Raw genomic sequence first — 85,012 nt, 5'->3', positions numbered from 1 at the left:
GGCCCAGGCCGCCGCCCACGTCGCCGCCCTGCGGCGCGCGCCCGTCTCCGCCGCCGCGCCGGGGCCCGCGCTGCTGCTGGCGGGGGCGGCCGCGCTGGTCGCGCCGGAGGAGGAGGCGCGGGGGTGCTTCGAGGCCGCGCTCGCCGTCCCCGGGGCGCAGGAGCACCCCTTCGAGCTCGCCCGGGTGCGGCTGGCGCACGGGGAGCACCTGCGGCGGGCGCGGGCGCCCGGCGCCGCCCGCGGGCAGCTGGCCGCGGCGCTGGAGGTGCTCGAGCGGCTCGGCGCGACCCCGTGGGCCGCGCGCGCGTCGGCGGAGCTGCGGGCCACCGGGCCGTCCGCGCGCCGCACGGACGGCGGGCGGGGCCCGGCCTCGCTGACCGCGCAGGAGTACGAGATCGCGATGCTCGCCGCCTCCGGGCTGTCGAACAAGCAGATCGGCACCCGCCTGTTCCTCTCCCCCCGCACCGTCGGGGCGCACCTCTACCGCGCGTTCCCCAAGCTCGGCGTCACCGCCCGCGCCGCGCTGCGCGACGCGCTGGCCGGGGTGCCGACCCCGCGACCGCCGTCCGAGCGGTGACGGCGGTCGATCGACCGATGCCGCCGGGCGGCCGCCCCGGCACAGTCGGGACGTCGTCGGGAGGAGCCGCCATGTCCCTGATCTCCCGCGGGTTCGGCCACCGCGCCTCGGCCGCGACCCCGGCCGACCGGCTGCCACCCGGGCAGTACGACGTCGGCGACGCCTTCCCCGTGCTCTCCGCCGGGCCGACCCCGCGCACGCCCCTGGCCGAGTGGGACCTCACCGTCCAGGGGGAGGTCGACGGCGTGCGCCGCTGGACCTGGGACGAGTTCCGGGCGCTGCCCCGCGAGTCCGTCTCGGTCGACATCCACTGCGTCACCAAGTGGTCGAAGTTCGGCACCCGCTGGGAGGGCGTCGCCGTCGACACGCTGCTGGCCGACCTCCCGCCGGCGGCCGCCTTCGTGCTGGCGTTCTGCGACGGCGGGTACACCACGAACCTGCCGCTCGCCGACGTCACCGGCGGCCGCGCCTGGGTGGTGGACACCTACGAGGGCGAGCCGCTGCCCCCGGAGCACGGCGGGCCGGCCCGGCTGCTGGTGCCCCACCTGTACTTCTGGAAGAGCGCCAAGTGGCTGCGCGGCTTCGCGCTGAGCCGGGTCGACGAGCCCGGCTTCTGGGAGACCTTCGGCTACCACGACCGCGGTGACCCGTGGCTGGAACAGCGGTACAGCGGCGACTGACCTGGCTGCCGGCGACGCTGACCGGCGGCGTCGCCGAGACGGCCCGGGTGCGGCGGCTGTCCTTCGAGGTGCCCGGCTGGACCGGGCACCTCCCGGGCCAGCACGTCGACCTCCGCCTCACCGCGGAGGACGGCTACACGGTGCAGCGCAGCTACTCGATCGCCTCCGCGCCCGAGGAGCCGGCCGTCTCCCTGCTCGTGGAGCGGCTGCCCGACGGCGAGGTGTCGCCCTACCTGACCGACGAGCTGCGCGCGGGCGACGTGCTGGAGCTGCGCGGCCCCATCGGCGGGTACTTCGTGTGGTCGGCGCGCGCGGACTCCGAGCGCGGCGAGCGCCGGCCGGTGCAGCTGGTGGCCGGGGGCGCGGGCGTGGCCCCGTTCCTGTCGATGCTGGAGCACCGCCGCCGCACCGGCGGGACGACGCCGGTCCGCCTCCTGTACTCCGCGCGCAGCGCCGAGGACCTCCTCGGCCGCGGCTCGCTCGGGCCGGAGACCACGGTCACCCTCACCCGCGCCGCGCCGCCCGGGTGGACGGGCCCGACCCGCCGGGTGGACCGCGCGCTGCTGGAGGAGCACGCCTTCGGCCCGGAGGCGCGGCCGCGCACCTTCGTCTGCGGCCCGACCTACTTCGTGGAGGACGTCGCCACGGCGCTGGTCGACCTCGGCCACGACCCGTCCGCGGTCCGGCTCGAGCGCTTCGGCGGCTGACCGGCGGGGGCCGGCGGCCGCGGTCAGACGCCGGCCGGCACCGGCGGGGTCACGCCGCGGGCGAGCGAGTCCAGCGCCCGCAGGATGACGTCGGCCACCACTTGCGGCTGCGAGATCATGACCGCGTGCGAGCCCTCGGTCTCGACGACGTCCGCGCCGGCCCGCCGGGCCATGGCGCGCAGCACGTCGGTGCCGGCGGCCCGGTCGCCGGTCGGCACCACGGCCCACGACGGCAGGGTGCGCCAGGCGGGGGTGCCGCTCGGCACGGTGAAGCCGAGCACCGACACCGGCCGCTGGGTCGCGGCCATCACGGCGGTCACCGCGGACGGGAGGTCCGCGGCGAAGGCGTCGTGGAAGCGGTCGGCGCGGATCACCCACTCCGTCCGCGGCCCCTCGGGGGTCGGGTAGGAGCGCTCCTCGAGCGCGCCCATCAGGACGCTGTCGACCGACCCGCCCTCGACGTCGGCGAGGAGCTCGCCCTCGTCCGGCGCGAACGCCGCGACGTAGACGAGGCCGACCACGTCGTCCGCGCGGGCGGCGGCGTTGGTGACCACCGCGCCCCCGTAGGAGTGGCCGACGGCGAGCACCGGGCCCGGGACCTGCTGCAGCGCGGCGGCGACGTACTCGGTGTCGGCGGGGATCCCGCGCAGGGGGTTGGCCACCGCCTGCGCGCGGACGCCGGCCGCGAACAGGCGCGCGATCACGCCGTTCCACCCGGAGCTGTCGGCGAACGCGCCGTGCACCAGCACGACGGTGGGGACGGGAGGGGCACCGGTCACGACGACCTCCTCGGGGGTGCGGGGTCCGCCTCCCACGCTCGTTGCCCCGCGGACGGCGGGGCATCGGTCATCTGACCGTTGCCGAGGTCGTGCTGATCCAGTCGTCGATGGTCTCCCACCAGCGGTAGAGCCAGTCGGTCAGCTCCGCCTCGCCGCGCGGCACCTCCGCGGCCGGGATGAACCACCACCGCAGGTGCAGCGTCTTGTCGATGGGCAGCCCCCGCCACACGTCCCGGACCGTGCTCAGGTGCTCCAGCCCGGTGTGCGCGACGAGGACGACGTCGGCGTGCGGGGCCGCCTGCAGCGCCGCGACGACGCCGCCGGGACGCGGGGGCAGCAGGTTCCGCATCGCCTCCGCCCGCCGCACGGCCGCCAGCAGCCCGCGCTCGCGCAGCCGCTGGACGGCCCGCACCTTGCGCCGCGGCGTGTAGTTCGCGCCCTCGGGGAAGATCAGCAGCGCGTCCTCCTCGCCCAGGTCGCGGGCGAGGTCGCCGATGGCCTCCTCCGGGCTCCGCCCGGCCGCCGGGTCGGCGGAGACGAAGGAGTTGGGCAGCCGGTTGAGGTAGACGTCGACCAGCGGGTCCAGCTGCAGCACGTCCTTGAGCACGATCCGCGGCTGGCGCAGGTGGTCGCGGTTCATCAGCGTGTGCACCAGCAGGAACGAGTCGCCGGGGCCGGCGTGCCGGGAGAGGACCACCATGGCGTTGGTCGAGCCGGGCACGCCGTCGTCCAGCGGCGACCAGGACTCCCCGTCGGTGACCAGCCGCAGCGCGAACAGCCGCTGCGCGGTCCGCATGAGCACGTCGAGCAGCACCCGCAGCACCGTGTAGTGCGCCGCCCGGGAGCGCGGGGAGTCCAGCCGGCGGCCGAAGCCGGCGGCCACCCACAGCACCGCCGCGGCGGCCAGCCCGGCCACCTCGAGGCCGAGGTAGACCAGCCCGAAGCACAGCAGCCGCAGCGCGCGCAGCCGCCCGGGCAGGAAGAACGAGACGAGCACCGCCACGACGGCGAGCACCGGCAGCAGGAGGACGGCGAGCGCGAGCACGCCGACCAGGAGCGGGCCGGCGACCCGGCGGACGCGGCGCGGGGGCAGCACCTCAGACTCCCCCGCCCGGGCCGGCGGCGACCCGGTCCAGGTACTCCCCCGCCGCGGCGCGGGCCCGCTCGATGCGGGCCGGCACGCCGGAGAAGTCGCGGTAGCGCAGGTTGGCCGCCCCCGGCGGGTCCGGGTCCCCGGCGGGCAGCACGTGCACCGTGACCCCCTCCGGCAGCGTGGCGAGGTCGGTGGTGAACCGATGCCGGCGGGCGATTTCGAAGGCGACCGTGGCGACCTCCCACGGCCGGGCCGGCGGGGACAGCGGCCGGTCGATCCGCCCGACGTGCAGCACGTAGACGGTGCCGGCGCCCAGCGTCACCGCGCGGCCGACCGGGATGCTGTGCACCAGGCCGCCGTCGAGGTAGTGCTCGCCGTCGACCTCCACCGGCGGCAGCAGCCCGGGGACGGCGCAGGAGGCGAGCACCGCGTCGACCAGGTCGCCGTCGGTGAACCAGTGCTCGGCCGCCCGCTCGATGCTCGCCGCGACGCACTGGAACGGGACGGGGAGCTCCTCGAACGTCGACACCGGCAGGGCGTCCTCGAGCATCTCCCGCAGCGGCTCGCGCGGGTGCAGGTGCGTGCGGGTCCGGACCAGCGTGCCGACCCGGCCGAGCACCGACCCGGCGAACACCCGCCGGGAGGCCAGCTCCTCCCACACCGCGCGCAGCCGGTCCACCGCGGCCGGCGTCGGGTCGGCGGCGACGAGCGCGCCGTTGATCGCGCCCACCGAGGTGCCCACGACCAGGTCGGGCCGGACGCCGCGCTCGAGCAGCGCCCCCAGCATGCCGACCTCGGCCGCGCCGAGCACTCCCCCGCCGCCGAGGACGAACGCGGTGCCGCCGGTCGCTGCCACGCCCCGCATCGTGGCACCCGGGCGGCGGACCGCCACCCGGCCTCCCGGCACTCAGCCCACCAGCTCGGCCATCGTCCGCAGCGTCTCCGGCGGCCCGGAGACGAGCATCGTGGTGACCGGCGACGCCTCCCACGCCGCGAGGTCGTCGGCGATCTTGGCCCGCGGCCCGACGAGGGCCACCTTCTCCACCATCGCCAGCGGCACGGCCGCGACCGCCTCGGCCTTGGCGCCGGACAGGTAGAGCTCCTGGATGCGGGCGCACTCGGCCTCGAACCCCATCCGGGCGAAGACCTCGTAGTGGAAGTTCACCCCGCGGGCGCCCATGCCGCCGACGTAGAGCGCGAGCATCGGGCGCACCCGGTCGGCCGCGGCGTCGACGTCGTCGTCGACCTCCACCGGCACCGTGCACGCCACCTCGAAGTCGTCCGCGGTCCGGCGGGCGCCGGGGCGGGCGAAGCCCTCGGCCAGCGCCGCGCGGTAGTGGGCGTCGTCGTGCGGCGAGTAGAACAGCGGGATCCAGCCGTCGGCGACCTCCGCGGCCAGCGCGACGTTCTTCGGGCCCTCCGCGGCGAGCAGCACCGGGAGGTCGGCCCGCAGCGGGTGGACGGTCGGCCGCAGCGCCTTGCCCAGCCCCGTGCCGCCGGGGAACGGGATGCGGTACTGCTCGCCGTCGAGGCGGACCACCTCGCGGGCGAAGGCCTGCCGGAGCACCGCCACGTACTCGCGGGTCCGTGCCAGCGGCCGGGGATAGGGCTGGCCGTACCAGCCCTCGACCACCTGGGGTCCGGAGACGCCCAGGCCGAGGACGAAGCGGCCGCCGGAGAGGTGGTCCAGCGTGAGCGCGGCCATGGCGGTGGCGGTCGGGGTGCGCGCCGACACCTGGACGACGCCGGTGCCCAGCCGCAGCCGCGTCGTCCGGCTGCCCAGCCACGCCAGCGGGGTGAGCGCGTCGGACCCGTAGGCCTCCGCCGTCCACACCGAGTCGAAGCCGAGGTCCTCGGCGAGCGCGACCAGCTCCCCCTGACCCGGCGGCGGGCCGGCGCCCCAGTAGCCCAGCGACAGCCCCAGCCTCATCGCGCGTCCTCCCGTCGACCCGACCGATCGTTGTGCAGGTCACACCATCCTGATAGACCTGACGCCGTCGTCAAGTCCGGCCGCGGCCCGTGCCGCGCCGCCTCCGCCGGGGGTCCCCATGCGCTTCACCAGCGAGCACGCCGCGTTCCGGAAGACGGTGCGCGACGTCGTCGAGCGGGAGATCGCCCCGCACGTCGACGAGTGGGAGCGGGCCGGCACCTTCCCGGCGCACGAGCTGTTCCCGAAGCTCGGCGAGCTCGGCCTGCTGGGCCTGGAGTACGACCCCGAGTACGGCGGGCAGGGCGCCGACCACCTGTTCAGCGTCATCCTCTGCGAGGAGCTGCACCGGTCCGGCTGCGCCGGCGTCCCGATGGCGATCGGCGTGCAGACGATGATGGCCACGCCGTCGCTGCACGAGTTCGGCAGCGACGAGCTCAAGCGCCGCTACCTGGAACCCGCGATCCGCGGCACCGCGGTCTGCTCGATCGCCGTCACCGAGCCCGGCGCCGGCTCCGACGTCGCCGGGCTGCGCACCCGCGCGGTGCGGGACGGCGACGAGTGGGTGGTCAACGGCAGCAAGCTCTACATCACCAACGGCACCCAGGCCGACTGGCTGTGCCTGCTGGCGCGCACCTCCGACGAGGGCGGCCACCGCGGGATGAGCCAGATCGTCGTCCCCACCGACACCCCCGGGTTCTCCGTCTCCCGGAAGCTGGACAAGCTCGGCAACCGCTCCTCCGACACCGCCGAGCTGTTCTTCGACGACGTGCGGGTGCCGGTGTCGAACACGATCGGCACGGTCGGCCGCGGCTTCCAGCAGCAGATGGCGCAGTTCGTCGTCGAGCGGATGTTCGCCGCCTACGGCGCGGTGGGCAGCTGCCGGCACGCGCTCGAGCGCACCCGCGAGCACCTCCGGCAGCGGCAGGCGTTCGGCCGGCCGCTCGCGGCCAACCAGTACGTCGTCTTCCGGCTGACCGAGCTGTCGGCGCAGGTCGACCTGCTGCAGTCGCACAACTACGCGTGCGCGCAGGCCTACGTGGACGGCGAGGACACCACCCGGGCGGCCACGGTGGCCAAGCTGACGGCCGGCCGGCTGCTGCGCGAGGTGGCCGACGCCTGCCTGCAGTTCCACGGCGGCATGGGCTACATGGAGGAGACCTGGACCTCCCGGTTCTTCCGGGACAGCCGGCTGGCCTCGATCGGCGGCGGCGCCGACGAGGTGATGCTGCAGGTGCTGGCCCGGATGGACGGGTTCGACGCGTGAGCGGCGCCCCGCTGCTGCAGGCGCTGGTCGACGACCTCGACGCCGAGTCCGCCGACCTCGACGCGCGCGTCGCCCCGCTCGACGACGCCGCCTGGCTGACCCCGACCCCCGCGGCCGGCTGGGACGTCCGCGACACCGTCAACCACCTGCGGTTCTTCGACCGGGACGCGCTGCTCGCCGTCACCGACCCCGCCGGGTTCGCCGCGCTGGTGGCCGGCCTCGGGGAGGGCGCCGGCGAGTACGTGGAGCGGCTGACCCGCGAGGGCCGCGCCGATCCCCCGGCCGACGTGCTCGCCGCCTGGCGGTCGGGACGGGCGGCGCTCGCCGCGGCGCTGCGGGCCGCCGACCCCGGCGTCCGGGTGCCGTGGTTCGGGCCGCCGATGAGTCCGGCGTCGTTCGTCACGGCCCGGCTGATGGAGACCTGGGCGCACGGGCAGGACGTCGTGGACGCGCTCGGCCAGACCCGGGAGCCGACCGCGCGGCTGCGGTCGGTCGCCGAGATCGGCGTGCGCGCCCGGCCGTTCGCCTACGCCGTCCGCGGCCTGCCGGTGCCCGACCGCCCGGTGCGGGTGGAGCTGACCGGCCCCGGCGGGGAGTCCTGGACCTGGGGACCGTACGACGCCGCCGACGTCGTCCGCGGGACCGCGCTCGACTTCTGCCTGCTGGTCACCCAGCGCCGGCACCGCGACGACCTGGACCTCGAGGTGACCGGGCCGGCCGCGCGGGAGTGGGCGGGCATCGCGCAGGCCTTCGCCGGCCCGCCCGGCGCCGGGCGGGAGCCGCTGCGGTGACGGCGCCGCTGCGGGTGGCCAACGTGTCCGGGTTCTACGGCGACCGGCACGCCGCCATGCGCGAGATGCTCGACGGCGGTGAGGTCGACGTCCTCACCGGCGACTACCTGGCCGAGCTGACCATGCTCATCCTCGGCCGGCAGAAGGCCGAGGACCCGTCCGCCGGGTGGGCGCGCAGCTTCCTGTCCCAGCTGGAGGAGTGCCTGGGCACCGCGCTGGAGCGCGGCGTCCGGGTCGTGGCCAACGCCGGCGGGCTGAACCCGCGGGGCCTGGCCGCCGCGGTCACCGCGCTCGGGGAGCGGCTCGGGCTCCCGGTGCGGGTCGCCACCGTGAGCGGGGACGACCTGCTCCCCCGCCTCGGCGACCTCCGCGGCCGGCTGCGCGCCGGCGACCGCCCGCCCGGCGACCACGACGTGGACGACGCGCTCACCGCCAACGCCTACCTCGGCTGCCGCGGCATCGTGCGGGCGCTGCAGGCCGGCGCCGACGTCGTCGTCACCGGGCGGGTCACCGACGCGAGCCTCGTCGTCGGGCCCGCGGCCTGGCACCACGGCTGGGGTGCGGACGACTGGGACGCGCTGGCCGGCGCGACCGTGGCCGGGCACGTGCTCGAGTGCGGCGCGCAGGCCACCGGCGGCAACTACAGCTTTTTCGCCGAGCTGCTCGACGCCGACCCCGCCGCACTGGACCACGCCGGCTTCCCGCTGGCCGAGATCGCCGCCGACGGCACGTCGGTGATCACCAAGCACCCCGGCACCGGCGGCGCGGTGACGGCCGGGACGGTCACCGAGCAGCTGCTCTACGAGCTCACCGGCAGCCGCTACGGCGGGCCGGACGTCGTCACCCGCTTCGACACGCTGCGGCTGCGGCAGGCCGGCCCCGACCGGGTGGAGGTCTCCGGCGCGCGCGGGCTGCCACCTGCGGGGCTGCTCAAGGTGGCGGTCAACCGGCTCGGCGGCTTCCGCAACGCGATGACGCTGCCGCTGACCGGGCTGGAGGTCGAGCGCAAGGCGGAGCTGCTGCGCCGCCAGCTGGCCCCGGCGCTGGCCGGCGTCGAGGACGTCACCGTCACCCTGGCCCGCACCGACTCCCCCGACGCCGGCGTGCAGGAGGAGGCCGCCGCGCTGCTGCACGTCACGGTCAAGGACCGCGACCGACGCCGGGTGGGCAAGGCGTTCACCGTGCCGGTGATCGAGCTGGGCCTGGCCAGCATCCCCGGCTTCCACGCCACCTCCGCGCCGCCGAGCCCGACCCCGTACGGCGTCTACTCCGCCGCGTGGGTGCCGGCCGGCGAGGTGCCGCAGGTGGTCGGGCTGCCCGACGGGACCACCGAGACCCTGCCGTCGGCCGTCCCCGCCGCGGGGGCCGCCGACGTCCCGGAGCCGCCCGGGCCGCCCGCCTGGGCCGACGACGGCCCGACCCGCCGCGTGCCGCTGGGCCGGGTCGCCGGCGCCCGCAGCGGCGACAAGGGCGGCGCGGCCACCCTCGGGGTCTGGGCCCGCGACGACGACGGCTACGCCTGGCTGGCCGCCTTCCTGACCCCCGACCGGTTGCGCGCGCTGCTCCCCGAGGCCGCCGCGCTGCCGGTCACCCGCGAGCTGCTGCCCGGGCTGCGGGCGCTGCTGTTCCAGCTGCCCGGGCTGCTCGGCGACGGCGTCGCCGCCGGGACCCGGTTCGACCCGCAGGCCAAGGCCGTGGGCGAGTGGCTGCGCTCCCGCGTGGTCGACGTCCCCGAGCGCCTGCTGCCCCGGGAGGGAGACGGATGACGGTCCTGGACGACCGCGCCGCGGGCAACCGCGCCGCGATGCTCGAGCGGCTGGCCGAGCTGGAGGAGCAGCTCCGGCTGGCCACCGCCGGCGGCGGCGAGAAGGCGCTGGCCCGGCACCGGCAGCGCGGCAAGCTCACCGCGCGCGAGCGGATCGAGCTGCTGCTGGACCGCGACAGCCCGTTCCTGGAGCTGTCCCCCTACGCCGCGTGGGGCACCGACTTCCCGGTCGGGGCGAGCACGGTCACGGGCATCGGCGTCGTCGAGGGCGTCGAGGTGGTGGTGTCGGCCAACGACCCGACCGTGCGCGGCGGCACGTCCAACCCGTACACGCTGCGCAAGTCCGCCCGGGCGCACGACATCGCGCGGGTCAACCGGCTGCCGTTCGTCAGCCTCGTGGAGTCCGGCGGCGCCGACCTGCCCACCCAGTCGGAGATCTTCATCCCCGGCGGCCGCGGCTTCCGCGACCTCACCCGGCTCTCGGCCGCGGGCATCCCGACCGTCGCGCTGGTCTTCGGCAACAGCACCGCCGGCGGCGCCTACGTGCCCGGGATGAGCGACCACGTCGTGATGATCGAGGACCGCAGCAAGGTGTTCCTCGCCGGGCCGCCGCTGGTGAAGATGGCCACCGGCGAGGACGCCGACGAGGAGTCCCTCGGCGGCGCGGTGATGCACGCGCGGGTCTCCGGCAGCGCCGACCACCTCGCCGTCGACGAGGTCGACGCCATCCGGATCGGCCGGCGGATCGTGCGGAACCTCAACTGGCGCAAGCAGGGCCCCGGCCCCTCCCGGCCGGCCGACCCGCCGCTGCACGACCCCGAGGAGCTGCTCGACCTCGCCCCGGCCGACCTGCGGCAGCCGCTGGACCCGCGCGACGTCCTCGCCCGGGTCGTCGACGGCAGCCGGTTCGACGAGCACAAGCCGCTCTACGGCACCTCGCTGGTCACCGGGTGGGCGAGCATCCACGGCTACCCGGTCGGCGTGCTGGCCAACGCCCGCGGCGTGCTGTTCCGGCAGGACGCGGAGAAGGCCGCGCAGTTCATCCAGCTGGCCAACCAGACCGACACCCCGCTGCTGTTCCTGCAGAACACCACCGGCTACATGGTCGGCACCGAGTACGAGCAGGACGGGATCATCAAGGCCGGCTCGCAGATGATCAACGCCGTCTCCAACAGCACCGTCCCGCACCTCACCGTCAACATCGGCGCCTCCTACGGCGCCGGCAACTACGGCATGTGCGGCCGCGCCTACGAGCCCCGCTTCCTGTTCACCTGGCCCAACGCCAGGAGCGCGGTCATGGGCCCGGCACAGCTGGCCGGCGTGCTCGACATCGTCGGCCGGGCCAGCGCCCGGGCCCGCGGCCGCGACTACGACGAGGAGGCCGCGGCCGCGATGCGCGCGGCGGTGGAGCAGCAGATCGAGGCCGAGTCGCTGGCGCTGTTCCTCTCCGGCCGGCTCTACGACGACGGGATCATCGACCCCCGCGACACCCGCACCGTCCTCGGGCTCGCCCTGTCGGCGGTCCACAACGCGCCGGTGAGAGGACTGCACGACGGATGGGGGGTGTTCCGGCTGTGAGCCGCGCCCTCACGTGCGTGCTGGTCGCCAACCGCGGCGAGATCGCCCGGCGCGTGTTCGCCACCGCCCGCGCGATGGGCCTGCGCACGGTCGCCGTGCACTCCGACGCCGACGCCGGGGCGCCGTTCGTGGCCGAGGCCGACGTCGCGGTCCGGCTGCCCGGGAACACGCCCGCCGAGACCTACCTGCGCGCCGACCTCGTGGTGGCCGCCGCCCTGCGCGCCGGCGCCGACTGCGTGCACCCCGGCTACGGCTTCCTCTCCGAGAACGCGGACTTCGCCCGCGCCGTGCAGGACGCCGGGCTGGTGTTCGTCGGGCCGGACCCCGACGCCGTGGAGGCGATGGGCAGCAAGCTCGCCGCCAAGGAGCTCATGGCCCGGGCCGGGGTGCCGGTGCTGCCGAGCGTGGACGCCACCGGCCTGTCCGGGGACACGCTGGAGAAGGCCGCCGGGGAGGTGGGCTGGCCGCTGCTGGTCAAGGCCTCCTTCGGCGGCGGCGGGCGCGGCATGCGCACCGTCCGCGGGCCGGAGGAGCTCGCCGAGGCCGTCGAGGGCGCCGGCCGCGAGGCGGCGTCGGCGTTCGGCGACGGCACGGTGTTCCTCGAGCGGCTGATCGAGCGCCCGCGGCACGTCGAGGTGCAGGTGTTCGGCGACCGGCACGGGCACACCGTGGCGCTGTTCGAGCGGGAGTGCTCCATCCAGCGCCGGCACCAGAAGGTGGTCGAGGAGGCGCCCTCCCCCGCCGTCGGGCCGGAGCTGCGGCAGCGGCTGCAGGACGCCGCCGTGGCCGCCGCGCGGGCGATCGGCTACGTCGGCGCGGGCACCGTGGAGTTCCTGCTCGACGAGGGCGGCGAGTTCTGGTTCCTCGAGATGAACACCCGGCTGCAGGTCGAGCACCCGGTCACCGAGGCGGTCACCGGCCTGGACCTGGTCCGGCTGCAGTTCGACGTCGCCGCCGGGCGCCCGCTGCCCCCGGGGGCGGTCTCGCCGACGCTGTCCGGCGCCGCGATCGAGGTGCGCCTGTACGCCGAGGACCCGGCGCGCGACTGGCTGCCGCAGTCGGGCCGGCTGGCCGGGTTCGCGCTCGCCGCCGACGCCGAGTTCCGCACGCCGCCCGGGCCGGGGATCCGGCTGGACAGCGGCTTCCGCGCGGGCGACGACGTCGGCGTGCACTACGACCCGATGCTGGCCAAGGTCGTCGCCTGGGCGCCGGACCGCACGTCGGCGGCGCTCGCGCTGGCCGGCGCCCTCGCCCGGGCCCGGCTGCACGGCGTCACCACCAACCGCGACCTGCTCGTGCGGGTGCTGCGGTCCGAGGCGTTCCTCGCCGGGGAGACCGACACCGGCTTCCTGGACCGGCACGGCCTCGACGTCCTCGCCACGCCGCTGGTCGACGACGCCGGGCGCCGCGTGCACGCCGTCGTCGCCGCGCTCGCGGGAGCGGCGCTGCGGCGGGCGGCCGCGCCGGTGCTGGCCGGCCTGCCCTCGGGCTGGCGCAACAACCCGACGGTGCCGCAGACCACCGCCTTCGACGCCGGCACCGTGCGCTACCGGCTGCACCGCGGCGGCGTCACCGCCGACGTGGACGGCGAGCCGGTGGACCTCGCCGTCCTCGGCACGGCGGTGACCGGCCCCGGCCGGGTCCGGCTCGTCGTCGAGGCCGGCGGGCTGCGCGGCACCCACGAGGTGCACGTGGACGGCGACCGCAGCTGGGTCGACGGCCCCGACGGCGCGACGGCGTTCACCGAGCTGCCGCGGTTCCCCGAGCCGTCCGCCGCGGTCGCGCCCGGCTCGCTGACCGCCGGCATGCCCGGCGCCGTCACGCGGGTGGCCGTGGCCGAGGGCGACGAGGTCCGCGCCGGGCAGCTGGTGCTGGTCCTCGAGGCCATGAAGATGGAGCACCCCGTGGTCGCACCGGCCGACGGGGTGGTCACCTCCCTGCACGCCGACGTGGGCGCGCAGGTGGAGACGGGCGCGGTCCTCGCGGTCGTCACCCCCACAGCCCCCGAGAGCGGAGGAGACCGCGGTGCGTCCTGACCTGTCCGGGATCGACCCCCTGGAGCTCAACCTCGCCACCCGGTTCTCGGTGGGCGACATGCTCACCCGTTCCGCGCAGCTGTTCGCCGGCCGCACCGCCATCGTCGACGGCGAGGAGGAGGTCACCTACGCCCGCCTCGACGCCGCCGCCGAGGCCTTCGGCCGCGGCCTGCTCGACGCCGGCGTGGGCCACCAGGAGCCGGTCGCCTTCCTGCTCGGCAACTCGTGGCGGTTCGCCGCGAGCTTCTTCGGCTGCGCGAAGGCCGGGCTGGTCGCGCTGCCGGTCAACCTGATGCTGGCGCCGGAGGACGTCGGGTGGATCCTCGCCGACTCCGGCACCGCGACCGTCGTCGCCGACCCGGTGTTCCTGCCGCTGCTGGAGGCCGTGCTGCCCGGGCTGCCCGCCGTCACCCGGGTGGTCGTCACCGGCGACACGCCGCCTGCGCAGGTCGCCGGGCGGGAGGTGCTGCGCTGGGACGACGTCGCCGCCGACCCGACGCCGGTGCGGGTGCTCGTCGACGACCGCGACACCGTGCACTGCCTGTACACCTCGGGCACCACCGCGCGGCCCAAGGGCGTGCTGACCAGCCACCTGGCGGTGCACGTCGGCGTGCTGAGCAACGCGCTGCAGGTCGGCCACCGGCGCGGCGACGAGTTCTCCGTGCTGCCGATCGTGCTGCCGCTGTTCCACACCACCGCGCTGGACACCCTGCTGCTGCCGGTCCTGCTCACCGGCGGCACCGCGGTGCTGCCCGGCGGCTTCGACCCCGAGGCCTTCCTCGAGCTGGTCGAGCGCCGCCGGGCCACCCACCTGATGCTGCTGCCGATGATGTACGCCGCGCTGCTGGCGTCGCCGGGCATCCGGACGCGGGACCTGTCCTCGGTGCAGCTGTGCATCTACGCGATGGCCCCCATGCCGCAGGAGCGGATCACCGCGATCGCCGCCGCGTTCCCCAACGCGAGGGTGCTGCTGGGCTCCGGGCAGACCGAGTGCGTGCCGGCCACGGTGTTCCAGTGGCCGTCGCACCAGGAGACCAAGGCGGCGTCGTGGGGGCCGTCCACGGTCACCGTGGACACCCGGGTCATGGACCCGGCGGGCCGGCTGCTGCCGCCCGGGGAGACCGGCGAGATCGTCTACCGCGGCCCGCACGTGATGAGCGGCTACTGGAACAACCCGGCGGCCAACACCGCCGCGTTCGCGCACGGCTGGTTCCACAGCGGCGACGTCGGCCACCTCGACGACGAGGGCGTCGTGTGGTTCACCGACCGGGTCAAGGACATGGTCAAGACCGGCGGCGAGAACGTCTCCTCCGTCGAGGTGGAGCGGGTGCTGCTCGCGTCCCCGGAGATCGTCGAGGCCGCGGTGATCGGCGTCCCCGACGACCGCTGGGGCGAGGCGGTCACCGGCGTCGTCGTCCCGGCCGACCCGGACGCCGACCCCGCCGCGCTGGCCGAACGACTGCTCGCCCACTGCCGGGCGCACCTGGCCGGCTTCCAGGTGCCCAAGCGGATCGAGGTCCGCACCGGGCTGCCGAAGACCGCCACCGGCAAGATCCAGAAGCACGAGCTGCGCGACGAGTTCCGTGGCTGACGCGCCCCTGGTCACCACCGCCCGCCGCGGACCGGCGGCGGTGGTGACCCTGGACTCCCCGCGCAACCGCAACGCGCTGTCCCGGGCCCTGCTCGAGCAGCTGCACGCCGCGCTGCAGGACGCGCTCGCCGACGACGCGGTGCGGGTGCTGGTGCTCACCGGCGCCGGGCCGGTGTTCTGCTCCGGCGCCGACCTCAAGGAGCAGCGGGCCGGCGGCGGTCCCGGGCCGGTCGGCCTGCCGGAGGTCCTCACCCTGCTCATGGAGGGGCCGAAGCCCGTGGTGGCGCGGGTCAACGGCGCCGCCCGCGCCGGGGGGCTCGGACTGATCGCGGCCTGCGACCTCGCCGTCGGCCCGGCCGGCGCGACGTTCGGCTTCAGCGAGGTCCGCATCGGGGTCGCGCCGGCGGTCATCGCCGTCCCCTGCCTGCGGCGGATGGACCCGCGGGCGGCGCGCGAGCTGTTCCTCACCGGCGAGCCCTTCGACGGCGCCCGGGCGCGGGAGGCCGGCCTGCTCGACCGCGCGGTGGCCGACGGCGAGCTCGACGCCACGGTCGACGGGTTCGTGGCGCAGCTGGCGCTCGGCGCGCCGGAGGCGCTCGCCGTCACCAAGCGGCTGCTGCGCGAGCTGCCCGGCGCCGACCTGCGGGAGGACCTCGCCCGGACGGCGGCGCTGTCGGCGGAGCGGTTCGGCTCGGCCGAGGCGCGGGAGGGCATCGCCGCGCTGCTGGAGAAGCGCCGCCCGTCCTGGGTGTCCTGAGCTCAGCCCGGTCGGCCGGCGCCGCGGTCGGGCCAGGCCGAGCGGGGCAGGCCGATGGCGCCGGCCCACAGCCGGGTGAGCACCTCGACGGCGGCGTCCTCGTCGAGGTCCTCCACCGGGTCCTGCCACAGGTGCGCGAACGACTCGACCATCGCGCCGAGCGCGCTGGCCGTGGCCCGCGGCGGCAGGGAGGCGTCGGCCAGCCCCAGCTCCTGCAGCCGCTCCAGGCCCTCCATGCCGCGCCGCACGAAGGCCTCCCGGACGTCGACCCGCAGCCGCCGGAACTCCTCGCGGGTGTCGGCCAGCGAGTCCAGGACGCGCAGGATCCGGGCGTGCCGGGTGACGGCGGTCAGGTACAGCCGGTTGGCCGCCTCGATCCGCTCGTAGGGGGCGTCGGCCGGCAGCCGCGGGCCCACCGCGGTGGCGGTGAACAGGTCCTCCACCACGACCGCGACGATCGCGCGCAGCAGCGACTCCTTGGAGTCGAACCAGGTGTAGAAGGTCCCGTGCGAGACGCCGGCCCGCTCGGACACCGCGTCGATCCGGACGTCGGCGAACCCGCGCTCCTCGAACAGCTCCCGGCCGGCCTGCAGCAGCGCGGCCCGGGTGCGCCGTCCCCGGTCGGTCACGGGGAGCTGGTCCTGCTGCGGACTGGCCTGCGTGCCGGTCATCGCCCCACCTCCGCGTCCTCGGGCCCGGGCAGCCTGACACACGCCACGGGCAGTTGACGACCGCGTCAGGTCCTCGACAGACTCCGTGACCCAGGCCACAGCAGCGCGGGAGAGGGCAGACATGGACAGGGGCATCGGCAGCTGGCCGACGCGGCGGGCGTTCCTCTCCGGGGACCGCACCGCCCTGGTGTTCGGGGAGCGGCGGCTCACCTACACGGACTTCGACCGGCGCACCGACTCCCTCGCCCGCGCGCTGCGCGACCTCGGCGTCCGGCAGGGCGACCGGGTGGCCGGGCTGCTGCTCAACAGCCCCGCCTTCCTCGAGACGATGTTCGCCACCGCCAAGCTCGGCGCGGTCTTCGTGCCGATGAACCTGCGCCTGGCGCCGCCGGAGGTCAGCTACCTGCTCGCCGACTCCGGCGCCGACGTCTTCGTGTGGTCCGGGCCCCTGGCGCCGGTCGCCCGCGCCGCGCTGGGCGCCGAGGGGATCCGCGTGCGCCACCGGGTGGTGGCCGACGGCGAGGCCGGCGACGGCGAGCTCGCCTTCGAGCCGCTGCTGGCCTCCGGCGAGCCCCGGGCGCTGGGCACCGACGTCTCCGGCGGCGACCTGTCCTGCCTGATGTACACCTCCGGCACGACCGGCCGCCCCAAGGGGGCGATGCTCACCCACGACAACCACTTCTGGAACGTCGTCAACGTCCTGTCGTTCGGCCGCGGGCTCAGGGAGAGCGACGTGACCGTGACGGTCGCGCCGATGTTCCACATCGGCGGGCTGGGCGTGCACACGCTGCCGCTGCTCTACCTGGGCGGCACCAACGTCGTCCTGCCGTCGTTCGACCCGTCGCAGACCCTCGAGGCGATGGCGCGGTCGCGGGCGACCGTGCAGTTCCTCGTCCCGGCCATGTGGGCCGCGCTGACCGCGGTCCCCGACTTCGACCGGCACGACCTGTCGGCGCTGGAGCTGGCCGTCACCGGCGGCGCGCCGTGCCCGCTGCCGGTCATCGAGTTCTTCCAGGGCAAGGGCCTGCCCTTCCAGGAGGGCTTCGGCATGACCGAGACCGCGCCGGCGGTGTCGATCCTCGACGCCGACCACGTCAAGGAGAAGGCCGGCTCGATCGGCCGGGCGCTCATGCACGTCGAGGCGCGGATCGTCGACGAGGACGACCGGGACGTCGCCACCGACGTCGTCGGCGAGCTGGTGGTGCGCGGACCCAACGTGTTCGCCGGCTACTGGGGGCTGCCCGAGGCGACGGCGGAGGCGTTCCGCAACGGCTGGTTCCACACCGGCGACCTGGGCCGGATGGACGCCGAGGGCTTCGTCACCCTGGTCGACCGCAAGAAGGACATGATCATCTCGGGCGGCGAGAACGTGTACCCGATCGAGGTCGAGCAGGTGCTCTACCGGCACCCGGCGGTGCGCGAGGTCGCCGTCGTCGGGGTGCCCGACCCGCGCTGGGGCGAGACACCGGTCGCCGTCGTCGCCCTCGCCGACGGCGCCGAGGCCGACGCGGAGGGGCTGCTGGGCTACGCCCGGGAGCGGCTGGCCCACTTCAAGTGCCCGACCCGGGTGGAGTTCGTGCCCGAGCTGCCGCGCAACGCCACCGGCAAGGTGCTCAAGACGACGCTGCGCAAGGAGTACGGCGGCGCCGAGGAGGCCGTGCAGCGGTGACGACGGCCGCGCTCGCCGACCCCTGGACCACCCCCGAGCGGGTCGCGCTGCGGCGGCTGGCCCGCGACTTCGTCGCCCGCGAGGTGGCGCCGCACGTCGAGGAGTGGGAGACCGCCGGCGAGCTGCCGCGGGAGCTGCACCGCCGGGCGGCCGCCGCCGGGCTGCTCGGCGTCGCCTTCCCGGAGGAGGTCGGCGGCGGGGGCGGGGACGCGATCGACTCGGCGATCGTCACCGAGGAGCTGCTGCTCGGCGGCGGGTCGACCGGGGTCGCGGCGAGCCTGTTCACCCACGGCATCGCGCTGCCGCACGTCGTCGCGGACGGCTCCCCCGCCCTGGTCGACCGCTACGTCCGCCCGACGCTCGCCGGGGAGCTCATCGGGTCCCTCGGCGTCACCGAGCCCGACGCCGGCTCCGACGTCGCGTCGCTGCGGACGCGGGCGGTGCGCGACGGCGACGAGTACGTCGTCGACGGCGCGAAGACCTACATCACCAGCGGCGTGCGGGCGGACTTCGTCACCACCGCCGTCCGCACCGGCGGCCCGGGCCACGCCGGCATCTCGCTGCTGGTCGTCGACAAGGGCACGCCGGGGTTCACCGTCGGCCGGCGGCTGGACAAGATGGGCTGGCGCTGCTCGGACACCGCGGAGCTGTCCTTCACCGGCGTCCGGGTGCCGGCGGCGAACCTGGTCGGGCCGGAGGGCAGCGGGTTCGTCCAGATCATGCGGCAGTTCCAGTCCGAGCGGCTGAGCCTGGCGGTGCAGGCCTACGCCACCGCGGCGCGCTGCCTGGACCTGGCGCTGGACTGGGTGCGGCAGCGGTCGACGTTCGGCCGGCCGCTGTCCTCCCGCCAGGTCATCCGGCACAAGCTCGCCGAGATGGCCCGGGAGGTCGACGTCGCCCGCACCTACACCCGCGCGGTGATGCAGCGCTGGCTGGCCGGCGAGGACGTCGTGACCGAGGTGTCGATGGCCAAGAACACCGCCGTGGCCGCCTGCGACTCCGTCGTCGACCAGGCGGTGCAGGTCTTCGGCGGGCTGGGCTACATGCGGGAGTCCGAGGTGGAGCGCCACTACCGCGACGCCCGGGTCCTCGGCATCGGCGGCGGGACGACCGAGATCATGAACGAGGTCATTGCCAAACGGCTGGGCCTGTAGGCCGGGAGGCCCCTCCGCCCCGGCCGGGGCGGAGGGGCCCGCCGATCAGCCCGCGAGCTGGGCGGCCAGCTCGCCCTCGAACGCCTCCTGGACGACCTCGGCGCCGCCGGGGACGTCGGCCGGCCGCAGGATGAGGCTCTGCGTGCTCGGCGAGACGCCGGTCTCGAACCCATTGATGGGCACCAGCAGGCCGCCGGTGTCGACGTCCTCCAGCTCGCCGAACGCCGCGACGACGCCCTCGCGGGTCAGGTCGCCGCTCTCGCAGGCGGCGTCGAGCACCTGGTTCATCACGTCGCCCATCGCGTAGCCGAAGATCGCGCCGAGGCTCGGCGTGACGTTCGGGTAGGCCGCCTCGTACTGCTCGAGCAGCTCGGGCTGGGCGTCCCACGCGGTGACCGGCGAGGCCACGTAGAGGTGGTCCCTGAGCCACTGCGCCGAGGCCCCCTGCAGCAGGCCCGGCGCGAACACCGGGTTGCTGCCCAGGATCGGGACGTCGAGGCCCTGGGCCTGCGCCACCGCGGCCACCGAGGCGGTCTGCGTCGGCGCGACGGTGAGCACGATCGCGTCGACGCCGGCCGAGGCGAACTGGGTGACCTGCGCGGACATGTCCTGGTCGGTCGACTTGATCTGCGCCGGGACCACCTCCAGGCCGCGGGCCTCCGCGACGGCCTCGCTGCCGGCCAGGCCGTTCTCCCCGTACTCGCCCTCGAAGTAGATGTGCCCGACGGTGGCGCCGTCCTGCAGCAGCCCCTGGTCGAACAGGTACTGGTAGCCGTTGGCGATCTCGACGTCGTAGGTGGCGCCGAGGACGCCGGTGCCGGGGATCTCGGTGAGCGTGCGCGCCCAGGCCGACGGGAAGTTGACGATCTGGTCGCTCTCGTAGTCCCCGGCCAGCGCGGTGTTGATCGGCGACCCGATCGTCTGCTGCATCGCGAGGATGTTCGGCTCCATCGCGCTGTAGAGCTGCACGCCGGTCTGCGGCACGTAGCCGGTGTCCTGGACGTCGAGCTCGACGTCGTAGGTGTCGCAGACCTGGTTGTCCTGCCAGTACAGGGTGTTGCCGTTGGTGATGTCCTGGCCGAGCGCGGCGAAGACGCCGGTCAGGTCGGTGAGCACCCCGAGCCGGATGGTGGTGCCCTCCACCCCGACGTCGGTGGCGACGTCGCCGCCGCCCTCGCCTCCCCCGCCGCCGCCGCCGTCCGGCGCCCTGGTGCTGCAGCCGCTGACGACGACGACGGTGACGGCGGCCAGGACGGTGGCCCCCCGCAGACGCACTGCTGCTCTCATCTGGTGCTCCCTCGCGCTGGTGGGTCGGACGGATCGGGGTCGGTGCTGCGCGCACCCGAGCCCGCTGTGGCGCTCGGGGATCCGCGGCCGGGTCTGCGTCCCCGGCGGCGGAAGCGGTGGGCGATCCCGACCAGGCCGCCGGGCTCGAAGAGGACGACGAGGACGATCGCCAGGCCGAACAGGTAGCGGGCGGCGGTGCCGGCAGCGATGCCGCCCTCGCCGGGCGCGCTGACGAGCGGCAGCACGTCGGCGAACTGCTGGAACACCAGCGGCAGGGCGGTGACGAACGCCGCGCCCAGCGCCGCGCCGCCCACCGAGCCCAGCCCGCCGAGCACGATCATCGCCAGGTATAGCACCGACACGGTCAGGCCGAAGGACTCCGGCGCGATGCTGCCGATCGACAGCGCGTACATCACCCCGGACAGCCCGGCGTACATGGAGCTGACCATGAACACCCGCGCCTTGTACGCCTGCACGTTGACGCCCATGACCGAGGCGGCGACCTCGCTGTCGCGCAGCGTCTCCAGCGCCCGGCCGGGCCGGCTGCGCAGCAGGTTGCGGGCGAAGACGTAGGCGGCCAGCGCCAGGACGATGCCGAGGTACCAGAGCCGCTCGGCCTCCCGGTAGGGCACGCCGAGGACGAACAGCGTCGGGTCGCTGTTGCCGAAGCTGAACCCGAACAGCGAGAACTCCGGCACCGAGCGGCCGTTGAACCCGCCGGTGACCGGCGTCCAGGTGTTGAGCACGTGGACGCCGATGAACACCAGCCCGAGCGAGGCGACGCCGAGGTAGATGCCGCGCAGCCGGGCCGCGATCGGGCTGAACAGCAGGCCGGCCAGGCCGGCGAGCAGCACGCCGAGCACCATCCCGACGATCGGCGGCAGCTCCAGGCCGCGCAGCGCCGCCCGGGTGCCCAGGCCGCCGGACTCGCCGGAGACGTAGGTGTAGGTGATCGCGCCGACCGCGAGGAAGAACGCGTGCGCCAGCGACAGCTGACCGCTGGTGCCGACCAGGAGGTTCAGCCCGATCGCGCCGACGATCGCGCCGGCGACGGCGAAGCCGGTCCGCAGCCAGAACTCCTCGACGTACAGCGGGAGCACCAGCAGCACGACGAGGGCCGCCACGAGCAGCACCGGCCGGAGCCAGCGCAGCAGCGGGGAGCGGCCGGGCCGGGAGGTGTCCGCCGCCGCCGTCCGGCCGCGCGCCCCGGTGGGGGCGGAGAGGGTGTCAGACACGTGTCAGCTCCTTGGTCCCGAACAGGCCGGAGGGGCGGACGAGCAGCACGACGATCATCACGACGTAGGGCGCGACCTCGCCGAAGCCGCGGCCGAGGAAGGACAGCTGCTCCTGGTAGCCGGCCGCGAGGGCCTCGGTGATCCCGATGAGCAGCCCGCCGACCAGCGCGCCGCCGGTGGAGTCCAGGCCGCCGAGGATCGCCGCGGGGAACGCGCGCAGCGCGACCGTGTAGGCCGCCGCGCTCACGCCCGGGGTCGGGGCGCCGACGAGGAACAGCGCCGCCACCGCGGCGAGCACCCCGGCGACGACCCAGGCCAGCGCCGACACCCGGCCCTGCCGGATGCCCATCAGCGCAGCGGCCTCGCCGTCCTCGGCCGAGGCGCGCATCGCCACGCCCCAGCTGGAGTACTTGAAGGCGACGAAGAACGCGACGATGAGGACGGCGGCCACGCCCATGGCGATCAGCCGGTTCTCGCTGATGCCGACGCTGCCGATGCGGACCGAGTCGCTGCCCCACGGGTGCGGGACGTTGAGGATGTCCGGGCCGATCTGCCGGATGAGCTCGGTCAGGATGACGATGTCGACGCCGATGGTGACGATCGCCAGGCTGATCACCGGGGCGCCGCGGAGCTGGTTGATGACCAGCCGCTCGACGAGGAACGCCGCCAGCGCCGTGAACCCGACGCCGACGAGCACCGCGGGCAGGAAGCCGATCGGGCCCGACAGCCGGGCGATCGTGTAGGCGCCGAGCAGCAGCAGCGACCCGTGGGTGAAGCTGACCACCTCGCTGGCCTTGAAGATGATCACGAAGCCGAGCGCGATGAGCGCGTAGATGGCGCCCAGCGAGATGCCGTTGAGCAGCAGGGACAGGAACTGGGTCACGGCCGGCTCCCCGGGGCGTCGGTGGCGGTGGCGCCCCGGGCGGCGGCGCCCTCGGCGGGATGCTGGGCGGCGGGATGCTGGGCGGCGGGGTGCTGGGCGGCGGGGTGCTGGGCGGCGGTGTGCTGGGCGGCGGTGTGCTGGGCGGCGGCCTCGGCGGGGCCGACCTCGGTGCCCGAGCCGAGGTAGGCGCGGATGACCTCGGGGTCGGACTGGACCTGCGCCGGGGTGCCGTCGGCGATGCGGCGGCCGAAGTCGAGGACGGTCACCCGGTCGGCCAGCGACATGACCATCCCCATGTCGTGCTCGACGAGGATGACCGAGATCCCCAGCGCCGAGCGGATCTCCCGGATCGCGTCGGCCATCCGGTCGGTCTCCTGGGCGTTCATCCCGGCGACCGGCTCGTCGAGCAGCAGCAGCCGGGGCTCGATGCACAGCGCCCGGGCCACCTCGACCCGCTTCTGGTCGCCGTAGGACAGCACGCCGACGGGCGTGTGCAGCTTGGCGCCAAGGTCGAGGAACTCGGCGATCTCGCGGATGCGCTCGCCGTGGACCCGCCCCTCCCGGGTGGCCCGCGGCAGCCGCAGCCCGGAGGAGAGGAAGCCCGCCTTGGTGAGGTGGTGGCGGCCGAGCATGAGGTTCTCGGCCACCGTCTGCGTGCCCGACAGCGCGATGTTCTGGAACGCGCGGGCCACGCCGACGCCGGCGATCTGGAACGGCCGCATCGCGCTCAGGCGGGCCTGGCCGAACCGGACCTCCCCCGCGCTCGCGCGGTAGACGCCGGAGAGGACGTTGAACAACGTCGACTTGCCGGCGCCGTTGGGCCCGATGACGGCGTGGATGGCGCCCGGGGCGACGGTGAACGAGACGTCGTTGAGCGCCTTGATCGCGCCGAAGGAGACGCTGACGCCGTCGACCTCGACCGGCGGGACGTCGTCCCGGGTGGTCGCCGCGGTCACGCCGTCCACCGCGAGAGGGTGCGGCGGGGCGCCCGCTCGACGCGCTCCGCGGCGGGCCCGGCGCCGGTGTGGCCGAGGTAGAGCCGCTGCACCTCGTCGGTGGCGGCGAGCTCGCGGGCGTCGCCGGACAGGGACACCTCGCCGACGTCGAGGACGTAGGCGCGGTCGGCGACGCCGAGGGCCATCGTCGCGTTCTGCTCGACCAGCAGCACCGACGTCCCCTGGCGGTTGATCTCGGCGATCACCTCGCCGATCTGGCCGATGACGCGGGGCGCGAGGCCCAGGGACGGCTCGTCGAGCAGCAGCAGCCGCGGGCTGGCCATGAGCGCGCGGCCGATGGCGAGCATCTGCTGCTCCCCGCCGGACAGCAGCCCGGCGCGCTGCCCGGCGCGGTCGCGCAGCACCGGGAACAGGTCGTGCACGCGGGTGACGGCGCGGGCCTTGGCGGCGCGGTCGCGGTTGCCCATGCCGCCGGCGCGCAGGTTCTCCTCCACGGTGAGCCGGCCGAAGATCCGCCGCCCCTCCGGGACCTGGACCACGCCCCGGCGCACGATCTGGCCGGGGTCGCGGCGGGTGAGGTCGGTGTCCTCGAAGCGCACCGTGCCGGCGTCGACCCGGCCGCGGTGCAGCCGCAGGGTCCCGGAGACGGTGCGCAGCAGCGTGGTCTTGCCCGCGCCGTTGCTCCCGAGCACGGCGACGACCGAGCCGTCGGGGACCTCCATCGACACGCCCCTGACGGCCTGGACGACGCCGCCGTAGCTCACCTGCAGCCGGTCGACGGTCAGCACGGCGCCACCGGCTCCCGGAGCACCCCGTGTGATGTGTGCCACATGCCGACGGACCATAGGGGGAACGTCGAGATCGCGGCCCCGGCCGGGACGGGACCGTGACCTGCCGGTGATACGGCACCGCGCGGTGCCGTCCGCCGGCGGCGTCGCCCGGGCGCGGTCAGGTGCCGGCGACGTCGAGCACGCGGACCGTGCCGTCGCCGGAGTTGGTGACGAGCAGCCGGCGCCCGTCCGGGGTCACGGTGACGCTCGTCGGATCGGTCCCGGTGGGGATCCGCGCGGTGACGGCACCGGTGGCGGCGTCGACCACGGCCACGGTGCCGTCCTCCACGTTGGCGGTGTAGAGGTGGCGGCCGTCGGGGGCCCAGGTGACGTCCTGCGGCCCGGCGCCGACCCCGGGCACGGTGGCCACCACGGTGTCCGTCGCCGGGTCGATGAGCGTGACGTCGTCGCTGATGTAGCCGACCACCGCGATCCGCGTCCCGTCCGGCGAGGTCTCCAGGGCGTGCGGCCCGTCGCTGACGGGGACGGTCGCCAGCACCCGGTGGTCCTCGAGGGACAGGACGGTCACCACGTCGGAGAAGTGGTTGGTGACGTACGCGGCCTCGCGGCCGGGCACGAAGGCGACCCAGTGCGGGGACGGCGCGACGTCGACCCGGTCCACCAGCGCCCCGGTGGCGGCGTCGAGGACGTCGAGGTGGTCCTCGTCGTAGTAGGGCACGTACAGCAGCCGGCCGCCGGGGTCGGTCGCCATGGCGTACGGCCCGCGGCCCACCGGCACGGCGCCGGCCACCGTGTCGGTGGCGGTGTCGATGGTGACGACGGCGTCGGTGGTGAACTCCTCGTCGTAGGCGGAGACGAAGACCCGGCTCCCGTCCGGGGAGGTGGTGACCATCTGCGGCGGCGCCTGCGGCACCGGGATGGTCGCCGTCACCTCCGCGGTGTCGGGGTCGATGCGGAGGACGGCGCCGAGGACGGGGTCGGCGACGTAGGCGGAGCGGCCGTCGGGGGTGACCGCGAGGTGGTGCGGCGACGAGCCGACCGGGACCGCGGGGCCGACCCCGGGCTCAGCGGCGCTCGCCGCGGGCGCGGGCGCCGCGGACGACGCGGCGGGGCCCGACGGCGCAGCGGCGTCCCCGGCGTGCGCGCCGGGCGCGTGCTCGCCCACGCCGGCCGACGTCGCCGCCGCGCCCGCCTGCGGCTCGGGGGACCCGGAGCCCCCGGACCACAGGAGCGCCCCGACCACGACCGCGGCGAGAGCCACCGCCCCGAGGCCCAGCGCGATCCCGCGCCGGCGCGTCCGCCGCCGGTAGTGCTTCCCGTGCGTGACCGTGTGGTGCAGGTCCATGGCTCATCGCCCCGTCGACCGTCCGGGTGTGCGTGTCGCAGGGGATGGATGGTCGGGGCCTGCGCGGCCCCGGACAAGGGGGGACGGTGCCGGCAACGCGACCGGCGTCACCCGTTGCACGCACCAACCACCTGGGACCCTGAGGTCATGACCCCCTCCCGCTCGCCGCGCGCCCTCGTGCCCGTGCTGCTCTTCGTGGGGACGGTCGTCGCCGTCATCAGCAGCCTGGGCGCGCCGCTGGTCCCCGCGATCGCCGCCGCGACGGACGCCCCGCTGCCCGACGCCCAGTGGTCGCTGACCGCCACGCTGCTGGTCGGCGCGGTGGCCACGCCCGTGGTGGGCCGGCTCGGTGACGGGCCGCACCGGCGCCGCGTCGTCCTCGCTGTGCTGGCCGTGGTGACCGCCGGTGGCGTGCTGGCGGCCCTCCCCCTGGGGCTGGGGTGGCTGGTCGCCGGGCGGGCGCTGCAGGGCCTCGGGCTCGGGCTGACGCCGCTGGCCATCGCCACCGCCCGCGAGGCGCTGACCGGTGAGCGCTCCCGGTCGACGATCGCCGCGCTGTCGCTCACCGTCGTCGCCGGCGTCGGCCTCGGCTACCCGCTGGCCGGGCTGGCGGCCGAGCTCGGCGGGGTGCACGCCGCGTTCTGGGCCGGCGCCGCGGTCAGCCTCGCCGCGCTCCTGGCCGCGGCCGCGGTCCTGCCGCCGGCCGCGGCCACCGCGCGACGGCCGCTCGACGTCGTCGGCGCACTCCTGCTGGGCGCCGGGCTGGCCGGGCTGCTCGTCGCGCTCGGCCAGGCGGAGACGGAGGGCTGGACCTCCCCGGCGCCGTGGCTGCTGGCCGGCGGCGCGGCCGCGGCGCTGGCCTGCTGGGTGCGCTGGGAGGCCCGGACTCCGGTGCCGCTGGTCGACCTGCGACTGGCCCGCGGGCGGCTCGCGCTCACCGCCCACGTCGCGGCGCTGCTGGTCGGCCTGTCGAACTACCTGCTGCTCGCCTCGGTGCCCGTCCTGGCGCAGACGCCGGCCTCCCCCGGCCCGGGCTTCGGCGCCTCGCTGGTCGTGGCCGGGCTGGTGCTGCTGCCGTTCTCGGCGGCCAGCGTGCTCGGCGGCCGGCTCGCCCGGCTGCTGGCCGACCGCGGGCGGCAGCAGCTGGTGCTCCCGGTCGCCGCGGTCGTGCAGGCCGGCGCGTTCGTGCTGTTCGGGCTGACCCGCACCGAGCTGTGGCAGCTGTTCGCCGTCATGGCCGTCGCCGGGCTCGGGGTGGGCGCGTCCTTCGCGGCGTTCCCCGCGCTCGTGGTCGCCGCGGTGCCGCCGTCGGAGACCGGCAGCGCCATGAGCCTGAACCAGGTCCTGCGCTACGTCGGCTTCGCGCTCGGCAGCGCGCTGACCGCCACCCTGCTCGGCGCCGCGCCGGCCCCCGGGGGGTACGCGGCCATCGCGGTCCTCGGGCTGGCGGTGTGCGCGACGACCGCCGTCGTCTCCTGGCTGGCGCTGGGACGCGCGGAGGGGCGGCCCCGGGGATCCGGGACCGCCCCTCGTCAGGTGCCGGGCGTCAGCCGTTCGTGCAGGTGAGGTACTCGAAACCCTCCTGCGCGGCCACGAACGGGTCGAACGTCCCGTCGTTGCGCGGGTCGTGCTCGACGACGTAGTACTTCGTGCTGCCGCCGGCGGCCGCGAAGATCGACGGGAAGTCGATGTTGCCGCGGCCCACGATCTCGATCCGGTTGTTCAGCGCCGGGTTGAGGTCCTTGACGTGGAACAGCTGGATCCGGTTGCCGTACACGTCGATGACGTCCTCGATCGGGTCGAGGCCGGCGAAGGAGACCCAGTACAGGTCGAGCTGCGAGACGACGTTCTTGGCCTGGGTGTGCTGCATCAGGATGTCGAACGCGGTGCGGTCGCCGAAGACGGTCGTGAACTCGAAGTCGTGGTTGTGGATCATCAGCGTCTGCCCGGCCTTGCGCGCCTGCTCGCCGACGGCGTCCAGGTACTCGGCGTAGGCGACCCAGTCGGCCTCGGTCTTCAGCCGCTGCTGCTCCGGGATCCACGGGGCCCCCGCGCTGCTGCCGGACCCGAAGTACTTGATGCCCAGGACGCGGTTCTCCTCGAGGATCTGCTCGATGTTCACCTCGCTGAACTGCGAGCCCACGTCGACGTGGCGGGCCGACGCCTTCAGGCCGTACCGGTCCAGGAGCGCCCGGTACTGCTCGGCGGTCCAGCCGCCCAGGGTGTACGGCTCGACGTTGCGGTAGCCCATCTCGGCGAGGCGGCGCAGGACCTCCTCGTGGCGCTGCTGGGCTCCGGGGCCGGAGCCGATGTAGGCGGAGAAGGTGTACAGCTGGATCGAGATCTTGTTCAGCGGCACCCGGGCGCAGTCGGCGCTGGTGTGGCCGGCGGTGGAGGGGGCCGCGTTCGCGGGGCCGACGAGCCCCACGAACAGGAGTGCGGACAGGGCGGCCAACAGCACCGCTCGCGTCAGGTGTCGCAGGTTCCTCACTGGCTTCATCGGTCCTCTCGGGGTTGACGGCGCACGTCGCACCCCGGAACGCCCGGACGGGCCGGCGATCCGCGGTGATCTGTGCCGTGCGCCACAACCTAGCGAGACTTGGGCCCTCCGCAAAGCGGAAGTCTGCGCATCACTGAGCGCAAGGGGCGTCGACATGCGGTGACGCCGTCACCACAGGTCACGACGTCGCGGAGCGGACTGCCTCGTCTCGTTGGTCACCGTTCGGTTACGGATTGTCGACTTATTTACCGCCGCTACCTAACGTCTCAGCGGGCTGCCAGAGAGTGACCGCCGGTGGTCCCCCACCGGCGGTCGGCGGTCCTCGTCCGACACGGGAGACGGTCCTTGAAGAAGAGAGCTCTTCCCCTGGTCGTGGGCGCCGCGCTGGTCGCGGTCGCCCTGCCCACGACCGCGAACGCGGCACCACCCCGGGAGGACCCCGGCGCGGCCCCCGCCCGGGCGCACGACCTGCCCAACCCCCTCGGCGACAAGCAGCGCGAGCTGCGCCAGGAGGCCCTCGAGCAGGTCGTCTCCGGCCAGGCCACGCCCCAGGGCGACAACAAGGTCGTCGAGGTCGCCCGCGGCCAGTACGTCGAGTTGGCCCAGGAGGACAGCGACGCGATCTGGACCGTGCTCGGCGAGTTCGGCGACCTGGAGCACAACGCCATCCCGGAGCCGGACCGGACGGTGGACAACACCACCATCTGGACGGAGGACTTCAACCAGGCGCACTACGACGAGATGCTCTACTCGTCGGCCGCCGGGGTGAACTCCGTCGCCAACTTCTACGAGGAGCTGTCCTCGGGCCGGTACACCGTCACCGGCGAGGTCGAGGACTGGGTGACCCTCGACGACCACCCGGCCGCCTACTACGGCGAGGGAGACGACGGCCGGCGCCCGTGGGAGTTCGTCAACGAGACCGTCGACACCTGGTATGCGAATCAGCTCGCGTCGGGCAGGACGGTTGCGGACATCGACGCGTACCTCTCGCGGTTCGACGTCTGGGACCGCTACGACCACGACGGCGACGGGAACTTCGACGAGGCCGACGGCTACATCGACCACTTCCAGGCCGTCCACTCGGGCATGGGCGAGGAGGTCGGCGGCGGCACCCTCGGCGTCGACGCCATCTGGTCCCACCGCTGGTACAACCAGACCACCGGCATCGGTAGGGGCGGTCCGACCCTCGACGACGGCACGCAGAACCCCCTCGGCGGCACCCGGGTCGGTCAGTCGAAGTACTGGATCGGCGACTACACCGTCGAGCCGGAGAACGGCGGCGTCGGCGTCTTCGCCCACGAGTTCGGCCACGACCTCGGCCTGCCGGACCTCTACGACACCTCCGGCAACAGCGGCGGCGCGGAGAACAGCACCGCCTTCTGGACGCTGATGTCGTCGGGCTCCTACGGCAACAGCGGCCGGCCGGCCGACGGCATCGGCACCAAGCCCATCCACATGGGCGCGTGGGAGAAGCTGCAGCTGGGCTGGCTCAACTACGAGGTCGTCGCGCCCGGCGCCCGGGCCAACACCCGGCTCGGCCCGTCCACCGCGAACACCAAGCAGGCGCAGGCGCTGATCGTCGTCCTGCCCGAGCGTGAGGTCACCACGGACATCGGCGACCCCTTCGAAGGTGCGGACTTCTGGTACTCGGGCCAGGGTGACGACCTCGACAACACCATGCTCACCGCCAAGCCGGCCGGCGCGGGCACGTTCACGGCGAAGGTGCGGTACCAGATCGAGCAGGACTGGGACTACGCCTACGTCGGGTACGTCCAGGACGGCGTCTTCACGCCGCTGCCGACCAACCTGTCGACGGACGCCAACCCCAACGGCCAGAACCTCGACCACGGGATCACCGGCACCACGGGTGGCCAATGGGTCGACCTGACCGCCGACGTCAGCGGCGTGCCGGACGGCGCCCAGCTCGGCTTCCGGTACTGGACCGACGGTGCCGCCACCGAGCCGGGCCTGCAGGTGGACGCCGTCTCGATCGGCGGCGCGCCGGTGACCGACTGGACCCTCGACGGGTTCACCGTCACCACCGGGTCGACGACCGAGTCCTTCTTCAACGCCTACATCGCCGAGAACCGGACCTACACCGGCTACGACGCCGGCCTGCAGACCGGCCCGTACAACTTCGGCGACCCGAACCGTCCCGACTGGGCCGAGCGGCTGCCGTACCAGGACGGCCTGCTGATCAGCTACTGGAACACCCAGTACGGGGACAACAACGTCGGCGCCCACCCGGGCGGCGGGCTGGTCCTGCCGGTCGACGCCCACCCCGGCCTGCTCTACGAGCCGACCGACGACGAGGGCACCGACCGGACCGACGGCGAGAGCTGGCGGCCGCGGATCCAGTCCTACGACTCCACCTTCGGGCGGCAGGCGACGGACCGGATCACGCTGCACGACCCGGACACCGGCGTGGCCGGCACCTACGGCGGGCTGCCCGCCGTGCCGACCTTCGACGACCGGCAGGACTGGTACGTGGCGCCGGGTGAGCAGCCCGACGCCAACGGCTGGACCGGCGTGGACGTGCCGAAGACCGGCACCCGGATCACCGTGGTGAGCACCAGCGCCCACGACGGGTTCATGCAGGTCCGCGTCAACGGCTGACCTGCGACACGAGGACGGCCCCCCGGCGTCAGCCGGGGGGCCGTTCCGCGTTCGAGGGGCCTCAGCGCGGCCGGCGGCCCACGGTGGTCAGCCGGACGGTCTCCGGCAGGGCGCGCAGCGCGGCCAGCAGGTCCGCGGGCAGCTCGGCGCTCACGTCGGTGACCGCGTACCCGAGCTCGCCGCGGGTGGCCAGGACCTGGCCGTCGACGTTGAGACCGTGCTCGCCGACCAGGGCGTCGACGCGGGCGAGGACGCCGGGCACGTTGCGGTGCAGCAGCGCGAACCGGGCAGCCGACGACCCGTGCAGGGCCACGGTCGGCAGGTTGACGCTCAGCGTCGTCGTCCCGGTGGTGGTGTAGTCGACGAGCTTGCCGGCGACGAACCGCCCGATGTCGTGCTGCGCCTCCTGGGTCGACCCGCCGACGTGCGGGGTGAGGATGACGTTGGGCAGGCCGCGCAGCACCGAGTCGAACGGGTCGCCCTGCTCGCGCGGCTCCTCGGGGAACACGTCCACCGCGGCCCCGGCGATGTGGCCGGACAGGACGTGCTCCCGCAGCGCCTCGTGGTCGACGACGAACCCGCGCGAGAGGTTGAGGAACAGGCTGCGCCGGCGCATCCGCGCGAACTGCTCGGCGCCGAACAGCCCGGCGTTGCCGGCCCGCCCGTCGACGTGCAGCGTCACCGTCTCCGCGCGCTCGAGCAGCTCCTCGAGGCTGTCGCAGCGCTCCGCGTTGCCCAGCGCCAGCTTGTCCTCGAGGTCGTAGAACAGCACCCGCATGCCCAGCGCCTCGGCGAGCACCGACAGCTGGCTGCCGATGTTGCCGTAGCCGACGATGCCCAGCGTGCGCCCGCGGATCTCGTGGCTGCCGGCCGCCGACTTGTCCCAGGTGCCGGCGTGCAGCGCGCGGTCCCGGTCGACCAGCCGCCGCGCCAGGATGATGATCTCCGCGATCGCCATCTCCACCACGCTGCGGGTGTTGGAGTACGGCGCGTTGAACACCGCGACGCCCGCGGCGGCGGCCGCGGCGAGGTCGATCTGGTTGGTGCCGATGCAGAAGGCGCCGACCGCCGCGAGGCCCGGCCGGGCGCGCACGACCTCGGCGGTCACCTGCGTCTTGGACCGGATCCCGAGCAGGTCGACGCCGTCCAGCGCGTCGACCAGGTCGGCCTCGTCCAGCGCTCCCCGGAGGGACTCGACCTGGTAGCCGGCCTCTCCGAGCAGGTCGGCCGCCACGGGGTCGATGTTCTCCAGCAGCAGGGCTCTGGGCACTCCGGGGACCTCCTCGACCGGGGACCGCCCGCCGGACCCCGTCGGGACGAGTATCCCGTCGCGGCCGGGGCGGCCCGGTCAGCGGGGGTCGGACCCCGGGCGGGCGGCCGCGAGGTGGCCCGCCGTCGCCTCGCCGAGCACGGCGGCGTCGACGGCGACCGTGACGATCGTGGCGCCCTCCGCGGCGAACCCCGCCGCCTCCTGCCCGCTGTAGGCGTGCACGCCCACGGGCACGCCCGCGGCGACCGCCCGCGCGACGATCGAGGACAGCACGCCGCGCAGCTCCCCGCGGTGCTCCTCCCCCGTCAGCCCGAGCGACAGGGACAGGTCGCCGGGGCCGACGTACACGCCGTCCAGCCCCTCGACGGCGAGCAGGGCGTCGAGGTCCTCGAGCGCGGTGGCGGCCTCCACCATGAGCACGACCAGGGGCTCGTCGGCGCCGCCGGACAGCCGCCCGATCGACCGGGTCCCGGCCGGCGCGTAGCGGGTGGCGGCCACCACCTCGCGGGCGTGCGCGGCGTCGCGGACGTTCGGCACGACCACGCCACGGGCGCCCAGGTCGAGCGGGCGGCCGACGTCGGCGAAGGCGGGGCTGCGGGTGCGGACCAGCGGCACCGCGCCGGCCGCGCCGATCGCCGCCGCGGTCCCGGGCAGGTCGGCCTCCGCGGTGGCCCCGTGCTGCAGGTCCACGACGACGTAGTCGGCGCCGGTGCGCGCCAGCAGCTCACCGGTGACCGCCCCGGGCAGCAGGCTCCACAGCCCGTGCGCGGGCCGCCCCGCCGCCCACCGCCGCCGCAGGTCCGCCGCGCTCGCCGCCATGCCGCCCGTCCCCCGTCACCCGTCGTCCGTCGCCACCCGTCGTCCGCCGCCACCCGCCGTCCGTCGCGCGTCGTCGTCCCGGCGCGGGCACCCGCCAGACCGGCGCGCCACGGGCCAGGGCCCTCCGTCGCGGCCTGGCGGGGCAGATCCAGTCTCGGCAGGCCCCGCCCGGACCGCGACCCGGCGCCGCGGAACCGTCTCTCGAGGGGGAGCACGGACCGCCCGTCGCCTGGCACCATCCCCCCACACCGGCCGGAGGAGGTGCGCCGTGGAGACCTCGCGGACCCGGCGGTGGGAGGCCCGCGCCGCGCTGGCGCTGGCCGCCGCCGCCCTGCTCGTGCTGCTGGAGTCCGCCAACGGGCGCGGCCTGTGGCTGGTGGCCCTGGTGGTGGCGACCGTCGTCGCCGTCGTCGCCGGGGTCTTCTGGTTCCTGCGCCACGGCCGCATCAAGCGCTGGTTCGCCCTCGCCCTGGTGGTGGCGGCCCCGCTCGCGCTCGTCGCGGTGTTCGTGGCCGAGGACCTGGTGCTGTCCGCGGTCGTGGCCGCGCTGCTCTGGGCCGCCGCGCTGGGCACGGCGCGCGCCGCGCTGCGGCCGGACCCGTCGCAGTGGACGCTGCCGGTCACCGAGGTGCCGCCGCCCCGCCGCCCGTTCCTCGTGATGAACCCGCGGTCCGGCGGCGGCAAGGTCGGCCGGTTCGCGCTGCGGGAGCGGGCGGAGGAGCTGGGCGCGGAGGTGGCGCTGCTGGACCGGCCGGGGACCGACGTGCAGCAGCTGGCCCGCGACGCGCTCGCCCGCGGCGCGGACCTGCTGGGCGTGGCCGGCGGCGACGGCACCCAGGCGCTGGTGGCCGACGTCGCCGCCGAGCACGGCGTGCCGTTCCTGGTGGTCAGCGCCGGTACCCGCAACCACTTCGCGCTCGACCTCGGGCTGGACCGGGAGGACCCGTCCCGCTGCCTCGACGCGCTGCGCGACGGCGTGGAGGCGCGGATCGACCTGGGCTCGGTCAACGGGCGGCCGTTCGTGAACAACGCGTCCTTCGGCGCCTACGCCGAGATCGTCGAGGACCCCGGGTACCGGGAGGACAAGGCCGGCACCACGATCGCGGCACTGCCGGACCTCCTCAGCCGGCGGCGCGGCGCGCACCTGCGGGCCGAGGCGGGGTCGCTGGTGGCCGACGGGCCGCAGGCGGTGCTGGTCAGCAACGGCTCCTACGACGAGTCCGACCTCGCCGGGATCGGCCGGCGGTCCCGGCTCGACCGCGGCGTGCTCGGCGTCATCGCGATCCGGGTCGACAGCGCGCGGCAGGCCGTCGAGCTGCTGCGCGGCGCCCACCAGCGGGGCATCCGGACGGCGGAGGCACGGGAGGTGCTGGTGACCGCCGACGTGCCCGAGGTCCCCGTCGGCATCGACGGCGAGACGGTGCGGCTGGCCACGCCGGTGCGGTGCACCGTCCGCCCCGGGGCGCTGCGGGTCCGGCTGCCGCGGGACCGCCCCGGCGTCCGCGCGCCGCGCGCCCGGGTGCAGTGGTCGTCGCTGTGGTCCCTGGCCCGGGGCCGGCCGCCCCGGGTGCAGCCGGCCGCGCCCCCGGACCGGCCGGCACCGGTCGGCACGGAACAGGCCGCTCAGGTGCCGGGCACGGACGGCTGAGCGCCGCTGCCCCGGTCCGCGTCCGGCGGCGCGTCCCGAGGGCCGGGGACGCCGGGCGGCGGAGCGGCGGCCGGCGGGCCGGCGTCCGGCCAGGCGACGCCGGTCTCGCGCCGGAAGGCCTCGACCGCGGCCTCGACCGTGGGGAAGAAGTCCCGCGCGCCGATCTCGCCGGCGAGGCCGTAGCGCTCGATCTTGCGGCGGACCGGGTCCTTGAGCTCGGCGAACACCAGGCTCTGCCCGCGGGCGGCGAGCGTCCGGTCCAGCTCGAACAGCACGTCGGCGGCGGTGGTGTCGACGTCGGTGACCGGCTCGGCCGCGACGACGACCCACCGGGGCGCGGGCTCGGCGCGGGCGAGCGCGGTCACCTCGTCCCGGAAGGTCCTGGCGTTGGCGAAGAACAGCGGCGCGTCGAACCGGTAGAGGACCAGGCCCGGGAGCCGGCCGGCCTCCGGGTGGGAGTGCACGTCGTGGTAGCCGGGCAGGCCGTCGACCCGGCCCAGCTCGGTCTCGTAGGGGTGCCAGGCCCGCCGGAACACGTTGAGGATGGACAGGCCGACGGCGAGCGCGACGCCCGGCAGCACCCCGAGCAGCGCGACGCCGGCGAAGGCGACCAGCGACAGGGCGAACTCGACGCGGCGCTGGCGCCACAGCCGGACGGTGCCCGGCAGGTCGGCCAGCGACAGGGACGCGGTGACGACGACCGCCGCCAGCGCCGCCTGCGGCAGGTCGCGGAACAGGCCGGGCAGCAAGACGATCATCACGAGCACCAGCGCGGCGCCGGTGACCCCGGTCAGCTGGGTGCGGGCGCCGGCCCGCTCGGCGACGGCGGTGCGCGAGGCGCTGGTGCTCACGGGGAAGCCCTGGAACAGCCCGGCGGCGAGGTTCGCCGTCCCGATGCCCACCATCTCCTGGCCGCCGTGCACCTCCTGGCCGGTGCGCCGCGCGAACGACGACGCCGTCGAGATGGTGTCGGCCAGGGAGACCAGCGCGATCGCCAGCGCACCGGCGACGAGCACCCCGAGGTCGGACCAGCCGACCGACGGGATCGTCAGCGGCGGGAAGCCCCGCGGCAGTTCCCCGACCAGGTCGACCCCGCGCTCCCCGAGGTCGAACGCCGCGCCGGCGGCCACGGCCAGCACGACCATGACCAGCACCGCCGGCACCTTCGGCCACCACCGCTGCAGCACGAGGACCAGCGCGACCCCGCCCAGCCCGACCGCCGCCGCGGCCGGCACCACCTGCCCCTGCGCCATGCCCTCCGCGAAGCCGACGGCCTCGCCGACGACGCCGTCGGCGTCCACCGAGAACCCGAGCAGCTTGGGCAGCTGGCCGACCAGGATGGTCAGGGCCAGCCCGTTCACGTAGCCGATCATGGTCGGCTTCGACAGCAGGTCGGCGACGAAGCCGAGGCCGGTCCAGCCGGCCACGACCAGCACCACCCCGACCACCAGGGCGAGCACCGACGCCAGCGCGACCGCCCGCTCCGGGTCCCCGCCCGCGGCCACCAGCGGGAGGACGGTCGCCGCGATCATCGGGCCGAGCGAGGAGTCGGGGCCGAGGACCAGGACGCGGGAAGGGCCGAACACGGCGTACGCCAGCAGGCAGGTGATGGTCGTGTACAGGCCGGTGATCGCCGGCAGCCCCGCGAGCTCGGCGTAGGCCATGCCCTGCGGCACGAGCAGCGTGGTCAGCACCACCCCGGCGGCGACGTCGCGGGGCAGCCAGGCCCGGCGGTAGCCGCGCAGCGCCCGGAGGCCGGGCGGGACCGGCGTCCCGGTCCCCCGTGCCCGGCGGGAGCCGCCCGGGTCAGCCGGCCGTCCGCGGGACGCGGTAGCGCTCACGGAGCCGCTTCTCCACCAGGATCGGGACGAACGCCTGCACCCGGGCCCCGGCGAACGCCGCGAACGCGGCCACCGCCCGCGCCCGGACCTCCACCGGGTCGGCGCCGTACTCCTGTGCCAGCCGGGCGACGAGCGGCCCGAGGACCGCGTCCGCGCCGGGGACGGCGCCGTCGTCCGCCGTGGCCGGCTCGGCGACCACGCTCATCTCGCGCCTCCTCGCCCCGGGGACGGACGGACCGGGACCGTGCCACGGTCCCGGTCCGCAGCGGCCCCGGGCCTCACCCGCCGGGGACGAGTCCCGGGGACCCGCCCGCCGCGGCGTCCAGGCGCCGCGCGAGGAGCCCGAGGAGGACGCCGAGCGCGTTGGTCGCCCAGTGCGCGCCGGCCGCGGCGACGACGCTGCCGCTGCGGCGGCGCAGCTCGCCGAACACCAGGCCGCCGGCGGTGGTCACCGCGACGGTGCCCGCGACCACGCCGGCGGGGAACCCGCCGGCGTCGTCCGCGGCGGCCAGCACGGTCGGGACGTGCCACAGGCCGAACAGCACCGCGGTGGTGACCGGCACCTGCCACGGCCGGCAGTGCCGGGCCAGCGCCGCCCAGAGCACCGAGCGGAACGCGGCCTCCTCGAGGACCACGGTGCCCAGCGGGATGCTGAGGAGCGCCTTCGCCAGCACGCCGGGGAGCGGGAGGTCGTAGCGGTCGTCCAGGAAGGCCGGCCGGGTCGGCGGGACCAGGACGCCCACGGCGTAGACGGCGCCGACGACGCCCACCGCCCCGAGCGCCCATCGGCAGCCCGCCGCCAGCCGGTCGCGGCCCAGGCCCAGCTCCGGCCAGCCGAGCCCGGACAGGCGGGCGGCCGCGAGCAGGGCGACACCGGTGAGGCCGCGCACCCACCACGGCGGCCGCACGAGCGGACCGGCGACGGCCAGCACGGCGACCACCGCGACGGCGGTCCCGGTGCGCAGCCGCGCGCGGGCCGACGCCGTCACGGACCCGCGCCGGCCGGGTCAGTACCGGCCGAGCAGCGGCCGCAGCCGCGCGGTGTCGGCGTCGGTCCACCCGGGCGGCTGCGCGACCGCGGCCCAGGCGTCGGCGTAGTCGGCGGTGTACCGGTGGCCGTGCCCGTCCGGGGCGCCGGTCGAGAAGGCCATGTCGGCGGTGACCTGCCAGAAGGTGACGAACGGCAGCCACGTCATGGCGTCCGACACGTCCGGCGCCCGCGGCCCCTCGAGCCAGCTGGGCCGGGTCAGCAGCAGCTGCGGGGACCACCAGACGATGGGGTCCGAGGCGTTCTGCAGGTAGACGACCCGGGAGTCCCCCCACGGGGCGGGCGGCGCGGCGAGGTCGGCGGCCTCGTCGGCGAACCGCGCGGTCCGCCCGCCGTCGAGCACCGGGAGCCACTCCGGCGAGCCCTCGTCCCGGTCGGCGACCAGGTCCCGCCACAGCGCGTTGAAGTTCGGCGGTCCGGCCCAGACCACCCCGCTGGCGCGGTTCTGGATGTCGGCCAGCCCGCTGAACGCGGCCTCCCCGCCGAAGCTGCCGAGGCTCTCGCCGAGCACCAGCAGGTCCGGCCGGTCGCCCACGGGCAGCCGGGACCAGGTGCCGTACACCGCGTCGAACAGCGCCCGCCCGGCGTCGCGGGCCTTGGCCTGGTCGACGAGGAAGGAGATCCAGCTGGGCAGGTAGGAGTACTGCATGGACACCATCGCGGTGTCCCCGTTGAACTCGTGCTCCAGCGCGGCGCCGGCCGCGGGGTCGATCCAGCCGGTCCCGGTGGTGGTGACCACGGCGAGCACCGCCCGGTCGAAGCCGCCGGCCCGGACGAGGTCCCGGACGGCGAGGTCCGCGCGCTCCTCGACGTCCTCGGCCGAGGCCAGCCCGGCGTACACGCGCACCGGCGGGAGCGCCGGCCGCCCGGAGAAGGCGGTGAGGTCCTCCGGCGTCGGGCCGGTGCCCACGAAGATCCGGCCCTGCCGGCCGAGGTCCTCCCACCGCAGCAGCGAGCCGGGGCTCCCGGAGCGCTCGGCGCCGGCGGGGCGGACGGCGCCCTCCCCCGTCCGGTCGTCCTGCACGCTGAACGCGGAGTTCGCGGCCTCGACCAGCCCCTGGAACAGCACGCCGTTGACCAGGAACACCACCAGCGCGCCGATCCCCACGACGCCGAGCGGCCGGGCCAGGCGCCGCGGGAGGACGCGGCTCAGCAGCCGCACGAGCCCGCGGCCCAGCCACCGGACGCCGCGGGCGACGGCGACCAGGACGACGAACAGCAGCACCGCCACGACCACGATGCCGGCGGAGGAGTACCCGCGGGGCGGGTCGAGCCCCATGAGCAGGTGGACCTCGCGCTGCCAGCGGGCGCCGAGCCACAGCGAGACCACCACCAGCACCGTCCCGGCCACGGCCAGCACCTGCCAGGCACGGCGGCGGAACCGCGCGGACATCCGGCGGTCGGTGGCCTCCGCGACGAACCAGGCGAGCCCGGTCCCCAGCCCGTAGCCGATTGCCGCGGTGATGCCCGCGATCAGGCCCTGGACCACCCAGCCGCGGGGCAGCAGCGACGGCGTCAGGGACAGGCAGCCGAGCACCACGGCCCCCGCCAGCCCGCTCCACCGGTACCGCGGCAGCCACCGCAGCCGCCGGCGGACCGGCCGCCGCGGGGGCCCCTCCTCCGGTGCCGTGCGGGGCGCGGGGACGGCGGGCGTCACGGAGGTGTCTCGGACAGCCGGTTCGCTCGTCATGTCGGGCTCCGCGCGCACGTGGGGGCGCCGAGGCTAGGGGCGTCCCGGGGAGCAAGGATCGCACCGAACGGACGATGTGCGGCCCGGCGGCGGCCCCCCACGCTGCGACCCGTGCGAGCCGGACTCGCGGAGCACCTGGGCTCCCGGCAGGTCGGCCGGGTCGTCTACGGCTCGATCATCGGCCTGGCGCTGGTGGTCGCGGTCGAGCGGCACCCGCCCGCGCCGGGGGTCGTGGCCGTGTGGCTGCTGGGGACGGCCGTGGCCGTGGGGCTCGCCGAGGTCTACAGCGACGTGGTGGGGGCCGAGACCCGCGCCCGGCGGCGGGTCACCCGTCCCGAGGTCGTGCACATGACCGAGGACGCCGGGGCGGTCGGGTTCGGCGTGGTGTTCCCCGCCGTCTTCTTCCTGCTCGCCGCGATCGGCATGCTGGCGACCGGCACCGCGTTCACCCTCGCGAAGTGGTCCGGGGTGGGCCTGATCGGCTCCTACGGCTACTGGGGCGTGCGGCTGGCCGGGGGCACACCCGCCCAGGCGCTGGTCCGGGGCGCGCTCGTCGCCGTCGTCGGTGCGGGTCTCGTCGTGCTCAAGGCCCTCGTGCACTGACCGGCCGCACGGGGCGGCGCTCAGCCAGCGGTCGCGGGCGCCGGCGCCTCGGTCTCCCCGGAGACCTCGCGCCGCCCGGCCTCCTGGTCCTCGCCGAGCCCGCTCCCCACCGGGGTCACCTCCTGGTCCTCGAACGCGTCCCTGACCCCGTCGATCACCGCGTCCGAGGACGGGACGCACAGCGCCGGGGTCCCCGGCCGGATCTCCCCCCGCATCCCGCGGATGACGGCGTCCGTCGATGCCGACGTCCGGTCACCGGTCAGCGGCCGCCGGCGGGCGCAGGAAGCCGACGACCACCAGCGCCAGGCCGAGGAACAGCACCTGGATGCCGAACAGGACGCACAGCACCAGGACCGTGGCCGCCTGCCAGGTGAGGGCCAGCACGCCGACGACGACGTCGACGACGCCGAGCGCGGCCAGCCAGCCCCGGCCGTCGACCCGGTCCCGCCCGACGGCGGCCAGGGCGATCCGGCCGGCGCCGTGGACGATCAGCGACAGCCCGGTGACCAGCACCAGCGTCCAGAGCGTGACGCCGGGCCAGACCGCGGCCAGCACGCCGCCGACCACGAGGACGGCGCCCAGCAGCACCGAGGCCCCGCGGGAGCGCCCGGAGTCCCACCCGACGGCGATCTCCAGCAGTCCCCCGACGACGAACGAGAGCCCGACGAGCAGGGCGAGGCTGCGCGCGGCGGCGACCGGGTTGGCCAGCAGCACGACCCCGAGGACGACGACGGCCAGGCCGAGCAGCCCGACCACCACGCGCGCGCCGCCGCGCCGGGGCGGGACGGTCACGGAGGGACGGGACAGGTGGGTGGTCATCGCGGTCTCCTCCCGGCGGGTTCCCGCGCCGAGGGTCGTCGTGGCGGAGCGGGACGGCCTCATCCCCGCCGGATGAGGCCACCGCGCCGCCCGGCCCGGCACCGTCGGGTCATGAGGACGGGCGCAGCCGGACGCCGGACGGCCCGGACCACGGCCCCGACCCGGGACGCGCGCCGCGGAGGCGGCGGCACCGTGCTCGACGGGCGCGAGGTGCTGACCGGGACGGCGGTCGCCGTCGGGGACCGGCCGCCGCACGGGGCCGGCCGGCCGCCGCGGCCCACGCCGGCCCAGCGGCGGGCCTCGGGCAAGGCGCTGCGCGCCACGGCTCCCCTCGACGCGCTCGCCGGGTCCCCGCGGGACACGCGCACCCGCGACCCGCTCACCCTGCTCGAGGAGCAGGCGGCCGGCCGGGTGCCCGAGCTCGTGCCGATCCGCTGGGGGCGGATGCTGGCGTCCCCCTTCGCCTACTACCGCGGCGCCGCCCGCGTCATGGCCGCCGACCAGGCCGGCGCGTCCCGCTCGGGCCTGACCGTGCAGGTGTGCGGGGACGCGCACGCCGCCAACTTCGGGCTGTTCGGCTCCCCCGAGCGGCGGCTGCTGTTCGACACCAACGACTTCGACGAGACCCTGCCGGGTCCCTTCGAGCACGACGTCCGGCGGCTGGTCGCCAGCCTGGAGCTCGCCGCCCGGGAGAACGGCCTGCCCCGCAGGCAGCGGCGGGCGGTCACGGTGGCGGCCGGTGCGCGCTACCGGACGGCGATGGCGGAGTTCGCGGGACAGCGGGACATCGAGGTCTGGTACGCGAGCCTCGACGCCGACGCGCTGCAGCGCGACATCGTCCCGATGCTGGGGTCTGGCGGGCGCAAGCGGCTGACCCGCGCCCTCGTGAAGGCTCGGACCCGCGACAGCCTGCAGGCGTTCGGCAAGCTCACCGAGGTGGCCGACGGCCGGCTGCGGATCAGGGCCGAGCCGCCGCTGCTGGTGCCGCTGCGCGACCTCGTGCCCGGGGCGGAGGGCCCCGACCCGGCCGGCGCCTTCCACGGCCTGATCCGGCAGTACCGGAACTCGCTGCAGGTCGACCGCCGCACCCTGCTGGAGCGGTACGCGTTCGTCGACATGGCCCGCAAGGTCGTCGGGGTGGGCAGCGTGGGCACCCGCTGCTGGGTGGTGCTGCTCGTCGGGCGCGACGACGACGACCCGCTGCTGCTGCAGGTCAAGGAGGCCGGCCCCTCGGTGCACGCCGAGTTCGTCGGGCCCGGCCGCTACACCCACCAGGGCCAGCGGGTCGTGGCCGGCCAGCGCCTCATGCAGCAGGCCAGCGACGTCTTCCTCGGCTGGGAGCGGACCGCCGGCGTCGACGGCGTGGAGCGGGACTTCTACGTCCGGCAGCTGCGGGACTGGAAGGGGTCGGTCGAGCTGGGCGACCTGCGCCCGGAGGGGCTCGAGCTCTACGGCGCGGTGTGCGCCTGGTGCCTGGCCCGGGCGCACGCCCGCACCGGCGACCGCATCGCGATCGCCGGCTACCTGGGTTCCTCGCCGGCGTTCGAGCACGCGCTCGCCGAGTACGCGGAGGCGTGCGCCGACGTCACCGAGGGCGACCACCGCCAGCTGGCCGAGGCGGCCGCCGCGGGCCGGGTGCCCGTGCAGCGCGGCGTCTGAGGCGCGCCGTGGCGAGTCCCGCAGCCGCCGGGTCGCGCCCCGGCCCCACGGCCGGACCGCCGGTCCTGCCGCCCGGGCGTGGCGCGCTGCTGCGGGGCGTCGCGCGGACGCTGCTCACGACGGCGGGGTTGCTCGTCGTCTACGCCCTGCTCCCCCTCGACCGGCCGTTCACGGTGGGCACGGTCCTGGCGCTCGGCGCCGGCGTCCTCGCCGTCGGGGTGCTGGTCGTCGTGCAGGTGCGGGCGATCCTGCGCTCCCGGCACCCGGGGCTGCGGGCGGTCGAGGGCATCGCGCTGTCGCTGCCGCTGTTCCTGCTGCTGTTCGCGACCGCCTTCGTGCAGCTGTCCGGCAGCGACCCGCGCGCGTTCAGCGAGCCGCTGGACCGCGTCGACGGCGTCTACTTCGTCGTCACCGTGTTCGCCACCGTGGGCTTCGGCGACATCAGCGCGGTCAGCCCCGTCGCCCGGGTCCTCACCACGCTGCTGATGGTCGGCGACCTCGTGCTGATCGGGCTCGTGCTCAAGCTGTTCCTCGGCGCGGTGGACCACCGCCGGGCGGCGCGGGCGGGGAGCCCGGCGCCCGGCCGGGACGGCTGACCCGGCCCGCTCACCAGGCCGGCAGCCGGCCCTCCACCCGGGGGGCCGGTCGACGTCGGTCGGGTGCTGGACGTCCGTGGTCGTCCCCGCCCCGGGGCGTGCGGGTGGACGGCGGTCGGCCCCTCCGTCGCCGCGGGGCCGCCGGTCCACGTCCCCCCACGCGGACGATCCGCACGGCACGGCGGGGGCACCCGTCCCGGGACGGGCACCCCCGCGCGCGACGGCGGTCAGCGGTGGTCGGACCTCAGCTCCCGCCCGTGGACGGTGATCGCGTAGATCACGATGACGTCGATCGTGATCATGAGGACCGACCACACCGGGTACGCGGCGATGAACGCGAGGTTCACCAGCGCGCTCAGGAACGCGATGCAGACGCCGACCACGCGGGCGGCCGTGTTGCCCGCCAGCAGGCCGAGCCCCGTCGCGACCCCGACGACGCCGATGACCATGTGCGTCCAGCCCCAGACGTCGTAGTCGACGTTCACCGCCAGGCCGGACTGCGTGACCAGGTAGAAGCCGTCGTCGAAGACGGCGATGAGCCCCTGGATCACCTGGAACGTGCCGAGCATGACGAGCATGACGCCGGCGAAGACGACCCAGCCCGCCCAGCCGCTGGGCGGCCGCTCCTCGAGGGGTCGCTGCTCGTGGCGGGGCCGCGGCACCGACGTGGTCGCCGACGTCGCGTCCGCGCGCGAGGTGTCTGTCACGTGCCTCTCCTCCTCGGTCCGGCCCCGGGTCCCGGTGGCCCGTGCGGCACGCGGGACCGGAGGCGTGTGCGGCAGCAGCGTGGGCCCCGGCGGACCGCGCGGCATCGTCCGCCCTGCATGACCCGGCCGCCTCCCGCCGCGGCGACGCGCCGCCGGGAGGTCAGACCAGGCCGAGCTCGCGGCCCCGCCGGACCGCCTGGTTGCGCCGGCTCACCGCGAGCTTGCGCAGGATGCTGCGGATGTGCGTGCGGACGGTGTTCACCGAGATGAACATGGTCGCCGCGATCTCCGCCGTGGACAGCATCCCCGCCAGGTGCCGCAGCACCTCGGTCTCCCGGTCGCTGAGCTCCTGGACCACGTCCGGCACCTCCCGGGGAGCCGCCGGGCGGGTCCCGTCCGGGTGCGGCGCGGCCGCCGACGGGTTCAGCCAGGCGGCGGGCCCCTGCAGCCGGGCCTGCGTGCGCAGCAGCCGCCGGGCCTGGGGCAGGGTGTCGACGAAGGGCCAGCGCAGCAGCTCGGGCCGGGCCGTCTCCAGGGCCTCGGCGAGTTCGTCCACCGCGGCGGGCGCGCGGCCGGCCTCCAGCAGCTGGCAGGCGCGGATGACCTGGGCCTCGACGACGGCGGCCGGCGCCCTGGTCCCCGTCGGCTCGGTCGGCGTGACCGCCGTCGGGTCGCCGGACAGGAGGTCGACCGTCGCGCGCAGCCGCCGGCTCCACGGCTCGTCGCCCCGGGTCTCCCGGAGGATCGACAGCCCCTCGGTCACGTGCCCGCGGGCGACCGCGAGCCGGACCACCTCGCCGATCACCGGCTCGGCCACCCACCGGGGCAGGCGCGGGCCCCGCAGGTGCGGCCCCAGGCACCGCTCCGCCGCGTCGTACTCGTGCCGCAGCCGGAGCAGCTGGCTCTGCAGCACCGCGAGGAGCGGCTCCGCGTGGGCGGCGCCGGCCGCGCCGTCACCCCGGGACCGCGCGCGGGCGTGTGCCCGGCCCAGCCACTCACGGGCCGCGGGGAGGTCGTAGCGGCGCAGGTGCGTCCACGCGAGCGCGGTCGCCGACGCCGGCTCGCGGGCGGCGTCGTCCCGGCCCTCCCCGGCCGCGAGCCTCTCGGCCTCGCCGGCCAGCTCGACGGCGTGGTTCAGCCGGCCCTCGAGGGCCTCGAGCAGGCCCAGGGAGGCGAGGGTGCCGCTGCGCAGGTGCCGCGAGCCCGCCGCCTGGGCGGCGACCGCCGCCGTGCGCAACCCGGCGACCAGCTGCCCGGTCGGCTCGTCGGTGCCGAGGGCCGCGGCGGCGCGGAGGGCACCCAGCACCGCGGCGCCCTCCCGCCGGTCGTCGTCCGGCAGCGCGGCCAGCAGCGGAGCGGCGCCGTCGGCCTCGGTGAGCCGGGCGCCGGCGGGGACCCCGGAGACGGCGGCGGTCGCCAGGGAGGCGAGCGCGGCCGAGACGCGCAGCGCCGGCCGGGACCCCTCCTCCTCGCGGGCCGCCGCGACGTCGGCGAGGTCGGCGGCGGCGGGCGCGGCCCCGTCGGTCAGGGCGACGGCGGTCCGGAGCACGGCGGCGTCGGGGCCGGGGAACCGGGCGGGGAGTGCACGGACCCCGTGCAGGGCGGGGTCGGTGCCGTGCGCGAGCAGGCGCGGGACGAGCAGGTCGTCGACCAGCAGCCGCGCGACCACCGGCCAGTCCTCCGCGGCGGCGGCGTGCCCGACCGCCTCGGGCACCCGGCCCGCGGCGGCGTACCAGTCGGCGCAGGTCCGGTGCAGGGCGGCGACGTCACCGGGGTGGTCGTAGGCCAGCTGGGCCTGCAGCACCTCCCGGAACAGCGGGTGCACGCGGTACCCGCCGGGCGCGCCGGGCGCGGCCTCGACGAAGGCGTTGGCCCGCGCGAGCCCCGCGAGGACCCGCCGGCCGATCGGCCGCCCGCACAGCCGGTCCACGAGGTCGGGCCACAGCTCCGCGGTCACGCTGACCCGGAGCAGGAACCTCCGCACCGGGGCCGGCTGCCGCTGCAGCACCTCCGCGGACAGGTACTGCGCGACGCTGCCGTCGTCCCGCGCGAGCGAGGTCACCAGGTGCTCGGGGGACACCCCCTGCGCGAGGGCGGCACCCGCCAGCCGCAGGCCGACCGCCCACCCCTCCGCCTCCGCGTGGAGCGTCCGCGCGACCGCCGGCGACACCGGCACCCCCATCGCGGCGAACAGCTCCCCGGCCTCGTCCGGGGTGAAGGCCAGCTCCCCCGCGCGGATCTCCGAGACGGTCCCGGTCAGCCGGTACTGGTGCAGCGGCACCGGCGGGTCGGCGCGGGCGCACAGCACCAGCCGCAGCCCGCCCCCGGAGTGCCGGACCAGCAGGTCGAGCCCCGTGGCGATCGACCGGTCCCGCACGTGGTCGGCGTCGTCGACCACCAGCGTCACCGGCCGGGGCAGCGCGGCCACCCGCCCGGCGAGGGACGGGACGAACCACGACGGCTCCGGCTCCCCGGGCTCGAGGGACGGCAGGCCACTGCGCGCGAGCCCCGCCGACTCCAGCGCACCGACGACGTAGCTCCAGAACGCCGCGGCGTCGTCGTAGTCGTCGAGGGTGAGCCAGGCGACGGGGCCGTGGTCCGGCCGGCCGCGCGCCCACGAGGCCGCCAGCACCGTCTTGCCGGAACCCGCCGGCCCGCTGACCAGGGTCAGGGGCGACCGCCGCACGGCCCGGGACAGCGCGGTGGTCAGCCGCGGCCGGAGGACCGTCGCGTCCCCGGGCTCGGGCGGGGTGAGCTTGGAGGCCAGCAGGGCCGGGCCGGGCCGCGCAGCGGCAGGCACCGCCGTCCCCGACCCGGTCGCGTGGATCGGCGACAGACTCGCCATGACGCGTCCTCCCGCGTGCGGTGCAGGCCGTCCCCCGTTGCCGGGCCTCCCTCTGGGCGCCTACCGGGCCGGCGTGCGACCGGTCCCCTTCCCCAGCCTGGCCGTCCCCTCTGCGGGACCTCAGAGCCGAAGGTCACCGGCGCCCCCTCCCGGCGGATCGTGCGGCCGAGGGCCCGGTACGTGCCCGTCCCCTCCCACGACCGGGGGACCGGCGCCGCCGGGGGCTCCAGCTCCCCTCACCGGGCGGCCGATGGGACGGGGTGACGCCGCACCGCCCCTCCCCCCGCTGGTACCCCGCCGAGGACCCCTGGGAGTGGGCCGGCCGGCACGGGCTCTGGCGCGGGGACGACGTCGCCGCCACCGCGCTGGTGCTCGCGGTCACCGAGCACACCGAGGACGCCTCCCCCTGGGCGGCCGGCCAGGTCGTGCGGCTGGTCCGGTCCGTCCTGGACGACGCCTCCCCCGCCGCGGGCCTGCTGGCCGCCGCGCTCGCCGGTCCCGCCGCCGGGCTCGGTGAGGTGGCGGCGACGCCGCTGGTGCACGTGCGGGCGGCGGTCGCGGCCCGGCCCGACCTGCCCGGTGACGTCGCGGCCGTGCTGGACCGGGACGAGGCCCTGCGGCGGGCCCGCGGGCGGGTCGCGGTCACGCCGCCGGGGGACGCGCGCGGCCTGGTCGCCGAGTTCCGGGCGTGGTCGCTGGGCCGGGCCCTCCTGCGGCAGCGCGGCACGTGGACCGGCCGCGCCCGGCTGGCCGTCCGCCTCGACGAGGAGGCCGCGGACCTGCTCGCCGAGCTCGGCCGGACGCCGGCCGCCGACCTGCTCGTCCGTGCCACCGGGGGGCGCGGGGCCCGCGGTTGAGCGCCCGGCCTGCGGGGGCGCGCCCGCTCGGGGAGGGTGGCGGGGGCCCCGCCCGGGGCCGCCGACCGCGGGAGGAGCGACGTGCCGGACTGGGTGACCGACGCGATCTGGTGGCAGGTGCACCCCCTGTCCTTCACCGGCGCGGAGCCGGCCGCCCTCCCGCCCGGGGAGCTGCGGCACCGGCTGCCCCACCTGCAGCGCTGGCTGGACCACCTGCTGGCACTGGGCTGCAACGGCCTGGCGCTCGGGCCGGTGTTCGCCAGCGGCACCCACGGCTACGACACCGTCGACCACTTCCGCGTCGACCCGCGCCTGGGTGACGACGCCGACCTCGACGCGCTGCTCGCCGCGGCGCACGAGCGCGGCGTCCGGGTGCTGCTCGACGGCGTGTTCAACCACGTGGGCCGCGACCACCCCGCGTTCCGCGCCGTCGTCGAGCAGGGGCGCGACGCCCCGACGGCGGACTGGTTCCGGCTGCACTGGCCGCCGGACTGGACGCCGGGCACCGCACCGGGCGCCGACGTCTTCGAGGGCCACGACCTGCTCGTCGAGCTCGACCACTCCTCCCCCGCCGTCGTCGACCTGGTCACCCGCGTGATGACGCACTGGCTCGACCGCGGCGCCGACGGCTGGCGCCTGGACGCCGCCTACGCCGTGCCGCCCTCGTTCTGGGCGCGGGTCCTGCCCGCCGTGCGCGCCCGCCACCCGCAGGCCTACGTCGTCGGCGAGGTCATCCACGGCGACTACCCGCGGCTCGTGGCCGAGGGCGGGCTGGACGCGGTCACCCAGTACGAGCTGTGGCAGGCGGTCTGGCACGGGATCGCCGAGCGCAACCTGTTCGAGCTGGCCTGGTCGCTGCAGCGGCACGCCGGCTTCCTGCGCTCCTTCGTGCCGTGGACGTTCGTCGGCAACCACGACGTCACCCGCATCGCCAGCCAGCTGCCCGACGTCCGGCACCTCCCCCACGCGCTCGCGGTGCTGTTCACCGTGGGCGGGACGCCGGCGGTGTGGTCCGGCGACGAGCACGCCTTCCGCGGGGTGAAGGAGCACCGCGCCGGGGGCGACGACGCCGTCCGGCCGCCGTTCCCCGCCGACCCGTCCGGGCTCTCGCCGCTCGGCGCGCCGACGTTCGCGCTGCACCGGGAGCTGGTCGGCCTGCGCCGCCGGCACCGCTGGCTGCATACCGCGGCGCCCGGGCAGGTGCACGTGGCCAACGAGCAGCTGGTGTACGCCGTCGCCGGGGACGGGCAGCGGCTGCTGGTCGCGCTCAACCTCGCCGACGCCGCGGTGCGCGTGCCCGCTCCCGGGGCGGGGGCCGTCCTCGCCGGCGCGGCGACCGTCGGCCGCGGTCGGGACGGGCGGGGCGGGGTGGAGCTGCCCGCGCACGGCTGGGCGGTCCTCACCGGCTGAGGTCGCCGCGCCCGGGGGCCTGTCGGGGCCCCGGCGGGCCCGGCATGCTCCGGGCACGCCCGGGGAGACCGGGAGGCAGGAGGTCGCCCGGATGACCGAGACCACCGACCCCGCCGTCCCCGCCCTGCGCGGGATCGGGCTGTTCGCCGGCACCGACGACGACCAGCTGCGAACCCTGGCCGCCGTCGGCACCGAGGTGTCCTTCACCGACGGCGACGTCCTGTTCGTGGAGAACGCCCCCGCGGAGTCCTGGTGGGTGCTCCTGGAGGGCAGCATCGACCTGGTCCGCCACCTGGGGTCGGAGGAGACCCGGCTGGGGGTCATGGACGTGCCCGGCCGCTGGGCCGGCGGCTTCCGCGCGTGGGACGAGCACGGCGCCTACCTCGCCACCGGCCGGGCGGCGTCGGACGGGCGGGTGCTGCGGGTGCCGGCCGCGGCGCTGCGGGAGCTGTGGGCCAGCCGCTTCCCGCTGGGGCTGTACCTGACCGAGGGCGTGTCCCGGTCGGCGCGCAACTACGAGACGATGGCCCGTCAGCGGGAGGCCCTGGCCGCGCTCGGGACGCTGGCCGCCGGTCTCGCGCACGAGCTGAACAACCCGGCCGCGGCCGCGACCCGGGCGGTCGACGCGCTGACCGAGGCCCACGCGGCGATGCTGTCGTCGCTGCGCCGGCTGGCCGCCGCCCCGGTCGCCGGCGACGAGTTCACCCGGCTGGACACCCTCCGCCAGGAGCTGGGGCCCCGGCCCGGCGGGGACCCGCTGGAGGTCGCCGACCGGGAGGACGCCCTCGCCGACTGGCTGTCCCGGCAGGGGGTGGCGCACGGGTGGACGCTGGCCCCCGCGCTCAGCGGGGCGGGCGCCGACGTCGCCTGGGGCGAGCGGGTGGCCGGCGTCGTCGGGGCCGACCGGCTCGAGCCCGCGCTGGAGTGGGTGGCGAGCAGCCTGGAGGCGAGCGGGCTGCTGGCGGAGGTCAAGGAGTCCGCCCGCCGCATCTCCGACCTGGTGGCGGCGGTGCGGTCCTACTCCCAGCTCGACCGGGCCGCCGTGCGGGAGACCGACCTGGCCGAGGGCCTGGAGAGCACCCTGGCGATGCTCGCCCCGCGGGTGCCGCCGGGCGTGACCGTCGTCCGGGACCACGCACCCGGCGTGCCGCGCATCGAGGCGCGCGCCGCCGAGCTCAACCAGGTGTGGACCCACCTGGTCGACAACGCCCTGCACGCGATGGGCGACCGCGGGACGCTGCGGGTGTCCACGCGGGTGGACCGGGACGCGGTGGTGGTGGAGGTCGGCGACACCGGCGCCGGGATGACCCCGGAGGTCCGGGCGCACGCCTTCGACCCGTTCTTCACGACGCGCGGCGTCGGCGAGGGCACCGGCCTGGGGCTGGACATCTCCCGGCGGATCGTCGACCGGCACGGCGGGGACATCGACGTCGACCTGCGGCCCGGCGAGACGGTGCTCCGGGTGCGCCTGCCGGTCCGGCGTCCCGGACGTCACTGACCCGGGTGTCTCACGCAGGGCCTGCCGGGCCCCCGGCGGCCGGGACGGGCGCCGGGGCGGCCGGCCGCCGGTCCAGGGCGACGGCCAGGGCCGGGAACAGCAGCACGGTGACCACGCCGGCGCCGACCAGCGCGGCGGCGTTCTCCGGCAGCATGTGGCCGCTGCGCAGGCCGATCTCGGTGAGCGCGACCAGCACCGGCAGCGCGGTGGCGCTGACCAGGGCGGTCTGCGCGCGCTGCCGCAGCGGCAGCACCCGGCGGTAGACCAGCAGCGCCGGGCCGCCCCGGACGGCGAGCATGAGCACGAAGAACAGCACCAGCCGCAGCGGCGCGTCGGCGATCGAGCCGAGGTCCAGCGCCATGCCCGACGCCACGAAGAACACCGGCACGAAGAAGCCGTAGCCGACCGCGTCGAGCTTCGCCTCCAGCTGGGGCGCGGCCCCGCCGACCCACCGCCGCAGCACCATCCCCGCGAGGAAGGCCCCGAGCACCGCGTCCAGGTGGAACTGCTCGGTGACCGCGATGAGCGTGATCAGCAGCAGCACGGTGGCGCGCAGGGTGATCTGCGCGGTCGCGTCCTGGCCCGCGACGACGGCCCGGGCCAGCCGGCTGCCGTCCCGGACGCCGCGGCGCAGCAGGCCGAGGGTGAGGGCGAGCGCGGCGACCGCGCCCAGCGACACGAGCGCGGCGACCCGGCCCTGGCTGCCCAGGAACACCGCGATCGCGAGGACGGGCAGCAGCTCCCCGACGCCGCCCGCGGCCAGCAGGTACCGCCCGAGCCGGCCGGCGAGCAGCCCCTTCTCCCGCAGCACCGGCAGCAGCGTCCCCAGGGCGGTGGTGGTCAGCCCCAGCGCCACCGGGAGGAACGCCTCCACGACGCCCCCGGCGTGCAGCAGGCCCACGACGCCGAGCGCCAGCAGCAGGGACACCGTCCAGCCGAGCAGCGCCCGGCGGCCGGCGTCCTCCCGGAACAGCCGCGGGTCGAGCTCGTAGCCGGCGAGCAGGAAGACGAAGCCCAGCCCGACGTCGGCGAGCACCCGCACGTCCTGCGCCGTGCCGACGTCCAGTGCGGAGGGGCCCAGCAGCATCCCGCCGGCGAGCAGCAGCACCACCTGGGGCACCGGCAGCCGCGGGAACAGCCCGACGAGGACGGCGGCGAGCACGGAGACGGCCGTGACCGCGGCCAGGGTGTCGATCACCACGACGTCGTCCACCCGTACTCCCCTCGCCCGGGTGCCGGCCGATCCTCCCGCGCGCTCCCGCCCGCGGGGAAGCGTCCCGGCGCCCCCGCCGACGGCGCCGGTCGCCGGCCCGTTGTCAAACGCGAACGATGCGTTCACGATTGGCCCCGTGACGCTGTCGCTGACCGAGTACCGCTGCTGGGACGCCCTCGACACGGCCCGCCTCGTGCGCGACGGCGAGGTCACCGCCGCCGAGCTGGCCGAGGCGGCCCGCCGTCTGCTGGCCGAGCGGAGCGACCTCAACGCGGTCGCCGCCCCGGCCGCCCCCGCGCCCGGCGAGGGGACCGCACGGGGTCCCCTCGCCGGCGTGCCGTTCGCGGTCAAGGAGCTGCTCGCATGGCCCGGGCTGCCCTGGACCATGGGCTCCCGCCTCACGGCCACCGCTCCCGCACCCGGCCACTCGCCCTACGCCACGGCCGTCCGGGAGGCCGGAGTGCAGGTGGTCGCCTCGACGACCAGCTCCGAGTTCGGACTGCTGGGCAGCACCGAGACGGCGCTGCACGGCGTGACGGCCAACCCCTGGCGGGCGGGCCTGTCCGCGGGCGGGTCCTCGGGCGGCTCCGCCGCGCTGGTCGCCGCCGGTGTCCTCCCCATGGCGCACGGCAGCGACGCCGGCGGCTCGCTCCGCGTCCCGGCCGCGCTGACCGGCGTCTTCGGGTTCAAGCCGTCGAACCGGCGGTGCGAGCCGACCGGCCCGGAGGCGCCCGGACTGGGCGCCCTGCTCGTCGAGCACGTCGTCACCCGGTCCGTCCGCGACAGCGCGGCCTTCCTCGCGGTCACCGAGCGCCGCGGCCCCGGGGCGGTGCACCCACCGGTCGGCCGGGTGACCGGGCCGCCGGCCGACCGGCTGCGGATCGCGGTGCTGGCGCCCACGCTGCTCGGGGAGCAGCCCGACCGGGCCGTCCGCCACGAACTCGACCGGGCAGCCGCGCTGTGCGCGTCGCTCGGGCACGTCGTGGACGTCGCTCCGGCGCCGGAGGTCGACGGCCCCGAGCTGAGCCGGGGCTTCTTCACGGCCGCCGCCCTGACCATGGCCCAGGTCGCCCGCGCGGCCGTCCCGCTGCTCGGGCGGCCACCGGGCCCGGACGAGCTGGAGCCGTTCACCCTCGAGCTGATCGACTGGGCCTCGTCGCTCGGCCCGGACGGGCCGGCGCGGGCCGGGCGCGCGTTCGCGGACGCCACCCGCGCCTACCTCGGCCTGTTCGAGCACTGCGACGTCGTCCTCAGCCCGACGCTCGCCCGCACCTCCTGGCCGGTCGGGCACCTGTCCCCCTCCGCGGGCCGGGAGACGCTGATCCGCCGCACCGAGGAGGCCGTCGGGTACACGCCGATCCACAACGTCGCGGGGTGCCCGGGGATGTCGGTCCCCCTCGGCCGGCACGACGGGCTGCCGGTCGGCATCCACTTCGCCGCCCGGCCCGGTGCCGACCGGATGCTGCTGGAGCTCGCCCTCGAGCTCGAGGGCGCCGCTCCGTGGGCCGACGTCCGGCCACCGGAGCCGGCCGCTCCGGGAGCGCGGTGATGGCCCAGGTCCTCAAGCCGGAGGTGCGCGCGCGGATCGAGGACGCCGCCCTGCGCTGCTTCGCCGAGCACGGCTACCCCGGCACCTCGGTCGCCGCGATCGGGGACCTGGCCGGCACCGCCCCGGGGAACGTGTACCGGTACTTCGGCTCCAAGCAGGCGCTGTTCGACGCGGTGGTGCCGCCGGACCTGCCGGCCCGCCACGACCGGCTGCTCGACACCCGGGTCGCGGCCCTCGCCGAGGGATCCGCCCACGGCGCCCCGGCCGACGAGCTCCTCGGCTTCTGGCTCGACCACCCCCTCGCCGTCGCCGTGCTGCTCGACCGCGCGGAGGGGACGCCGTTCGCCGGCTACCCCGCCGCCTTCGTCCGGCGCCTGGTCGGCCACGCCGAGCGCTCCCTCGGCCGGCGGCCGACGCCCGAGCAGCGGGAGCTCCTCGACCTCGTCTTCGACAACACCCGCCGCGCGCTGGCCCGCATCCTGCGGACGGCGCGCGACCGGGACCACGGCCGCGCACTGGTCGCCGGCTTCTGGAGCTACCAGCTCCCCGGTCTGGACGGGCTCGTCGCCCACCTCCGTCAGGACACCTGAGCCCGGTCCCGGAGCCGCCGTGTCACATCCGCGGGCGCGGCGGTGCTCCCTGGACGTGAGCGCGATGAGGCACGGTGTCCCCGCACCGGCGGCCGCCGTGCCGGCCGTCCTGTCCCGGGCCGGCCGGAGCCGGCGGGTGGGCCGGGCGGATCGGGAGGACGGCGGGGCCGTGTCGGGACGGGGAGCGGTCCGCGCCGACCTCGAGCAGGTCTTCCGCGCCTCCTACCCGCGCGTGGTCGGCGTCGCCGCCCGGGTGCTCGGTTCCCGGGACGGCGCCGAGGACGTCGCCCAGGAGGTGTTCCTCTCCTTCGCCCGCACCACGGTGCCGGCCGGCGAGGCGCCGGGCTGGCTCTCGGTCGCCGCGGCCCACACCGCCCTGAACCACCTCCGCTCCGGCCGCCGCCGCGCCACCCGCGAGGAGGCGGCCGGCGGCCCCGACCCCGCGGTGCCCGACGTCGCCGACGACGTCGTCACCCTGGACGAGCGCCGCCGCGTGCGGGCGGCCCTGGCCCGGCTCCCCCGCCGCCAGGCCGTCGCGCTCGTCCTGCGGCACAGCGGCCTCAGCTACGCCGAGGTCGCGGCCGCCCTCGACCTGTCCCCCGGCAGCGTCGGCACGACCGTGCGACGCGCCGAGTCCGCCCTGCGCGAGGAGTTGACCCGCCATGCGTCATCCGACTGAGGGCACGCTGCGCCGGCTCGTGGACGAGCCGGCCGGTGTCCCCGACGCCGACCGCGAGCACGTCGCCGGCTGCGCCACGTGCCTGACCGGCCTGGCCGCCGCCCAGCGCGACGCCACCGCCGTCTCCGCGGCCCTGTCCCCGGACACCGCCGCCGACACCGCCCCCGACACCGGGGCCGCCTGGCACCGCCTGTCGTCCGCGGTCACCCTGGACGAGCGCCGCCGCGTGGCCGCCCCCGACCCGGTCCGCCGCCGGCGCGCGCGGCTGCGCAGCCCGCTCGTGGCCGCCGTCGGCGTGGTCGCGCTGCTCGCCGGCGCCGGCGCGGCCGCCGCCGCGGACTGGCTGCAGGTCTTCCGCACCGAGGAGATCGCGCCGGTCACGGTCACCCAGGCCGACCTGGTGGCGCTGCCCGACCTGTCCGCCTACGGCACCGCGCAGGTGCTGGAGGAGCCCGACGTCCGCCCGGTGGCCGACGCCGCCGCCGCGGAGGACGTCACCGGGCTCGCCGTCCCGCGGGTCGACGAGCTCCCCGGTGGGGTGGGCGGCGACCCGTCCTACCAGGTCGGTGACCGGGCGGCCGTGGAGTTCACCTTCTCCGCCGAGCGGGCGGCGCAGGCGGCCGCGGCGTCCGGGGAGACGCTGCCGCCCCCGCCGGCCGGTCTCGACGGCGGCCGGTTCCGGCTGACCGCCGGTCCCGGCGTCGCCGCGGTCTGGACCAGCGGCAGCGGCGCGCCCGGCCTGGTCGTCGCCCGGGTCGTCGCCCCCACCGCCGAGTCCTCGGGCATCCCGTTCGGGACCGCCCGCGACTACCTGCTGTCGCTGCCCGGCCTGCCCGAGGACCTCGCCGCCCAGCTGCGGTCCTTCTCCGGCGACGGCACGACGCTGCCGCTGCCGGTGCCGGCCGGGCTGGCGACCAGCTCGACCGCCGACGTCGACGGCGAGGAGGCCACGGTGCTCACCTCGCGGGACGGCTCGGTGGCCGGCGTGGTGTGGGTGACCGACGGCGTCGTCACCGCGGTGGCCGGGTCGCTGGGCGCCGACGAGGTGCTCGCCGTCGCCCGGGGTCTGTCGGAGTGACCTCCCCGACCGCCGCCGCGGAACGGCTGCTGGCCGAGCTGCCGCCGTCGCCGGCGGTCTGGTGCCAGGGGCTGCGCAAGCGGTACGGACGGCGGACCGCGGTCGACGGTGTGTCCTTCACCGTCGGCCGCGGCGAGGTGCTCGGGCTGCTCGGGCCCAACGGCGCGGGCAAGACCAGCGTCATCAAGATGCTGCTCGGCCTCGTCCGGCCCGACGCCGGCGAGGTGCTGCTGCTCGGGCGGCCGGCGCGCGACCCGCAGGCCCGGGCCCGCGTCGGCTACCTGCCCGAGCTGTTCCGCTACCAGCCGTGGCTCAGCGCGGCGGAGGTGCTGGCCCTGCACGTGCGGCTGTCCGGCGCGGCGGTGCCGGGGGCCGAGCAGCGCGACGTCCTGGCGCTGGTCGGCCTGGCCGACCGCGCCGGCGACCGGGTGGGCGGCTTCTCCAAGGGCATGCAGCAGCGGCTGGGGCTGGCCGTGGCGCTGGTGGCGCGCCCGGAGCTGGTGGTGCTCGACGAGCCGACCAGCGCGCTGGACCCGCTCGGCCGCGTGGACGTCCGCGACGTCGTGCTGTCGCTGCGCGAGCGCGGCGTCGCGGTGCTGCTCAACTCGCACCTGATCGGCGAGGTGGAGCGGGTCTGCGACCGCGTGGTCATCCTCGACCGGGGGCGGGTCGCGGCGGCCGGGACGCTGGCCGAGCTGCTCGGGCAGCGGGAGGTGCGGCTGCGGCTCGACGGCGTCGACGCCCGCGCCGAGGCGCGGCTGGCCGCCACCGGCCGGCTGACCCGCAGCGGCGACCGGTTCACCGTCACGCTGCCCGAGGACGCCGACGCCGTGGTGCCGGCGCTGGTCGCCGACCTGGTCGCGCTCGGCGTCCGGGTGCACGCGGTGGAGCCGGGGCGGATCAGCCTGGAGGAGCGGCTGCTCGACGTCCTCCGCTCGGGTCAGGCGGCCCAGTCGTGAGCACCGCCCGCGTCGTGCTGACGATCGCCGGCCTGACCCTGCGCGAGGCCGCGCGGCGCAAGGTGCTGCGCTCCCTCGCGGTGCTCACGCTGGCGCTGCTCGGGCTGTCCGCGTGGGGCTTCGCCCGGCTGGACGCCGAGTTCGGGGGGCTGACCAGCGGGGAGGCGCGGATCGCGGCGTCGACCGTGCTCAACCTGGTGATGTTCGGCTACAGCCTCATCGCCGCGCTCGGGACGGCGTTCCTCGCCGGCCCGACCGTCTCCGGGGAGGTGGAGTCCGGGGCGGCGCTGGCGGTGCTGGCGCGGCCGGTCCGCCGCTCGGCGGTGCTGGTCGGCAAGTGGCTGGGGCTGGTGGCGTTCGGCAGCGCGTTCGTCGCGCTGGCGGGGCTCGCGCAGTTCGTCGTCGTCCAGGGAACGGTCGGGTACTGGCCGCCCCGGCCGCTGGTGGGGCTCGCGCTGCTCGCTGCGCAGACCGCGGTGCTGCTCACCCTGGCCCTGCTGCTGTCCACGGTCATCTCGCCGATGGCCTCGGGCGTGGTGGCGGTCGGCCTGTTCGGCGCCACCTGGATCGCGGGCGTCGTCGGCGGGATCGGCGACGCGCTGGGCAACGAGGGCGTCGCGCGGGTGGGCGCGGTGTCGCGGATGCTGCTGCCCACCGACGGGCTGTGGCGCGGGGCGATGAACGCCTTCCAGGACCCGACGCTGGTCGGGCAGTTCACCGAGCTCGGCGGGTCGCCGTTCTTCGGCGAGGCCCCGCTCACCGCCACCTACCTGGCGTGGGCGGCGCTGTGGGTCGCCGTCGTCCTGGGGCTCGCGGGGATGGCGTTCTCCCGCCGGGACCTGTAGCCGTCCCGGCTCGGTACCGTCCGTGGCCGGGGTCACACGACCCCGCCCCGCCCGACGACGCCGTCTGGAGTTGCCCCGTGCCGGTCGACCCGCACATCTCCGCCCTGCTGTCCATGCTCGCGCAGTCCGGCGCGCCGCCCATGTGGGAGGGCACGCCCGAGGCCGGCCGCGCCCAGTACCTGGCGCTCACGCACGGCGCGCGCTCGCCCGAGCACGTGGTGCCGGTGGCGAGCACCGAGGACCGCACCGTCCCCGGGGCCGAGGGCGACCTGCGGGCGCGGGTGTACCGGCCCGAGGGCGAGGGGCCGTTCCCCACGGTCGTGTTCTTCCACGGCGGCGGCTGGGTGATCGGCGACCTCGACACCCACGACAACATGGCCCGCAACGTCTGCCGCGGCGCCGGGGCCGTGGTGGTCGCCGTCGACTACCGGCTCGCCCCCGAGCACCCGTTCCCGGCCGCCGCCGAGGACGCCGTCGCCGCGGCGCGCTGGGCGGCGCAGCACCTGGACGGGCTCGGCGGCGACTCCCGGCTCGGGCTCGCCGGCGACAGCGCCGGCGGCAACCTGGCCGCCGTCGTCGCCCAGGTCCTCCGCGACGACGGCACGAAGGTCGCCGCCCAGTTCCTGGTCTACCCGTCGGTCGACGTCGCCGGCGAGTACCCGTCCCGGGTGGAGAACGGGAAGGGCTACTTCCTCGAGCGGGACACGATGGACTGGTTCCACGGCCACTACGCCGGGACCTGGGAGGACGCCCGCGACCCGCGGCTGTCCCCGCTGCACGCCGCCGACCTGGCCGGCCTGCCGCCGGCGCTCGTGGTCACCGCCGAGTTCGACCCGCTGCGCGACGAGGGCGAGGCCTACGGCGAGGCGCTCGAGGCCGCGGGCGTGCAGGCCGACGTGCGCCGCTACGACGGGATGGTCCACGGCTTCTTCGACATGGGCGCCTGGTCCCCGGCCGCGCAGGCCGCGATCGACGAGAGCTGCGCGCGCTTCGGCGAGCTGCTCCGGGGCTGAGACGGCGGGCCGGCCACCCGCCGCGGTGGCCGGCCCGTCAGACCCAGTACGTGTCGTGGCGGAGCATGAACTCCGCCCGCTCCTCCGGCGTCATCTGCGCACCCCGCGCGAGCGTCCGGAAGTACTCCTCGCGCGGGCCGCCCGGCGCGAACATCAGCAGCATCGACGCGTGGTCGCCGCCGCGGAACCCGTGGATCCCGCCCTCGGGGACGTAGAGGAAGTCGCCCGCGCCCGCGGTGACCCAGCTGCGCCCGTCGTAGACCTCCACCTCGCCGCGCAGGACGTAGAACTGCTCGGAGATCGAGCGGTGGAAGTGCGGGCCGGGGCCGGACGCGTCGGCGCCGAAGGTCCACCGGTAGAGGCCGAACCGGCCGGTCGTCTGGTCCCCGGTGGCGAGGAACTCGCAGGTGACGCCGGCGGCCGAGACGGTGTCCGGGGGCTGGTCGGCGCGGCGCAGCCAGGCGGTGGCCTCCCCGGTGGTGCCGCGGTAGAGGTCGGGCGGGTAGTGGCGGTGCAGGGACACGGCTCCGGCTCCTCTCGTCGCCGGCGCCCATCCTCGCAGCGGAGCGGTAGCGTCCGCCGGGTGCCGGACGCTGCGACGGAGCGGGTCGGGCGGCGGCTGGACGCCCTCACGTTCGGGCTCTTCACCGTCGCCCTGGGCACCAACGTCCCCACGCCGCTGCTGCTGGTCTACCGGCGCACCCTCGGGCTGTCCGACGCCGACCTCACCGCCGTCTTCGGCTGCTACGCGATCGGCCTGATCGCCGCGCTGACCGTGTCCGGCGCCGCCTCGGACCGGTTCGGCCGGCGCACCGTCGTCCTCCCGTTCGCGGTGCTGGCGGGACTGGTCTCGCTGTTGTTCGTGCCCGCGGCCGAGCACCTGCCGCTGCTGTACGCGGGACGGCTGCTGCAGGGCGCGGTGTCCGGCGTCGTGTTCTCGGTGGCCAACGCGTGGCTGCAGGACCTGGCCGGTCCCGGCGGGCAGCAGTCGGCGGCCACCCGCGGGGCGGTGTCGACGTCGCTGGGCTTCGCGATCGCGCCCGCCATGAGCGGGGTGCTCGCCGAGTACGGCCCGGCGCCGACGACGCTGCCCTACCTCGTGCACGTCGCCGTCCTGCTGGTCGGGCTGGCCGCGCTGCTCACCGTGCCGGAGACCGTGCGGGAGCGCCGGCCGGGCCGGCTGATGACCCTCGGCCTGCCGCCGGAGGCGCGGCGGCCGTTCCGCGCGGTGCTCGCGCCCACCGCCACGGGCGTGTTCGCCTTCCCCGCGGTGGCGGCGACCGTGCTGCCGCTGCTGGTGGTGCCCGACGGCGTCGGCGTGGCGTACGCCGGGCTGGTGGGCGGGCTGGCGCTGGCGGCGAGCGCGGTGGCGGCGCGGCTGGGGCGGCGGGCCGGGGGCGGCGGCGGTCCGCTCGGGATGACGCTCGGCGCCGTCGGCCTCGCGCTCGGCGTGGTCGCGGTGGCGACCACGTTCGAGCCGCTGCTGCTGCCGGCGTCGGCGCTGATGGGCGCCGGCGGGGGCCTGTGCCTGACCGCGGGGCTGACGCTGACCGCGCAGCTCGCGCCCCCGCACACCCGCGGGGCGATGAACAGCGCCTTCTACGCCTTCGCCTACGTCGGGTTCGGCACCCCGCTGCTGCTCGCCTGGCTGGGCTCGGTGTCCGGCACCGTCCCGGCGCTGGCGGCGTTCGTGGCGGTGCCGCTCGCGCTCGCCGCCTGGTTGTGGTGGGAGCTGCGGTCCACCGCCCGCGGGTGAGATGTCAACCCTCGGATGCGATCCGTGGACAGGCGTTTGACCTGGGGATTCACCGCGCGGGAGGGTGCCTGATCGGGTAGGCTTCGTACATGTGTTCGGGTGAGCCGGGGAGCGGGGACGTCCTCGACGACGTCGCCGCGCTGGTCGCCGAGCGCAACCGGATCGACGCCCGCCTCGCCCGCGCGGTCCGGGCCGCGGAGCTGTCCCAGGCGCCGGAGCGGGACGGCCTGACGTCGATGGCCTCGTGGCTGCGCGGGCACTGCCGGCTCTCCGGTGCCGCCGCCGCGCGGCTGGTGCGCACCGGGCGGGCGCTGGAGCACCTCCCGGCGCTGGCCGAGGCACACGACGCCGGACTGGCGACCTCGGAGCAGATGGCGAAGGCGGCCGAGGCGGTGACCCCGGAGCGGCTGGCCTCCGCTGTCGAGCAGGGCGTGGACCTGGCGGTGGTCGACGCGGTGCTCACCGGCGTGGCGATCGAGCAGTCGCACGCCGACCTCGTCGCGGTGGTGCAGCACTACTGCAACGCCCTCGATCCCGACGGCCCGGAGCCCGACCCGACCGAGGGGCGGTCGTTGACGCTGGCCCGGCACGCCGACGGGTCGCTGTCCTTCCGCGGCCACCTGGACGCGGTCGGCGGGGAGAGGCTGCAGACCGCACTCGAGGCGCACGTGCAGGCCGACCGCCCCGCCGGCGACGAGCGCACCCGCGCCCAGCGCCTCGGCGACGCGCTGGTGCAGGTCGCCGACAACGTGCTGACCTCGGGGTCGCTGCCGACGCTGCGCGGGCACAGGCCGCAGATCGCGGTCGTCATCGACCTCGACGACCTGGTCGATCCGGCCGGGCGGCCGAACGCCGGGCGGATGGGCTTCGGCGCCACCATCTCCGCCGCGAGAGCCCGCTGGCTGGCCTGCGACGGCGCCGTCTCCCGCGTGGTCTTCGGCCCCGACGGCGCACCACTGGACCTCGGCCGGGAGCGGCGGCTGATGAGCCGCCACATCCGTCGCGCAGCGGAACTGCGCGACGGGGGGTGCGTGTTCGCCGGCTGCGGCGCACCGACGTGGTGGTGCGACGTGCACCACCTGGTCCACTGGATCGACGGCGGCGACACCAGCCTCGACAACGCGGCGCTGCTGTGCGAGCGCCACCACACCAAGGTCCACCACGGGTTCCGGGTCGAGCGACGACCGGACGGCCGATGGCGCACCTACCGACCGGACGGCACCGAGATCACCACCCCGGCACCCCTGCTCGCTCCCGCCGCCTGACGTACCTCGCGCCTGCGCGCCTGTGTCAGCCCAGCGAGCGGCTGCGTTGCTCCGCGCCGACCTCGCCGTAGGGGTAGTCGGACCAACCGGGGTCGCTGACGGCGTCGAGCCGCGCGGTCTCCTCCTCGCTCAGCACGAGTCCGGCGGCTCCCAGGTTGCCGCGCAGCTGGTCGGTGGTGCGGGCCCCGAGGATCACCGAGCTGACGCCCGGCCGGGCCAGCAGCCAGGCCAGCGCCACCTGCGGCATCGTCGCACCGCGCGCCTCCGCGACGTCCTGCACCGCCGACAGCACGTCCCACGTGCGCTCCCGCGCGGCGACCCGGTCGTAGGCCTCCATCCCGCGCGCCGGGTCCTCGCCCAGCCGCGTCGCCCCGGTGGGCCGCTGGTCCCGGGTGTACTTGCCCGACAGCCACCCGCCGCCCAGCGGACCCCAGGGCAGCAGCCCCAGGCCGTTGGCCAGGCAGGCGGGCACGATCTCGGCCTCGACGTCGCGCACGAGCAGGCTGTACGACGGCTGCAGGGTCACCGGCACGGCGAGGTGCGCGCGCTCGGCCACGTCGACGGCCCGCTGCACCTGCCAGCCGGTGAAGTTCGACAGCCCCGGGTAGGCGATCTCGCCCGCGGACACGGCGTCGTCGAGGAAGCGCAGCGTCTCCTCCAGCGGCGTGAGCGGGTCCCACGCGTGCAGCTGGTACAGGTCGACGGAGTCCACGCCGAGCCGGCGCAGCGAGTCGTGCAGCGCCCGGCGCAGGTGCCGGCGGGAGGTGCCCAGCGCGTTGGCGTCCTCGCCCATCGGGAAGCGGCCCTTGGTGGCGAGGACGACGCGGTCGCGGACGTCGGCCGGGCGCGAGGCCAGCCAGCGCCCGACGATCTCCTCGGACGCGCCGGCGGAGTAGACGTCGGCGGTGTCGACGAGCGTGCCGCCCGCCTCGACGAACACGTCGAGCTGCTCGTGCGCTCCCGCCTCGTCGGTCTCCGCGCCGAAGGTCATCGTGCCGAGCGCCAGCGAGGAGACGGCACAGCCGCTGCGGCCGAGGGTGCGCAGGTCCATGCGTCCAGCAAGCCACAGGACGCGGAGCCGCGCGAGGTCAGCGCAGGGCCGGCACCCGGTTGGCCAGCTCCAGCAGCACGTCGGCGTGGCAGGGCTCGCCGGCCGGGCACCAGCAGGCGAGGTTCCGCCCCCGCAGCTGCCGGCGGGCCTGGGCGGCGAGGTCGCCGGAGGCGGCCCAGCGGCGGTACCACTCGATGGCGGTGGCACGGTCGGCGCAGCGGACGACGCGGCTGCCGTCCTCCTGCTCCCCCGGCTCCCGCGCGGTCGGCAGCGGCCACGCGGTCTCGCCGTCGCCGGGCAGCCACAGGTAGGTCTCCCCCACCCGGAACGGGTTGCCCCAGCGCGAGGGGCGGGCGACGACGACGGTGTTCGGCGGCTTCCGCCAGCCGCGCGCCCGGGAGAGCTGCACACGCACCGGACCGGTCATGGGCCGATGCTGCCGCGCGGGTGTGACAGGACCGCGCCGCGCTCCCCGGGCTCCCCCGTCCGGGGACACCCCCGGTCCGACCAGCGCTTCCGGGGGTCTCACCCGATGGTCCGCGCGCGGCGCCGTCGCGAGGCTCGAGGTGCCCGGCGGGACCGAGGTCACGTCCCGCCGGGCTCCACCCCCCGTGGCCGACGACGAGGCGCCGTGTCCGCTCCCGAGTGCACCCTCGACCCCCCGCAACCCCCCGCTCCTGCCCCCCGCCGCCGCGGTCCGGCGGCGCGCGTGCGGGACCGGCTCGGCCGCCTGGCGCTGCGCCGCGTCCGCCGCCGCGGGCTGGACCTCTCCCGCCTGACGTTCCTCCCCGCCGCCGCGACGGTCCCGCTGCGGCGGGTCGACGTCGACCCGGTGCCCGAGCTGCGCGACGGCGGGCCGGTGCGGCGGCTGGACCTGCCCTTCGACCTCTCCGTGCTCCTGGTGACCGGCGCCGCGGAGGCCCGCGCGGTGCTCGCCGACCGCGACGGCTTCAGCACCGACGTCCGCCACCTGTTCAGCGGCACCGGGCCGGCCACCGCCGACGACGTCGGCGGCCTGGGGTTCACCGACCCGCCCGACCACACCCGGCTGCGCGGCCTGGTCGCCCCGGAGTTCACGCGGGCCCGCCTGCAGCGCCTCGGACCCGCGATCGAGGAGACCGTGGCCCGGCAGCTCGACGAGCTCGAAGCGGCCGGGCCGCCGGCCGACCTCGCCCGGCTCGTCTCCGGCCCGGTCCCGATGCGGACGGTCTGCGACCTCCTCGGCCTCGACCGTCCCGACGAGCAGCTGGTCACCCGCCTGGCCACCAGGCGCTTCGACGCCGCCCGCGGCACCGCCGGCGCGTTCGGCGCGGTGTCGGCGCAGCGCCGGCTGCTGTTCGACGCGGTCGCACGGCAGCGCCGGGACCCCGGCGACGGGTTGCTCGGGCGGATCGTCCGCGAGCACGGCGACGCCGTCTCCGACGCCGACCTGGCCGGCCTGGCGGACGGGATCGTCACCGGCGGGTTCGAGACGACGGCGTCGACGATCTCGCTCGGCACGCTGGTCCTGCTGCGCGACCCGGCCGCCGCGGCGCTGGTGCGCGAGGGCCCGCGCCGGGACGTGGAGACGGTGGTGGACGAGCTCCTGCGGCTGCTGTCGGTGGTGCAGGTGGCCTTCCCCCGCTTCGCCCGGCGGGACACCGAGGTCGCCGGGCACCGGCTGCGGGCCGGCGACGCGGTCCTGGTCTCGCTGAGCGCCGCGAACCGCGACCCGGCCTGGGCCGGCGCGCACCCCGACGCGCTCGCCCCCGGGCGGCCGACCCGCGGCGGGCACCTGGCCTTCGGCCACGGGATCCACCGCTGCGTCGGCGCCGAGCTGGCGCGGCTGGAGCTGCGGATCGTGCTGCCCGCGCTGTTCCGGCGGTTCCCGGACCTCGCCCTCGCGGTGCCGCCCGAGCGGCTGGCCTTCCGCCGGCTGTCGTTCGTGTACGGCGTCGACGCGCTGCCGGTGACGTTCTGACTCAGCCGGCGGGGTCGGCGCGCAGCAGCGCGGCGCCCGGGACGACGAGGCGGCGGACGTGCGCGTCGACGTCGTCCGGGCCGGGTGCCGGCTCGCCGAAGTCGAGGGCGCCGATGGCGTAGAAGTCCGTCGTCGCGGTGACGCACTGCCAGCGCCAGGTGAGCTCGCGGCCGTCGAGGTGCGGGAGCAGCGGCGCCAGGGCGGCGCAGTACCGCCCGGCCGTCGCACGCACCGCCGCCGCGCCGTTGGCCTCCCAGCGGTCCGGCGGCTGGTCGAAGATCCGGGTGAACACGCGGGCGGCGTACCGGCCGCGGCCCGCGCAGCGCAGCGCGACGATCGGCCGCACCCAGCCGTCGACGAGCGCCTCGACGCCGGCGTGCCCGCCGAGGCCGGCCAGCGCCCGCTCCCGGTCGGCGACCACGCCGTCCACCACCCGGCGCTCGACGGCGGCGACCAGCCCGTCCTTGCCGCCGAAGTAGTAGCCCACAGCGGCGGCGTTGGCGACGCCTGCCCGCCGCAGCACGTCACGCACCGAGGTGCCCGCGGCACCGGCGGTCGCGAGCAGTTCCTCGGCCGCGTCCAGCAGCCGCACGGGGGTTGCGACCTCCGTCACGGCCCCTCCATCCTGGGTCACCGCCCTCAGACGGGCGTGTCAGGCGATCGTCTGGAGTCCAGCATGCCCGACGCCCGAGGAGCCCGGGGCGGCCTCGGCACCCTGCTCGCCGCCACGGGCGCCGCCTCGGCCCTGGTCGTCGGAGCCGCCCCCTCGCTCGCGCTGGCCCTGCCCGAGCTCGGCCGCGCCACCGGGGCGACGCAGACCGAGCTGACCTGGGCGGTCCAGGCCTACGGGCTGGCCTTCGCCGCGCTGCTGCTGCCGCTGGGCGTCGCCGCCGACCGCTTCGGCCGGCGCGGCGCGCTGCTGCTGGGCCTGGCGGTGTTCGCCGCCTGCACCGCCGCGTCGGGCCTGGTCACGGACCCGCTCGCGCTCGTCGCGCTGCGCGGGCTGGCAGGCGCCGGCGCGGCGGCGGTCGTGCCGGCCACGCTGTCGGTCCTGGTCGACGCCCATCCCGCTGAGCGCCACGCCTCCGCGATCGGCGTGTGGGCCGCGGTCTCCGGCGCGGGGGTGCTGCTGGGGCTGCTGCTCGCCGGCGCGCTGCTCGAGGTCGCCTGGTGGGGCAGCGTGCAGGTCGCCTCCGGCGCGCTCGCCGGGCTGGTCCTGGTGCTGTGCCTCGTCGTCGTCCCGGCCTCGCGGAACCCGGACCGGCCGCTGGACCCGCTCGGCGGCGTGCTCGCCCTCGCCGGTCTCGGCGGTGTGGTGTGGGGCGTCATCGAGGGGCCCGTGCGCGGGTGGACCGACGCGACGACGCTCGGTGCCCTCGCCGTCGGCGCGGTGTCGCTGGCCGCGTTCACGCGCCACCAGCTGCGCAGCCGGCACCCGCTGGTCGACCTCCGGCTGTTCCGCGACCGGCGCCTGTCCCTGGGCCGTGCCGTCGTCCTCCTGCAGTTCGCCGCCGCCTGCGGTCTGCTCTTCCTCGCGCCGCAGTGGCTGCAGTACGTGCGCGGCCTCTCGCCCCTGGAGGCCGCGCTGTGGCTGCTGCCGATGGCGGTCGGCACCACCGTGGCCGTGCGGATCGCCCCGGTGCTGCGCCGGCAGGGCCCCCGCGCGGTCACGACGAGGGCGCTGCTCCAGATGGGCATCGGGGCGTTCCTGCTGTCCCGGCAGGCCGACGGCGACGCGCCGCTGTGGCAGTTCCCCGCGGCGACGTTCCTCTTCGGGATCGGCTTCGGCCAGGCGCTGGTCTCGGCCACGGCACTGATCGCCGAGGGCCTGCCCGCCGACCGGCGCTCGCCCGCCGCCACGGTCGGGGACGCGACGCGCTGGGTCGGCGGCGCGCTCGGCGGCGCGGTCGCCGCCGGTGTCCTGCTCGCCGTCTACCGGGGCGACCTGTCCCCCGCGGTCGCGGACCTGCCCGCGCAGACCTCCGCCTGGGCGAGGTCCGGCATGGCGCAGGCCGTCGAGGTGGCCGGCCGCTCGGGGTCCGCCGGCGCGGCGGTCGCCGACGGCGCCCGGGAGGCGTTCGCCGCCGGCTACGCCGTCACGTTGCGCGTCGGGGCGGCGGTCCTGCTCGGCGGCGCGCTGCTGTCCGCCGTGCTCGCCCCCCGGCAGGTGCAGGCCCGGCGCCGAGGCATCGGACGCGCCCTGGGTCCGGTCGTCTCGGTGGTGGCACGGCGGCGGCCGGTCGTGGGTGTCGCCCCGGTGTCCCGGGTGGTCCCGACCCGGCGCCTGCCCCGGGGTGTGGAGGTCGCCCTGGTGGGCGGGATGGTGCTGGGCCTCTTCGGCGGTGTCGTCCTGCTGACCCACGTCCTCACGCGGTCGACCGACGTGCCGGACACCGTCCCCGCCGCGCTGACCGAGGCGCCGCGGACCGCCGCACCGCAGCTGTCCCCCACCTCCGCCGCGGTCGTGCCTCCGCCCGTGACCGACGCGACCACGCTCCCCGGGACGTCCGAGCCGCCCCCGGACACGACGGCGCCGGCGCCCACCACCACGGCCGCGCCCGCGCCGGCCCCGGCCACGGCGGCCCGGACCACGCAGGCCGCCGAGACCACCACCCCGCCGGCCGCGACCACCGCTCCACCCGAGACCACCTCCCCGCCGGCCGAGATCACCACTCCACCCGAGGCCACCACCCCGCCGGCCGCGACGGCGACGCCCACCCCGGCGACGCCCACCCCGACGACGCCCACCCCGACGACGCCGCCACCGACCACGACCCCACCGACCACGACCACGCCGCCCGCGACCACCACACCGCCCGCCCCGACCACCACGACGCCTGCGCCGACCACCACGCCCACCCCGACCACCACGCCGCCCGCGACCACCACGACCCCACCGACCACGAGCCCACCGACCGTGACCACCACCCCAACGGCGGGGACGACGACCACCCCGACCGGGACCACGCCGTCGACCGGGACCACGACCACCTCGGGCACGACCACCTCGGGCGCGACCACCTCGAGCGCGACCACCTCCGCACCGGCGAGTCCCTGAGCCGGATCCGGCAGGACTGCTGCGGTCCCCGGCAGGGACACCCCTGTCGCGGCACGGCGCGGCGACCGATCCTGGGGCATGGACATCCTGACCGCGAGCACAGCGGGCCGGGTCCGGCAGGCGGTGACCCGGTACTGGCAGGCCCAGGTGCACCTGTGGGAGGTGTACCTCTCGCCCGCCGGCTGGGACCCGGCGCCCGGGGACGAGGCCCTGCACTGGGTGGGCCGGCGCCTGGTGGGCAGCGTCCTGCCGGACGAGCCGCGCTGACCTCACTCCCCGGCGGTCAGCGCGGCCAGCTCGACGACGGCGTCGACCAGCGCGGCGCCGTCGAGCAGGACGAGGTCGTTGTGGTCGGCACCGGGGACCTCGACCAGCCGGTGCAGCGCGGCGGCGGCGTCGGCCACCCGCCGGCTCTGCGCCGGCGGCACGATCGTGTCCGCGGTGCCGAGCACGACCGTCGTCGGCACCCGCACCCGGGCGACCCGCTCGGCCACCGGGTACCGGTCGCGCAGCAGCAGCCGGACCGGCAGGAACGGGTAGTGCTCGGCGCCGACGGCGGCCAGGTCGGTGAACGGCGACCGCAGCACCAGCCCGGCCGGCGGGTGCTCCACGGCCAGCTCGGCCACCACCGCCGCCCCCAGGCTCTCGCCGTAGTAGAGGAGCCGGCCGGCGGGCACGCCGGCCTCCTCGAGCAGCCAGGTCCGCGCGGCCCGGACGTCGAGCGCCAGGCCCTCCTCGCTCGGGCTGCCCGGGTTGCCGCCGTAGCCGCGGTAGTCGAACAGCAGCACCGCCAGCCCGGCGTCCGACAGCGCCCGGGCCAGCGGCGCGCGCAGCCCGCGGTGCCCGCCGTTGCCGTTCGCCACCAGGACGGCGGGCGCGGCGGCGGCCGGGCCGGGGACGAACCAGGCGCCCAGGGTCAGGCCGTCGGCGGTGGTCAGCCCGACGTCCCGGGCGCCGGGCACCGCGACGGCCGCGGCGGGCAGCGGGCCGTCGTCGGGGAGGTAGACCAGGCGCCGCTGGAACGTCCACAGCAGGCCCACGACCACAGCCAACACGACGAGGACGGCCAGCGCCGCCCGCGGTCCGGAGCGCACGGCCCGATGGTCGCGGACGGCCCGCACCGCCACCCCGCCGGACCGGGCGGCGGCCGCGGGACGCACCCGAGGAGGGCCCGCGACCGGTAGCGTCGGGGCGGACCGGAGGAGGTCCCGTTCCCACACACCGCGGACGCTGCGCCGAAGCCCACCTCGGATGCCCCTGCCGGGGCGACGAGACCGTCCACGAGCGACGCTCGAGTGAGATGCGCGACGCCCGGGCCCGGTCCGACGAGCCGGTGGACTGCCCCGAGTGCGGCTCCCCGACCACACCGCTGTCCCTGCTCGCCTGGGGGAACTGCCGGGTCTGCCGCACGGCGCAGTCCCGGCTGACCGACCCGCTCCGCTGGTGACGACGGCGGGGACGGCCGCCGCCCCCGCGCCGGGAGCCGGTACAGTGGCCTCCGGTCGCTGTCGTGCCTCTGCTTCGTTCTCGGACGTCCGCAGTCGTCTCTGCCTGACGTTCCTCTCGGTCCTGCCGGTCGGTGCGGCGACCCGGCGCCGGCACCTGCCGGACCGACACCCCCAGCACGGAAGAGAGAACGACATGACCCAGGGCACCGTGAAGTGGTTCAACGCGGAGAAGGGCTTCGGCTTCATCGAGCAGGACGGCGGCGGCCCCGACGTCTTCTGCCACTTCTCGGCGATCAGCGGCTCCGGCTACCGGTCGCTGGACGAGGCGCAGCGCGTCGAGTTCGACGTCACCCAGGGCCAGAAGGGCCCCCAGGCGGAGAACGTCCGCGCGATCTGAGCACCACCGGGGGCACGCGGCGCGACCGCGCCGCGTCCTCCCGCCGCACCACCACCGGACCCCCACGGCCCCTCGGCCGCGGGGGTCCCGTCGTCCCCGGGGCCCGGGACCGGACCGCCGGACCGCGGGACGCCCGGCGGGCACGCCCCCGTGTGAGAGTGGCGGCCATGTACCTGCTCGAGTACTCCCTGGCCGACGACTACCTGGAGCGACGGGCCGCGCTGCGGGAGGACCACCTCGCGCTCGCCCGCGCGGCGCACGAGCGGGGTGAGCTGCTGCTCGCCGGCGCGCTGCCGGACCCGTTCGACCGGGCGCTGCTGGTCTGGACGACCGACCGCGAGGTCGTGGAGCGCTTCGCCGAGTCCGACCCCTACGTCGTCCACGGCCTGGTGACCGGCTGGACGGTCCGGCCGTGGAACGTCGTCGTCGGGGGGCGGGAGTCGTGAGCGGCTTCCCGACCGTCGCCGAGCTCGCCGCCGAGGAGGACGAGCTGCGGTTCACGACCTTCACCAACGACGACGCCTGGGACCTCGGCTCGGCGCTCGTGGCCGGAGCCCGCCGCGCCGACGCGCCGGTCGCGGTCGAGATCCGGCGCAACGGGCACCGGCTGTTCTCCGCCGCCCTGACCGGCGCCACCCCCGACAACGCGGACTGGATCGCGCGCAAGGCCCGGACCGTGCACCGCTTCGGGCACAGCTCGCTGTACGTCCGGCAGTCCTGGGTGGAGAAGGGCACGACGTTCGAGGAGTCCTCCGGGCTGGACCCCCGGCTGTACGCCGCGCACGGCGGCGCCGTGCCGGTGCTCGTGCGCGACGTCGGCCCGGTCGGCGTCGTCGTCGTGTCCGGGCTGCCGCAGCTGGAGGACCACCGGATGGTCGTCGCGGCGATGCGGGCGCACCTCGGCCGCTGAGTACGGGTCGGTACTGGTACCTGTGGGACCCGTGTCACAGGATGTGCACCGTCGACGGCGACGGGGCCGACGACGGGACTCCGGAGGTGCGGGGACGTGACGGTGCGCAGTGCGGTCCGCTGGGCCGCGACACACGGCGCGATGCGGCTGGCGATCCGGGCACGGGCCCGGGCGGGCAACCCCGACGCCGAGGTCCTCCGCGACCCGGTCGTGCGCGAGGACCCCCACGCCCACTACGAGCGGCTGCGCACGCCGGCACCGTTCGCCGGCGGCGCGTTCGCCCGGGTCAGCGTGCACCACGACGTCTGCACCGACGTCCTGCGCAGCGACGACTTCGGCCAGATCGGCGGCAACCGCACCGAGGGCCTGCCGCCGGTGCTGCGGCTGGCGCTGCGCCTGGCCGGCCCCCGGCCCAGCGTCGGGCCGATCGACCCGCCGTCGATGCTCGCCGTCGACCCGCCCGACCACACCCGCTACCGCCGGCTGGTCAGCCGGGCCTTCACCGCCCGGGCGGTGGCCCGGCTGCGCGAGCGCACCGGCGAGATCGCGCACGACCTGCTCGACGACCTCGAGCGCGAGGCCGCGGCCACCGGCGGGCAGGTCGACCTCGTCGCCCGCTACGCCAGCCTGCTGCCGGTCACGGTCATCTCCGAGGTGCTCGGGGTGCCGGTGGCGATGCGCGAGCAGTTCCTCGCCTGGGCCGACGGCGCCACCCCGAGCCTGGACATGGGCCTGTCCTGGCGCACCCACCGCGAGGTCGAGCGCAACCTCGGCGAGCTCGACGCCTGGTTCCGCGGCCACCTGCGCCGGCTGCGCCGCGAGCCCGGCGACGACCTGCTGTCCGGCCTGGTCACCGCGGCCGACGACGACGGCGCCGCGCTCACCGAGCAGGAGCTCATGGCCACCGCCGCGCTGGTGTTCGGCGCCGGCTTCGAGACGACCGTGAACCTCGTCGGCAACGGCGCCGCGCTGCTGTTCGCGCACCCGGCCCAGCGCCGGCTGCTCGCCGAGGACCCGTCGCTGTGGCCGAACGCCGTCGACGAGGTGCTGCGCCTGGAGTCGCCGGTGCAGCGGACCGGCCGGCGGGCCCGGCGCGCCACCGAGGTGCACGGGGTGCCGATCGCCGAGGGCGACCTGGTGCTGCTGGTCCTCGCCGCGGCCAACCGCGACCCGCGGGTGTTCGACGACCCGCACGCCTTCGACGTCACCCGCCGCAACGCCCGCGACCACGTCGCCTTCTCCAGCGGCATCCACTTCTGCCTGGGCGCCGCCCTGGCCCGGATGGAGGGCGAGGTGGCGCTGCGGGCGCTGTTCGAGCGGTTCCCCGACCTCGCCGCCGCCGGCACCGGGCGCCGCCGGAGCACGGTCATCCTGCGCGGCTGGGAGTCGCTGCCGGTCGCGCTGACCCCGGCGCTGTCCCCCGCCGCCGGCCTCGCCCGTTGAGGGCGCCGCGTAGCGTGCCACCGGTGGAGACCCCGCTGCGGACCTGGGCCGGCAACCTCACCTACCGCGCCGCGCGGGTGCACCGGCCGCGGACGGTGGCCGAGGTGCAGGAGGTCGTCGCCGGCAGCGAGCGGGTCAAGGCCCTCGGCTCGCGGCACTGCTTCAACGACATCGCCGACACCACCGCCGACCTGGTGGTCCTCGACGACCTGGACACCGGCGTCGAGCTCGCGCGGATCGACGACGACGGCGGCGGCGTGCTGTGGGTGCCGGCCGGGATGCGGTACGGCGAGCTGGTCCGGGCGCTGGCCGCGTCCGGGCGGGCGCTGCACAACCTGGCGTCGCTGCCGCACATCACCGTCGCCGGCGCGACCGCCACCGGCACCCACGGCTCGGGCAACCGCAACGGCTCGCTCGCCACGTCGGTGGCGGGGCTGGAGCTGGTGCGTTCCGACGGCGGGGTCGTCGTGCTCGGCGAGGACGACGCCGACCTGCCCGGCGCGGTCGTCCACCTCGGCGCGCTCGGCGTCGTCACCCGGGTCGCGCTGCGGTTCCAGCCGACCTTCGACGTCGCCAACACCGTCTACGTCGACATGACCTGGGACCGGCTGTTCGCCGACCTCGACGGCGTCGCCGACGCCGCCTACAGCGTCAGCGTCTTCACCGACTGGCACCGGGTCACCTCGGTGTGGGTCAAGTCCCGGCCGGAGGACCCGGCGGCACCCGAGGACTTCTTCGGCGCCCGCGCGGCGACCGAGCCGACGCACATGCTCCCGGACACCCCGGTCGAGAACCTCACCGAGCAGCTCGGCGTCCCCGGCGAGTGGCACGAGCGGCTGCCGCACTTCCGCGCCGAGTTCACCCCCAGCAAGGGCGACGAGCTGCAGAGCGAGTGGTTCGTCCCCCGCCGGCACGGCCGCGCCGCCCTCGAGGCGCTGCGCGGGCTCGCCGACCGGGTCGCGCCGCTGCTGCAGGTCAGCGAGATCCGCACCGTCGCCGGCGACGAGCTGTGGCTGAGCCCGGCGTCGGGCGGCGACGTCATGGCGCTGCACTTCACCTGGCTGCCCGACCAGCCCGCCGTGACCGCGGTGCTGCCGGAGATCGAGGCCGCGCTGCGCCCGTTCGGCGCCCGCCCGCACTGGGGCAAGCTGTTCACCACGGAGGCCGCGGAGCTGGCCGGGCTCTACCCGCGGATGGCCGACTTCCGGGCGCTGGTGCGCCGGTACGACCCGCGCGGCGCGTTCCGCAACGACTACCTCGACCGGACGGTCGCCGCGTTCGCCTGACGGGCCGGCCGGCTCCGGGGGCCGGCCGGCCCGCCGACGTCAGGCGGTCCGGGACTCGCGGTCGTAGTTGCGGCCGAGGAACTCCGGCACCTTCGCCCACCGGAAGGCGAACACCATCACCAGCAGGGTGGCCACGTAGGGCACCACCAGCAGCACCTGGCTGGGGATGTCGATGCCGGCCACCTCGGCGCGCAGCGCGACGACGTCCATGGCCGCGAAGAACAGGGCGCCGAGGGCGATGAACTGCGGGCGCCACCCGCCGAAGAAGGTCAGGGCGATCGCCAGCCAGCCGCGGCCGCCGACGATGGTGTCGGTGTAGGTCCCGGTGTAGACCAGCGGCAGGTACGCCCCCGCCACCGCCATGAGCGCGCCTCCCGCGGTGGCCGTCCACAGCCGGTTGCGCACCACCGGGATGCCCAGGCTGTCGGCCGCCCTGGGGTTCTCCCCCACCGACCGCAGGTCCAGGCCGGCGCGGGTGCGGTAGAGGAAGAACCACGCGCCGACCGTGAGCAGGGCGGTGAGGTAGACGAGCACGTTGTGGGAGAACAGCGCGGTCCCGAGGACCGGGATGTCGCGCAGCAGCGGGATCTCCAGCCGCGGGAGGGTGTCGACGCGCGGCGTCGTCGCCCCCTGGCCGATGACGATCCGGTACAGCAGCCCCGCCAGGCCCGTGGCGGCGAAGAACAGCGCCAGTCCGACCACGAACTGGTCGAGCCGCAGGATGGTCGTCGCCCACCCGAGGGCGGCGCCGAACACCGCTCCGATCCCGGCCGCCAGCAGGATGCCGACCGTGGTGCTGCCCGTGCCGTAGCTGACGAGGAAGCCGACGGCCGCCCCGAGGAGCATCACGCCCTCCTGCGACACGCTGAAGACGCCGGTCAGGCCGCCGATCATCGTGCCGAGGGAGGCGAGCAGGTAGGGGACCATGGCCACGACGGTGAGCTGGGCCAGGGACGCGAACTCGGTCATGCCACCCTCCGCGCCAGCCGCCCCGCGATCACGTCGGAGAGCAGCAGGAAGATCAGGATCAGCGCCTCGATGATGAGCACCATCTCGGCCGGGACCCCGACGGTGCGCTGCATGGAGCTCGCGCCCACCTCGAGGATCGCGATGCCGAAGGCCACCACCGGCACCCAGAGCGCGCTGCCCCGGGCGATCAGCCCGATGATGATGCCGAGCAGCAGGAAGTTGGACTGCATGCCCTCGATGGCGCGCCCGTGCACGCCACCCACCTCGAGCGCGCCGGCCAGTCCCCCGAGCGCGCCCCCGACGACCAGCGCGAGGACGGCGACCTTCTCCACCCGGATGCCGTTGATGGCCGCCGCCCGCGGGTTGACCCCCGCCGCCCGCAGATCGAAGCCCGCGGCCGTGCGCCGCGTGACCACGACCGTCACCGCCGCCACGAGCAGCGCGAGCAGGATGCCGGCGTGCACGCCCGGCGGCCCGCCCAGGACCGGCAGCTCGGCGCCCTCACCGACCCGCTGCGTGGCCGCCACCCCGGCCGCGGGGTCCGGCCACACCTCGGTCGCGGCGTAGTCGAGCACCTGGAAGGACACGAAGTTCAGCAGGACGGTGCTGAGGATCTCGTTGACCCGGAAGCGCCCCATCAGCAGCGCCGCGATCCCGGCCCAGACCGCGCCGGAGAGCACCCCGGCCAGGACCACCAGGGGCAGCAGGACGGCGGCCGGCAGGTCGGCGTAGACGATCCCCACCCCGGCCGCGGCCGTGGCCCCCACCAGGAGCTGGCCCTCACCGCCGATGTTGAACCGCCCCACCGCGAGCGGGATGGTGAAGCCCAGTGCGAGCAGCGTGAGCGGCACCCACTTGGTCAGCGTCTCGGTGAAGCCGAACCCGGTGCGGAACGACGTGGTCAGGATCGTCCGGTACGCCTCGACGACGTCGTAGCCCAGCGCCGCGATGACGACGCCGGAGACGGCGAAGGCCAGCACGAGCGCGAGCGCATAGGGCAGCAGCCCGCGCAGCAGCCGGGCCAGGGGCCCCGAGGGCGCTGGGGCCGGCGCGTCGGTGTCGGTCAGGACGGGGGCGCTCATGCGTCCTCCTGCACCCCGGCCATGAGGCGGCCGAGCTCGTAGACGTCGTAGTCCCCGCGGGCCCGTTCCCCGACGACCTCCCCGGAGTAGAGGACGACCATCCGATCGGCGAGCAGGCTCAGCTCGTCGAGGTCCTCGGAGATCAGCACGACCGCGCAGCCCCGGTCGCGGGCCTCGTGGACCCGGTCGTAGACGAAGCGGGTCGAGCGCAGGTCCAGCCCGCGGGTGGGGTTCTGCAGCACGAGGACCGCGGGCTCCCGGTCGAAGGCCCGGGCCAGCACCAGCCGCTGGATGTTGCCCCCGGAGAGGTTCCCGGCCAGGGCGTCGGGACCGGGTGCCTTGATCGAGTACCGGTCGATGGTCTCCCGGGCGTGGTCGCGCACCCGCCGCCAGTCGATCAGCCCGGCACGACGGTGCTCGGCGCGCCTCTGGGCGCCCAGGAGCAGGTTGTCCGCGACGGTGGCCGCCCCCAGGATCCCGTCCCGGTGCCGGTCCTCGGGCACGTAGGCGACCCCCGCGGACAGCCAGCGGTGGGTGGGTGCACCGGCCAGGTCGGTGCCGTCGACGGACACGCTGCCGGCACGGACCGGCCGGACGCCGGCGAGCACCTCCGCCAGCTCGACCTGCCCGTTGCCGGCCACCCCGGCGACACCCAGCACCTCGCCCGCCCGGACCTCGAGGTCCAGCCCGCGCAGCGCCGGGACGCCGTGGTCGTTGTCGGCCGTGACGCCGGAGACGGCCAGCCGCACCCGCCCGGCGTCGGGGCGCCGCTGCTCGGCGGGCGGCGCGGCCGGGGTCTGCCCGACCGCGCCGACCCCGAGGGCCGCCGCGACCTCGGAGGTCCGTTCCGCGGCCAGCTCGCCGACCATGAGGGAGGCCAGGCCGGTGGCGTCGGTCGAGGACCGGGGCACCGTGGCGATCCGCCGGCCGTCGCGCATGACGGAGATCCGGTCGCAGATGGCCAGCACCTCGCGCGCCTTGTGCGAGATGAACACGACGCTGGTGCCCTCGGCGACGATGCCGCGCAGGGAGACGAAGAGCCCGTCGACCTCCTGCGGCGTGAGGTTGGTCGTCGGCTCGTCGAGGACCAGCACCCGGGCCCCGCGGTAGAGGACCTTGAGGATCTCCACCCGCTGCCGCGCGCCCACCGACAGCCGGTCGGTGCGGGCCCGCGGGTCCACCGCCAGGCCGAAGCGGTCGGAGAGCTCGGTGATCCGGCGTGCGGCACCGCGCAGCCCACCGGTCCCGGCGGTGGTCCCCAGCACCACGTTCTCGAGGACGGTGTAGCTCGACACCTGGAGCAGGTGCTGGTGCACCATCCCGATGCCGAGGGCGATGGCGTCGCGCGGGGACCGGATGTGCACGGTGCGGCCGTCGACGCGGATGTCGCCGGCGTCGGCCCGGTACAGGCCGTAGAGGACGTTCATCAGCGTCGTCTTGCCGGCGCCGTTGCCCCCGACCAGCCCGTGCACCTCTCCCGGCGCCAGCTCCAGGTCGGCGTCGACGAGGGCGCGGACGGTCCCGAAGGACTTGGTGATCCCGCTCATCGTCAGCGGGCGGTCCCGGCCGGGGGCGGCACCCCCGGCCGGGCCCGCCGCGATGGCGCCGCTCACTCGACCGGGGTCACGTCGCGCTCGACCTCGATCTCGCCGGACCGGAGCTGCTCGACGACCTGGTCGACCTGGTCGACCACGGCCTGGTCGACGTTGGTCGGCGGCTGGAGCGAGATGCCCTGCTCGTAGTCCATGCCGAGGTAGCCGCCGGTCTCGCCGTCCTCCACCGAGGTGAGGATCTCGTCGAGCATCGGCGTGAAGTCGTAGAGCACCGACGTCAGGTAGTGGTCGGGGGCGAGGTTGGACTTGTCGGTGTACTTGGCCGTCATGAGGACGCCCGCGGGGGCGTCGGCGACGCCCTCGAAGGCCCCGACGGCGCCGAGGTTCAGCGAGGTCAGGACGACGTCGTTGCCGTCGGCGAGCAGCTGGCTGGTGAACTGCTGGGCGCGCGTCGGGTCGTTGAAGTCCCCGGTCCACACGGGGGTCAGGGTCGCGGTGGACCCGCTGTCGGCCAGCGCCTGCTCGACCGCGTGCACCTCGGAGTAGGAGAAGGGCAGCGTCACGCCACCGAGGTAGGCGATCCGCCCGCTCTGGCTGGCACCGGCGGCCAGGACACCCAGCGGGTAGAAGGCCAGGTGGAAGTTGCGGTCGAGGACCCAGACGTTGTCGGGGACGTCGGAGGGCTGGGTGTCCTGCTCGGCGATGAAGACGACCTCCGGCGCCTCCTCGGCGACGGCCACCGTGGCGTCGTAGAACTGGCTGCCGTGGGTCCAGATGACGGTGTAGCCGTCGGCGACGTACTCGCGCAGCACCCGCTCGGCGTCGGGCACCTGGACGCTCTCGGAGTAGGTGGTCTCCGCGCCGTGGTCCTCCTCGGCGGCCTGCAGGGCCTGCAGGCCGAGGAAGGTGTAGTCGGCGTCGGTGGTGGTGCCGGAGAAGACGGCGGCGATCCGCGGCGCGTCGCCGTCGCCTCCTCCCCCGCCGCCGCCCCCGTCCCCGCCGCTCGACCCGCCACAGGCGGTGAGGACGAGCACGGCCGCTACGGCCACGGCACTCGCACTGGTTCGAGGAGATCGCATGGGCGGCACATCCCGTCGTCGACCGGCTGGGAGATCGTGCGGGTATCTCAGCGCTGAGACGTGTGGGACACAACACCCCGCGCCGGGCCGTGATCGAGTCGCAGCCTCGCCGACCGCCCTGGCCTGGCTCAGCCGAGCTCGCGCAGCCGGCCGGCGAGGAACTCCCGCTCGACGGCGTTCTCCGTGAGCAGCAGCGCCTCGGCGTAGGCGTCGCGGGCCTCGGCGACCCGGCCGAGGCGCCGCAGCAGGTCCGCGCGGGCCGCGGGCAGGTAGCCGTAGCCGGCCAGCTGCGGCTCGGCGGCCAGCTCGTCGAGGGCGGCCAGCCCCGCCGCGGGCCCGGACGCGAAGCCGACGGCGACCGCGCGGTTGAGCGCCACGACCGGCGAGGGCCACACCGCGGTGAGGACGCCGTAGAGCGCGACGATCTCCGCCCAGTCGGTGTCGGCCCACGACGGCGACTCGGCGTGCACCGCGGCGATCGCCGCCTGCAGCGCGTACCGCGACGGCGGCCGGGCCCGCAGCGCCTCGCGGACCAGCGCGACGCCCTCGGCGATGGCGGCCCGGTCCCAGCGGGTGCGGTCCTGCTCCTCGAGCAGCAGCAGCCGGCCGTCGGCGCCGGTGCGCGTCTCGCGGCGGGCGTCGGTGAGCAGCAGCAGCGCGAGCAGCCCGGCCACCGCCGCGTCGCCCGGCAGCAGCCGGCGCAGCATCCGGGCCAGCCCGACCGAGCGCTCCACCAGGTCGTGGCGCACCAGGTCCTCCCCGGCCGGGGTGGTGTGGCCGGTGGTGAACAGCAGGTGCACCACCGACAGGACGGCGTCGACCCGCTCGGGCAGCTCCGCGGGCGGCGGCACCCGGTACGGGATGCGGGCGACGGCGATCTTCTTCTTGGCGCGGGTGATCCGCGCGGCCATCGTCGCCGTCGGGACGAGGAAGGCGCGGGCCACCTCGGCGGTGCTCAGCCCGCACACCAGGCGCAGGGTCAGCGCCACCTGCGCGGGGCGGTCCAGCGCCGGGTGGCAGCAGGTGACCACCAGCCGCAGCCGGTCGTCGGGGTAGCCGTGCGCCTCGTCCACCAGCGCCGGCGCGACGTCCTCCTCGACCAGCAGCGGCAGGTGCCGCCGCTCGACGCCGCGGTGCCGCAGCACGTTGAGCGCCCGCCGCCGGGCGGCGGTGGTGAGCCAGGCGCCGGGCCGGGCGGGGACGCCGTGCGCGGCCCAGTCGGTCAGCGCCGCGGCGAAGGCGTCCTGGACGCACTCCTCGGCGACGTCGAGGTCGCGGGTGACGCGCACCGTCGCGGCGAGCACGAAGGCCCACTCGCGACGGTGCGCGTCGGCGACCGCGGCCGCGACGGCGTCGGCGGTCGGGAGGGCCACGTCAGTCGAAGGTCATCACCGGGCGGACCTCGACGCCGCCGAAGCGGGCCGGCACCGTCCGCGCGACGGCCAGCGCGGTGTCGAGGTCGGGGGCGTCGACGAGGTAGTAGCCGCCGAGGGCCTCCTTGGTCTCGACGAACGGGCCGTCGGTGACCTCGCCGCCGCGCACGCTGGTCGCGGTCGTCGTCGGCTCCAGCGCCTCACCGCCGAGCAGCTTCGCGCCCAGCTGCTCGACGCCCGCGGAGAAGGCCTCGTGCTCGGCCATGATCTCGCCGTAGACGTCGGGGGTCGCGGTGGCGTACTGCGCCTCGTCCTCGTAGATCAGGACCAGGTACTTCGTCATGGTGTCCTCCGGGCTCCGGGGGCCCGCCTGCCGGGCCCTCCACCTCTACGACACGCAGCACCGCACCAGATCGACAGCTCCCGCGGAAGGACTTCCGGACGTCGTCGTCTCCGGCATGATCTGACAACCGGACGGCCAGGTTCCGCAGATGTTCTGACGGTGCGCGACGGGTCGGGCACTCCGTAACGTCACTGTCAGCAGTCAGGGCGTACCCGTCCGTCACGCACGGGTCACGCCACCTCCCAGACCCCGAGGAGCCCCCCGTGCCGACCTCCCGCCTCAGCCTGATCACCGAGTCCTCCGCGCAGCCCGACGCGCTCGCCGGCTCGGTCTGGAGCGTCCTGTCCGGCGGCGACGCCACCTGGCGGCTGGACGCGCTGTGCGCCGAGACCGACCCCGAGGCCTTCTTCCCGGAGAAGGGCGGCTCGACCCGCGAGGCCAAGCGCGTGTGCGCCGGCTGCGACGTCCGCACCGAGTGCCTGGAGTACGCGCTGGCCAACGACGAGCGCTTCGGCATCTGGGGCGGACTGTCCGAGCGTGAGCGGCGGCGGGTGCGCCTGGCCCGCCGCAGCATGCGGCTCAGCGCCTGACCGCCTGAGCGGGGCGGCCCCGGTCCCGCGGGTTACGGTCCGACGCGGGTCCCGTGGCCGGACCACCACCCGACGAAGGAGCCGCCCGTGGCCGAGGTCGTGCCGTTCCACCACCCGCCGGGGCCGGCGCCCGGCGTCCCCGCGATCGCCGCGCTGCCCACCCGCCGGGTGCTCGACCTGCCGGCCCGCCGGTGAGCTCGCCCGACGTCGGCGCCGCCCGGGTGCAGGCGGTCCTCGACATCCCGCTGCACCGGCACCTGGGCATGCAGCTGCGCGACCCCGCCGACCCGACCGCCGGCATCTGGTTCCCCGTCGGCGCGCCCGCGCAGAACCAGGCGGCGCTGCTGCACGGCGGCGTCGTCTACACCTTCCTCGACGTCGCGGCCTTCCTGGCGCTGCTGCCCTCCCTGGGCGACGCCGAGCACGCGGTCACCCACGACCTCACCGCCTCGCTGCTGCGCCCGGTGCGCGCCGGTGCGCGGGTCGACGTCACCGGCTCGGTGCTGCGCCGCGGCCGCGGGGTGGCGTTCCTGCGGTCCGAGGCGACGGTGGACGGCGCCCTCGTCGCCTCGGCGCAGGTCACGAAGACGATCGTCCCGGCGGGCTGATCCGCGGCGCGGGTCGGCCCCGGCTCACCGGCGCGGGCTCACCCCAGCGACGTCACCCAGGCGACGTCACCACAGCGACGTCACCACAGCGACGTCACCACAGCGACATCGAGCGGCGGAAGATGCCGGCGACGTCCTCGGCGGTGACCTCCCGCGGGCAGGTGGCCAGCAGCCGCTGCTGCTTCATCGTGCCCTCGACCAGGTCGTCGACGTCGCCCTCGTCGAAGCCGACCGCGGCGATCCCGTTGGGGATGTCGATGTCGCGCATCAGGTCGGTGAGGACGGTGGGCAGGAACTCGGCCGGGTCGTCGGGCTCGCCGGCGTTCGGGGCGAGCAGCTGCGCCGCCCGGACGTGCCGCTCGGGCGCGGCCTCGAAGGTGAACCGGAAGGCCTCCGGCGCGGTCAGCGCCACCGACATCCCGTGCGGCACCATCGGCTCGCCGGCCGGGTAGTCCTTCGGGTGGAAGTCCTTCACCTGCCCGGCGATCGGGTAGGCGTTGGCGTGCGGGACGTGCACCCCGGCGTTGCCGAAGCCCATGCCGGCGAAGGTCGCGGCCATCGCCATGTCCCCGCGCGCGGCGGTGTCGTCGCCGTGCCGCACCGCCCGCCGGAACGAGCCCGCGAGCAGCGACAGCGCCTTCTCCGACCACATGTCCGAGATCGGGTTGGACCCGCAGTAGGGCACCCGCTGCTCGGGGGCCTTGCGGTCGTAGGTCGTGTACCAGCGGGCGGTGTAGCTCTCCAGCGCGTGGCACAGGATGTCCATCCCCGCCGCGGCGGTGACCCCGGGCGGCTGGGTGACGGTGAGGTCGGGGTCGATGACGGCGAGGGTGGGCCGCAGCCGCGCGTGGCTGATCCCGGTCTTCACCCGCTGCGCCAGCACGTCCATGACGCAGATGGTCGTGCTCTCCGACCCGGTGCCGGTCGTCGTCGGGACGGCGACCAGCGGCTTGAGCTGCTCGGTGGGCGCCTGCCCCTTCCCCACCGGCACGTTGACGTAGTCCAGGAGCTCGCCGGGGTTGGTGGTGAGCAGGTTGATCGCCTTGGCGGTGTCGATGCTCGACCCGCCGCCGACGGCGACGAACGCGTCCCACGGCCCGGACTCGCGGGCGGCCTCGATCGCCTCGGTCAGGCTGACGTCGGTCGGCTCGACGTGCACGCCGTCGTAGACCCGCGCCTCGATGCCGAAGCGGCCCATCTGGTCGGCGACCCGCTGCGGCAGGCCGGTGGCCGACACCCCGGCGTCGGTGACCACCAGGACCCGCCGCACGCCGAAGCGGCTGAGGTCGTACCCGATCTCCTCCGACGCCCCGCTGCCGAACTTCAGCTGCGGCGCCCCGTAGGTGAACACGGACTCGGCGGTCATGTCGGCCTCCTCGGCTCGGGCGGATCCGGTTGCACGGATCGTTGCACCCTCCTTGTGGCGGGGACCACAGCGCGGCAGGGTCGGGTGCGCCCGCCAACCTTCCCCTGGAGGTCAGCCGTGACCGCAGAACCCGAGACCACCGCCGTCCCCGCCCTCGACGACCTGCTCGCCGACTCCCCCACCAACTGGGGCAAGTGGGGCGACGACGACGAGGTCGGCGCGCTGAACTACCTCGGCCCCGAGCAGGTGCTGGCCGCCGTCGGGCTGGTCCGGCAGGGCAAGGTGTTCACGCTGCAGCGGCTGATCGGCGACCCGAAGGGCGACCCGGTGTGGCCCGGCCGCTCCCCCGCCGAGCGCACCCAGATCCTCGACGAGTCCACCTGGGACTCCGACGACGCGCCGCAGTACCCCGGCGGCCTGCACTACGCCGACGACAAGATCAACGCCTTCCTCCAGGGCTCCACGCAGTACGACGGCCTCGGCCACGTCTGGTACGGCGGCAAGCTCTGGAACGGCTACGACGCCCGCACCACCGTCGGCGGCATGGACAAGGCCAGCGTCGAGCCGATCGCGCAGCGCGGCGTCGTCGGCCGCGGCGTGCTGCTGGACATGGCCCGCTTCCGCGGCAAGCCGACCCTCGACAAGGGCGAGACCTTCACCCACGAGGACCTGCTCGCCTGCGCCGAGCAGCAGGGCGTGGAGATCCGGAAGCGGGACGTCCTGATCATCCGGACGAACTTCCTGCAGCTGTTCTTCGACCAGGGCGACGCCTTCTACGACGGCTTCAACGAGCCCGGCCTGGTCTACAGCCCGGAGCTGGTGCGGTGGTTCCAGGACATGGAGATCCCCAACCTGGTCACCGACACCATCGCCAACGAGGTCACCACCGACCCGAACAACGGCGTCGCGCTGGTGCTGCACAACGCGCTCATGCGCAACCTCGGGGTCACCCTCACCGAGATCGCCGACCTCGAGGCGCTGGCCGCCGACTCCGCCGAGGACGGGCAGTACGAGGGCCTCTACGTCGCCGCGCCGCTCAAGGTGCACAAGGCCAGCGGCTCGCCGGTCAACCCCGTCGTCCTCAAGTGAGCCCGTCGTGAGCGCCTACGACGACCGCCCCTGGCTGGCGCTCTACGGCGACCAGCCGCCGGACTACGACATCGAGTTCGGCGACGCCCTGTCGATGTTCCGGGCCGGCGTGCAGCGCGACCCCGACGGCGACGCGCTGCGCTACTTCGACGGCACGGTCGTCCGCCGGGACCTCGACGCGATGACCGACGCGATGGCCGCCGGGCTGCTGGAGTCGGGCTTCCGGCCCGGTGACCGGCTGGCGGTCTACCTGCAGAACGTGCCGCAGTTCGTCCTGGCCATGGTCGCCACCTGGAAGGCCGGCGGCGTCATGGTGTCGATCAACCCGATGAGCCGGGCGCGGGAGCTGTCCTACCTGCTGGCCGACTCCGGCGCGACGGTGCTGCTGTGCCTGGACACCCTCTACGACGAGGTCGCCCGCGACGTCGTCCCGGGCACCGACGTCCGCCTGGTGCTCACCACCAGCGGCCTGGACCTGCAGACCCGCGACGACGAGCGGCTGTTCGCCGGCGTCACCCGGCAGCGGCACGAGGGCACCACCGACCTGCTCGAGTTCGTCGAGCGGTACCGCGGGCAGACCCCGCCGCCGGTGGAGCTGGGCCCCGACGACGTCGCGTTCCTGACCTACACGTCGGGGACGACGGGCGTGCCCAAGGGCGCGATGAACACCCACCGCAACGTCTGCTTCACCGCGCAGGTCTACCGCGACTGGACCCACGCCGGGCGGGACGGCGCGATCTTCGGCATCGCGCCGCTGTTCCACATCACCGGCCTGATCGGCCACGTGGCGGTGAGCATGCTGGTGCCGGCGCCGCTGGTGCTGGCCTACCGGTTCGAGCCGCAGGTGGTGCTCGACGCGTTCCTCGAGCACCGGCCGGCGTTCACCATCGGCGCGATCACCGCGTTCAGCGCGCTGCTCAACGCCCCGGGGTTCCGCAAGGAGCACTTCGACTCGTTCACGTCGGTCTACTCCGGCGGGGCGGCGATCTCCCCGGCCGCCGAGCGCGGGTTCTTCGAGGCCACCGGCAAGCAGGTGCACAACGCCTACGGCCTCACCGAGACGACGTCGCCGATGACGGTGACGCCGTTCGGGTCGCCGTCGCCGGTGGACCCGAACTCGGGCGCGCTGTCGGTGGGCGTGCCGGCGCCGAACACCGTCGTCCGCATCCAGGGCGACGACGGGCAGGACCTGCCGCTGGGCGAGGTCGGCGAGATCGTGGCCGAGGGCCCGCAGGTGGTGGCCGGCTACTGGGGCAAGCCCGAGGAGACGGCGGCCAACCTGCCCGGCGGGGCGCTGAGGAGCGGCGACGTCGGGTTCATGGACCCGCAGGGCTGGGTGTTCATCGTCGACCGCAAGAAGGACATGATCAACGCGTCCGGTTACAAGGTGTGGCCGCGCGAGGTCGAGGACGTCCTGGCCGAGCACCCCGCCGTCCGCGAGTCCGCGGTCGTCGGCGTGCCCGACGAGAAGCGCGGCGAGACGGTCAAGGCGTTCGTCAGCCTCAGGCCGGGGGCCAGCACCACCCCGGAGGAGCTGATCGCGCACTGCAGGGAGCGGATGGCCGCCTACAAGTACCCGCGCAGCGTGGTCGTGCTCGACGAGCTGCCGAAGACGGTCACCGGCAAGATCCTCCGCCGCGAGCTGCGGGGGACGTGAGCGGGCCGGGTCCCCGCCCCGCCCCGGGCGGGGACCCGGTCACCGCACCGGCGCGCCCGGCCGGCGCGACCACGTGGGCCGGGCGGCCCGGATCCCGGCCGCGCCGGTGCCCACGACCGCGACCAGCAGGGCCACCCAGGCCCACAGCCACGGGTCGTCGGCCTCGACGTCGCGGCGGTACCAGAGCACCACCACGAGCTCGAGCGCGCCGAACACGGTGTAGGTGACCGCCGCGACGCCCAGCCGGTCCAGGTCCCGCTCGCGGACCGACAGCGCCGCGGCGAACCCGAGGGCGAGCAGCCAGGCGCCGATCACCTGCGAGCTCAGCGGCGTGATCTCCCACGGCCAGAACGACGTGACGGTCTCCACGTGGTGGTGCACGGTGAGCCCGCCGGCGAACAGGACCGCGCCCGCCGCGGCCAGCAGCGCCCCCTCGACGAGCAGCAGCGCGGTGAGCCGGGCCGGCATCGGCAGCCGCACGGGCGGGCGCCGGCCCCGGCGGACCTCCTGCCCGAGGACCACCGCCAGGCACAGCGCCGGGACGACGAGGTAGACGGCCAGCCAGACCCAGGCCGCCGCCCGGGCGACCGGCCCGCCGGTGAGCAGGTGCAGGCGGTGGGTGTGGACCAGCGTCGCGGCGCAGGTGAGGACGGTGAACAGGGTGACCGTGAGGACCGGCACCCGGATCCGGCTCCACCGGTCCTGCCGGAGGGAGAGGACCGACAGCACCGCGCCGGCGGTGTAGGCGGCGCCGAGGAACGCGGCCGTCGCCTCGGTGCGGATGGACCAGGCCCAGAAGCGGTCGGCGACGTCGGCGAGCAGCAGCAGCTCGGAGACG

Annotated in this window: 79 protein-coding genes (1 of these 79 only partly in view); 43 read left to right on the top strand and 36 right to left on the bottom strand. The window is 76.1% G+C overall.

Translation table 11 applies throughout. From position 1 onward, the window contains the following. From ACFO3M_RS12770 to ACFO3M_RS12760, 3 genes are all read left to right on the top strand, one after another. Positions 1-577, top strand: a 577-nt coding sequence (locus tag ACFO3M_RS12770; RefSeq protein ID WP_387989010.1) for a helix-turn-helix transcriptional regulator, incomplete at its 5' end; no start/stop codon positions are given. A gap of 71 nt (positions 578-648) precedes the next feature. Beyond that, entirely contained in the window at positions 649-1,257 is a 609-nt protein-coding gene (locus tag ACFO3M_RS12765; protein ID WP_387989008.1) for a molybdopterin-dependent oxidoreductase, read from the top strand. Continuing rightward, the gene (locus tag ACFO3M_RS12760) at positions 1,227-1,964 is read left to right on the top strand and encodes a ferredoxin reductase (protein WP_387989006.1); all 738 of its coding nucleotides are present in this window, start codon (positions 1,227-1,229) and stop codon (positions 1,962-1,964) included. Before ACFO3M_RS12765 ends, ACFO3M_RS12760 begins: the two co-directional genes overlap by 31 nt. Before the next feature lie 23 nt (positions 1,965-1,987). Here ACFO3M_RS12760 and ACFO3M_RS12755 read toward each other — a convergent pair whose 3' ends face one another. From ACFO3M_RS12755 to ACFO3M_RS12740, 4 genes are all read right to left on the bottom strand, one after another. After that, positions 1,988-2,743 (bottom strand): alpha/beta fold hydrolase, encoded by a 756-nt coding sequence (locus ACFO3M_RS12755; protein WP_387989004.1) that lies wholly within the window; start codon positions 2,741-2,743, stop codon positions 1,988-1,990. Positions 2,744-2,810: 67 nt separating this feature from the next. Continuing rightward, complete coding sequence (locus tag ACFO3M_RS12750) at positions 2,811-3,839, bottom strand: lysophospholipid acyltransferase family protein (RefSeq protein WP_387989002.1); 1,029 nt, start codon at positions 3,837-3,839, stop codon at positions 2,811-2,813. 1 nt (position 3,840) lies between these two features. Next, entirely contained in the window at positions 3,841-4,692 is an 852-nt protein-coding gene (locus ACFO3M_RS12745; RefSeq protein ID WP_387989000.1) for a patatin-like phospholipase family protein, read from the bottom strand. A gap of 51 nt (positions 4,693-4,743) precedes the next feature. Further along, entirely contained in the window at positions 4,744-5,766 is a 1,023-nt protein-coding gene (locus ACFO3M_RS12740) for an LLM class F420-dependent oxidoreductase (RefSeq protein ID WP_387988998.1), read from the bottom strand. 118 nt (positions 5,767-5,884) lie between these two features. Between ACFO3M_RS12740 and ACFO3M_RS12735 the strand changes: the two genes are divergently transcribed. The 7 genes from ACFO3M_RS12735 to ACFO3M_RS12705 are packed head-to-tail and all read left to right on the top strand — an operon-like array spanning position 5,885 to position 15,548. Then, on the top strand, positions 5,885-7,030 hold the full coding sequence (locus ACFO3M_RS12735; RefSeq protein WP_387988996.1) for an acyl-CoA dehydrogenase family protein: 1,146 nt from the start codon (positions 5,885-5,887) through the stop codon (positions 7,028-7,030). Then, a complete protein-coding gene (locus ACFO3M_RS12730) occupies positions 7,027-7,821 on the top strand; it encodes a TIGR03084 family metal-binding protein (protein ID WP_387988994.1) in 795 nt (264 codons plus the stop codon). The genes ACFO3M_RS12735 and ACFO3M_RS12730 overlap by 4 nt, the downstream gene beginning before the upstream one ends. Then, positions 7,818-9,587: an acyclic terpene utilization AtuA family protein gene (locus ACFO3M_RS12725; protein WP_387988992.1), complete on the top strand. Its 1,770-nt coding sequence runs from the start codon at positions 7,818-7,820 to the stop codon at positions 9,585-9,587. The genes ACFO3M_RS12730 and ACFO3M_RS12725 overlap by 4 nt, the downstream gene beginning before the upstream one ends. Further along, entirely contained in the window at positions 9,584-11,164 is a 1,581-nt protein-coding gene (locus tag ACFO3M_RS12720; RefSeq protein ID WP_387988990.1) for an acyl-CoA carboxylase subunit beta, read from the top strand. The genes ACFO3M_RS12725 and ACFO3M_RS12720 overlap by 4 nt, the downstream gene beginning before the upstream one ends. Next, positions 11,161-13,200 (top strand): ATP-binding protein, encoded by a 2,040-nt coding sequence (locus ACFO3M_RS12715; RefSeq protein WP_387988988.1) that lies wholly within the window; start codon positions 11,161-11,163, stop codon positions 13,198-13,200. The genes ACFO3M_RS12720 and ACFO3M_RS12715 overlap by 4 nt, the downstream gene beginning before the upstream one ends. Continuing rightward, the gene (locus ACFO3M_RS12710) at positions 13,190-14,791 is read left to right on the top strand and encodes a class I adenylate-forming enzyme family protein (RefSeq protein ID WP_387988986.1); all 1,602 of its coding nucleotides are present in this window, start codon (positions 13,190-13,192) and stop codon (positions 14,789-14,791) included. Before ACFO3M_RS12715 ends, ACFO3M_RS12710 begins: the two co-directional genes overlap by 11 nt. Beyond that, on the top strand, positions 14,784-15,548 hold the full coding sequence (locus ACFO3M_RS12705; RefSeq protein WP_387988984.1) for an enoyl-CoA hydratase-related protein: 765 nt from the start codon (positions 14,784-14,786) through the stop codon (positions 15,546-15,548). The genes ACFO3M_RS12710 and ACFO3M_RS12705 overlap by 8 nt, the downstream gene beginning before the upstream one ends. 2 nt (positions 15,549-15,550) lie before the next feature. Here the strand turns inward: ACFO3M_RS12705 and ACFO3M_RS12700 are convergent, their stop codons facing one another. After that, positions 15,551-16,219 (bottom strand): TetR/AcrR family transcriptional regulator, encoded by a 669-nt coding sequence (locus ACFO3M_RS12700; protein ID WP_387988982.1) that lies wholly within the window; start codon positions 16,217-16,219, stop codon positions 15,551-15,553. Positions 16,220-16,340: 121 nt separating this feature from the next. On the opposite strand from ACFO3M_RS12700, the gene ACFO3M_RS12695 reads away from it, so the two are divergent. Further along, positions 16,341-17,888 (top strand): acyl-CoA synthetase, encoded by a 1,548-nt coding sequence (locus tag ACFO3M_RS12695; protein ID WP_387988980.1) that lies wholly within the window; start codon positions 16,341-16,343, stop codon positions 17,886-17,888. Beyond that, positions 17,885-19,042 carry an acyl-CoA dehydrogenase family protein gene (locus tag ACFO3M_RS12690; protein WP_387988978.1) on the top strand — a complete coding sequence of 386 codons (1,158 nt, stop codon included), beginning with the start codon at positions 17,885-17,887 and terminating at the stop codon, positions 19,040-19,042. The genes ACFO3M_RS12695 and ACFO3M_RS12690 overlap by 4 nt, the downstream gene beginning before the upstream one ends. Before the next feature lie 45 nt (positions 19,043-19,087). On the opposite strand, the gene ACFO3M_RS12685 is transcribed toward ACFO3M_RS12690, so the two are convergent. From ACFO3M_RS12685 to ACFO3M_RS12660, 6 genes are all read right to left on the bottom strand, one after another. Beyond that, a complete protein-coding gene (locus ACFO3M_RS12685; protein WP_387988976.1) occupies positions 19,088-20,317 on the bottom strand; it encodes an ABC transporter substrate-binding protein in 1,230 nt (409 codons plus the stop codon). A gap of 8 nt (positions 20,318-20,325) precedes the next feature. Further along, positions 20,326-21,564 (bottom strand): branched-chain amino acid ABC transporter permease, encoded by a 1,239-nt coding sequence (locus tag ACFO3M_RS12680; RefSeq protein ID WP_387988974.1) that lies wholly within the window; start codon positions 21,562-21,564, stop codon positions 20,326-20,328. Continuing rightward, the gene (locus ACFO3M_RS12675) at positions 21,557-22,447 is read right to left on the bottom strand and encodes a branched-chain amino acid ABC transporter permease (protein ID WP_387988972.1); all 891 of its coding nucleotides are present in this window, start codon (positions 22,445-22,447) and stop codon (positions 21,557-21,559) included. The genes ACFO3M_RS12680 and ACFO3M_RS12675 overlap by 8 nt, the downstream gene beginning before the upstream one ends. Further along, positions 22,444-23,412, bottom strand: coding sequence for an ABC transporter ATP-binding protein (locus ACFO3M_RS12670; RefSeq protein ID WP_387988970.1), 969 nt, complete (start codon positions 23,410-23,412; stop codon positions 22,444-22,446). Before ACFO3M_RS12670 ends, ACFO3M_RS12675 begins: the two co-directional genes overlap by 4 nt. Further along, entirely contained in the window at positions 23,400-24,191 is a 792-nt protein-coding gene (locus ACFO3M_RS12665; RefSeq protein ID WP_387988968.1) for an ABC transporter ATP-binding protein, read from the bottom strand. Before ACFO3M_RS12665 ends, ACFO3M_RS12670 begins: the two co-directional genes overlap by 13 nt. 160 nt (positions 24,192-24,351) lie before the next feature. After that, entirely contained in the window at positions 24,352-25,539 is a 1,188-nt protein-coding gene (locus ACFO3M_RS12660) for a YVTN family beta-propeller repeat protein (RefSeq protein WP_387988966.1), read from the bottom strand. A gap of 147 nt (positions 25,540-25,686) precedes the next feature. Between ACFO3M_RS12660 and ACFO3M_RS12655 the strand changes: the two genes are divergently transcribed. Then, positions 25,687-27,105 (top strand): MFS transporter, encoded by a 1,419-nt coding sequence (locus ACFO3M_RS12655; protein WP_387988964.1) that lies wholly within the window; start codon positions 25,687-25,689, stop codon positions 27,103-27,105. On the opposite strand, the gene ACFO3M_RS12650 is transcribed toward ACFO3M_RS12655, so the two are convergent. Continuing rightward, positions 27,086-28,000, bottom strand: a complete 915-nt coding sequence (locus tag ACFO3M_RS12650; RefSeq protein ID WP_387988962.1) for a sugar phosphate isomerase/epimerase family protein — start codon at positions 27,998-28,000, stop codon at positions 27,086-27,088. The two genes, ACFO3M_RS12655 and ACFO3M_RS12650, sit on opposite strands and share 20 nt — an antisense overlap. A 384-nt stretch (positions 28,001-28,384) precedes the next feature. Between ACFO3M_RS12650 and ACFO3M_RS12645 the strand changes: the two genes are divergently transcribed. After that, the gene (locus ACFO3M_RS12645) at positions 28,385-30,655 is read left to right on the top strand and encodes an immune inhibitor A domain-containing protein (RefSeq protein WP_387988960.1); all 2,271 of its coding nucleotides are present in this window, start codon (positions 28,385-28,387) and stop codon (positions 30,653-30,655) included. Positions 30,656-30,716: 61 nt separating this feature from the next. Here ACFO3M_RS12645 and serA read toward each other — a convergent pair whose 3' ends face one another. Together serA and ACFO3M_RS12635 are read right to left on the bottom strand one after the other, a co-directional pair. Continuing rightward, positions 30,717-31,925 carry a phosphoglycerate dehydrogenase gene (gene serA, locus ACFO3M_RS12640; protein ID WP_387988958.1) on the bottom strand — a complete coding sequence of 403 codons (1,209 nt, stop codon included), beginning with the start codon at positions 31,923-31,925 and terminating at the stop codon, positions 30,717-30,719. A 78-nt stretch (positions 31,926-32,003) separates the two neighbouring features. Continuing rightward, positions 32,004-32,744 (bottom strand): HpcH/HpaI aldolase family protein, encoded by a 741-nt coding sequence (locus tag ACFO3M_RS12635; protein ID WP_387988956.1) that lies wholly within the window; start codon positions 32,742-32,744, stop codon positions 32,004-32,006. Positions 32,745-33,012: 268 nt separating this feature from the next. On the opposite strand from ACFO3M_RS12635, the gene ACFO3M_RS12630 reads away from it, so the two are divergent. After that, positions 33,013-34,392 (top strand): diacylglycerol/lipid kinase family protein, encoded by a 1,380-nt coding sequence (locus ACFO3M_RS12630; RefSeq protein ID WP_387988954.1) that lies wholly within the window; start codon positions 33,013-33,015, stop codon positions 34,390-34,392. Here ACFO3M_RS12630 and ACFO3M_RS12625 read toward each other — a convergent pair. From ACFO3M_RS12625 to ACFO3M_RS12610, 4 genes are all read right to left on the bottom strand, one after another. Next, complete coding sequence (locus ACFO3M_RS12625) at positions 34,368-36,233, bottom strand: SulP family inorganic anion transporter (protein WP_387988953.1); 1,866 nt, start codon at positions 36,231-36,233, stop codon at positions 34,368-34,370. The two genes, ACFO3M_RS12630 and ACFO3M_RS12625, sit on opposite strands and share 25 nt — an antisense overlap. Continuing rightward, entirely contained in the window at positions 36,199-36,438 is a 240-nt protein-coding gene (locus tag ACFO3M_RS12620) for a three-helix bundle dimerization domain-containing protein (protein ID WP_387988951.1), read from the bottom strand. Before ACFO3M_RS12620 ends, ACFO3M_RS12625 begins: the two co-directional genes overlap by 35 nt. Before the next feature lie 73 nt (positions 36,439-36,511). After that, positions 36,512-37,222 (bottom strand): CPBP family intramembrane glutamic endopeptidase, encoded by a 711-nt coding sequence (locus ACFO3M_RS12615; RefSeq protein WP_387988949.1) that lies wholly within the window; start codon positions 37,220-37,222, stop codon positions 36,512-36,514. Between the two features lie 18 nt (positions 37,223-37,240). After that, positions 37,241-38,938: an alpha/beta hydrolase gene (locus tag ACFO3M_RS12610; protein ID WP_387988947.1), complete on the bottom strand. Its 1,698-nt coding sequence runs from the start codon at positions 38,936-38,938 to the stop codon at positions 37,241-37,243. A 144-nt stretch (positions 38,939-39,082) separates the two neighbouring features. Here ACFO3M_RS12610 and ACFO3M_RS12605 point away from each other — a divergent pair, with 144 nt between their 5' ends. Then, positions 39,083-39,574: a hypothetical protein gene (locus ACFO3M_RS12605; RefSeq protein ID WP_387988945.1), complete on the top strand. Its 492-nt coding sequence runs from the start codon at positions 39,083-39,085 to the stop codon at positions 39,572-39,574. Positions 39,575-39,594: 20 nt separating this feature from the next. Here ACFO3M_RS12605 and ACFO3M_RS12600 read toward each other — a convergent pair whose 3' ends face one another. Both ACFO3M_RS12600 and ACFO3M_RS12595 read right to left on the bottom strand, forming a co-directional pair. Next, a complete protein-coding gene (locus ACFO3M_RS12600; protein ID WP_387988943.1) occupies positions 39,595-39,789 on the bottom strand; it encodes a hypothetical protein in 195 nt (64 codons plus the stop codon). 37 nt (positions 39,790-39,826) lie between these two features. Further along, entirely contained in the window at positions 39,827-40,393 is a 567-nt protein-coding gene (locus tag ACFO3M_RS12595) for an HdeD family acid-resistance protein (protein WP_387988942.1), read from the bottom strand. 192 nt (positions 40,394-40,585) lie between these two features. Between ACFO3M_RS12595 and ACFO3M_RS12590 the strand changes: the two genes are divergently transcribed. Together ACFO3M_RS12590 and ACFO3M_RS12585 are read left to right on the top strand one after the other, a co-directional pair. Then, positions 40,586-42,052 (top strand): DUF2252 domain-containing protein, encoded by a 1,467-nt coding sequence (locus ACFO3M_RS12590; protein WP_387988940.1) that lies wholly within the window; start codon positions 40,586-40,588, stop codon positions 42,050-42,052. Positions 42,053-42,060: 8 nt separating this feature from the next. After that, positions 42,061-42,648, top strand: coding sequence for a potassium channel family protein (locus tag ACFO3M_RS12585; protein ID WP_387988939.1), 588 nt, complete (start codon positions 42,061-42,063; stop codon positions 42,646-42,648). Between the two features lie 227 nt (positions 42,649-42,875). Here ACFO3M_RS12585 and ACFO3M_RS12580 read toward each other — a convergent pair whose 3' ends face one another. Together ACFO3M_RS12580 and ACFO3M_RS12575 are read right to left on the bottom strand one after the other, a co-directional pair. Continuing rightward, entirely contained in the window at positions 42,876-43,355 is a 480-nt protein-coding gene (locus ACFO3M_RS12580) for a DUF7144 family membrane protein (protein WP_387988938.1), read from the bottom strand. Positions 43,356-43,515: 160 nt separating this feature from the next. Further along, positions 43,516-46,200 (bottom strand): winged helix-turn-helix domain-containing protein, encoded by a 2,685-nt coding sequence (locus ACFO3M_RS12575; RefSeq protein ID WP_387988937.1) that lies wholly within the window; start codon positions 46,198-46,200, stop codon positions 43,516-43,518. Between the two features lie 260 nt (positions 46,201-46,460). On the opposite strand from ACFO3M_RS12575, the gene ACFO3M_RS12570 reads away from it, so the two are divergent. The 3 genes from ACFO3M_RS12570 to ACFO3M_RS12560 all read left to right on the top strand — a co-directional run bounded on the left by ACFO3M_RS12570 (position 46,461) and on the right by ACFO3M_RS12560 (position 49,965). Further along, positions 46,461-47,057 (top strand): hypothetical protein, encoded by a 597-nt coding sequence (locus ACFO3M_RS12570; RefSeq protein WP_387988936.1) that lies wholly within the window; start codon positions 46,461-46,463, stop codon positions 47,055-47,057. Positions 47,058-47,138: 81 nt separating this feature from the next. Then, complete coding sequence (locus ACFO3M_RS12565) at positions 47,139-48,467, top strand: alpha-amylase family glycosyl hydrolase (protein ID WP_387988935.1); 1,329 nt, start codon at positions 47,139-47,141, stop codon at positions 48,465-48,467. Positions 48,468-48,558: 91 nt separating this feature from the next. Then, positions 48,559-49,965 carry an ATP-binding protein gene (locus tag ACFO3M_RS12560; protein WP_387988934.1) on the top strand — a complete coding sequence of 469 codons (1,407 nt, stop codon included), beginning with the start codon at positions 48,559-48,561 and terminating at the stop codon, positions 49,963-49,965. Between the two features lie 10 nt (positions 49,966-49,975). On the opposite strand, the gene ACFO3M_RS12555 is transcribed toward ACFO3M_RS12560, so the two are convergent. Continuing rightward, positions 49,976-51,178 (bottom strand): cation:proton antiporter, encoded by a 1,203-nt coding sequence (locus tag ACFO3M_RS12555; protein ID WP_387988933.1) that lies wholly within the window; start codon positions 51,176-51,178, stop codon positions 49,976-49,978. Positions 51,179-51,314: 136 nt separating this feature from the next. Between ACFO3M_RS12555 and ACFO3M_RS12550 the strand changes: the two genes are divergently transcribed. The 7 genes from ACFO3M_RS12550 to ACFO3M_RS12520 all read left to right on the top strand — a co-directional run bounded on the left by ACFO3M_RS12550 (position 51,315) and on the right by ACFO3M_RS12520 (position 57,891). Then, positions 51,315-52,727 (top strand): amidase, encoded by a 1,413-nt coding sequence (locus tag ACFO3M_RS12550; protein WP_387988932.1) that lies wholly within the window; start codon positions 51,315-51,317, stop codon positions 52,725-52,727. After that, entirely contained in the window at positions 52,727-53,317 is a 591-nt protein-coding gene (locus ACFO3M_RS12545) for a TetR/AcrR family transcriptional regulator (RefSeq protein WP_387988931.1), read from the top strand. Before ACFO3M_RS12550 ends, ACFO3M_RS12545 begins: the two co-directional genes overlap by 1 nt. 169 nt (positions 53,318-53,486) lie before the next feature. Further along, complete coding sequence (locus ACFO3M_RS12540) at positions 53,487-53,996, top strand: sigma-70 family RNA polymerase sigma factor (protein WP_387988930.1); 510 nt, start codon at positions 53,487-53,489, stop codon at positions 53,994-53,996. Further along, positions 53,980-55,074 carry a hypothetical protein gene (locus tag ACFO3M_RS12535; protein ID WP_387988929.1) on the top strand — a complete coding sequence of 365 codons (1,095 nt, stop codon included), beginning with the start codon at positions 53,980-53,982 and terminating at the stop codon, positions 55,072-55,074. Before ACFO3M_RS12540 ends, ACFO3M_RS12535 begins: the two co-directional genes overlap by 17 nt. After that, positions 55,071-56,033 (top strand): ABC transporter ATP-binding protein, encoded by a 963-nt coding sequence (locus ACFO3M_RS12530; RefSeq protein WP_387988928.1) that lies wholly within the window; start codon positions 55,071-55,073, stop codon positions 56,031-56,033. The genes ACFO3M_RS12535 and ACFO3M_RS12530 overlap by 4 nt, the downstream gene beginning before the upstream one ends. Further along, on the top strand, positions 56,030-56,878 hold the full coding sequence (locus tag ACFO3M_RS12525) for an ABC transporter permease (RefSeq protein WP_387988927.1): 849 nt from the start codon (positions 56,030-56,032) through the stop codon (positions 56,876-56,878). Before ACFO3M_RS12530 ends, ACFO3M_RS12525 begins: the two co-directional genes overlap by 4 nt. 77 nt (positions 56,879-56,955) lie before the next feature. Further along, a complete protein-coding gene (locus ACFO3M_RS12520; protein ID WP_387988926.1) occupies positions 56,956-57,891 on the top strand; it encodes an alpha/beta hydrolase in 936 nt (311 codons plus the stop codon). A 37-nt stretch (positions 57,892-57,928) separates the two neighbouring features. On the opposite strand, the gene ACFO3M_RS12515 is transcribed toward ACFO3M_RS12520, so the two are convergent. Next, the gene (locus ACFO3M_RS12515; protein WP_387988925.1) at positions 57,929-58,414 is read right to left on the bottom strand and encodes a cupin domain-containing protein; all 486 of its coding nucleotides are present in this window, start codon (positions 58,412-58,414) and stop codon (positions 57,929-57,931) included. 60 nt (positions 58,415-58,474) lie between these two features. Between ACFO3M_RS12515 and ACFO3M_RS12510 the strand changes: the two genes are divergently transcribed. Both ACFO3M_RS12510 and ACFO3M_RS12505 read left to right on the top strand, forming a co-directional pair. Further along, positions 58,475-59,647 carry an MFS transporter gene (locus tag ACFO3M_RS12510; protein ID WP_387988924.1) on the top strand — a complete coding sequence of 391 codons (1,173 nt, stop codon included), beginning with the start codon at positions 58,475-58,477 and terminating at the stop codon, positions 59,645-59,647. A gap of 89 nt (positions 59,648-59,736) precedes the next feature. Then, a complete protein-coding gene (locus ACFO3M_RS12505; protein ID WP_387988923.1) occupies positions 59,737-60,912 on the top strand; it encodes an HNH endonuclease signature motif containing protein in 1,176 nt (391 codons plus the stop codon). Between the two features lie 25 nt (positions 60,913-60,937). Here ACFO3M_RS12505 and ACFO3M_RS12500 read toward each other — a convergent pair whose 3' ends face one another. Both ACFO3M_RS12500 and ACFO3M_RS12495 read right to left on the bottom strand, forming a co-directional pair. Beyond that, complete coding sequence (locus tag ACFO3M_RS12500; protein ID WP_387988922.1) at positions 60,938-61,963, bottom strand: aldo/keto reductase; 1,026 nt, start codon at positions 61,961-61,963, stop codon at positions 60,938-60,940. 37 nt (positions 61,964-62,000) lie between these two features. Continuing rightward, the gene (locus ACFO3M_RS12495; protein WP_387988921.1) at positions 62,001-62,390 is read right to left on the bottom strand and encodes a DUF4326 domain-containing protein; all 390 of its coding nucleotides are present in this window, start codon (positions 62,388-62,390) and stop codon (positions 62,001-62,003) included. A 282-nt stretch (positions 62,391-62,672) separates the two neighbouring features. Between ACFO3M_RS12495 and ACFO3M_RS12490 the strand changes: the two genes are divergently transcribed. Continuing rightward, a complete protein-coding gene (locus ACFO3M_RS12490; protein WP_387988920.1) occupies positions 62,673-63,923 on the top strand; it encodes a cytochrome P450 in 1,251 nt (416 codons plus the stop codon). Position 63,924: 1 nt separating this feature from the next. Here ACFO3M_RS12490 and ACFO3M_RS12485 read toward each other — a convergent pair whose 3' ends face one another. Further along, entirely contained in the window at positions 63,925-64,536 is a 612-nt protein-coding gene (locus ACFO3M_RS12485) for a TetR/AcrR family transcriptional regulator (protein WP_387988919.1), read from the bottom strand. 63 nt (positions 64,537-64,599) lie between these two features. Between ACFO3M_RS12485 and ACFO3M_RS12480 the strand changes: the two genes are divergently transcribed. Both ACFO3M_RS12480 and ACFO3M_RS12475 read left to right on the top strand, forming a co-directional pair. Next, entirely contained in the window at positions 64,600-66,981 is a 2,382-nt protein-coding gene (locus ACFO3M_RS12480) for an MFS transporter (protein ID WP_387988918.1), read from the top strand. A gap of 78 nt (positions 66,982-67,059) precedes the next feature. Continuing rightward, complete coding sequence (locus ACFO3M_RS12475; protein ID WP_387988917.1) at positions 67,060-67,248, top strand: hypothetical protein; 189 nt, start codon at positions 67,060-67,062, stop codon at positions 67,246-67,248. 2 nt (positions 67,249-67,250) lie between these two features. Here ACFO3M_RS12475 and ACFO3M_RS12470 read toward each other — a convergent pair whose 3' ends face one another. After that, on the bottom strand, positions 67,251-68,075 hold the full coding sequence (locus ACFO3M_RS12470) for an alpha/beta hydrolase (RefSeq protein WP_387988916.1): 825 nt from the start codon (positions 68,073-68,075) through the stop codon (positions 67,251-67,253). A 206-nt stretch (positions 68,076-68,281) separates the two neighbouring features. Between ACFO3M_RS12470 and ACFO3M_RS12465 the strand changes: the two genes are divergently transcribed. The 6 genes from ACFO3M_RS12465 to ACFO3M_RS12440 all read left to right on the top strand — a co-directional run bounded on the left by ACFO3M_RS12465 (position 68,282) and on the right by ACFO3M_RS12440 (position 72,465). Then, positions 68,282-68,428, top strand: a complete 147-nt coding sequence (locus ACFO3M_RS12465; RefSeq protein WP_387988915.1) for a hypothetical protein — start codon at positions 68,282-68,284, stop codon at positions 68,426-68,428. Between the two features lie 194 nt (positions 68,429-68,622). Next, positions 68,623-68,826, top strand: coding sequence for a cold-shock protein (locus ACFO3M_RS12460; RefSeq protein WP_012948522.1), 204 nt, complete (start codon positions 68,623-68,625; stop codon positions 68,824-68,826). 167 nt (positions 68,827-68,993) lie between these two features. After that, positions 68,994-69,272, top strand: coding sequence for a YciI-like protein (locus ACFO3M_RS12455; protein ID WP_387988914.1), 279 nt, complete (start codon positions 68,994-68,996; stop codon positions 69,270-69,272). Continuing rightward, entirely contained in the window at positions 69,269-69,736 is a 468-nt protein-coding gene (locus ACFO3M_RS12450) for a heme-degrading domain-containing protein (protein WP_387988913.1), read from the top strand. The genes ACFO3M_RS12455 and ACFO3M_RS12450 overlap by 4 nt, the downstream gene beginning before the upstream one ends. A 96-nt stretch (positions 69,737-69,832) precedes the next feature. Then, a complete protein-coding gene (locus tag ACFO3M_RS12445) occupies positions 69,833-71,179 on the top strand; it encodes a cytochrome P450 (protein ID WP_387988912.1) in 1,347 nt (448 codons plus the stop codon). 23 nt (positions 71,180-71,202) lie between these two features. Then, entirely contained in the window at positions 71,203-72,465 is a 1,263-nt protein-coding gene (locus tag ACFO3M_RS12440; protein WP_387988911.1) for a D-arabinono-1,4-lactone oxidase, read from the top strand. Between the two features lie 39 nt (positions 72,466-72,504). On the opposite strand, the gene ACFO3M_RS12435 is transcribed toward ACFO3M_RS12440, so the two are convergent. The 6 genes from ACFO3M_RS12435 to ACFO3M_RS12410 form a co-directional block, all read right to left on the bottom strand. Next, positions 72,505-73,434, bottom strand: coding sequence for an ABC transporter permease (locus ACFO3M_RS12435; protein ID WP_387988910.1), 930 nt, complete (start codon positions 73,432-73,434; stop codon positions 72,505-72,507). Continuing rightward, positions 73,431-74,516, bottom strand: a complete 1,086-nt coding sequence (locus tag ACFO3M_RS12430) for an ABC transporter permease (RefSeq protein ID WP_387988909.1) — start codon at positions 74,514-74,516, stop codon at positions 73,431-73,433. Before ACFO3M_RS12430 ends, ACFO3M_RS12435 begins: the two co-directional genes overlap by 4 nt. Beyond that, on the bottom strand, positions 74,513-76,129 hold the full coding sequence (locus ACFO3M_RS12425; RefSeq protein WP_387988908.1) for an ABC transporter ATP-binding protein: 1,617 nt from the start codon (positions 76,127-76,129) through the stop codon (positions 74,513-74,515). Before ACFO3M_RS12425 ends, ACFO3M_RS12430 begins: the two co-directional genes overlap by 4 nt. Further along, positions 76,126-77,118 (bottom strand): BMP family protein, encoded by a 993-nt coding sequence (locus ACFO3M_RS12420; RefSeq protein WP_387988907.1) that lies wholly within the window; start codon positions 77,116-77,118, stop codon positions 76,126-76,128. Before ACFO3M_RS12420 ends, ACFO3M_RS12425 begins: the two co-directional genes overlap by 4 nt. A 158-nt stretch (positions 77,119-77,276) precedes the next feature. Continuing rightward, the gene (locus ACFO3M_RS12415; protein ID WP_387988906.1) at positions 77,277-78,521 is read right to left on the bottom strand and encodes an RNA polymerase sigma factor; all 1,245 of its coding nucleotides are present in this window, start codon (positions 78,519-78,521) and stop codon (positions 77,277-77,279) included. Position 78,522: 1 nt separating this feature from the next. After that, the gene (locus ACFO3M_RS12410) at positions 78,523-78,864 is read right to left on the bottom strand and encodes a YciI family protein (protein WP_387988905.1); all 342 of its coding nucleotides are present in this window, start codon (positions 78,862-78,864) and stop codon (positions 78,523-78,525) included. A gap of 263 nt (positions 78,865-79,127) precedes the next feature. On the opposite strand from ACFO3M_RS12410, the gene ACFO3M_RS12405 reads away from it, so the two are divergent. Further along, a complete protein-coding gene (locus tag ACFO3M_RS12405; protein WP_456902202.1) occupies positions 79,128-79,454 on the top strand; it encodes a WhiB family transcriptional regulator in 327 nt (108 codons plus the stop codon). Positions 79,455-79,645: 191 nt separating this feature from the next. Next, positions 79,646-80,062, top strand: a complete 417-nt coding sequence (locus ACFO3M_RS12400; protein ID WP_387988904.1) for a PaaI family thioesterase — start codon at positions 79,646-79,648, stop codon at positions 80,060-80,062. A gap of 94 nt (positions 80,063-80,156) precedes the next feature. Here the strand turns inward: ACFO3M_RS12400 and ACFO3M_RS12395 are convergent, their stop codons facing one another. Beyond that, positions 80,157-81,428 (bottom strand): hydroxyacid-oxoacid transhydrogenase, encoded by a 1,272-nt coding sequence (locus tag ACFO3M_RS12395; RefSeq protein WP_387988903.1) that lies wholly within the window; start codon positions 81,426-81,428, stop codon positions 80,157-80,159. A 117-nt stretch (positions 81,429-81,545) separates the two neighbouring features. On the opposite strand from ACFO3M_RS12395, the gene ACFO3M_RS12390 reads away from it, so the two are divergent. Both ACFO3M_RS12390 and ACFO3M_RS12385 read left to right on the top strand, forming a co-directional pair. Then, a complete protein-coding gene (locus ACFO3M_RS12390; protein ID WP_387988902.1) occupies positions 81,546-82,517 on the top strand; it encodes a cyclase family protein in 972 nt (323 codons plus the stop codon). A gap of 7 nt (positions 82,518-82,524) precedes the next feature. Further along, positions 82,525-84,174, top strand: a complete 1,650-nt coding sequence (locus tag ACFO3M_RS12385) for an AMP-binding protein (protein ID WP_387988901.1) — start codon at positions 82,525-82,527, stop codon at positions 84,172-84,174. 39 nt (positions 84,175-84,213) lie between these two features. On the opposite strand, the gene ACFO3M_RS12380 is transcribed toward ACFO3M_RS12385, so the two are convergent. Then, a protein-coding gene (locus ACFO3M_RS12380; protein WP_387988900.1) for a hypothetical protein crosses the window boundary here: on the bottom strand, positions 84,214-85,012 show its 3' portion. 98 nt of this gene lie beyond the right edge of the window; 799 of the gene's 897 nt are visible here — the last part of the coding sequence; its start codon lies beyond the right edge, outside the window; it ends in the stop codon at positions 84,214-84,216.

This window comes from Geodermatophilus arenarius (assembly GCF_042654585.1).
GTDB lineage: Bacteria > Actinomycetota > Actinomycetes > Mycobacteriales > Geodermatophilaceae > Geodermatophilus > Geodermatophilus arenarius.
This window is presented reverse-complemented; position numbering and strand designations above follow the sequence as displayed.

Bases quoted from the DNA above. Each gene is read 5' to 3' on its own strand.
- ACFO3M_RS12765 (WP_387989008.1), top strand. From the start codon at position 649: ATGTCCCTGATCTCCCGCGGGTTCGGCCACCGCGCCTCGGCCGCGACC.
- ACFO3M_RS12740 (WP_387988998.1), bottom strand. From the start codon at position 5,766: ATGAGGCTGGGGCTGTCGCTGGGCTACTGGGGCGCCGGCCCGCCGCCG.
- ACFO3M_RS12735 (WP_387988996.1), top strand. From the start codon at position 5,885: ATGCGCTTCACCAGCGAGCACGCCGCGTTCCGGAAGACGGTGCGCGAC.
- ACFO3M_RS12720 (WP_387988990.1), top strand. From the start codon at position 9,584: ATGACGGTCCTGGACGACCGCGCCGCGGGCAACCGCGCCGCGATGCTC.
- ACFO3M_RS12700 (WP_387988982.1), bottom strand. From the start codon at position 16,219: ATGACCGGCACGCAGGCCAGTCCGCAGCAGGACCAGCTCCCCGTGACC.
- ACFO3M_RS12695 (WP_387988980.1), top strand. From the start codon at position 16,341: ATGGACAGGGGCATCGGCAGCTGGCCGACGCGGCGGGCGTTCCTCTCC.
- ACFO3M_RS12660 (WP_387988966.1), bottom strand. From the start codon at position 25,539: ATGGACCTGCACCACACGGTCACGCACGGGAAGCACTACCGGCGGCGG.
- ACFO3M_RS12655 (WP_387988964.1), top strand. From the start codon at position 25,687: ATGACCCCCTCCCGCTCGCCGCGCGCCCTCGTGCCCGTGCTGCTCTTC.
- ACFO3M_RS12635 (WP_387988956.1), bottom strand. From the start codon at position 32,744: ATGGCGGCGAGCGCGGCGGACCTGCGGCGGCGGTGGGCGGCGGGGCGG.
- ACFO3M_RS12620 (WP_387988951.1), bottom strand. From the start codon at position 36,438: ATGAGCGTGGTCGCCGAGCCGGCCACGGCGGACGACGGCGCCGTCCCC.
- ACFO3M_RS12600 (WP_387988943.1), bottom strand. From the start codon at position 39,789: ATGCGGGGGGAGATCCGGCCGGGGACCCCGGCGCTGTGCGTCCCGTCC.
- ACFO3M_RS12595 (WP_387988942.1), bottom strand. From the start codon at position 40,393: ATGACCACCCACCTGTCCCGTCCCTCCGTGACCGTCCCGCCCCGGCGC.
- ACFO3M_RS12575 (WP_387988937.1), bottom strand. From the start codon at position 46,200: ATGGCGAGTCTGTCGCCGATCCACGCGACCGGGTCGGGGACGGCGGTG.
- ACFO3M_RS12560 (WP_387988934.1), top strand. From the start codon at position 48,559: ATGACCGAGACCACCGACCCCGCCGTCCCCGCCCTGCGCGGGATCGGG.
- ACFO3M_RS12545 (WP_387988931.1), top strand. From the start codon at position 52,727: ATGGCCCAGGTCCTCAAGCCGGAGGTGCGCGCGCGGATCGAGGACGCC.
- ACFO3M_RS12535 (WP_387988929.1), top strand. From the start codon at position 53,980: ATGCGTCATCCGACTGAGGGCACGCTGCGCCGGCTCGTGGACGAGCCG.
- ACFO3M_RS12505 (WP_387988923.1), top strand. From the start codon at position 59,737: ATGTGTTCGGGTGAGCCGGGGAGCGGGGACGTCCTCGACGACGTCGCC.
- ACFO3M_RS12500 (WP_387988922.1), bottom strand. From the start codon at position 61,963: ATGGACCTGCGCACCCTCGGCCGCAGCGGCTGTGCCGTCTCCTCGCTG.
- ACFO3M_RS12495 (WP_387988921.1), bottom strand. From the start codon at position 62,390: ATGACCGGTCCGGTGCGTGTGCAGCTCTCCCGGGCGCGCGGCTGGCGG.
- ACFO3M_RS12480 (WP_387988918.1), top strand. From the start codon at position 64,600: ATGCCCGACGCCCGAGGAGCCCGGGGCGGCCTCGGCACCCTGCTCGCC.
- ACFO3M_RS12475 (WP_387988917.1), top strand. From the start codon at position 67,060: ATGGACATCCTGACCGCGAGCACAGCGGGCCGGGTCCGGCAGGCGGTG.
- ACFO3M_RS12465 (WP_387988915.1), top strand. From the start codon at position 68,282: ATGCGCGACGCCCGGGCCCGGTCCGACGAGCCGGTGGACTGCCCCGAG.
- ACFO3M_RS12460 (WP_012948522.1), top strand. From the start codon at position 68,623: ATGACCCAGGGCACCGTGAAGTGGTTCAACGCGGAGAAGGGCTTCGGC.
- ACFO3M_RS12455 (WP_387988914.1), top strand. From the start codon at position 68,994: ATGTACCTGCTCGAGTACTCCCTGGCCGACGACTACCTGGAGCGACGG.
- ACFO3M_RS12435 (WP_387988910.1), bottom strand. From the start codon at position 73,434: ATGACCGAGTTCGCGTCCCTGGCCCAGCTCACCGTCGTGGCCATGGTC.
- ACFO3M_RS12430 (WP_387988909.1), bottom strand. From the start codon at position 74,516: ATGAGCGCCCCCGTCCTGACCGACACCGACGCGCCGGCCCCAGCGCCC.
- ACFO3M_RS12410 (WP_387988905.1), bottom strand. From the start codon at position 78,864: ATGACGAAGTACCTGGTCCTGATCTACGAGGACGAGGCGCAGTACGCC.
- ACFO3M_RS12395 (WP_387988903.1), bottom strand. From the start codon at position 81,428: ATGACCGCCGAGTCCGTGTTCACCTACGGGGCGCCGCAGCTGAAGTTC.